Genomic DNA, 115,343 nt, shown 5'->3' with positions numbered 1-115,343 from the left:
GGCGTCGAGCGCCGCGGCGGACACCTTGGCGTCGAAGCGGGAGCCCGCGCAGTTGTCGCAACGGCCGCACGGGGCCGCCTCCTCGTCGTCCAGCTGCCGCCGCAGGAACTCCATCCGGCACGCCGTCGTCGACGCGTAGTCACGCATGGCCTGCTGCTCGGCCTCCCGCTGTCGCGCCACCCACGCGTACCGCTCGGAGTCGTAACGCCAGGGCTGTCCCGTGCCGGTCCAGCCGCCCTTCACCCGGTGCACCGCGCCGTCCACGTCGAGGACCTTCAGCATCGTCTCCAGACGGGTGCGGCGCAGCTCGACCAGCGGCTCCAGGGCCGGCAGGGACAGGGGGCGGTCGGCGTGCGCCAGCACGTCGAGCGTCCGGCGCACCTGCTCCTCGGGCGGGAAGGCGACCGAGGCGAAGTACTGCCAGATCGCCTCGTCCTCCTTGCCGGGCAGCAGCAGCACCTCCGCGTGCTCCACACCGCGGCCCGCCCGGCCCACCTGCTGGTAGTACGCGATGGGGGAGGAGGGCGAGCCGAGGTGGACGACGAACCCGAGATCCGGCTTGTCGAAGCCCATGCCGAGCGCCGAGGTCGCCACCAGCGCCTTGACCCGGTTGGCCAGCAGGTCCTCCTCGGCCTGCTGGCGGTCCGCGTTCTCCGTGCGGCCCGTGTACGAGGCCACGGTGTGGCCGCACTGGCGCAGGTACGCCGTGACCTCCTCGGCCGCCGCGACCGTCAGCGTGTAGATGATCCCCGAGCCGGGCAGCTCCCCGAGGTGGTCGGCGAGCCAGGCCAGGCGGTGGGCGGCGTCGGGCAGCCGGAGCACGCTCAGGCTCAGGCTCTCGCGGTCCAGCGGGCCGCGCAGGACGAGCGCGTCCGTGCCCGCGCCGGTACCCAGCTGTTCGGCCACGTCCGCCGTCACCCGGGCGTTGGCCGTGGCGGTGGTGGCCAGGACGGGGACGCCGGACGGCAGCTCGGCGAGCATGGTGCGCAGCCGGCGGTAGTCGGGCCGGAAGTCGTGGCCCCAGTCGGAGATGCAGTGCGCCTCGTCGACCACGAGCAGCCCGGTCGCGGCGGCGAGCCGGGGCAGGACCTGGTCGCGGAAGTCCGGGTTGTTGAGCCGTTCGGGGCTGACGAGCAGCACGTCCACCGTGCCCTCGGTCACCTCCTGCTGGATCGACTCCCACTCCTCGGTGTTGGAGGAATTGATCGTCCGTGCGCGGATGCCGGCCCGGGCCGCCGCCTCCACCTGGTTGCGCATCAGCGCGAGCAGCGGCGACACGATCACCGTCGGGCCGCTGCCCCGCTCCCGCAGCAGCGACGTCGCCACGAAGTACACCGCGGACTTGCCCCAGCCGGTGCGCTGCACGACGAGCGCCCGCCGCTTCTCCGCCACCAGCGCCTCGATCGCACGCCACTGGTCCTCCCGCAGCCGTGCGGTACCGCTGCCGTCCCCGACCAGGCGGGCGAGCACGGTGTCGGCCGCTGCGCGGAGAGTGCTGGGTCCTGCGTTGCTCGTCTGCTCCATGACTCCATGCAACAGCACGGGTCTGACAACCGGCGAACCGGCACGGACCGGCCGGCGGAAGACGGCCCGACACCTCGCGCCGCGCCCGTATACCAGCCGGACGACCTGCCGGCGAGCGCACCGCCGGGCCTGTGGACAACGACGGACCGGGCCGTCCCGCGGGTTATCCACAGGGGTCGACGGGCGGAGTCGTTCGCGGGACCGTCGTGGCCATGAACAAGCACCGCGACACCACCGGACCCACCGACGACCAGCAGCAGATCACCCTGCGCGGCCCCGCCGAACTGGCTGACGCCCTGCCGTACATGATGGGCTATCACCCGACCGACTCGATCGTGATGGTCGCGCTCCACGGTGACCGGGGCCGCTTCGGCGGCCGGGTCAGGCTCGGCATCCCCCGTTCGGTGCGGGAGTGGTCGCCCGTCGCCGAGCAGCTCGCCGAATGCCTCGTCGAAGGATGCGAGCGACGCGGCTCGCGCCCGGACGGCATCGTCGTCTTCGTGTGCCAGGACCCCGCCGAGGGGGAGACCGGCCGTCAGGTCATGGAGCGGCTGCGGCCGCTGGCCCAGCGGCTCCGCACCGCCTGCGGCACCCTCGACGTGCCGGTGTACGAAGCGCTCTGCATCTCCGACGGCCGGTTCTGGTCCTACTGCTGCCCCGACACCCGCTGCTGCCCGCCCGAGGGCAACCCCCTCGCCATGCCCGGTACGTCGGTGATGGCGGCCGCCGCGGCGTACGCCGGGATCCAGGTGCGCGGTTCGCTCCGCGAGATGGAGCGGCCGCTGAGGCCCTGGCCGCACGAGACGGCGGGGTCGGCCGGACAGGTGCGGGCGCTCGACGCCGCCAATGCCGCCCTGGTGCCCAGGATCCTGGGCCTGGAAGGGCGTGATGTGGTGTGCGCGGAGACGATCCGGAGGGCGGAGGAGCTGCTGCGGCGCCTCACGGAGAGCCCGCGGATCGCGGACCCGGTGCTGGCCGACGCCCAGGACGACGCGCTGATCGGCGACGACGAGGCGGCCGCGGTCATCCTCGGGCTCCAGGACCGGCAGACCAGGGACCGGGCGGCGGAGTGGATGGAGGGCGAGGAGGCCGCACCGGCCCTGCGGCTCTGGCGGGCGCTCGCACGCCGTTGCGTGGGAGCCTACGCCGAGCACTCGGCGGCGCCGCTGACGCTGGCGGGCTGGGTCGCCTGGTCCACCGGTGACGAGCCGGCCGCCCGCGTGGCGCTGGGGATCGCGCTGGAGGTCGATCCGGAGTACGTCTTCGCCAGGCTCCTGCACCAGGCCTGCAACGAGGGCCTCGACCCGGAGTCGCTGCGCCGCTGCCTGCGCGAGGAGCGCGACGCGCGAACCGCCGCGGAGGCACGGGCGGCATCCGGTGCGGCGGCCGGACCGGGCACGCGGACACGCACGAGGGGAGCCGGTGCACGGGTCGCCCGCACCAGGGCCGCCGGTGCGGGGGCTTCGGGCTCCTCCGCACTGCGCGCGGCGGGCCGTCGTACGAAGCGGGGGCCGGTACGGGCCCACCCCGGCGCGATGGGCGACAACCGCGGCTCGGCCTCCCGTGCGGCCGGCCCCGCCGAGGTCTCGGCCCGTGCCCGGAGCCGGGCGGCCCGCCGCGGCGGAGGGCGCGGCAGCAGGAGCGGACGGTGACAGCCGTGACCACGGCCCGGGTGGCGCCGTTGCGCAGGGTGTCGGAGTCCCCCGACCCGTGCCGTCGTATCTCCAGCGGCTGTCCGGAGCGCACAGAAGGCCCAGCACACCACCCATGGACTTCACCGTCCCGTCCCCGTCCCCGTCCTCTTCCACCGTTCCGCCGTTCCCCCAGCCGCCGGCCACCGGCAAGGCGCCGCCGGGCCCGGGTCGCGCCGCGGAACTCCCCCCGCTGCACGAGGCCCTCATCTGCGTGGCCCTGCCCTCCTTCGCCGTCTCGGCACGGCACGGCCAGCTCACCGGCCAGGGCGGCCTCGAAGGCGTCTACCACTCGGGCCGACGGGTCCTCTCCCGCTGCCACCTGCGCGTGGCCGGACGGGACCCCGTCACCGTCCAGGGGCGCCTCCTGTCCGCCGGGCGCGCCCGGTTCGTCGCGGTGGTGCGCACGGCCGCCGACCCGGGCCCCGATCCCGGCGTCGGCGTGGAAAGGGTCAGGGACGCCGACGGCACCGAACGGATCACGTTCCGCAGTTCGGTGGGCCGCCCCCTCCGGCTCCCCGTCGAGATCGCCCTCGGCACCGACCTCGCGGACCTGGGCGCCGTCGCCGCCGGCCGGCCCCGCCCCGACCTGCGCGCCACGGTCCACGACTCCGGCCTGCGCTGGTCGGCGCCCGACGGCGGACACGCCACCGTCACCGCCGACCCGCCGCCGAAGGACACCCTCGCCTCCGCCGGGCTGCTGCGGTGGGAGCTGGAGCTGCGCCCCGGCGCCCCCCGCACCATCACCCTCGACGTCCGTGTCCACCTCCCACGCGCCCCGCGGCCGGTGGGCCGGACGGGTGCCCACCACCTTCCCGCCGCCCACGCGGAAGGCGACGACCCACGTGCCGGACGGCTCCTGCGGACCGGCCTCGACGACCTGCGGGCGCTCCTGGTGCGCGACCCGGCGCACCCGGCCGACTTCCACCCGGCGGCGGGCGTTCCCTGGCGCTGCGGCCCCGCCCCCGCGGAAGCCCTGTGGGCCGCCCGTATGGCGCTCCCCCTGGGCACCCGGCTCGCCGCCTCCACGCTGCGCTCCCTGGCCCGCACCCAGATCCCCGGCGCGGGACGGATCCCCGGGCCGATGCGCGACACCGGACCGCACCTGCCGCCCAGCTGCACGGGAACGGAGGCGACCCTGGCCTTCCCCGCCGTGCTGGCCGAGGCGTGGCGCTGGGGTCTGCCGGAGCAGGACCTCGCGGAGCTGCTCCCGGCCGCCGAGCGGTGCCTGCGCTGGCTGTGGACCACCGCAGGGGAGGACGGCCTGCTGCGCGAACCGGGCCCGGCGGGCCTCCAGCGCGCCGAGACCCAGGCGCACGCGCACCGGGCCGCCCTGCTCGGCGCGGACCTCCTGGACGCCTGCGGCAGGCCCGGCGCGGACGACTGGCGCGACTGGGCGCACGCCCTCCGCCGCCGTTTCCGGGAGGACTTCTGGCTCGACGACCCCACCGGCGGCCGCCCCGCCGCAGCGCGCACCCCCGCCGGCCGGCCGCTGCCGCACCTGGGAGGCGGCGCGGCCCACCTCCTCGACACCGGCCTCCTGGGCGGCGGCAGGTTCGCCGACGGCCTGCTCGACAAGGTGCAGACCGAGCAGCTGGCCCGGCTGTTCGGCAGCCCGGCCATGGACACGGGGTGGGGGCTGCGCAGCCTCGGCGCCAAGGAGCCGGCCCACAACCCCTTCGGGCACCGCTCGGGGGCGGTGCGGGTCCACGAGACGGCCGTCGCCGTCGCCGGCCTGGCCGCCGCCGGGTACGACAAGGAGGCGACCTCCCTGCTGCGGGGCCTGCTGGACGCGGCCGAGGCGTTCGCCTACCGGCTGCCCGAGATGTACGCCGGTGACCAGCGCACCACGGACAGCGCGCCCCTCCCGCACCCGGCCGCCTGCCGCCCCGCCGCGATCGCCTCGGCCGCGGGGGTGCACGTGCTCACCGCGGCGACCGGCATCCGGCCCGACGTACCGGCCCGCACGGTCGCCCTGCACCCGATGCGGGGTGCTCCGCTGGGCGAGATCCGGCTGTCCGGGCTGTGCGTGGCGGGCGAACCGTTCGCCGTGCGGGTCAGCCGGACGGGGCTCGGCATGGTCGAGGAGGCCGCGGCCGGTCTCCAGCTGGGCGTGTGACCGGTGTACGCCGTTCGGGTGGGAGCCATCACCGTCGGAAGGGAGGCCGGGGCCCGGTGCGCGGCGGGAAGAAGTGGTGGCCGGGGACAGCGGGGGAGGTGTTTATCGTCAGGCAGACGACTATGATCGCCGCATGTCGCCCTACGACCCGTCGGCCTTCCCGCCCTTCGCCGTGACCGTCGACCTGGTGGTGCTCACGGTCCGCCGCCACGCGCTGTGCGCACTGGTCGTACGCCGTGGGGAGCAGCCGTTCCAGGGGCGCTGGGCACTGCCGGGCGGGTTCGTACGGCCCGACGAGGACCTCGGCGCCGCCGCGGCGCGCGAGCTGGTGGAGGAGACGGGTCTCTGCGCCCACGATCCGGGCAGCCCGCTCCCCGAAGCCGGCAACGGCGCCCACCTCGAACAGCTCGCCACCTACGGCGACCCCGGGCGGGATCCCCGGATGCGGGTGGTCAGCGTCGCCCACCTGGTGCTCGCGCCCGACCTGCCCGCGCCGCGAGCGGGCGGCGACGCCAACAGTGCCCGCTGGGCGCCCGTGGACGAGCTGCTGAGCAAGGAGGGCGGGTTCGGCCGCGAGGGAGAGCAGCCCGCTCCGCTCGCCTTCGACCACGCGCTGATCCTCGCCGACGGAGTGGAACGCGCCCGGTCCAAGATCGAGTATTCGTCCCTGGCCACGGCCTTCTGCCCGCCCGAGTTCACGGTCGGCGAGCTGCGCAGGGTCTACGAGGCGGTGTGGGGCGTGGCCCTGGACCCCCGCAACTTCCACCGCAAAGTGACCGGTACGCCGGGCTTCCTGGTGCCCTCCGGCGGTACGACGACCCGTCAGGGGGGCAGGCCCGCACAGCTCTTCAGGGCCGGAGGCGCGACCCTGCTCAACCCGCCGATGCTGCGCCCCGAGGTCTGACACCCCCGTCCGTCCCCCCAACCCTGCGCCAAAAGTCCGAAATGTCGCGTTATCTTGCTGCGGTACCCGCCCTGCCGCCAAGCGGTTTCCTCTACCGCGGGAGAAGCGATGCTCCAGGCAATCGGACTGACCAGCACCCCCCGCCGTGACCGTCCGCCCGCCGTGGACGACCTGACCTTCGAGGCCCGGCCGGGCAGTGTCACCGCACTGCTCGGTGACACCGGCGCGGGCAAGACGACCACCCTCCGCCTGATGCTCGAACTCGAACCGGGCCGCGGCGTCACGTACTTCCGGGGCCGCCCGCTCCACCGCATCGCCCACCCCGCCCGTGAGGTCGGGGTGCTCATCGGCGACGTACCCGGCCACCCCGCCCGGACCTGCCGCGGCCAGCTCCGCATGCTCTGCGCAGCTGCCGGCGTGCCCGCCTCGCGCGCCGACGCCATGCTCGACATCGTCGGCCTCGCCGAACTGCGCGACCAGCGGCTCGGCACCCTCTCCCTCGGCATGGAACGCCGACTGGGCCTCGCCGCGGCCCTGTTGGGCGACCCGCACACCCTCCTGCTCGACGCGCCGGCCGCCGGACTGTCGCCCCGCGAGAACGGCTGGCTGTTCGGCCTGCTGCGCGCCCACGCGGCCCACGGCGGCACCGTCCTGTACACCACCGACGACCCCAAGGAAGCCGCTCGCACGGCGGACCACGTCGTCACCATCAGCCAAGGGCGGCTGGTCGCCGACCAGGACGCGACCGCCTTCGGCCGCACCAGGCTGCGCCCGCGCGTCGCGGTCCGCACGCCCCACGCCGCCCGTCTCGCCGCACTCGTCAGCCGAGAGGCGCGCGCGGCCCAGCGTTCCGTCGAAGTGGTCACCGAGGAGGGCAACCGGCTGTGCGTCTACGGCAGCGACTGCGCCGAGATCGGTGAGACCGCCTTCCGGCACGGCGTCCTCCTCCACCAACTCGCGGACGAGGTCGGCGACACGGCCCCGCCCCCGGCTCCCGTGCCCCCGAAGGCCACCGAGCCCGCCGCCCCCGCGCCCGTACCCGCCCCTTCGGACGCGGACGCGAATGCGGCGGGACGCTCCGCACCCGTTCTCCTGTCCCGCTCCGGGGCCGAGGCTCCGCACACACCGCAGGCCCCACCCGCACCACCGCTGGCACCCAGGCCCCTGCGCAGACCCGTTCGCCCCCTGAGGTACGAGTTGTGCCGGCTGCTCGGGGTGCCCACGGCGTACCTCGTCGCCGCCGCCGTACTCGTCACGTCCACCCTTCTCGCCGCCTTCCTCGCCCGCACCGGCGGCACCCCGCTGAACGCGGCGCTCGCCGCCTGGCCCGGCTTCTCCCCGCTGCCGCCCGCCGCTTTGGGCGCCGGGCTGCTGGGCGCGCTGTCGTTCGGCGACGAGTACCGCCACCCGGTGCTCTCCACCGGCCGCGGCACCGTTCCGCGCCGCCTCGGCCTGCTCGTCGCCAAGCTCACCGTCACCGCCGTCACCGCCCTCCTGCTGGCCCTCTCGGTGGCGGTCGCCGATCTCGCCGCGCTCCGCCTGCTCTACGGCGGCGAGGCGGTGCCCGTACCGCGAAACTGGGCGGCGCTCTGCATCGGTTGGGCGGGTCTCGCGATCGGCTGCTCCTGGGCCGGCCTCCTGGCCGCCGGGGTGTTCCGGGCGACCGCCGCCGGGATCGCCGCCGTGCTCGCGGTGCCCGTGGTCGTCGCCCCGCTCGTACAAAAGGCGCTCGTGGGACCGTCTGTGCGATCGCTCGCGGGGCTTCCCGCGCGGCTGCGTGAACTCGCCTGGACACAGTGGCCGTACGAAACCGATCGCTTGCTGCTGGCCGCGGCCAGGGTCGTCGCTCAACCGGTCGGCACCGCGCTGGTGTTGTCGGTCACGGTGCTCACGTGCGCTTATCTGTTCACCGGGCTGCGCCGAAGAGCGCGCTGGTAGCCCGCTGTTGACCGGCGGCGACCGGAGCGCTCCAAACGGTCATAACTCCCTAGGAAATTGCCCGGTTCCTTCCGATAAGGCGTCAATTGGAGAGCGGGCGCCGATCACCCTTTCGTGTGCTTTTCACCAAAGACCTCAAGGGTCGTGGAAAGGGCGCCGACAAAGGATGCGTGAGTACCCTTGCGCACACCATGATGACCGCCGCCCGCCCCGTGGAGACCGGCCTCGCGGCCCCGGGCGGACTGGACCGCTACCCCTACGCGGAGGCGCCCGTCGCCGACCGCGTCGGGCCTCCCTCCTGGGACGGCGCCGACACGGAGCTGGGCCGGGTGGGTCGGCGGACGGCCGGCAGCCGCGGCCGCGGCCTGCACGGCCAACTCGTCCAGCAGCTCGGCCAGATGATCGTTTCCGGCGACCTCGGCGCCGACCGGCCGCTCGTCCCCGAGGAGATCGGTCAGCGCTTCGAGGTCTCCCGCACCGTCGTGCGCGAGTCGCTCCGCGTCCTCGAGGCCAAGGGCCTGGTCAGCGCCCGGCCGAACGTCGGCACCCGCGTCCGCCCGGTCAGCGACTGGAACCTGCTCGACCCGGACATCATCGAATGGCGTGCCTTCGGACCGCAGCGCGACGACCAGCGCCGGGAGCTCAGCGAGCTGCGCTGGACCATCGAGCCGCTGGCTGCCCGCCTCGCCGCCGGCCACGGCCGCGAGGACATCCAGCAGCGCCTCGGTGACATGGTCGAGATCATGGGCCATGCCTTCGCCCAGGGTGACGCGATCACCTTCTCGCGCGCCGACGCCGAGTTCCACAGCCTGCTGATCCAGCTCGCCGGCAACCGGATGCTCGAGCACCTCTCCGGCATCGTCTCCGCCGCCCTCCAGGTCTCCGGCTCCCCGGCGATCAGCTGCGACCGCCCCAGCGAGCCCTGCCTGGCCCACCACGCGCGCATCGTCGACGCGCTGGCCGCCGGCGACGGACCGGCCGCCGAGGCCGCCATGCGCCAGCTGCTGACGGTCCACCCCGAGGTGGAGCGGGTCGTCCCCGCCCCGCGCGAGCACTGAGCCGTCCCCCAGCGCGTTCCCCTCGCGTACACGGCGTGTGTCGCCGGGCCCCGGAACCCCGGGGGCCCGGCGCGCCCGGAACATCGGCCCCACCGGCCCCGCGCCGGCCCTCGGCCCCCGGCCCCCACCGGCCCCGGGCGGGCGACACCCGGGCGACACCCCTCCGGGCCCACCGGGCCGACACGCCACCGGCTCGACACGCCACCGCCCGACGGCCACCCGCCCGGCACACCCGCCGCCCGAGGGTCGCGCCGGCCACCGGCCGCCCCTCCGTCCGGACGCCCGCCGCATACGTAGTCCGGCCCGAATCGGGGTAGGCCCGTTCCCAGGCCCCGCCCGGGGCCGCGGGCGAGCGGTGCGAGGCCCGGAGGAGGCGGCGAGGCCCCTTCCTCACCCGGAGGACCGGGGCGAGGAACAGGAGAACCAGGGGAATCAAGGGGAATCAACGGTGAGATCGTGGGTGACCTCCCGGTCTGGGGGTATTTGGATGCATACGGGGTGTGACTCGGGCCACGCGGATTGGGCGTAACGCTCTTCGAAGCCCTGCGATGACCTAAGAGGTGACAGCCGAGGAGGGAATACAGCCGCCGTTCGTGGCGCTGTGTCGCTCCGAGGTTCAGCCCGCGTCGTCGGCACATCCCCAGCCGACGGTCGTCGGCTCCGGCCCGATCATTGGGCGGGGCCGGAAGCCGTTTCCATCGTTCCGAGAGGTTGTTCGTGTCGGCCAGCACATCCCGTACGCTCCCGCCGGAGATCGCCGAGTCCGAGTCTGTGATGGCGCTCATCGAGCGGGGAAAGGCTGATGGGCAGATCGCCGGCGATGACGTGCGTCGGGCCTTCGAGGCTGACCAGATTCCGCCAACCCAGTGGAAGAATGTTCTGCGCAGCCTCAATCAGATCCTCGAGGAAGAGGGTGTGACGCTGATGGTCAGTGCAGCGGAGTCGCCGAAGCGCACCCGCAAGAGCGTCGCAGCGAAGAGCCCGGCGAAGCGCACCGCCACCAAGACCGTCACCGCCAAGTCGGCCGTGACGAAGTCCGTCGCCGCCGCGGCTCCGGCGGCCCAGAGCGAGGACGTGCCGGCCGACGAGGCCGGTACGCCCGCCAAGAAGGCGGCCGCCAAGAAGACCGCCGCCAAGAAGACGGCGGTGAAGAAGACCGCCGCGAAGAAGACCGCCGCGAAGAAGACCACGTCCAAGAAGGACTCCGACGAGGTCGTCGAGGGCGAGGAGCTGCTCGAGGACGTCGCGCCCGGCAAGGGTGAGGACGAGGAGACCGAGGGCGAGAACAAGGGCTTCGTCCTCTCCGACGAGGACGAGGACGACGCGCCCGCGCAGCAGGTCGCCGTCGCCGGTGCCACCGCGGACCCGGTCAAGGACTACCTGAAGCAGATCGGCAAGGTCCCGCTCCTCAACGCCGAGCAGGAGGTCGAGCTCGCCAAGCGCATCGAGGCCGGTCTGTTCGCCGAGGACAAGCTGGCGAACTCCGACAAGCTGGCGCCGAAGCTCAAGCGCGAGCTCGAGATCATCGCCGAGGACGGCCGCCGCGCCAAGAACCACCTGCTGGAGGCCAACCTCCGTCTCGTGGTCTCCCTGGCCAAGCGCTACACCGGCCGCGGCATGCTCTTCCTGGACCTGATCCAGGAGGGCAACCTGGGTCTGATCCGCGCGGTCGAGAAGTTCGACTACACCAAGGGCTACAAGTTCTCCACGTACGCCACCTGGTGGATCCGTCAGGCGATCACCCGCGCCATGGCCGACCAGGCCCGCACCATCCGCATCCCGGTGCACATGGTCGAGGTCATCAACAAGCTCGCGCGCGTCCAGCGCCAGATGCTCCAGGACCTGGGCCGTGAGCCCACCCCGGAGGAGCTGGCCAAGGAGCTCGACATGACCCCCGAGAAGGTCATCGAGGTCCAGAAGTACGGCCGCGAGCCCATCTCGCTGCACACCCCGCTCGGCGAGGACGGCGACAGCGAGTTCGGTGACCTCATCGAGGACTCCGAGGCGGTCGTGCCGGCCGACGCGGTCAGCTTCACGCTCCTCCAGGAGCAGCTGCACTCGGTCCTCGACACGCTCTCCGAGCGTGAGGCCGGCGTCGTCTCCATGCGCTTCGGCCTGACCGACGGCCAGCCGAAGACGCTCGACGAGATCGGCAAGGTCTACGGCGTGACCCGTGAGCGGATCCGCCAGATCGAGTCCAAGACCATGTCCAAGCTGCGTCACCCGTCGCGTTCCCAGGTGCTGCGCGACTACCTGGACTGAGCCGGACCCGCGGCCCCGGTCGCGGCCGGTGGTTTCGTACCAGGCGGAGGGCCCGTTTCCCGAAAGGGAACCGGGCCCTCCGGCATGTCGGCGTGGTGACGCCGCGGGGGTGCGGGGCGTCGCGCACTGGTCGACTCTGGGTGAAGCTGGTTCACCGGAGAGTCAGGAGAGCGCATGCGTCGTCCCATCAGCCGGAAGCGGACCGCCGCCATGGCGGCCATCGTGGCCACGGCCTTCCTGCCGCTCAGTACGCCCGCGCCCGCCGCCGCCGACAGCGTCGTCGTCGGAGGGCAGCCGGTGCGGGCCTCCGACAGTCCGTGGGCCGTGGCCCTCTCCAGCCGTGACCGGTTCGGGGGTACGCGAGCGGGCCAGTTCTGCGGCGGCGTGGTGGTGGCGCCCACGAAGGTGGTCACCGCCGCGCACTGCCTCGGGCCGACGGTGCTCGGTACGGACGTCAAGGAGCTGAGCGACCTCAAGGTCATCGCGGGACGCACGGAGCTGCGGGAGACGGGCGGGCGCGAGATCCCGGTGTCCGCGGCGTGGATCAGCCCTCAGTACGACGCCGACACCCAGGCCGGCGACCTGGCCGTGCTCACGCTGGCGAGCGCCCTGCCGCGTTCGTACGTCATCGAGGCCGCCCGCTCCGGCGATCCGGCCTACCGGCCGGGCACGAACGCCGCGGTGTACGGCTGGGGCGACACGACGGGCGGCGGCTCGTACGCCTACGGCCTGCGCGCGGCGGACGTGCGCGTGCTGGCGGACCACGTGTGCGCGCGGGCCTACCCGGCCGGTGCGGGCGGCGGGGGGTACCTGCCCGCGACGATGCTGTGCGCGGGGGTGGCCGAGGGCGGGCGGGACGCCTGCCAGGGGGACAGCGGCGGGCCACTGGTCGCCCGGGGGCGGCTCATCGGCCTGGTGTCCTGGGGCAGCGGCTGCGGCGAACCGGGAAGCCCGGGGGTGTACACGCGCGTCTCAGCGGTGCTGCCGGCGCTCTGACGGCCCCCGCGCGCGGCTCCCGAGGCCCGCCGGCGCCCGTGGCCGGATCCTCCGGCCTCGGTGACCGCTACGGCCGGGGCGGCCCGCAGAGGGCATGAGAACGGGCGACCTCCCCCTGGTGGGGGTGGCCGCCCATCGGCCGGTCCGGGACCGGCCCCTGGCTCGTCGGGGATGCGAGTGTCAGCGGTCCTCTTCGACTGCGCTCGGAACGGTGGTGAGCCGGTCCGTCTCATCCTGTATTTCCGCGGCGATCTTCTTGAGTTCCGGCTCGAACTTGCGCCCGTGGTGGGCGCAGAAGAGCAGTTCACCACCGCTGGTCAGCACGACGCGCAGATATGCCTGGGCGCCGCAGCGGTCGCAGCGGTCGGCGGCCGTCAGCGGGCTCGCGGGGGTCAGAACAGTAGTCACGTCGCCTCTTCTCTAGCTCGACGAGCTGTCGTACCAGGGTCAACATCCAACCAGGCCGGAAACGTTCCCGCTCGTGGCTTTTCCCTGAAAGTTTTTCCAGGGTGGCTGTCTGCTGCCGGTTGGCGGCGAATGAGCCGTATTGCTGTGCTCTACGGGTTTCGCGTTGCTTGTCTCGTTCAGTCTCGTGCAGCCCTCCCGGCTGGTTGCCGGTTGTTCATGAGGACGTGCCCGGAGCCTAAATGGTTCATGCCTGGAAGGGAACGTGATGTCCACGTCACTCCTTCGAGGGATCGAACACCCTTGCGACTCTGGACTAGCATGAGTTTCCACGTGGGTGGCGTGACAACGGCTCTACCAGGCCTCTGTACCCTCTGACCGGTGACAGACGCCGGGCCCTTACCCCCACGGGCCACTATCCAAATTCAGCGAGGAGCGAACCGCGTGACCGCCGAGACGTCCGTGCCGTCCAGTGCGCTGCTGACCGCAGACCGTGACGGTTCCAACTACACCGCGCGGCACCTGCTCGTCCTTGAGGGGCTCGAGGCGGTTCGCAAGCGACCCGGAATGTACATCGGGTCCACCGACAGCCGCGGCCTGATGCACTGCCTCTGGGAGATCATCGACAACTCCGTCGACGAGGCCCTCGGAGGGTACTGCGACCACATCGAGGTCATCCTGCACGACGACGGCTCGGTGGAGGTCAGGGACAACGGCCGCGGCATCCCCGTCGACGTCGAGCCCAAGACCGGCCTCTCCGGTGTCGAGGTCGTCATGACCAAGCTGCACGCCGGCGGCAAGTTCGGCGGCGGGTCGTACGCCGCCTCCGGCGGTCTGCACGGCGTGGGCGCCTCCGTGGTGAACGCCCTGTCGGCGCGGCTCGACGTCGAGGTCGACCGCAGCAGCTCCACGCACAGCATCAGCTTCCGCCGCGGCGTCCCCGGGATCTTCACCGAGTCGGGCCCGGACGCCCCGTTCGACCCGGGCAACGGCCTGCGCAAGACCAAGCGCGTGCCGAAGACGCGCACCGGCACCCGCGTGCGGTACTGGGCGGACCGGCAGATCTTCCTCAAGGACGCCAAGCTCTCCCTGGAGAACCTGCACCAGCGCGCCCGCCAGACCGCCTTCCTGGTGCCGGGCCTCACCATCGTCGTGCGCGACGAGCGGGACCTGGAGGGGCAGGGCAAGAGCGAGGAGACGTTCCGCTTCGACGGGGGCATCAGCGAGTTCTGCGAGTACCTGGCGCAGGACAAGGCCGTCTGCGACGTGCTCCGGCTGTCCGGGCAGGGCACCTTCAAGGAGACCGTGCCCGTCCTCGACGAGCGCGGGCACATGACGCCCACCGAGGTCACCCGTGAGCTGGGCGTCGACGTCGCCCTGCGCTGGGGCACCGGGTACGACTCCTCCATCAAGTCGTTCGTGAACATCATCGCCACCCCCAAGGGCGGCACCCACGTCACCGGCTTCGAGCGGGCCGTCACCAAGACCATGAACGAGGTGCTGCGCTCCGCCAAGATGCTGCGCGTCGCCGAGGACGACATCGTCAAGGACGACGCCCTGGAGGGCCTCACCGCCGTGGTGACCGTGCGGCTCGCCGAGCCGCAGTTCGAGGGCCAGACCAAGGAGGTCCTCGGCACGTCGGCGGCGAACCGCATCGTCGCCAACGTGGTGGCCAAGGAGCTGAAGGCCTTCCTCACCTCCACCAAGCGGGACGCCAAGGCCCAGGCCCGCGCGGTGCTGGAGAAGGCCGTCGCCGCCGCCCGTACGCGGATCGCGGCCCGTCAGCACAAGGAGGCGCAGCGCCGCAAGACCGCGCTGGAGTCCTCGTCGCTGCCGGCCAAGCTCGCCGACTGCCGCAGCGACGACGTGGAGCGCAGCGAGCTGTTCATCGTCGAGGGCGACTCCGCGCTCGGCACGGCCAAGCTCGCCCGCAACAGCGAGTTCCAGGCGCTGCTGCCGATCCGGGGAAAGATCCTCAACGTCCAGAAGTCGTCCGTCTCGGACATGCTCAAGAACGCCGAGTGCGGCGCGATCATCCAGGTCATAGGAGCCGGGTCCGGCCGGACCTTCGACATCGACGCCGCGCGGTACGGCAAGATCGTCCTCCTCGTGGACGCCGATGTCGACGGCGCGCACATCCGCTGCCTGCTGCTGACGCTCTTCCAGCGCTACATGCGGCCGATGGTCGAGGCGGGCCGCGTCTTCGCCGCCGTACCGCCGCTGCACCGGATCGAGCTGATCCAGCCCAAGAAGGGCCAGGACAAGTACGTGTACACGTACTCGGACAACGAGCTGCGGCAGACGCTGCTCGAGTTCCAGCGCAAGAACATCCGGTACAAGGACTCCATCCAGCGTTACAAGGGCCTCGGAGAGATGGACGCCGACCAGCTAGCGGAGACCACGATGGACCCGAGGCACCGCACCCTGCGCCGGATCAACATCGGTGACCTCGAGGGCGCGGAGCAGGTCTTCGACCTCCTGATGGGCAACGACGTGGCCCCGCGCAAGGAGTTCATCACCAGCTCCGCCGCGACCCTCGACCGCTCCCGCATCGACGCCTGACGGCCCGGCGCGCACGTCCCGGCTCCTATACCGCCCGGAGCCGGGACATCGGCGTCAACATCACCTGATGGGGTGAAGAGCGGCGAGAGAAGAGTCCGGGATGTGCCCGGTCTGCCCATCCTTGTGCACGCGGCCGAAACGGTTCGCCGACAAGGAGAGTTGACCGGTGGAGAACAGGGAAGGGCTCGATGCCGCGGCGATGCGGATCGATGACCCGTGGTACGACGCACTAGCCTCCGGCTGGGGCGAGGTGGACGGCACCGGGGCCGAGGCGCCGCCGGTGCCCGGTCCCGGCCCCGGTCCCGACCTCGGCGGGACGCCGGACGACCGGCGCAGCGCGGCCGACATCTACCTGGAGGTGCAGCGCAGCGCCGCCTTCCAGGAGGTACGCGGGCGCTACCGCCGTTTCGTCGTACCGGCCGTCCTGGCCTTCCTCGCCTGGTACCTGGCCTACGTCGTGGCGGCGACCACGGCGCCGCAGCTGATGTCCCGCCCGGTGGCCGGCGCGGTGAACGTCGCGATGGTCGCGGGGCTCGGACAGTTCCTCACCACCTTCGTCCTGACGTGGGCGTACACCCGCCACGCCCGGCTGCACCGCGACCGTGCGGCCCTCGACCTCCGCTGGGACACGCAGGAGCTCACGCGAGGGGCGGCCGACCGTTGACCGCGGACCACCAGCTACTCGCGCTGCTGCTGTTCAGCGCCTTCATCGCGGGCACTCTGGCGATCACCACCTGGGTGAGCCGCCACCGGCGCGGTTCGGCGGAGGAGTTCTACGCCGGAGGGCGGCTGTTCTCGCCCATGGAGAACGGTTTCGCGATCGCCGGCGACTACATGTCCGCCGCGTCATTCCTCGGTATCTCCGGCCTGATCGCCCTCTTCGGCTACGACGGGATGCTCTACTCGGTCGGCTTCCTGGTCGCCTGGCTGGTCGTGCTGTTCCTGGTGGCGGAACTGGTGCGCAACTGCGGCCGGTTCACGCTCGCCGACGTGATCGCGGCACGGATGCGTGAACGCCCGGTCAGGATCGCGGCGGGAACGTCCTCGGTCACCGTGTCCGTTCTCTACCTGGTGGCACAGATGGTGGGGGCGGGCAGCCTGGTCGCGCTGCTGCTGGGCGGTACGAGCGAGGTCGCGCGCTCATGGACGGTCATCGGCGTCGGCGCGCTGATGGTGATCTACGTGTCGTTGGGAGGGATGCGGGCCACCACCTGGATCCAGATCGTCAAGGCGGTGCTCCTGATGGCCGGCGCGGTCGCGCTCACCGTGCTCGTCCTGCTGCGCTTCCACGGCGACGTCAACCAGCTGCTGACCTCCGCGGCCGAACGCAGCGGCCACGGGCGGGACTTCCTCGCGCCCGGCCTCAGGTACGGCGGCGACTGGACCGCGCGGCTGGACTTCATCAGCCTCGGCCTCGCGCTGGTCCTGGGCACCGCCGGGCTGCCGCACATCCTCTCCCGCTTCTACACCGTGCCCACCGCACGGGCCGCGCGCCGCTCGGTCGTCTGGGCCATCGGCCTCATCGGCAGCTTCTACCTCATGACGATCGTCCTGGGCTTCGGCGCGGCGGCGATCGTCGGCACCGGGGAGGTACGGGCGTCGAACGCCGCGGGGAACACGGCGGTGCCGCTGCTCGCCCTCGACCTCGGCGGCGGAGCCGGCTCGACCGGCGGCACCGTGCTGTTCGCGGTCGTCGCCGCGGTGGCCTTCGCGACGATCCTCGCCGTGGTCGCCGGAATCACCCTGGCCTCCTCGGCGTCCGTCGCCCATGACCTCTACGCCTCGCTCAGGCGACCCGGACGGAAGCGGCGCTACGGCGAAGTCGCCGTGGCGCGCGTCGCGGCCGCCGGCGTCGGGGCCGTCGCCATCGCGCTCGGGCTCCTCGCCCAGGACCTCAACGTGGCGTTCCTCGTCGGGCTGGCCTTCGCGGTGGCGGCCTCCGCGAACCTGCCCGTGCTGCTCTACTCCCTGTTCTGGCGGAACTTCACCACGCGCGGCGCGGTCTGGTCGGTGTACGGAGGCCTCGTCCCGGCCGTGCTGCTCGTGGTGCTCTCGCCGGTGGTGTCCGGGAGCCCCGGGGCGCTCTTCCCCGGCATGGACTTCCAGGTCTTCCCGCTGGAGAACCCCGGCATGGTCTCCATCCCGCTGGGCTTCCTGGCCGGCTGGCTCGGCACGGTCACCTCCCGCGAGGCCCCCGACGAGGCCAGGCACGCCGAGACGGAAGTCCGGGCGCTGACGGGCGCGGGCGCGGTGTAGCAGGGCGGCGGTACCGGACGGGCGGGGGTACGGGAGGGGCGGGGTGGACGGTCGGCCCGGGATCAGGAGGTGGTCAGGGTCAGGAGGCGGCCCAGGTGTAGCGGTGCTCGGGACGGCCGGTCTCGCCGTACTTGAGCGACAGGCGCACCCGGCCGGCCCGCTCCAGCAGCTTCAGGTACCGCTGGGCCGTCTGCCGGCTCACCCCGGCCCGTTCCGCGATCTCTTGTGCGGACAGCGGGCCGTCGGCGGCGCGCAGCACCTTGCGTACGAGGTCGGCGGTGGTGGGGGAGTGCCCCTTGGGCAGGTCCGGTGCCCCCGAACCCACCGACAGCGCGCCGAAGATGCGGTCCACCTCCGCCTGCTCGGCCTCGCCACCGCCGTCGAGCGTGCGCCGGAGCGCCGCGTAGGCCTCGAGTTTGGGGCGCAGGCCCGCGAAGTTGAACGGCTTCACCAGATACTGGAGCGCGCCGTGCCGCTGGGCCGCCTGGACGGTGGCCACGTCACGGGCCGCCGTCACCATGATCACGTCCGTCTGCCGGCCGCGACGGCGCAGCTCCCGTACGACCGCGAGGCCGTTCTCGTCGGGCAGGTAATGGTCGAGCAGGACGAGGTCGACCGGCAGTTCCTCGACGCGGGCGAGCGCCTCCGCCGCGGTGTGGGCCAGCGCGGCCACTGCGAAACCGGGCACCTTGGCGACGTACGCGGCATTGATCTCCGCGACCCGGACGTCGTCGTCCACGACGAGGACGCGGATCACGGCGCACCTCCCGGACCGGTCGGGCGCCCTTCCCCGGCGGGGTCGGCGCCCGAACCCCCGGCGTGCTCGTCCCGCGATGGCTGCCCGGGACCGGCCGGGACGGCCGCCACCTCCGTACCGTCCTCCTCGGCGGTGGCCGTGGCCGTGGCCGTGGCGGTGGCGCGGTCCGTCAGGGCCTCGGGGAGGACGACGGTGAACTCCGCCCCTCCACCCGGGGCCGGTGACACCTGGGCGCTGCCGCCCTGGCGTTCGGCGAGGCGGCGCACCATGGCCAGGCCCAGCCCCCGGCGGCCCCCGTGCGCGGGGAGGTCCTTGGTGGACCAGCCCTCCGTGAACACCAGCTCCCGCCGCTCGGGCGGAACGCCGGGCCCGCTGTCGGTGACCCGGAGCACCGCCGTCCGGCCCTCCGCCCGCAGCTCCACCTCGACGAGCGGCTCCCCGGACCCGGCCGCCGCGTCGACCGCGTTGTCCACGAGGTTGCCCACGACCGTCACCAGCTCGCGCGGCTCGACCAGCCGGTCGGGCAGGAGCGTGCCGGGCGTGAGCCGCAGCGAGACGCCCCGCTCAGCCGCCACCGTGGCCTTGCCCACCAGCAGCGCGGCCAGCAGCGGGTCGTGCACCTTCTCGGTGACCTGCTCGGCCGTCGCCCGGTGCACGCCCACCACCTCGGTGACGTACTCCACGGCCTCCTCGTGCATCTCCAGCTCCAGCAGCCCCAGCAGCGTGTGCATCCGGTTGGCGTGCTCATGGTCCTGTGCCCGGAGGGCGTCGATCAGGCCGCGCGTGGAGTCCAGCTCGCGCCCGAGCCGCTCCAGCTCCGTCCGGTCCCGGAGCGTGGCCACGGCGCCACCGTCGTCCGTCGGCATCCGGTTGGCGATCAGCACCCGGTGCCCGCGCACGGTCACCAGGTCCTCCCCGGTGACCCGCCCGGCCAGCACGTCCGTCGTACGGCCCTCTCCGAGGGCCTCGTCCAGCGGTCGGCCCGTCGCCTCCGGGCCCACGCCCAGGAGCCGCTGTGCCTCGTCGTTCACCAACCGGATCCGCCCGGCCCGGTCCAGCGCCACGACGCCCTCGCGGATGCCGTGCAGCATCGCCTCACGTTCGGCGAGCAGTGCCGAAATGTCCGAGAACGCCAGGTCGTGCGTACGCCGTTGAAGCCGCCGTGAGATCAGGTACGCGGCGAGCGCCCCGACGGCCAGGGCTCCGCCCGCGTACGCCAGCAGGCCCGGGATCGCCGCCAGCAGCCGGGCGCGGACGCTGTCGTACTCGATGCCGACGGACACCGCGCCGACGATCTCACCCGCCGCGTCGCGCAGCGGAACCTTTCCGCGCGCCGAGCGGCCGAGCGTACCGCTGTCGATCTCCATCACCTCCCTGCCCGCGAGCGCCTCGCTCGGGTCGGTGGAGACCTTCCTGCCGACCTGCGCCGGGTCGGTGTGCGACCACCGGACACCCCGCCGGTCCATGATCACCACGTACTCGGCGCCGGTGGCCGTCCGGATCCGCTCGGCCTCCGCCTGGACGGGCCCGGCGGCGTCCGGCGGCGTGCTCGTCAGCTCGGCGGCGACCTCGCCCGACGCGGTCGTCTCCGCGATCGCCAGGGCCCGCCGCATCGCCTGATCGTCGAGCTGGGCGCTCAGCGGCGCCAGGAACAGGCCGGTGGCCAGCGCCGTCACGCTCACCACAATGGTCAGCTGCATCAGCAGCACCTGCGAGAACACCCGCTGCGGCCAGCCGAACCGCAGCCGCCGTGCCACCGGTCCACGCGTCACCGGCCCGCGCGCGACCGGGGGCGCGGCGGAGACGGGCGGTGAGGCGGGCGCGGGAGTCATGCCAGGAACCGTAGACGGAGCCCCGCCCTTCGCGAAATGTCCGGGGTCACGCCCACCCGCCTATCCTGGGGGCCGCGAACCGACCGAGAAGGGTGCCCCTTGACCAGCGCACAGCAGATCCCCGTCGTCGTCCTCGCGGGCTTCCTGGGGTCGGGCAAGACGACCCTGCTGAACCATCTGCTCCGCAGCGCCAGAGGCACCCGCGTCGGCGTCATGGTCAACGACTTCGGGTCGATCGAGATCGACGCCATGACCGTCGCCGGGCAGGTCGGCTCCACGGTCTCCCTGGGCAACGGCTGCCTGTGCTGCGCCGTCGACGCGAGCGAGCTCGACACCTACCTGGAGACCCTGACCCGCCCCTCCTCCCGCCTCGACGTCATCGTCATCGAGGCGAGCGGCCTCGCCGAGCCGCAGGAACTGGTGCGGATGATCCTCGCCAGTGACAACGAGCGGGTCGTGTACGGGGGGCTCGTCGAGGTCGTCGACGCCGCCGAGTTCGACGCCACCCGCGCACGGCACCCCGAGACCGACCGGCACCTGGCCATCGCCGACCTCGTCGTCGTCAACAAGGCCGACCGGGTGGACCCGGCGGAGCTGCGCCGCGTCCACACGGCCGTCGCGGGCCTCGCCGAGCGCGCCGCCGTCGTCGACGCCGCGTACGGCAGGGTCGATCCGGAGCTGCTCTTCGACCGCGCCACGCGCCGGGACGACGAGATCGAAGGGCAGCTCTCCTTCGACGACCTGCGCGAGGACGAGCACCACGCCCACCCGCACGCGGCGTACGACACCGTCTCCTTCACCGCCGACGAGCCGATGCACCCGCGCCGACTGCTCGACTTCCTCGACTCCCGCCCCGAGGGCCTCTACCGCATCAAGGGCTTCGTCGACTTCGGCGCCCTCGACCCGGCCAACCGCTACTCCGTGCACGCAGTCGGCCGTTTCCTCCGCTTCTACCCGGACCCCTGGCCGCCCGGCGCGCAGCGCCTCACCCAGCTCGTCCTCATCGGCTCCGGCACGAACGGCGACGCCCTCCACAAGGCCCTGGACGACTGCCGCGTCACCGGCCCGGACGACACCCCGGAGGAGCACAGCATGTGGGGCGTGCTGCGTTACGTACCGGAGCCCGAGGACGGGGCCGGCGAGGACGATTCATAAGATCGTTCCCGTGAAACGAGGGATGACGCACGGGACACCGCCGACCGGGACCGGGACCGGAACAGGACGCGACCGGAGCGGGCCGTGCGCATGAGCTGGGTCCCGCCCACGCACGTCGAGCGGCAGCTCCACGAGGCGGGGCTGCGCGGGGACGTGCAGGCGCAGCTGCGGGTCCTGGCGGGCGCCGAGCTGTTCATCGGCCAAGTCCGTCACGAGGTCGACGCCGAGCCGAACACGGTCCGGTGGCGCGTGGCGGTGGACCCGGCGAACAGGGGCACGTACAGGCCCTTGTTCACCCGCGGCGTGCTGCCGCCCTGGCGCCCGGACTGGGTGTTCCACGAAGTGACGCTGGGCTGGGTGGCGGATTACCCGTGGTCCGCGCCCGGGCAGTGGCTCGCCGTCAACCCGTTCACCCCGGCCGCGCTGAACCTGCCCGCGTCGCCCCAGGACCGCGCCCTGTGGCGCACCCTGCATGCCGAGGCTGCCGCCGACGCCAAGGTGGTCGAGGCCGACCGCTGCTGTGTGCCGAGCCTGACCGCCCTGCACACCGGGCCGCTCTTCGGACCGCTCGCCTTCGGGCTCGCCTGCGGGGCGCACCTCGCGGTGTCCAACGGCGTGCCCTGGAACGAGGTCGGCACGGTCTGCGGCGACTACACCTCGGAGCGGCGCACGCTGCGCAACTTGTGGGACATCACCGACCACGACGGCTGGCAGCGGCAGACCGCGTTCCTGCTGGACTACAGCAACAGTCCGGCCGAGCCCGAGTACGCGCTGCGCGTGCGCGAACAGCTCCGCAAGAGCATCGGCGAGCTTCCGCCCGCCGACCTGTGGCGCGAGACCGCCGCCGGAGGTTTCCAGGACCGAGGAGCCTCGCCAGCGCTGGTCGCGAAGATGGAGGAGCTGGTGCGCCGCATCATGCGCTACGAGGCGCGGTTCCGGGCGGACGGGCTGCTGGCGGAGGACGGCTGGGTCACCACGGCCTCGGCGTACGACTACGGCAGGGCCGTCAACCTCGCCCGGTGGGGCCTTGCCGCCCGCTACTGCGACCCGCAGCAGGCGGAGCAGACCATCGTCCACGCGGGCGCGCTCGCCAAGGCCGCGTACTCCTCCTGGGAGGGCTTCTCGGCGGGGTACACGCTCGGGAGGGTGCTGCGCTTCGACGGCGAGGAGTATGGGCACTTCTACGTGGAAGCCCTTACCGCCCACCGGCTGCTCACCGACGACGAGGGCAGCCCCTGGCGGAACATCCCCTGGCGCTGACCGGCAGCAGGACCGGCGCGCCCGCCACTCGGCGCGCCCGCTGCTCGGCGGGCGCGCCGGACGCGATGCCCGTTACGACGCCGGGCCCGCCAGCACCGCGACCGGCTTGGGGAGCGGGGTGCCCGAGCCGTCGCGGCGCGGGTCGATCTCCGGCAGGTCCACCGGGGTGCCGTTCTTCTGGGCCGCGCGGGCCGGTGCCGCGCCCGCCCAGGCGAGGACCAGCACGTCCTCGCCCTTCAGGAACCGCTGGCAGCGCACGCCGCCGGTGGCGCGGCCCTTGCGCGGGTACTGGTCGAACGGCGTCAGCTTCGCCGACGTGGCCGCCGTCGGGTCCAGCGCCCCGGACGAACCGGCGGCCGTGAACACCACGGCGTCCTGCGCCGGGTCGACCGCGGTGAAGGAGATCACCTCGGCGCCCGCCGCCAGCTTGACGCCCGCCATACCGCCCGCGGGACGGCCCTGCGGCCGGACCTGGGAGGCCTGGAACCGCAGCAGCTGCGCGTCGGAGGTGATGAAGACCAGGTCCTCCTCGCCCGTGCGCAGCTCGGCCGCACCGACGATCCGGTCGCCCTCCTTGAGGCCGATGACCTCCAGCTCCTCCTTGTTCGCCGGATAGTCCGGCACCACGCGCTTGACCACGCCCTGGCGCGTGCCGATCGCCAGCCCCGGCGACGACTCGTCCAGGGTGGTCAGGCACATCACCGTCTCGTCCTTCTCCAGCGTCAGGAACTCCGACACCTGCGCGCCGCCCGACAGGTTCGGCGCCGACGCCGTGTCCGGCAGCTGCGGGAGGTCGATCACCGACAGCCGCAGCAGCCGCCCGGCGGACGTCACCACGCCCACCTCGCCGCGCTGCGTCGCGGGCACCGCCGAGACGATCGCGTCGTGCTTGGCGCGCCGGCCGCCGCTGTCCGGCAGCGGCTCCCCGCTCGCCGTACGGGCCAGCAGCCCCGTCGACGACAGCAGCACCCGGCAGGGGTCGTCCGCGACCTCCAGGGACGCCGCCGCGACCGGCGTGCCGGCCGACTCCAGCAGGACGGTGCGCCGGTCCGTGGCGAACTTCTTGCCGACGGCGGCCAGTTCCGACGAGACCAGCTTGCGCAGCTCCGCGTCCGACTCCAGGATCCGGGTCAGCTCCTCGATCTCGCTGTTCAGCCGGTCGCGCTCACTCTCCAGCTCGATCCGGTCGAACTTGGTCAGCCGGCGCAGCGGTGTGTCCAGGATGTACTGCGTCTGGATCTCGCTCAGCGAGAACCGCTCGATCAGCCGCTCCTTGGCCTGCGCCGAGTTGTCGCTCGACCGGATGACACGGATGACCTCGTCGATGTCGAGCAGCGCGACGAGCAGGCCCTCGACCAGGTGGAGCCGGTCGCGCTTCTTGCCGCGCCGGAACTCGCTGCGGCGCCGGACCACCTCGAAACGGTGGTCCAGGTACACCTCCAGCAGCTCCTTCAGCCCGAGCGTGAGCGGCTGGCCGTCGACCAGCGCCACGTTGTTGATGCCGAAGGACTCCTCCATGGGCGTCAGCTTGTAGAGCTGCTCCAGCACGGCCTCCGGGATGAAGCCGTTCTTGACCTCGATGACCAGGCGCAGCCCGTGCTCGCGGTCGGTCAGGTCCTTGACGTCGGCGATGCCCTGGAGCTTCTTGGACCCCACCAGGTCCTTGATCTTCGCGATCACCTTCTCCGGGCCGACCGCGAAGGGCAGTTCCGTGACGACCAGGCCCTTGCGGCGCGCCGTCACGTTCTCCACGGACACCGTCGCCCGGATCTTGAAGGAGCCGCGGCCCGACTCGTACGCGTCCTTGATGCCGGACAGGCCCACGATCCGGCCACCGGTCGGGAGGTCGGGACCCGGCACGTACCGCATCAGGGTCTCCAGGTCGGCGCCCGGGTGCCTGATGAGGTGCCGGGCGGCGGCGATGACCTCGCCCAGGTTGTGCGGGGGCATGTTGGTCGCCATGCCGACCGCGATGCCGGACGCGCCGTTCACCAGGAGGTTCGGGAAGGCGGCGGGCAGCGCCACCGGCTCCCGCTCCTGCCCGTCGTAGTTCGGGTTGAAGTCGACGGTGTCCTCGTCGATCGACTCCGTCATCAGGGACGTCGCGTCGGCCATCCGGCACTCGGTGTACCGCATGGCGGCCGGCGGGTCGTCATTGCCCAGCGAGCCGAAGTTCCCGTGCCCGTCCACCAGCGGCAGGCGCATCGAGAACGGCTGCGCCATGCGCACCAGGGCGTCGTAGATCGACGCGTCGCCGTGCGGATGGAGCTTGCCCATCACCTCACCGACGACCCGGGCGCACTTGACGAAGCCGCGCTCCGGCCGCAGACCCATCTCGTTCATCTGGTACACGATGCGGCGGTGGACCGGCTTCATGCCGTCACGGGCGTCCGGCAGGGCCCGGGAGTAGATCACCGAGTACGCGTACTCGAGGAAGGAGCCCTGCATTTCGTCGACGACGTCGATGTCGAGGATCTTCTCCTCGAAGTCGTCGGGCTGCGCGGTCTTCGTGCTGCGGCGGGCCATCGCGGCTGCGGCTCCTTCACCAACAAGGTTGATCTGACGACGCCCATTGTGGACCGTCCCACTGACAACGCCGACCGCGACCCGGAAGAGGGACGCCACGGGGATCCGGGAACTTCGCGGGGTGTCAGTCCGCTTGCATACAGTGGCAGCACTTCCACAGCGGTCCGCGGCAGGGCGCAGCAGCCGCATACAGTGGCAGGACTTCCGCAGCGGCCCGCAGCTGGACTTTTGCACATAGCGATCGAAGGGACGTACATGCCCATGGGTCACACGGCCACAGCCCAGGCCGGCTCCGGCGGCCTGACAGCGACCGAGCACCGCCTGGCCAACGGCCTGCGCGTGGTGCTCTCCGAGGACCACCTGACCCCGGTCGCCGCGGTCTGCCTCTGGTACGACGTCGGCTCCCGCCACGAGGTCAAGGGCCGCACCGGCCTCGCCCACCTCTTCGAGCACCTGATGTTCCAGGGCTCGAAGCAGGTCCAGGGCAACGGCCACTTCGAGCTGGTGCAGGGCGCCGGCGGCTCCCTCAACGGCACGACCAGCTTCGAGCGCACCAACTACTTCGAGACCATGCCCGCCCACCAGCTGGAGCTCGCGCTCTGGCTGGAGGCCGACCGGATGGGCTCGCTGCTCGCCGCGCTCGACGAAGAGTCCATGGAGAACCAGCGGGACGTCGTCAAGAACGAGCGCCGCCAGCGGTACGACAACGTGCCCTACGGCACGGCCTTCGAGAAGCTGACCGCCCTCTCCTACCCGGAGGGCCACCCCTACCACCACACCCCGATCGGCTCCATGGCCGACCTGGACGCCGCCACCCTCGAGGACGCGCGGAACTTCTTCCGCACCTACTACGCCCCGAACAACGCGGTCCTGTCGATCGTCGGGGACATCGACCCCGAGCAGACCCTGGCCTGGGTCGAGAAGTACTTCGGCTCCATCCCCTCCCACGACGGCAAGCAGCCGCCCAGGGACGGGACGCTGCCCGAGGTCATCGGCGAGCAGCTGCGCGAGGTCGTCGAGGAGGAGGTCCCGGCGCGCGCCCTGATGGCCGCCTACCGGCTCCCGCACGACGGCACGCGCGAGTGCGACGCGGCCGACATCGCCCTCACCGTCCTGGGCGGTGGCGAGTCGTCGCGGCTGCACAACCGCCTGGTGCGCCGCGACCGCACGGCCGTTGCGGCCGGTTTCGGCCTGCTGCGCCTGGCCGGCGCGCCGTCGCTCGGCTGGCTGGACGTGAAGACCTCCGGCGGTGTGGAGGTGCCGGACATCGAGGCGGCCGTCGACGAGGAGCTGGCCCGGTTCGCCGCCGAGGGCCCCACCCCCGAGGAGATGGAGCGCGCCCAGGCCCAGCTGGAGCGCGAGTGGCTGGACCGGCTCGGTACGGTCGCCGGCCGCGCGGACGAACTGTGCCGGTACGCCGTGCTGTTCGGCGACCCGCAGCTCGCCCTGACCGCCGTCCAGCGCGTCCTCGACGTCACCGCCGAGGAGGTGCAGGCGGTCGCCAAGGCCCGCCTCCGCCCCGACAACCGGGCCGTGCTGGTCTACGAACCGCTCAGCACCGACCACAGCGACCAGGCAGAAGAGGGGGCCGACCAGTGAGCGACGCCGCTGTGTCCCTGACGTCCATGGACTTCCACCCGCAGCCCACGCCGGGCACCGCCAAGCCGTGGGCCTTCCCCGCCCCCGACCGCGGCACCCTCGGCAACGGTATGACGGTGCTGCGCTGCCACCGCCCCGGCCAGCAGGTGGTGGCCGTCGAGATCTTCCTCGCCGCCCCGCTGGAGGCCGAGCCCGAGGGCCTCGACGGCGTCGCCACGATCATGGCGCGCGCCTTGTCCGAGGGCACCGACAAGCACTCCGCCGAGGAGTACGCGGCCGAGCTGGAGCGCTGCGGCGCCACCCTCGACGCGCACGCCGACCACCCCGGCGTACGGGTCTCCCTGGAGGTGCCGGTCTCCCGCCTGGGCAAGGCCCTCGGCCTGGTCGCCGAGTCGCTGCGCGCCCCCGCCTTCGCCGACAGCGAGGTCGAGCGCCTCGTCCGCAACCGGCTGGACGAGATCCCGCACGAGATCGCCAACCCGGCCCGCCGCGCCGCCATGCAGCTCTCCAAGGAGCTGTTCCCGGCCGACTCGCGCGTGTCCCGCCCCCGCCAGGGCACCGAGGAGACCGTCGCCCGGATCGACGCGGCCGCCGTACGCGCCTTCTACGAGGCGCACATCCGGCCCGCCACCGCCACCGCGGTCGTCGTCGGCGACCTCACCGGCGTGGACCTCGACGCGGTGCTCGCCGACACCCTCGGGGCCTGGACCGGCAACAGCGCCGAGCCCCGCCCCGTACCGGCCGTGACGGCCGACGACACCGGTCGCGTCGTCATCGTCGACCGCCCCGGCGCCGTACAGACGCAGCTGCTCATCGGCCGCATCGGTCCCGACCGGCACGACCGCCTGTGGCCGGCCCAGGTGCTCGGCACCTACTGCCTGGGCGGCACCCTCACGTCCCGGCTGGACCGGGTCCTGCGCGAGGAGAAGGGCTACACCTACGGCGTGCGGGCCTTCGGCCAGGTGCTGCTCTCCGGCCCCGACGGCGGGGCGGCCATGCTCGCCATCAGCGGCTCGGTCGACACGCCCAACACGGGCCCGGCGCTCGACGACCTGTGGAAGGTGTTGCGCACCCTCGCCGCCGAGGGTCTGACCGACGCCGAGCGCGAGACGGCGGTGCAGAACCTGGTGGGTGTCGCGCCGCTCAAGTACGAGACGGCCGCCTCCGTCGCGGGCACCCTCGCGGACCAGGTCGAGCAGCACCTCCCGGACGACTTCCAGGCGCAGCTGTACGCGCGGCTCGCGGAGACGGGCACCGTGGAGGCCACCGCGGCGGTCGTCAGCGCCTTCCCGGTGGACCGTCTGGTCACGGTCCTCGTCGGGGACGCGTCCGAGATCAAGGAGCCCGTCGAGGCGCTGGGCATCGGTGAAGTGACCGTCGTAGGCGGCTGATTGACGCGGCGTCTCCTGACGGCCCGTCCAGGACCCCGGCATCGCCCGATGCCGGGGTCCGCCCTGTTCCGCGGTCCGATCCGGGCCTCGCGAACGGTCCGGGCCCTGTGAACGATCCGTGGCGCCCGAACACGAGCGACGATCCGGCGCCGGGTGAGCCGCTGCCCGCCCCGGTGCCCGGTGCCCGGTGTCCTGGTCTGTGCGCCGGTGGCCGTGGCCTCCTCGCCGGCTCCTTCGCAGGTCTTTTCCGGGCCCATCCATATGTCCGCTTTGTTGCGGAGGCTAGGTGTCTGCCCTGTGGCGTGCGCTACAAAAAACCGTGTCTGTTTGGTGATTGAAAGATCGGCCGCTTAGCGTCTAGTGCGCTGTCCGACCGGAACCCGCCGCACCCGCGGCACCGGGCAGCCATCGCCGAGTCCCCGTCAGGCGCGAGCCTGGGGAGCCGGGGACCCATGAAGTCCCTGGGGTGAATCGGACGCCTTCGCACCCGTGCGGAGGGGCCCGTAGGAGACCTTCCTGCTCCGAACCCGTCAGCTAACCCGGTAGGCGAGAAGGAAGGAAAGGACCAGCCGCTTCATGGCGTTCACCCGTGCCACCGGGAAGCACCGTGCCCCGAGCCGTCTGAGCCGCAAGAGCGCACACGTCGCCGGAGTCGCGGCCCTCGCCACCACCGGCGTCATCGGAACCCTCGCTTCCCCGGCGCTCGCCGCCGCCCCGGACGCCGCTCCGGGATCGCTGGAGGACACCGGCCTCAACCAGGCGGTCATCACGGACACGCTGGCCGACCAGGTCGACGCCCAGGCCGCCGCCCAGGAGCTGGAGGCCCAGGAGGCCGCCGCCAAGGCCGCCGCCCAGGCGAAGGCCGAGGCCGACGCGAAGCGCAAGGCCGAGGCCCGGGTGAAGGCCGCCCGCGACGCCAAGGAGCGCGCCGACCGCGAGGCGGAGCGCAAGCGCCTCAACGCCTTCCAGCTGCCCGTCTCGGGCACGTACGTCAGCACCGGCTACCAGACCGGCGGCGCCATGTGGTCCTCCGGCAGCCACACCGGCATCGACTTCCACGCCGCCTCGGGCTCCCAGGTGGTCTCCGTCGGCGCGGGCACCGTCGTCGAGGCGGGCTGGGGCGGTGCGTACGGCAACAACGTCGTGATCAAGATGAACGACGGCACGTACACCCAGTACGGCCACCTGGCCTCGGTCAGCGTCTCGGTCGGCCAGAGCGTGATGCCGGGGCAGCAGATAGGCCTCTCCGGCTCGACCGGAAACTCGTCCGGCCCCCACCTCCACTTCGAGGCCCGTACCGGCGCCGACTACGGCTCGGACATCGACCCCATCTCGTACCTCCGCTCGCACGGCGTCAACGTCTGACCCACCTCTCTGCCAGCGCGGCGACGGCCCCGGTTCCTCTTCGGACCGGGGCCGTCGTCGTGCCCGGACATCCGCCAGGACGTCTGCCGGACGCCCTGGCGGGGGCTTTTCGGCCAACAGGGCCCCCGATTCCAGGTGCTCGCCGGAATCGCACCCCACGGGAATAGGGTCTTTGCCATAGAGTCACCAATAGAGTTACTCGACAGCTGCTCAACAGAGTCGTTTCGCGCGGAACAATGTGGGGGTTCTGGTATGCGCATTCCGGCGCACTCGGTGTGCACGGCGATCCGCGACGACATCGTCATCGGCGTGTTCGCGCGAGGCAGCCGCCTCACCGAGGAGCAGCTGGCCCGCCGCTACGGCGTCTCGCGCGTCCCGGTCCGCGAAGCGCTGCGCACCCTGGAGTCCGAGGGCTTCGTGACCACCCGCCGCCACGCCGGCGCGTGCGTCGCCGAGCCCACCGAGCAGGAGGCGGCCGACCTGCTGGAGATGCGGACGCTGCTGGAGCCGCTGGGTGCCGCGCGCGCGGCCCAGCGGCACACCGAGGCCCACCTGAAGGTGCTGCGGGGCCTGGTCAGGCTGGGTCAGGAGCGGGCGCGGCGCGGCCCGGGAGAGGACCTCGGGTCGCTGGGCGGCTGGTTCCACGAGACGCTCGCCCAGGCGTGCGGCAGCCCGGCGCTGTCGGCGCTGCTGACCCAGCTCCGGCACAAGATCGCCTGGATGTACGTGGCCGAGGAGCCCGCCCGGCCGGTCGAGGCGTGGGCGGAGCGCGGCGCCATCGTGGACGCCGTGGCCCGCGGCGACGCCGAACGCGCCCGCGCGCTCACCGCCCGCCACGTCGAGCGGTCCCTGTCCGCGTACCGGCTGCGCCGCACGCCGGGGAATGCGGGTGGTGGGACCGTGGTGAGGACTTCGCAACATCGCGTAAACACCGCGAGTGCCCGGAATTAACAGCGCTCCGGTAAAGGAGAGGGAGAAATTCGCACCCGATGAGCACCCAGAGCAATTCCGGGTCCGCCGAAAAGCGCCGAAAGCCCATGCCGCCCCGGACGGACGAAAGCGGAGCCGAACCGCCCGTTTCCGGGAGGACGACTCCGCTCGATGACTCCGCTTGACGACTCCGCTCGGCGCCGGAGAGGGGTCAGACGGTCTCGGGGAGCTCCTCGAGCCCCTCGGCGACCAGCTTCGCCAGACGGTCCAGGGCGGCGTCCGCGCCCTCCGCGTCCGAAGCGAGCACGATCTCCTCGCCGCCCTGCGCGCCCAGGCCCAGCACCGCGAGCATCGACGCGGCGTTGACCGGGTTGCCGTCGGCCTTGGCGATCGTCACGGGGACGCCGGAGGCCGTGGCGGCGCGGACGAAGATGGAGGCGGGGCGGGCGTGCAGGCCCTCGGCCCAGCCGACGTTGACGCGGCGCTCAGCCATGGTGTTGCCCTTCGAGTCTCGGCGGTTGTCTAGACCAGTTGTCGAATCCAGTCTCTCACGTCCCACAGGGTGCTCGAACCGGCCTTCACGGGGCCACGACCGCCGGTCGGCGCGCCTCGCCCCGCGTTGTCCCCCGCGTTGTCCACAGCACCTCCGCGACCGGCGCCCGCACCGTACGCTGGGGCCCATGCGGACCCCGTCGGATCAGCCGGAACACGTGTACCCCGATCACTGGGAGGCCGACGTCGTGCTGCGGGACGGCGGCACCGCGCGGATCAGGCCGATCACCACGGATGACGCCGAACGCCTGGTCAGCTTCTACGAGCAGGTCTCGGACGAGTCGAAGTACTACCGGTTCTTCGCACCCTACCCCCGGCTCTCCGCCAAGGACGTGCACCGCTTCACCCACCACGACTACGTGGACCGGGTCGGCCTCGCGGCCACCGTCGGCGGCGAGTTCATCGCGACCGTCCGCTACGACCGGATCAACGCCCAGGGCCTGCCCGCCACCGCCCCCGCCGACGAGGCGGAGGTCGCCTTCCTGGTGCAGGACGCCCACCAGGGGCGGGGGGTGGCCTCCGCCCTGCTCGAACACATCGCGGCGGTCGCGCGCGAGCGGGGCATCCGGCGGTTCGCCGCCGAGGTGCTCCCCGCCAACAACAAGATGATCAAGGTGTTCACGGACGCCGGCTACACCCAGAAGCGCAGCTTCGAGGACGGCGCCGTCCGCCTCCACCTCGACCTCGAACCCACCGACCGGTCCCTCGCCGTCCAGCGGGCCCGCGAACAGCGCGCCGAGGCCCGGTCCGTGCAGCGGCTCCTCGCCCCGGGCTCCGTCGCGGTCGTCGGCGCGGGCCGCATCCCCGGCGGAGTCGGCCGTACGGTCCTGCGCAACCTCCTCGAAGCCGGGTACACGGGCCGTACGTACGCCGTCAACCGCGCCCTGCCGGAGACGACGACCTCCCTGGACGGGGTGCCCGCCTTCCGCTCCGTCGCCGAGATCGGCGAGCCCGTCGACCTCGCCGTCGTCGCCGTACCGGCCGACCGGGTCCTGGAGGCCGTCGCCGACTGCGGCGAGCACGGGGTGCGGGGCCTGGTCGTCCTGACGGCCGGTTACGCCGAGCAGGGCGCCGGAGGCCGGGAGCGCCAGCGTGAACTGGTGCGCCGGGCACGCTCGTACGGCATGCGCATCATCGGCCCCAACGCGTTCGGCATCATCAACACGGCGCCCGGCGTGCGGCTCAACGCCTCCCTGGCGCCGCACCCGCCCGCACCGGGCCGGATCGGTCTGTTCACCCAGTCCGGTGCCATCGGCATCGCCCTGCTGTCCGGGCTGCACCGGCGCGGGGCGGGCCTGTCGTCGTTCATCTCCGCGGGCAACCGCGCCGACGTATCGGGCAACGACATCCTCCAGCACTGGTACGACGACCCCGAGACCGACGTCGTCCTGCTCTACCTGGAATCGATCGGCAACCCCCGCAAGTTCACCAGGCTCGCCCGGCGCACGGCGGCGGTGAAACCGGTCGTCGTCGTCAAGGGCGGCCGGCACAGCGGCAGCGCGCCCCCCGGCCACGCCGTGCCGGTCACGCGCATCCCCCACACCACCGTCTCGGCCCTGCTGCGGCAGGCGGGCGTCATCCGGGTGGACACGGTCACCGAACTGGTCGACGCGGGCCTGCTCCTCGCCGGGCAGCCGCTCCCGGCCGGCCCGCGGGTCGCGATCCTCGGCAACTCGGAGTCGCTGGGCCTGCTGACGTACGACGCCTGCCTCACCGAGGGGCTGCGGCCCCGGCGCCCGCGCGACCTGACGACGGCCGCCACGCCGCAGGACTTCCGTACCGCCCTCGCCGAAGCCCTCCGGGACGACGCGTGCGACGCGGTCGTGGTCACCGCGATCCCCTGGGTCGGCGAGAACGGGCTGACCGAGTCCGGCGACGGCGAGGTCCTGGCCGAGGCGCTCCGCGCCGCCACCGCGGAGGCACCGGCCAAGCCCGTGCTGGTCGTCCACGTGGAGATGGGCGCCCTCGCCGACGCCCTGGCGGCAGCCACCAGCACGGCCCCACCGGCTCCCGCCACCCCACCACCGACCCCCGCCGCTGCCTCCACCCCACCCGCCGCCGCCCAAGAAACCCCCGCCGCCGAACCCACCACGGCCGACCCCGCCCCGCCCACCCCGCCCCACAACCGCATCCCGGCGTACCCCGCCGCCGAGCGGGCCGTCCGGGCGCTGGCGGAGGCGGTCAGGTACGGGCAGTGGCGCCGTCAGGCCGCCGACCCCGGACGCGTCCCCGAGTACGAGGGCATCGACGAGGCGGGGGCCGCCGCACAGATCGAGCGGGCGCTCGCACCGGAGGCCGACGAGCGGGGCGTCACCCTCGGCGCCGACGCCGCCCGCGAGCTCCTCGGGCGCTACGGCATCCCCGTACGCCCCACGCTCCCCGCTCCCACCCCCGACGACGCGGTCCGCGCCGCCACCGGCCTCGGCTACCCCGTGGCGCTCAAGACCACCGCCCCGCACCTCCGCCATCGCCCCGACCTCGGCGGCGTGCGCCTCGACCTGGCCACCGAGGAGCAGCTGCGCACCGCCTACTCGGAGCTGACCGAGACCCTCGGCAAGCCCGAGGAGCTCCAGCCCGTCGTCCAGGCCATGGTCCCGCGCGGCGTCGACACCGTCGTCCGCGCCGCGATCGACCCCGCGGTGGGCGCCGTCCTGTCCTTCGGCCTCGCGGGCGCGCCCTCCGAGCTGCTGGGCGACACCGCCCACCGCCTGGTCCCGGCCACCGACCGGGACGTCGCCGAACAGATCCGCTCCCTCCGCACGGCCCCGCTGCTGTTCGGCTGGCGCGGCTCCGCACCCGTCGACACCCCCGCCCTCGAAGAGCTGCTGCTCCGGGTGTCACGGCTGGTCGACGACCACCCGGAGATCGTCGCTGTCGGGCTGGAGCCCGTGGTCGTCGCACCGCAGGGCCTCTCCGTCCTCGGCGCCACCGTCCGGCTCGCCCCGCCCCCCGCCCGCACCGACCTCGGCCCGCGCCGGCTCCCCAGCTACTGACGCCCACCGCCACGCACGCCGGGATCGCACGCCGGACGGCACGGCGCACGGGCGTCCCGCGCAGGCACCGCGCCCCCGTAGGATGGAGTCCATGGCGAAGACCGGTACGACGACCACCCAGGGGCTGCGCGCGGCGATCGAGCGCAGCGGCTACTACCCGGCCCTTGTGGCCGAGGCGGTCGAGGCCGCCGTCGGCGGGGAGCCGATCGCGTCGTACCTGGTCCACCAGGAGACCACCTTCGACGCCAACGAGGTGCGCCGGCACGTCACGGTCCTGGTCCTGACGGCCAACCGCTTCATCGTCAGTCACACCGACGAGCAGAACGCCGACACCAGCTCCCCGACGCCGTACGCGACCACTTCCACCGAGTCGGTCAAGCTCGGCCGGATCTCGTCCGTCGTCCTCAGCCGCGTCGTGGCGAACCCCGAGTCGTACACCCCCGGCACCCTGCCGCGCGAGGTCGTCCTCACCATCGGCTGGGGCGCCGTCTCCCGGCTCGACCTGGAGCCCGCCGCGTGCGGCGACCCGAACTGCGAGGCCGACCACGGCTACACCGGCAACTCCACGGCCGACGACCTGAGCCTGCGCGTCAGCGAGGCCGGTGACGGCCCCGAGACGGTGCGGCAGGCCCTCGCCTTCGCCCAGGCGCTCTCCGAAGCCACCGCGGCCACCCGCTGATGGTCCAGCCCGCACACATGGCACCCGCCTGGCCCGACGAACCCGAGCCGCTCGCCCCCGGCACCGCACCCGTGCCCGAGTACGGCTCCGGCTCCCTCGCCGACCTGCTGCCGACGCTCGCCGCCGGTCTGGACGTACCCGGGTTCGAGCACCGCATCAGCGAGCTGACGCCCGCCGACCGCAACTGCGTGTTCCTGATCGACGGCCTCGGCTGGGAGCAGATCAAGGCCCACCCCGACGAGGCCCCGTACCTCACGTCGCTCCTGGGCAGCTCCAGGGGCGGCACGGGACGACCGATCACCGCCGGGTTCCCCGCCACCACCGCGACCTCACTGGCGTCCGTCGGCACCGGACGGCCGCCGGGCGAGCACGGCATGCCCGGCTACACCGTGCGCGACCCGGCCATCGGCCGGCTGATGAACCAGCTGCGCTGGAAGCCCTGGACGCCGCCGCACGCCTGGCAGCCGTACCCGACCGTCTTCCAGCTCGCCGACGCCGTCGGCGTCCACACCGCGCAGGTCTCCTCGCCGACCTTCCGCGACACGCCCCTGACCAAGGTCGCGCTCAGCGGCGGAACGTTTCATGGGCGGCTCACCGGTGAGGAACGGATGGACCTGGCCGCCGGGGAACTCGCCGCCGGTGACCGTTCCCTCGTCTACACGTACTACAGCGAGGTCGACGGCAGCGGTCACCGCTTCGGCGTCGACTCCGACGCCTGGCGCGGCCAGTTGATGTGCGTCGACCGTCTCGTCCAGCGCCTGGCCGAGCAGCTCCCGCCCCGCACCGCGCTGTACGTCACCGCCGACCACGGGATGATCGACATCCCGTTCGACGAGCAGTCCCGCATCGACTTCGACGAGGACTGGGAGCTGAGCGCGGGAGTCGCCCTGCTCGGCGGCGAGGGCCGGGCCCGCCACGTCTACGCGGTGCCGGGCGCCGAGACCGACGTACTGACCTGCTGGCGCGAGGTGCTGGGCGAGCAGTTCTGGGTGGCGAGCCGCGACGAGGCGATCGAGGCCGGCTGGTTCGGCCCGGTGGTCGACGAGCGCGTCCACGCCAGGATCGGCGACGTCGTCGCGGCCGCCCACGACGACGTCGTCATCACGGCGTCGGTCAACGAGCCCAACGAGTCCGCGATGGTCGGCGTGCACGGCTCCATGACGCCCGTGGAGCAGCTGGTCCCGCTGCTCGAAGTCCGCTCGTAACAGCCGTTCCACGGTTCCACCGTTCCCCGTTCCCACCCTCACCCTCAGCCCCCACCTCCACCCCCGTCTCCGCGACCGGACCCGAAAGGCGTCACTTCCCCATGCCCGAGCTGGTGTTCTTCTCCGGAACGATGGACTGCGGAAAGAGCACCCTCGCTCTGCAGATCGAGCACAACCGCTCCGCGCGCGGCCTCCAGGGCATGATCTTCACCCGTGACGACCGGGCCGGCGAGGGCAAGCTGTCCTCGCGCCTGGGCCTGGTCACGGACGCGGTCGAGGCCGCCGAGGGCTTCGACTTCTACGCCTACCTCGTCGCCCACCTCTCCAAGGGCGGCCGTTGCGACTACGTGATCGCGGACGAGGCGCAGTTCCTCGCGCCCGAGCAGATCGACCAGCTCGCCCGCGTCGTCGACGACCTCGAACTCGACGTCTTCGCCTTCGGCATCACCACCGACTTCCGCTCCAAGCTCTTCCCCGGCTCCCAGCGGCTCGTCGAACTCGCCGACCGGGTCGAGGTCCTCCAGGTCGAGGCCCTGTGCTGGTGCGGCGCGCGCGCCACCCACAACGCCCGGACCGTCGGCGGCGAGATGGTCGTCGAGGGCGCCCAAGTCGTCGTGGGCGACGTCAACGCCGGTGACGAGAGCGGGGAGGTGGGGTACGAGGTGCTCTGCCGCCGTCACCACCGGCGCCGTATGACCGCCGCCTCCGCCCGCGCCGCCGCCCTGTCACCCGACGTGCTGCCGGTGCCGGCCGAATGACGCACCGGCCCGGGGGCTCGTGCGTCACGCACCCGCCGACCGTACGAGCGTGAACACCGCACCCTCCGGGTCCGCCACGGTCGCCAGCCGCCCGGCCGGGTCGTCGTACGGCTCCCGGAGCACCCGGCCGCCCAGCCCGGCCACCCGCCGCGCCGCCTCGTCGGTGTCCGCTACCTCGAACCACGTCATCCAGTGGGCACCCCGGTCGCGCGGCAGGGAGGAGCCGATGCCGTACAGCGAGGCGACCGGCCGCTCGTCGACCTTCAGCGTCACCAGGTCCTTCTCGGCCGGATCGCCGGCGTCCAGCTCGTACCCGAACACCGTCTTGTAGAACTTGCTGACCGCTTCCGTCTCCTGCGTCAGCAGCTCGTTCCAGGCGGGCGTGCCCGGCGCGCCCACCACGGCCGTGCCGAGGTGCGCGGCGGCCTGCCAGATCCCGAAGACGGCCCCCGTCGGGTCGGAGCAGATGGCCAGACGTCCCGCGTCCGCGGCACCCAGCGGCCCGACGGCGACCGTCCCCCCGCTGCACCGGATCGCCTCGGCGGTCTCGTCGGCGTCGTCCGTCGCCAGGTACGTCGTCCAGGCGATCGGCAGGTCCTGATCGGCGGGAAGCTGGCCGATACCCGCCACTTCCTTGCCGTCGAGCAGCCCGCGTAGGTACGGGCCCAGCTGTCGCGGACCCGGTTCGAAGCGCCAGCCGAACAGCGCCCCGTAGAACTCCTGCGTCGCGTCAAGGCGATGCACCATCAAGCTCACCCAGCAAGGTGTACCGGGCTTGCGCCGAGTCGCCTCGGTCATCGTCACTCTCTCCTCGGACCATCGTCGTGGCCGTGCGGGGACCGGGCGTGTGCCGTGCCGGTGCGCGCCGCCGGAAGCGGCCGCCGGCGCGCGTCACCGGTGAAGCGCCGGTGACCGGCTGGAGGCCCGGCCGTACGCCCCGTCAGATGCTCGCACCAAGGGCCGCGCGGTGCGTCCCGGCCGCGCCGTGGATTGGCGCGATCCCGCAGGAGGATGCCCGAAAAATCGGCGCCCATCCCTGCCACGGCCTCCGGTCTTCCGGCCGTGCGCCCGGCGCCGCGGCGTCTGCGCGAGGATGGACGTCATGAACCCCATCATCTCGGCACCCGAACTCGTCGACGAGCTGGCCGGCGCGCGCCCCCCGGTCCTCCTGGACGTCCGCTGGCAGCTCGGCGGCCCGCCCGGCCGGCCGTCGTACGAGGCGGGGCACATTCCGGGCGCGGTGTACGTCGACCTCGACACCGAGCTGGCGGGCCCGCCCGGCACCGGGGGCCGGCACCCGCTGCCGGACGTGGCGGAGTTCGGCGCGGTGATGCGCCGCGCGGGCGTCCGCGCCGACTCGCGGGTCGTCGCCTACGACGGCGGCCAGGGCTGGGGCGCCGCCCGCGCCTGGTGGCTGCTGCGCTGGACGGGACATCCGGACGTACGGGTCCTGGACGGTGGCCTCGCCGCCTGGCGGGGCGAGCTGTCGACCGGCACGCCGACGCCCGTGACCGGCGACTTCGCGCCCGAGCCCGGCGCGCTGCCCCTGCTGGACGCGGACGGCGCGGCGGCCCTGGCGCGGACGGGTCTGCTGCTGGACGCGCGGGCGGGGGAGCGGTACCGCGGCGAGGTGGAGCCGATCGACCCCGTGGGCGGGCACATCCCGGGCGCGGTCTCGGCCCCGACCACGGAGAACGCCGACGCCGACGGGCGCTACCTGCCGCCCGAGACGCTGGCCGCCCGCTTCAAGCACCTGGGCGCGACCGACGCCCCGGAGGTCGGCGTGTACTGCGGTTCCGGTGTCTCGGGCGCCCACGAGGTCCTGGCCCTGGAGCTCGCCGGCATCCGGGCCGCGCTGTACGCGGGCTCCTGGTCCGAGTGGTCCTCCGACCCGACCCGCCCGGTCGCCACGGGCCCGGAACGCGGCTAGGGCGTGATTCGAAAGTAGCGTCGTCCGCCCGGAGGGCGGGGCCGAACGTTCCGCCCGGGACCCGGCCGTGTCCCCGGGCGGTCGTTACTCCTGCTTCTTGCGGCGCGTGCCGAAGACGATCTCGTCCCAGCTGGGGACCGCCGCGCGGCGGCCGGGGCGGACGCCGTCCGCCTCGGCCTGACGGTCGGTCGTGCCGGTGAGGCGGTCGCGGTGACCACTCACCGCGCGGGGCATCAGGACGTCCGCGTACGCCGAGCCGGCGCCCGCGGAGGCGGCGGGGGCCGGGGGCTCCTCCGCGTCCGGTTCCAGGTCGGGCTCGGTCGCCGGCGGTTCGACGGCCGGGCGGTCGGGAACGACCAGGTCGCCCCGGAAGCTCGGCACCGCCTCCAGCAGGCTGGTCAGCGAGTCCCGCTCGGGCTCCTCCTCCGGCTCGGGGGCCGGGACCGGGGCCGGGCGCTCGATCTGCCGGTCCAGGGCACGGTCCAGCGGCCGGTCGCGCGGAAGGCGGGCGATGCGCGGGACGAAGGGGAAGCTCGGCTCCTGGACGGCCACCGCGTCGTCGGTCTCGCCGATCAGCGCGCGCGCCTCGTCGTCCACGGCCTGCACCAGCCGCCGGGGCGGGTCGTACGTCCAGCTCGCCGAGTGGACCTCACCGGCCACCCGGTAGACCAGCAGGACTTCCCAGGTGCCGTCGTCGCGGCGCCAGGAGTCCCAGACGACCGTGTCCTTGTCGGCGCCGCGCAGCAGCAGCCGCTCCTGCACCGCCTCGCCCAGCTGGGGGCCGGTGTTCTCGCCGGGACGGCGTACGGGGGTCTTCCGGGCGCGCTCCGCCATGAAGGCGCGCTCCGCGAGGACGGGGCCCTCGAAGCGGCGTACCCGTTCGACGGGGATGCCGGCGAGCTGGGCGACCTCTTCCGCGGAGGCACCAGCGCGTATACGCGCCTGGATGTCGCGGGGGCGGAGGTGGCTCTCCACCTCGATCTCGATCTGGCCGAGGCGGGCGCGGTCGTTGCGGACGGCGGCGCGCAGCCGCTCGTCGATCGGAAGCGTGTACTCCGTGCTGTCAGCAGCCTTCAGCACCAGTCGTGTGCCGTCGTTGGAGACGGCCACGACACGCAGTTCGGGCATGGGGACCTCCCGGGTGGTGCCTGCCGACGTCACCTGCGTCGCTGCTTCCGCTAGTCGAGTGTGGCCTGCCCGGGTGCAGCCTGCCACAACCTTGCCGAGTTGCCCGGCGTGTCGGGCATGGGCCCTGGAACGCCGTTATGGCACGGTTACCTATTCGCAACGCAGGGTGACCGGTGTGGTCACTCTGTGCAGCAGGCGGCCGTGTGGTGCTGCGGCGCCGCCGGAACGAGTGCCGTTTTCGGCCCCCTCCCGTTGGTCCCGGACACCCGAAAGGGATCGGGCTCCAGGGCTCGCCACAGTACTCCATTCGGGCCACCTGGGTGGACCGGCACGCCGCCGAAGTTCTCCCCGCGTACGGCAGTTGAATGCGCTGACCGCTCGTCATACGTGGCGTCCTTCACAGAATCCACAGAAATGGAACTATTCGCTTCGCCCATAAGTCTCCTCTCCTTGCATGCTGGGACAGATGGGTGAACCGATGCTAGAGGTGGACGAGAAGGTGTACACGCGGAAAACCGGGACGAAAGGGGCGCGGGAGGAAAGGGCGCGGAAGGAGAGGAAGCGACTCGACCTGAACGCCGCCCAGGTCGCCGGCAGCGCGGTGGCCGCCGTGGTGGCCGCCAAACTGGCCTCGAAAATGGGCGTGTACGGCACGGTCCTGGGCGCGGGCGTCATCAGCGTCATCGCCACGTGCGGCGGTTCGGTCCTCCAGCAGCTCCTCAGGAGCACGGGAGAGCGGGTACGCGACGTCACGACGCCGGGGACCCGGCCCAGGGCCCGCCGGGCCGCCGTACCGACCAACTCCGGCGGGGAGTTCGGCACGGCCACGACGTACGGCACCCGGGTGCGTGGCTGGAAACGTTCGGCGATCGCGGCGGCCCTGGTCTTCGGCGTGGCCATGGCGGGCATCACCGCGTACGAGCTGATGTCCGGTCAGGACCTCAGCGGCGGCAGGGGTACGACCATCAGCGGCGTCGTGCGCGGGGGTGACCCCGGCCCCCGGCAGCCCGCCACCCCGCCGCCCGGCGACCCGGACCGGGGGACGGACCAGCGACCGGGCCGGGGAACGGACCAGCGGCCGGACCAGCAGGGGACCCCGCAGGAGCAGCCGCAACCGCGCCGTTCCGAACCGTCACGGCCGGGAGACACCCCCACACCCACGCCCACGCCGAGCACCCCGGACCCCGGACAAGGGGACACCGGCGACGGCACCCCGCCGCCGGCCCCGGCGCCTTCGGAACCGGACGGCCCCGCGGCCTCCGCGCCCGCACCGCCGGCCGCCCCCGCCCCGGCCCCGTCCTCCGGCGCGGCCGACGGCCCGGCGCGGTGACCGTCAGGCGCCCAGGACCCGCCGCAGGTAGTCGTTGTCGAACACCCGGTCCGGGTCCAGCCGGTCACGCAGCGCGGTGAACTCACCGAACCGCGGATAGACCTCCGCGAAGTACCCGGCGTCCCGCGTGTGCAGCTTGCCCCAGTGCGGCCGCCCGCCGTGGGCCGTCATGATCCGCTCCGCGGCGGTGAAGTACGACCGGTAGGGAGTGCCCTTGTACATGTGCACCGCGATGTACGCCGTCTCCCTCCCCGACGCCGTCGAGAGGGTGATGTCGTCCGCGGGTGCCGTCCGGACCTCCACGGGGAAGCTGACGCGCAGGGGCGACCGGTCGACCATGGCCTTCAGTTCGCGCAGCGCGCCGACGGCGGCCTCCCGGGGGAGCGCGTACTCCATCTCCACGAACCGCACGCGGCGCGGACTGGTGAACACCTTGTAGGGGATGTCCGTGTACGTGCGCGCGGACAGGGCGCGGCTGGAGAGCTTGGCGATCGCGGGGACGGCCGCGGGCACCGCCCGGCCGACCGAGTTCACCACCTGGAAGAGCCCGTTGGAGAGCAGCTCGTCCTCGATCCAGCCGCTGACCCGCCCGGGCGGGGCGGCGGGCCCCGCGCTGCGATTGTTGCGCTTGGTGTTGCAGTTGCCGGTGTGCGGGAACCAGTAGAACTCGAAGTGCTCGTTCTCCGCGTGCAGCGCGTCGAACTCCGCGGTGACCCGGTCGAAGGTCATCGGCTCCTCGCGCGCGGCGAGCAGGAAGATCGGCTCCACGGCGAACGTGATGGCCGAGACGACCCCCAGCGCGCCCAGCCCGATCCGCGCCGCCGCGAAGACGGCGCGCTCCTCGTCGGTCCCCTTCTCCGAGCAGGTCAGGATGCGGCCGTCCGCCGTGACCAGCTCCAGCTCCCTGATCTGCGCCGCGATCGACGCCGAGTCCCGCCCCGTGCCGTGCGTGCCGGTGCTGATGGCGCCCGCCACCGTCTGCTCCATGATGTCGCCCATGTTGGTGAGCGAGAGGCCCTCCCGCGCGAGGGCCGCGTTCAGCCGCTTCAGGGAGGTGCCGGATTCCACGGTCACGGTCAGCCCGCGCCGGTCGACGCGCCGGATGCCGGTCAGCAGGTCGGGACGGATCAGTACGCCGTCGGTGGCCGCTATCGACGTGAACGAGTGCCCCGTCCCCACCGTCTTGACCCGCAGGCCCTCCTCGGCGGCGCCGCGGACCGTGTCCGCCAGCTCCCGCACCGAGGCGGGACGGGCTTCCCGTACGGGCCTGGCGGACACGTTCCCCGCCCAGTTACGCCACGTGCTGCTGCTCCGGCTGATCCGGGTCCTGCTCGCGCTGCTCACGCTGCCCCTGCCCCTCCCGCGTCGGCACCGGCCTGCGCAGCCGGCGGTACCCCAGGAACGCCACCACGGCCGCGAGCACTCCCGCGACGCCGGGCACCGCGTACCCCGCGGCCGCTCCGTGCGCGTCGACCACCCAGCCGGCGGCCGAGGAGCCGAGCGCCACGCCGACCGCGAGCCCGGTACCCGTCCAGGACATGCCCTCGGTCAGTTTGGTGCGCGGTACGTGGGCCTCGACGAGGGCCATGGTCGTCACCATCGTCGGCGCGATGGCGAGGCCCGCGACAAAGAGCGCCACGGCCAGGACAGGCAGGTTCCCGGCCAGTTGGAGGGGGATCATACTCACGGCCATCGCACACACGCCCACGACCCACCTGCGGGACGGCTCGCCCTTGAGGTGCAGCAGGCCGAAGACCGCGCCCGCCAGGCACGAGCCCAGCGCGTACACCGCCAGCACCAGGCTGGCCGCGGCCTTGTGGCCCGACTCCTCGGCGAACGCCACCGTCACCACGTCCACCGCGCCGAAGATCGTGCCGGTCGCGACGAACGCGGCCACCAGCACCTGCAGGCCGGGGGAGCGCAGCGCCGAACCACCGGTGTGCTGCTCGATCGGATGCGGCTTCGGCTCGGTGGCCCGCTGCGCCGTCAGCCACCAGACACCCGCCGCCAGGAACACGGCGGCCAGCAGCGGGCCCGCCTCCGGGAACCACACGGTCGACAGTCCGATGGAGACGATCGGGCCGAAGATGAAGCACACCTCGTCGACGATCGACTCGAACGAGTACGCGGTGTGCAGCTCACGCGGCGCGCCCCGGTAGATCGTCGCCCACCGGGCCCGGGTCATCGCGCCGATGCTGGGGACGCTGCCGGCGCACGCCGAGAACACAAACAGCGTCCACTCGGGCAGCTCCAGCTTCGCGCACACCAGCAGCCCCGCCACGGCCGCCACCGTGATCAGCGTGGCCGGGCGCAGCACCCGCCGCTGCCCGTACCGGTCGACCAGCCGCGAGACCTGCGGGCCGAGCACGGCGGCCGACACGGCGAGCGTCGCGGAGAGCGCGCCGGCCAGGCCGTAGCGCCCGGTGAGCTGGGAGATCATCGTGACGATGCCGATGCCCATCATGGCCAGCGGCATCCGGCCGATGAAGCCGGCTGCGGAGAACCCCACCGTTCCGGGGGCGGAGAAGATCGCGCGGTAGGGACTGGGCAAGGGGTACTCCGGCAGGTGAGGCACAGGGCGCGCGGCGTAGGGCGTCCGCGTGGCGTAAGGCGTATGGGCAGCCTTCACAGGTTACGTCCGAAAGGGTGACGGTGCACGGCGGTTTCCCGGCTGTCCGACCCTGGTGGCAGGATCGATCCCATGTCCGATGCCATGGCCGACCCCGTGTCCGATCAGCGCGATCCCGCCCCGTACGACGCGCTGCTGCTGCTCTCCTTCGGCGGGCCCGAGGGCCCCGACGACGTGGTCCCCTTCCTGGAGAACGTGACCCGGGGAAGGGGCATCCCCAAGGAACGCCTGAAGGAAGTGGGGCAGCACTACTTCCTCTTCGGCGGCGTCAGCCCGATCAACGACCAGAACCGCGCGCTGCTCGCCGCGCTGCGCAAGGACTTCGCGGACTCGGGCCTGGACCTGCCCGTGTACTGGGGAAACCGGAACTGGGCGCCGTACCTCACCGACACCCTGCGGGAGATGGTCACCGACGGCCGCCGCCGCATCGCCGTCCTCGCCACCAGCGCCTACGCCTCGTACTCCGGCTGCCGCCAGTACCGCGAGAACCTGGCGGACGCCCTGGCCGCGCTGGAGGCGGAGGGGCTGCCGCTGCCCCGGGTCGACAAGCTGCGGCACTACTTCAACCACGCCGGGTTCGTGCGGCCCATGGTCGACGGCGTCCTGGAGTCGCTGGCCCAGCTCGACGAGTCCGTCCGCGCGGGCGCGCACCTGGCCTTCACCACGCACTCCATCCCGACCTCCGCCGCCGACACCTCGGGCCCGGCCGGCGAGCACGGCGAGGGCGGCGCGTACGTCAGGGAGCACCTGGAGGTCGCCCGGCTGGTCGCCGACGCCGTCCGGGACGAGACGGGCGTCGAGCACCCCTGGGAGCTGGTCTACCAGTCCCGCAGCGGCGCCCCGCACATCCCGTGGCTGGAGCCCGACATCTGCGACCACCTGGAGGCCCTGCACGGCGCGGGCGCACCGGCGGTCGTCATGGTCCCGATCGGGTTCGTCTCCGACCACATGGAGGTCCTGTACGACCTGGACACGGAGGCCACCGCCAAGGCCGCCGAGCTGGGCCTGCCCGTGCGCAGGTCGGCCACCGTGGGTGACGACCCGCGCTTCGCCGCCGCCGTCCGGGACCTGGTCCTGGAGCGGGCGGCCGCCGAGCGGGGGACGGCCGTGGAGCGGTGCGCGCTGGGCGCCCTCGGCCCGTCGCACGACCTGTGCCCCATCGGCTGCTGCCCGGCCCGCGCGGAGCGCCCCGCCGCGGCCGGCGCCGACAGCCCGTACGCGTGAGGAGACGCCGTGACCGACCCGCGTGACCCGCTCCTGACCGAACTCCTGGACCTGGCCCTGGAGGCCGGGCGCCGGGCCGGCGCGCTCCTGCGGGACGGCCGCCCGGCCGACCTGGGCGTCGCGGCGACGAAGTCGAGCCCCATCGACGTCGTCACCGAGATGGACATCGCCGCCGAGAAGCTGATCACCGCCTTCCTCGCCGAGCACCGCCCCCACGACGGGCTCCTCGGCGAGGAGGGGGCCGCCACGGAGGGCACCAGCGGCGTCCGCTGGGTCGTCGACCCCCTGGACGGCACCGTGAACTACCTGTACGGCCTGCCGACCTGGGCGGTCTCCATCGCCGCCGAGCGGGGCGGCGAGACCGTGGTGGGCGTGGTCGAGGCCCCGATGCGCGGCGAGACGTTCCGCGCGGTGCTCGGCGGCGGCGCCTTCCTGAACGACCGGCCCGTCCGCTGCCGGCCCGCCCCGCCGCTGGACCAGGCCCTGGTATCCACGGGCTTCAACTACGTGGCCGCGGTCCGCGCCCACCAGGCCGACGTGGCGCAGCGCCTGATCCCCCGGCTGCGGGACATCCGGCGCGGCGGCTCCGCCGCGATCGACCTGTGCGACGTGGCCGCGGGCCGCCTCGACGGGTACTACGAGCGGGGGCTCAGCCCGTGGGACCTGGCGGCCGGCGACCTGATCGCCCGTGAAGCCGGGGCCCGCACCGGCGGACGCCCCGGTGCCCGGCCCTCCGGCGAACTGACGGTGGCGGCGTCCCCGGGCGTCTTCGCCCCGCTCCAGACGCTCCTGGAGGAGTTCGGCGCCTGGCACGACTGACCGGCCCCCGGGCACCCGAACCCGGGCACCGGAACCGGGCAGCGAAAGGCCCCGGCGTCCCGAAGGGGAAGGACGGCCGGGGCCCGCGCGCCGTTCGCCTCTCAGGCGTGCGCTCTCAGGCGGTCGCGGTGGTGACCTCGATCTCCACGCCGTGTTCCGCCGCGAGGCGGTGCAGGTCGTCGAGCTCGGCCTGCTCGACGTCGGCCAGGAAGTCGTCTCCCGTCTCGCGAGCCCTCGTGAGGTCGGTCTCCGTGGCCCTTATGCGCTGCAGCAGTCCTGCGGTGAAAGCGTCCATCGTGCGCCCCCTCGTCATGGGTCGGTGGCACGGGGGTGTGCCGAGGGTGGTGGGTCGATCACGCACTGCACCTCTGGGGCAGAGCGATTTGTGGCGCGCCACATACGGGGCGTGATCTCGGGTGTGCAGTCGTCCTCCCCAGAGGCCTCCGCACGGAAACCTCAACTCATCCGGGAATTCGGTTGATTCCCGGACCGCTCCAGGAGGGTCCGGCCTCCCGCAGGTCGCCTTACAGCCGGTTTACGCGCGTACGGGGCAGGATGGACACGCACAGTCAGTGCGGACGACCTGCCCGGAACCGGGCTCGGAGGAAGGAACAGCGCCGTGCGCGTACTCGTCGTCGAGGACGAGCAGCTGCTCGCCGATGCGGTGGCCACCGGATTGCGCCGGGAGGCCATGGCCGTCGACGTCGTGTACGACGGGGCGGCAGCCCTGGAGCGCATCGGGGTCAACGACTACGACGTGGTCGTCCTCGACCGGGACCTGCCGCTGGTCCACGGGGACGACGTCTGCCGCAAGATCGTCGACCTGGGCATGCCGACCCGCGTCCTGATGCTCACCGCCTCCGGTGACGTCAGCGACCGCGTGGAGGGCCTGGAGATCGGCGCCGACGACTACCTGCCCAAGCCCTTCGCGTTCAGCGAGCTCACCGCCCGGGTCCGGGCACTGGGCCGGCGGACGACGGTGCCGCTGCCGCCCGTCCTGGAGCGGGCCGGGATCAAGCTCGACCCGAACCGGCGCGAGGTGTTCCGGGACGGCAAGGAGATCCAGCTGGCGCCGAAGGAATTCGCGGTCCTGGAGGTCCTGATGCGCAGCGAGGGCGCGGTCGTCTCGGCCGAGCAGTTGCTGGAGAAGGCCTGGGACGAGAACACCGACCCGTTCACCAACGTCGTGCGGGTCACGGTGATGACCCTGCGGCGCAAGCTCGGCGAGCCGCCGGTGATCGTCACCGTGCCGGGCTCCGGTTACCGGATCTGACCGTGGCCACGACACCCGCGCCACCACAGGCGCCCCCGAAGCCGACCTGGGACCCCCGGGACCCCGTGCGCCCCTGGCTGCGGCCGACGATCCGCATACGGCTCACGCTGCTGTACGGCGGGATGTTCCTGATCGCCGGCATCCTGCTGCTGTCGATCATCTACCTGCTCGCCGCCCAGGCCCTGCACATCGGCAGCGAGCTCCCGTTCAAGATCGTCAATGGCCAGGTGACGAGCAACGTCTGCAACTTCCCGGACGAGGCCGGACCCGACGAGTTCAACCGGGCGATGAACTCCTGCGCCAACGAACAGCGCCAGCACGCCCTGGACGACCTGCTGCGGCGGTCGCTGTTCGCCCTGCTGGGCCTGAGCGTCATCGCCTTCGCGTTCGGTTACGCCATGGCGGGCCGCGTCCTGTCGCCGCTGGGCCGGATCACCCGTACCGCCCGCAACGTGGCGGGCACCGACCTGTCCCGCCGGATCGAGCTGGACGGCCCGGACGACGAGCTCAAGGAGCTCGCCGACACCTTCGACGACATGCTCGACCGGCTCGACCGGGCGTTCACCGCGCAGCAGCGGTTCGTCGCCAACGCCTCGCACGAGCTGCGGACGCCGCTGGCGATCAACCGCACGCTGCTGGAGGTGCACCTGTCGGACCCCGGGGCGCCCGTGGAGCTGCACCAGCTCGGCAAGACGCTGCTGGCCACCAACGAGCGCAGCGAGCAGCTCGTGGAGGGCCTGCTGCTGCTGGCCCGGAGCGACAACGAGGTCGTGGAGCGCAAGCCGGTGGACCTGGCGGAGGTCGCCTCGCGCGCCATCGACCAGACCAGGTCCGAGGCCGAGGCGAAGGGCGTGGAGATCCGTGGCGAGCGCGCCCCCGCCACCGTCCAGGGCAACGGCGTCCTGCTGGAACGTATCGCCCTGAACCTGGTGCAGAACGCCGTGCGCTACAACGTGGACGACGGGTGGGTGGAGGTCACCACCGGGACGCAGCCGGGGCAGGCGGTGCTGGTGGTGTCGAACACGGGCCCCGTGGTCCCGGCGTACGAGATCGACAACCTCTTCGAGCCCTTCCGGCGGCTGCGACAGGAGCGCACCGGCAGCGACAAGGGCGTCGGGCTGGGCCTGTCGATCGCCCGGTCGGTCGCGCGGGCTCACGGGGGCCGTATCATCGCGGAGCCCCGCGAGGGCGGCGGCCTCGTCATGCGTGTCACGCTTCCGGTGTGACACGCCGGTCGAGCCGTCCAACGTGTTCGCTTTACGCGGAATTTTCGTGACCCCATCACGGGAGGGCCGTGTGTGATCGATCACAAGGGACCCGTTCCGGCCATCTACTCTCCGTGATCAAGAATTCCCCCGGAAAACCAGGAAAAGTCCGGGTTTCCAGGGGGTCGAATGACGGGAAGTACACGGGGTGGCGCCGATGAGGCGCGGCCTCCGGACCGTGTACGGTCCCGTTCGCCATCCAAACCCGATCACTCTCGAGGGGTCCGGTTGGGTGTCGATTGAGTAACAGACCTTGATGTGAGGCAAAATCTCCGCCTCAGGTCGGGCACAAGTCCGGCCTCTCACGCGTTACGTGCGCTGGAGACACCGCAACCACCCAGAGGGGGAGAGCGACATGGCAACGGATTACGACACCCCACGCAAGACCGACGACGACGTCGACTCGGACAGCCTTGAAGAGCTGAAGGCCCGGCGCAACGACAAGTCGACCTCGACCGTCGACGTCGACGAGTTCGAGGCCGCCGAGGGGCTGGAGCTGCCCGGCGCGGACCTCTCGAACGAGGAGCTGGCCGTCCGGGTGCTGCCCAAGCAGGCGGACGAGTTCACCTGCATGAGCTGCTTCCTGGTCCACCACCGCAGCCAGCTGGCCCGCGAGAAGAACGGCCAGCCGATCTGCCGAGACTGCGACTGAGGTCCGTCGGCCGTGGCAGGCGACACCCCGTCTCGGAAGCGACGCTTCCGGCTCCGTAGGAAGCCGGAGGCGTACCAGGGCGGCACAGGTCCGGCACCAGGCGCCCAGCACGCGCCCGCCGAGCCCTCCGTCCTCCTGCCCTCCCCCGGCGCGCGTGACGACGAGCGGGGCCCCTCGGCCTCGCTCGAGGCAGCCGGAAGGGCGGGGGCGCCGGCCGACCGGACCACGACGTACGGCACGCCCGCCGCGGAACGGCGCCTCGACGCCGTCAGGCGTGGCGTACTCAAGAGCCGCGAGGGCGCCAGGGCGGGCATCGCCCACCTCGCCGACCGGCTCATCGAGAACGCGCCCCGCGTTCCCGTCCGGGACCTCGCCACCCTGCGGCGGCAGTTCCCGGGCCTGACCCCCGAACAGCTCGCGGACAAGCTCATCGCGGGCGCGGCCAACGCCACCTCCACCGTGGGCGCCGGCGTCGGCGCGGCCGCCATGCTCCCCGTACCGCCCGCGATGCCGGCCGAGATGGCCGCCGAGATCACGGGCGTGGCGGCGATCGAGCTGAAGCTCATCGCCGAGCTCCACGAGGTCTACGGACAGCGACCGCCCGGCAACCTCAAGGAGCGCGCGACGGCGTACCTGACCTCCTGGACGGAGGAGCGGGGCATCGACGTCACCAAGCCCGCCACCGTCAACGCCGCCTTCGGCGGCCGGATGAAGCGCGAACTGCGCCAGCAGATCATGAAGCGCATGATGCGCAACCTGCCGAACCTGATGCCGTTCATGGTCGGGGCCGCGGTCGGTGCCGTCATGAACCGGCGCGACACCAAGAAGCTCGCCGAGCGCATCCGCCAGGACCTCCGCAGCCGCCAGGTCCCCTGGGACGCGCTGGACCGGCTGCCGCCGCTGGAGCAGCCGGAGAACCCCAAGGAGATCGGCTTCTAGCGCCGCCCCGACCGGCTGCGCGCCCTGTGCCCGCCCCTACGCCTGCTCCCGCCCCCGGACGGCCGTCAGCGCCGCCGCCAGGGCCTTCGGGTCACGGCTGGACAGGTACAGGTAGGGCGTCGGATCGGCCGGGTCGACGACCTCGACGCGTACCGCCTCCGGGACGTAGCCGCGCAGCAGCATGAACGCGCGCGTGTCCGCCTTGTGCGTGCGCCAGGCGCGCGCCTCCTCGGCGTCCAGCACCTCGGGCTCACCGAGCGCCGACACCGGGATCCGGGCGTCGCCCGCGACCAGCGAGCCCGCCACCACCCGGATCCGGGCCGAGCCGTACGAACTCACGGCCATCGCCGCCAGCGCGCCCGCGAGGATCAGCCCGCCCAGCATGGGCAGCGTGCCCAGCGGCAGCATGATCAGAGCGCCCGACACCCCCACCAGGGCGGCCATCAGCCACCAGGAGCGGGGAGCGGTGAGTCGTTCGTCGTACTGCGGGGCCAAGGCCGTGGCCGGGGCCGGGTCGGAAGCCGCTGCGGAAGGCTGCATACACCCAAGCTTGGCACGGCGCGACCGGTGGCCCACCGCGCGGGTAAGGTCTCCCGCTGTGAGCACTGCACTGACGCCTCCCGCCGACGCCATACCGCCGGTACGGCACCCCGACGCGCCCGCCCCGGGCGAGCTCCTGGGCGCCCACTACGAGCACTGCTTCGGGTGCGGCGGCGGTCAGCCCCACGGGCTGCACCTGGCGGCACGGGCCGGTGAGGGCGTCACGGTGACCGCCGAGTTCACGGTCACGATCGACCACCAGGGCGCCCCCGGCCTGGCCCACGGCGGCGTCCTCGCCACCGCGCTCGACGAGACGCTCGGCTCGCTGAACTGGCTGCTGCGGGTCATCGCGGTGACCGGCCGGCTGGAGACCGACTACGTGCGCCCGGTGCCCGTCGGCACGGTGCTGCACCTGGAGGCCGAGATCACCGCCGTGCACGGCCGCAAGATCTACTCCAGGGCCACGGGCCGGATCGGCGGCCCCGAGGGGGCCGTGGCGGTCCGCGCCGAGGCCCTCTTCATCGAGGTGAAGGTCGACCACTTCATCGACAACGGCCGCCCGGACGAGATCCGCGCGGCGATGGCCGACCCCGACCAGGTCCGGCGCGCCCGCGCCTTCGAGGTGAACCCCTGATGCGTAACCCCGTCGACGTCCTGATCCGCCGCGTGGACCCGGAGGTGCCGATTCCGTCGTACGGGCACCCGGGCGACGCGGGCGCCGATCTCGTCACCACCGAGGCCGCCGAGCTGGCCCCCGGCGAGCGCGCGGTCCTGCCCACCGGGGTGTCCATCGCCCTGCCCGACGGGTACGCGGCCTTCGTGCACCCGCGTTCGGGGCTCGCAGCTCGTTGCGGAGTGGCCCTGGTGAATGCCCCGGGGACGGTGGATGCCGGGTACCGTGGGGAGATCAAGGTGATCGTGGTCAACCTGGACCCGCGCGAGAGCGTCCGGTTCGAACGGTTCGACCGGATCGCCCAACTGGTCGTTCAGCAGGTCGAGAAGGTCCGCTTCCACGAGGTGGCGGAGCTTCCCGGCTCGGCGCGGGCCGAGGGGGGCTTCGGGTCCACCGGCGGTCATGCCGCCACGGAGGGCTGGACGGGTGGGAATCGATACGCTTCGGTCGTATCCGACCGGGAAGGACAGTGACGTGTTCGGACGTCGCAAGAAGAGCGGAGCCGCTGCCGACGCAGCGGGCGAGGCCGAGCAGGTCGTCGACGAGGTCGGCACTGACGACGCGGCGGACAGCGAGCCGCGCCGGGTGAACCTTCCGCCGGCGCCGCGGCCCGACGGCCCCTGGGACGTCTCCGAGGCCCCCAGGCCGGAAGAGGGCCGGGTCGACCTGGGCGGCATGTTCGTGCCCGGGGTCGAGGGCATGGAACTGCGCGTGGAGGTCGCGGGCGACGCGATCGTCGCGGCGACGGTGGTGCTGCGCGACAGCGCCATCCAGCTGCAGGCGTTCGCCGCCCCGAAGAAAGAGGGCATCTGGGGCGAGGTCCGCGAGGAGATCGCCTCCGGCATCACCCAGCAGGGCGGCGTCATCGACGAGGTCGAGGGCCCGCTCGGGTGGGAGCTGCGCGCCCAGGTGCCGGTGAAGCTGCCGGACGGCACCGGTGGCGTCCAGCTGGTGCGGTTCGTCGGCGTGGACGGCCCCCGGTGGTTCCTGCGCGGGGTCATCTCCGGGCAGGGCGCGGTGCAGCCGGAGGCCGCGGGGCTGCTGGAGCAGATCTTCCGCGACACCGTCGTCGTACGCGGCGAGGGCCCGATGGCCCCGCGCGACCCGATCGTCCTGAAGCTGCCCGACGACGCGCAGATGGTGCCCGAGGGCGTCCAGCAGGAGGACCAGGAGTCCTCGCGCTTCTCGGGCGGCATGGGCCAGCTCCAGCGGGGCCCGGAGATCACCGAGGTCCGCTGAGCGCAGGACCCGACGACGGTGGGCCGCACCCGGTACGAGGGGGTGCGGCCCACCGCGCTGTCCGGGTGCGAAGGGTGCGGCCCACCGCGCCGTCCGGGTACGAAGGGTGCGGCCCACCGCACCGTCCGTGCGCGCGCCCATCAGAATCCCGTCAAGACGCCCGGGAACCGACCCCCGTGTCCGGTTTGCCGCAGCCACCGGTCGTAAGGTCTACGCACCAGCAGACGACCACACGAGCACGACAATGGGGCCATGGGACGCGGCAAGCTTCGGATCTACCTCGGTGCGGCACCGGGCGTCGGCAAGACGTACGCGATGCTCTCCGAGGCGCACCGCCGTGTCGAGCGCGGCACCGACTGCGCCATCGCCGTCGTCGAGCACCACGAGCGGCCCCGCACCGAAGTGCTGCTCCACGGCCTCGAACGAATACCGCGCCAGGAGCTTCCCCACCGCGGCACCGTCTTCGCCGAGATGGACGTGGACGCGGTGCTGGAGCGGCGGCCCGCCGTCGCGCTCGTGGACGAGCTGGCCCACACCAACGTCCCCGGCTCGCGCAACGCCAAACGCTGGCAGGACGTCGAGGAACTGCTGGCCGCCGGGATCGACGTCATCTCCACCGTCAACATCCAGCACCTGGAGTCGCTCGGCGACGTCGTCGAGTCCATAACCGGCGTACGGCAGCAGGAGACCGTCCCCGACGAGGTCGTGCGCCGCGCCGACCAGATCGAACTGGTCGACATGTCGCCCCAGGCGCTGCGCCGCCGCATGGCCCACGGCAACATCTACCAGCCCGACAAGGTCGACGCGGCCCTGTCCAACTACTTCCGCCCCGGCAACCTCACCGCCCTGCGCGAGCTCGCCCTGCTGTGGACCGCCGACCGCGTCGACGAATACCTCCAGCAGTACCGCGGCGAGCACAACATCCGCACCACCTGGCAGGCCCGCGAACGCATCGTCGTCGGACTCACCGGCGGGCCCGAGGGCCGCACCCTGATCCGCCGCGCCTCCCGGATGGCGGCCAAGGGCTCCGGCAGCGAGATCCTCGCCGTCTACATCGCCCGCAGCGACGGCCTCACATCCGCGTCCCCCAAGGAACTGGCCGTCCAGCGCACCCTCGTCGAGGACCTCGGCGGCTCCTTCCACCACGTCATAGGCGACGACGTCCCCTCCGCGCTGCTGGAGTTCGCGCGCGGGGTCAACGCCACCCAGATCGTGCTCGGCTCCAGCCGCCGCAAGGCCTGGCAGTACGTCTTCGGCCCCGGCGTCGGCGCCACCGTCGCCCGCGACTCCGGACCCGACCTCGACGTCCACATCGTCACCCACGAGGAGGTCGCCCGCGGCCGGGGCCTGCCCGTCGCCCGCGGCGCCCGCCTCGGCCGCTCCAGGATCATCTGGGGCTGGGCGACCGGCGTCGGCGGCCCCGCCCTGCTCGCCCTGGTGCTCACCCACATCGAGGCGGACCCCGGCCTCGCCAACGACATGCTGCTGTTCCTGTCGCTGACCGTGGCGTCCGCGCTGCTCGGCGGCCTGGCCCCGTCCCTCGCGTCCGCCGCCTTCGGCTCCCTGCTGCTCAACTGGTTCTTCGCCCCGCCCCTGTACCGGTTCACCATCGCCGACCCCAGGAACATCGTCGCGATCGCCGTCTTCTTCGGCGTCGCCGTCTCCGTCGCCTCCGTCGTCGACCTGGCCGCCCGGCGCACCCACCAGGCCGCCCGGCTGAGGGCCGAGTCCGAGGTGCTGTCCTTCCTGGCCGGCAGCGTGCTGCGCGGCGAGACCGCCCTCGACGCCCTGCTCGAACGCGTCCGCGAGACGTTCTCCATGGAGTCGGTGGCCCTCCTGGAGCGCGAGAACGACGTCGAACCGTGGACCCGAGCGGGCAGCGTCGGACCCAGCCCCGTCGCCCGGCCCGAGGACGCCGACGTCGACATGCCCGTCGGCGACCACATGGCGCTCGCCCTGTCCGGCCGCGTCCTGCCCGCCGAGGACCGCCGCGTGCTGGGCGCCTTCGCCGCCCAGGCCGCCGTCGTCCTGGACCGCCAGCGCCTGGTCGGCGAGGCCGAGGAGGCCCGCAAGCTCGCCGAGGGCAACAAGATCCGTACGTCGCTCCTCGCGGCCGTCAGCCACGACCTGCGCACCCCGCTCGCCGGCATCAAGGCCGCCGTGTCGTCGCTGCGGTCCGACGACGTCGAGTGGTCCGAGGAGGACCGCGCCGAGCTCCTCGAAGGCATCGAGGCGGGCGCCGACCGGCTCGACCACCTGGTCGGCAACCTCCTCGACATGTCCCGCCTACAGACCGGCACCGTGACCCCGCTGATCCGCGCCATCGACCTCGACGAGGTCGTCCCCATGGCGCTCGGCGGCGTACCGGACGGCAGCGCCGAGCTGGACATCCCCGAGAGCCTGCCCATGGTCGAGGTCGACAAGGGCCTGCTCGAACGGGCCGTCGCCAACGTCGTCGAGAACGCTGTCAAGCACAGCGCCTCGGCAGCGCCCGTCCTCGTGTCGGCCAGCGCCATGGCCGACCGCGTCGAGCTGCGGGTCGTCGACCGGGGCAGCGGGGTGCCCGACGAGGCCAAGGACCGGATCTTCGCCCCCTTCCAGCGCTACGGCGACGCCCCGCGCGGCGCCGGAGTGGGCCTCGGGCTCGCCGTCGCCCGCGGGTTCGTGGAGGCCATGGGCGGCACCATCACGGCCGAGGACACGCCCGGCGGCGGCCTGACGATGGTCCTCACCCTCCGGGCGGCCGCCACCGCGGCCGCCGCCCCACCTCACGTCCCCTCGCTGGAGAAAGCAGGCCCCTCATGACGCGGGTGCTCGTGGTCGACGACGAGCCGCAGATCGTACGCGCCCTCGTGATCAACCTGAAGGCGCGCAAGTACGAGGTCGACGCGGCGCCCGACGGCGCGACCGCGCTGGAGCTCGCCGCCGGGCGCCACCCCGACGTCGTCATCCTCGACCTGGGCCTGCCCGACATGGACGGCGTCGACGTGATCAGGGGGCTGCGCGGCTGGACCCGGGTACCGATCCTGGTGCTCTCCGCCCGCCAGACCTCCGACGAGAAGGTCGAGGCCCTGGACGCCGGCGCCGACGACTACGTCACCAAGCCGTTCGGCATGGACGAGCTGCTGGCCCGCCTGCGCGCCGCCGTGCGCCGGGCCGAACCGGTCGGCGGCGCCGACGACGGCACGGTCGTCGTCGAGACGGCGGGCTTCACGGTCGACCTCGCGGCCAAGAAGGTCCAGCGCGAGGGGCGGGACGTCCGCCTGACGCCCACCGAATGGCACCTGCTGGAGGTCCTGGTCCGCAACGGCGGCCGGCTCGTCAGCCAGAAACAGCTGCTCCAGGAGGTCTGGGGGCCGTCGTACGGCACCGAGACCAACTACCTGAGGGTCTACATGGCCCAGCTGCGCCGGAAGCTGGAGGCCGACCCCTCGCACCCCCGGCACTTCATCACCGAGCCCGGCATGGGGTACCGGTTCGAGCGCTGAGGCCCTGACAGTGGGGGCCGGTACGCTTTCTGTATGAGTGCAGCACCGCGAACCGAGAAGCAGTCCGGCCGCTTCCGCCGGATGCTCGACCGGTTGTCCAGCTCCCAGGGGGAACTCGAGTCGGAGGAGCTCCGGGAGGACACGCAGGCTTCGGGGTGCATCCGTATCTCGGACTGCGACGACCGGCAGATAGTCAAGGTGACTGGTACCTTGCGCACGGTCACCCTGCGCCCCCGGGCCGGCGTGCCGGCGCTCGAGGCGGAGCTCTTCGACGGCACGGCCCCGCTGGACGTGGTGTGGCTGGGCCGGCGCTCCATCGTGGGCATAGAGCCGGGCCGCAAGCTCATCGCCTCCGGCCGGATCTCCATGAGCCACGGCCGCAGGGTCCTCTTCAACCCCAAATACGAACTCCGACCGCTCGGACAGGAGTAGCCGGTGCCGTCATCCGACAAGCCGACCACCACCGATCAGGACGCCACCCAGGGCGGCGCGCACGATTCCAGGGCCGTGACGGAAGCGGCCCTGTTCGACGCCTTCGGCGGCGTACGCGGAATGGTGGAGACAGTCCTCCCCGGCCTGCTCTTCGTCACGATCTACACGATCAACAAGGACCTGCACCTGTCGGCCATCGCCGCGCTGGGCCTGTCCCTGCTGCTGGTCGTGGTGCGGCTGATCCGCCGCGACACCATGAAGCACGCCTTCAGCGGTGTCTTCGGCGTCGCCTTCGGCGTGGTCTTCGCGATGATGACCGGCAACGCCAAGGACTTCTACCTGCCCGGCATGCTCTACACGCTGGGGCTCGCGGTCGCCTACATCGGCACCACGCTGGCGGGCGTCCCGCTGATCGGCCTGATGCTCGGCCCGGTCTTCAAGGAGAACCTCTCCTGGCGCACCCGCAACCCCGGCCGCAAGAAGGCGTACGCCAAGGCCAGCTGGGCGTGGGGCCTGATCCTGCTCGCCAAGTGCGCCATCCTCTTCCCGCTGTACTGGTGGGCGGACACCACCCAGCTCGGCTGGGTCCTGGTCACCCTGAAGATCCCGCCGTTCCTGCTCGCGGTGTACCTGACGTGGCTGTTCCTCGCGAAGGCGCCGCCGCCGATCGACGTGTTCGCGGAGATGGAGGCGGAGGAGCGCGCCGAGAAGGAGCGCAAGGCCGCCGCGGCCACCGAACCGGCGCCCCCGGCCCAGCAGCCCCACCCCTACCGCGGCGAAGCCTGACGCGGGGGCGGTACCCGGGGCGGCCGGTACGAGCGGACGCCGCCCGGGCCCGAGCGTAGAGAGGCACCGGCCTCGCCGACCCACGCGCCCTGACGTACGACGAGGGGCTCGGGCCATGTGTGGTCCCGAGCCCCTCGTCGTACGACCGACCGGTACGACCGACCGGTACGACCGACCGGAACGACCGGTACGAGCCGGGTCAGCCGGAGGCGTCCTCGCGGCGGACCGAGAGCAGGTCCTCCAGTTGCTCCTCGCGGGCCTGGGCGGCGACGAACAGCAGCTCGTCCCCGGCCTCCAGGGTCTCCTCGGGGCTCGGCGTCAGAACGCGCGAGCCACGGATGATCGTCACCAGCGAGGTGTCCTGCGGCCAGGCCACGTCACCCACCGACGTACCCGTCACCGCCGACTCCGGCGGGAGCGTCAGCTCCACGAGGTTGGCGTCGCCGTGGCTGAAGCGCAGCAGCCGCACCAGGTCGCCGACGCTCACGGCCTCCTCCACCAGCGCCGACATCAGGCGCGGTGTGGAGACGGCGACGTCGACGCCCCACGACTCGTTGAACAGCCACTCGTTCTTCGGGTTGTTCACCCGGGCCACCACCCGGGGCACCCCGTACTCGGTCTTCGCCAGCAGCGAGACGACCAGGTTCACCTTGTCGTCGCCGGTCGCCGCGATGACGACGTTGCAGCGCTGCAGCGCGGCCTCGTCCAGCGAGGTGATCTCGCACGCGTCGGCCAGCAGCCACTCCGCCTGCGGCACCCGCTCCACGGAGATCGCGGTCGGCGCCTTGTCGATGAGCAGGACCTCGTGCCCGTTCTCCAGCAGCTCGCCCGCGATGGAACGGCCCACCGCGCCGGCGCCCGCAATAGCGACCCGCATCAGTGACCGCCCTCCTCAGGACCTTCGGCGAACGCCGCCTCGACCTTCTCGATCTCGTTCGTCCGCATCATCACGTGCACCAGGTCGCCCTCCTGCAGCACCGTCTGCGACGTCGGCAGGACCGCCTCGCCCAGCCGGGTCAGGAACGCGACGCGTACGCCCGTCTCCTCCTGGAGCCGGCTGACCTTGTGCCCGATCCAGGACGGCGACGTGTGCACCTCGGCGAGCTGGACACCACCGCTCGGGTCCCGCCACAGCGGCTCCGCGCCCGACGGCAGCAGCCGCCGCAGCATCTGGTCGGCGGTCCAGCGCACGGTGGCGACCGTGGGGATGCCCAGGCGCTGGTAGACCTCGGCGCGCCGGGGGTCGTAGATCCGGGCGGCGACGTTCTCGATGCCGAACATCTCGCGGGCGACCCGCGCCGCGATGATGTTGGAGTTGTCACCGCTGCTCACCGCGGCGAACGCCCCGGCCTCCTCGATCCCCGCCTCACGCAGGGTGTCCTGGTCGAAGCCGACCCCGGTGACGCGCCGCCCGCCGAAGCCGGAGCCCAGGCGCCGGAAAGCCGTCGGGTCCTGGTCGACGACCGCGACCGTGTGGCCCTGCTGTTCCAGGGTCTGCGCGAGTGCGGCGCCCACTCGCCCGCAGCCCATGATGACGATGTGCACGTCCGCTTACCCCGCACTCCTGGTCGCGCTGCCGACCTGCGAAAACACCCTGCTCACTCTTCTCTCTCAGCCTGCGTGCGGTGTTACCCGATGACGAGCTTATGCCGCCGTCGCGCAGTTGCCCTCATCCGCGGCGGGTGGACCCGGCCGCGGCACCTTTCGGCCACGCGTACGCGTGTACCCGTACGGACGGGCCGCATCGGATCATGCCCCGAACCCTCCGTAGGACGCGGTCGCGGCCCCACCGGTTGCCGCGGAAACCGGCTGGCGGTGGCACGTATCACAGCCTGACGCGCCGGTCGCGCGGCCCAGGCGTTAAGGGAGCGCAAGTTTCCGCGGGAAGCGGGGGTGGTGGGTGGGCGGGGCTCTTTTCCAGCGCTTACGATCCTCTGCGTGTCCAAACTGACCGACGTGCCCAAACGGATCCTGATCGGCCGGGCGCTGCGCAGCGACAGGCTGGGAGAGACCCTTCTCCCCAAACGCATCGCACTCCCCGTCTTCGCCTCCGACCCGCTTTCCTCGGTGGCGTACGCGCCGGGAGAAGTCCTGCTGGTCCTCTCCATCGCGGGTGTGTCGGCCTACCACTTCAGCCCGTGGATCGCCGTCGCCGTCGTCGTCCTGATGTTCACGGTCGTCGCCTCGTACCGGCAGAACGTCCACGCCTATCCCAGTGGCGGCGGGGACTACGAGGTGGCGAACACCAACCTCGGCCCCAAGGCCGGTCTCACCGTGGCCAGCGCGCTGCTCGTCGACTACGTACTCACCGTGGCCGTCTCCATCTCCTCCGGAGTGGAGAACCTCGGCTCGGCGATTCCGTTCGTCGTCGAACACAAAGTCCTCTGCGCCATCGCGATAATCCTTCTCCTCACCGTGATGAACCTCCGGGGAGTGAAGGAATCGGGGAAGCTCTTCGCGATTCCCACGTATGTCTTCGTCGCGGGCGTGTTCATCATGATCGCCTGGGGTGCGTACAAGGGAATCGTCCTCGACGACACCATGAAGGCCCCCACCGCCGACTTCGAGATCCGCCCCGAACACGAGGGCCTCGCCGGTTTCGCGCTCGTCTTCCTTCTTCTGCGCGCCTTCTCCTCCGGCTGCGCCGCGCTCACCGGCGTCGAGGCGATCAGCAATGGCGTCCCCGCGTTCCGCAAGCCCAAGAGCCGGAACGCCGCGACCACCCTCGCCCTCATGGGCGGCCTCGCCGTCACCATGTTCTGCGGCATCATCGGCCTGGCCATGGCCACCGACGTCAAGATGGCCGAGCAGCCGGCACACGACCTCCTCCGGGACGGCGTCCCGGTGGGCGACGGCTACGTACAGAACCCGGTGATCTCACAGGTCGCGGCCGCCGTCTTCGGCGAGCACACCTTCTTCTTCGTCCTGCTCGCCGCGGCCACCGCGCTCGTCCTCTTCCTCGCCGCGAACACCGCGTACAACGGCTTCCCGCTCCTCGGCTCGATCCTCGCCCAGGACCGCTACCTGCCGCGCCAGCTGCACACCCGCGGCGACCGGCTCGCCTTCTCCAACGGCATCGTGCTCCTCGCCGGCGCCGCGATGCTGCTGGTCTGGCTGTACGGGGCGGACTCCACCAAGCTGATCCAGCTGTACATCGTGGGCGTCTTCGTCTCCTTCACCCTCAGCCAGACCGGCATGGTGCGGCACTGGAACCGCCACCTGAGGACCGAGCGCGACCCGGCGCGCCGCCGCCGCATGATCCGCTCCCGCGCCATCAACACCTTCGGCGCCTTCTTCACCGGCCTGGTGCTGGTCGTCGTGCTCGCCACGAAGTTCACCCACGGCGCCTGGGTCGCCCTGCTCGGCATGGTCATCTTCTACGGGACGATGACCGCGATCCGTAAGCACTACGACCGGGTGGCCGAGGAGATCTCCGCCCCCGACGAGCCCAGCGACGACACCGTACGGCCGTCCCGCGTCCACTCCGTCGTGCTCGTCTCCAAACTGCACCGGCCGACGCTGCGTGCCCTCGCCTACGCCCAGCTGATGCGCTCCGACAAGCTGGAGGCGCTCAGCGTCAACGTCGACGCCGACGAGACCAAGGCGCTCCAGACCGAGTGGGAGCGGCGCGGCATCAACGTCCCGCTGAAGGTCCTCGCCTCCCCGTACCGCGAGGTCACGCGGCCGGTCATCGAGTACGTCAAGAACATCCGCCGTGAGAGCCCGCGCGACGCGGTCAGCGTGATCATCCCCGAGTACGTGGTCGGCCACTGGTACGAGCACCTGCTGCACAACCAGAGCGCCCTGCGCCTCAAGGGCCGGCTGCTGTTCACCCCGGGCGTGATGGTCACGTCGGTGCCGTACCAGCTCCAGTCCTCGGAAGCGGCCAAGAAGCGCGCGAAGAAGCGCCAGGACTGGAACGCCCCCGGCTCGGTGCGCCGCGGCCCGGCGGTGGAACGGCCCAAGGAGCCGACGAACAAGAGCTGACCCGGCAGGCACGTAGACTGGAGGGCTGCCGCCGCCTGGCAGCCCCCTCAGCCCTTGGAGTCACCCCCACATGCAGAACGCACCCGAGCCCGAGTCCACCCTCATCGGGGTCGAGTACGAGGTCGAGATCGGCCCCGTCGCGCATGGCGGCCACTGCATCGCCCGTACCGACGAGGGCCGTGTCCTGTTCGTCCGGCACGCGCTGCCCGGCGAGAAGGCCGTCGTACGCGTCACCGAGGGCGCCGAGGACTCCCGCTTCCTGCGTGCCGACGCGGTACGCGTCCTGGAGGCGTCCAAGGACCGGGTCGAGGCGCCCTGTCCGTACGCCGGTCCCGGCAAGTGCGGCGGCTGCGACTGGCAGCACGCCAAGCCCGGCGCGCAGCGCCGCCTGAAGGGCGAGGTCGTCGCCGAGCAGCTGAAGCGGCTCGCCGGCCTCACGCCCGAGGAGGCCGGCTGGGACGGCACGGTCATGCCGGCCGAGGGTGACAAGGTCCCGGCGGGCGAGGTGCCGGCGTGGCGCACGCGGGTGCAGTACGCGGTGGACGCCTCCGGCCGCGCGGGGCTGCGCAAGCACCGTTCGCACGAGGTCCAGCCGATCGACCGCTGCCTGATCGCGGCGGAGGGCGTGAGCGAGCTGGGCATCGAGCGGCGCTCGTGGGAGGGCATGGCGTCGGTCGACGCGATCGCCGCCACCGGCTCGCAGGACCGCCAGGTCGTCCTCACCCCGCGCCCCGGCGCCCGCCTCCCGATCGTCGAACTCGACAAGCCGGTGTCGGTGCTGCGGGTCGCCGAGGACGGGGGAGTGCACCGCGTGCACGGCCGCCCCTTCGTGCGCGAGCGCGCCGACGACCGCACGTACCGCGTCGGCAACGGCGGCTTCTGGCAGGTCCACCCGAAGGCGGCCGACACCCTGGTCCGCGCGGTGATGCAGGGCTTGCTGCCCCGCAAGGGCGACACGGCCCTGGACCTCTACTGCGGCGCCGGCCTCTTCGCGGGCGCCCTCGCCGACCGGGTGGGCGACAAGGGCGCGGTGCTCGGCATCGAGTCGGGCAAGCGGGCGGTCGAGGACGCCCGCCACAACCTCCAGCACTTCGACCGCGTCCGCATCGAGCAGGGCAAGGTCGAGCAGGCCCTGCCCCGCACGGGCATCACCGACGTGGACCTCATCGTCCTCGACCCGCCCCGCGCGGGCGCCGGCAAGCAGACCGTCCGCCACCTCGCCGCGCTCAGCGCCCGCCGCATCGCCTACGTCGCCTGCGACCCGGCCGCGCTGGCCCGGGACGTCGCCTACTTCGCGGAGGCGGGCTACCGCGTGCGCACGCTGCGGGCGTTCGACCTGTTCCCGATGACGCACCACGTGGAGTGTGTCGCCATCCTTGAACCGGCCGCGAAGGGCTCCTGACCTGCGGTTTTGTGCGTGCGCATTATGTGCGTTGTGGGCGTTACGGGCGATATCTTGACGCTGAAATGACGCTCGTGACGCTCATTTGACGCTCGTTCTGATGGGGTGTCACCTAGCTGATCGTGCAGGTAATGCCGGGTGGAAGGCGTGCTCCCGAGGGCTGGCTTTGCGGGAACTTGAAGAAATCTCGGCCGGCTCCGGCGCCGCTGATTGCGGCGGCAGGCGCGCTGTCGCCGTACTTTGGTGGGCCGGACGTCTGACGCAGCAGGTGCTCAGTAGGTGGGGCCGTAGGGGCTCCAGTGCCCGAGGAATGGTCTGAGGTCGTCGGCTCGCGGTTCGGGGACGTCGGGCAACCGGGGCGGTGTGCTCAGCGGGTCGAGGCGCTCGATGGTGGCCGTTGCCCAGCTGATCCATGCTTCGGCGTCGGTTCTCGCCTGCCCCGGCGGCATGGCCTCGGCTCGCGTGCGTACGGCGCTCACGTACTCGGTCAGTCGGGTGGTGCGGCGCCATGTCTCTTCCTGCGCTTCGAAGTGTCTGACGCGGTACGCCTCGGCGTACTGGATGCGGGCTTCTTCCATGGCGGCTTCCCAGCGGATGCGTTTCTGGCGTGCCGCTTCGATCTCGTCCTGGCGCCTGCGTTCAGTGGCCTCGCCGCGGAGCGTGACCTCTTGGGCGATCTCGGCGAGCTGCTCCTCGAGGGAGCGGCCGGGGGTGTCGGCCCACTCGCTCGCCCGGTGCGGCTGGCCGCCGCTGAGGACGAAGCGGAGGCGTTCGGACGGGGTGTAGTCGAAGCGGGGAATCCTGATCCAGGAGTTGTTCTTGGCCTCGGCGAGTTCCTTCTCAGTGGCGACGTGCTCGGTCCGGTCCTGTTCCTGGAGGACAAGGAACCCCACGGTCTGCCCCTGCGCGGTGATGGTGAAGTGGGGAGATGCCCTGCGGCGGCGATGAGACGGGGGAGCGAAGCCGGTCTGTCCCGCCGAACTGGAATGTCCTGCGGCCTCGGCAGCGATGATCAGCGCCTGGACGAGCCGGAGGGCACGTCCTTGGACGGGCTTCGTGAGGCCCAGCGGCTGGGTTTGGCTCTGCATGGCCCGGACCACGGTGTGCGGCCGCGTGAGCCGCGCTGGCACAGGGACGGGTTCGAGGACGGCGAGGCGCCAGGCGGGGGTGTCGACGAGCTTGATCTCGTACCCGCCATCGCACCAGCCCCCGTACAGCTCCTTCGTCTCCGGGACCCTTCCGGACCTGCGTGCCGCGGCGACGCGGGACGGCCACTTCTCCAAGTCCGGACCGCTGCCGCTCTTGACGATCCTGCCGCCGGCCTCCGCGAGCTCTTGCAGCAGCTGCTCCGCGAACGTCACGCGAGGCTGTGAAGGAGGACTCGGCTTCCGCCCGGCGGCCGGAGCCTCCTGCGCTCGGGTGTGCGGCGGCTGCGGAGCGGCGGCCTGGGCCTTCCGCGGGCGTGACCCGCGGGGAGGGTAAGTACCGTGCGCTAGGTAGTGCTGGCCGGCGCTCGTCAGGGCGACGCTCCACCGCCCGCCCTTCCGGGAGACCGTGACCAGGCCCCGGTTCTGCAGTGCCTGACACGTGGTCTTGTAGGAGCTGCCCTCCCAGACGCCAGCAGGGCACCCGGCCCCCACCCATTGCAGCACTGAGAGTTGTCGCTCATTGACCTGCCGCTCCAAATGATCCACCTGCGACTCGAGGAAAACGTATGACGGACGAATTCAGCTCTGACAGTCAATGTTTGGTGCCTGTGACAGATGCGCCCGCAGGGGCATGTGGCGCCTTGTTCTTCCTGCGTCAGCACCCTCCTGGGCAAGTTGCTGGTTTCCAGGATGCACCCGGATATGGGTAGCCAGCCGCTCAGGAACCCCTCATAGCTAGGAGGGCATCACCCTCCGGAGTGTGGTGCGTGCCTGCATCAGTGGGGTGCTGTTCCAGCCTGTCAGCACGGAAATGCCGTGACCGCGGCACCAGGTGGGCACCAGTTATATCAACACTGAGACCAAGTGGTTGAGCGCTGCCGGCGCTGAGGCGACGTAGCTCGTCGACGAGCTACGTCGCCCGCGAGATCCAGGTCGCCGCCGATGCGGTGAGAGTGCTCCGACACACATCACCTGCCACCTCCAGCAGTCTTGGTCCCACCTCCGTGCATCGTCACCCGGGGGCGGCACCGGATGCGCAAGGCACCGCTGGTGAATGCGGGGTCGGTGGCCTTGCTCGACCACACGTAAGCCTCGCCAGGTTGGAGCTGAGCCATCTGCTCTGAGCGCAGCCCAGCGAAGGCAGTGTTGGCCTTCTGGAGGTGCTTCAGCCAGGCAGGCGAGGTGAATTTGTGAAGAATGACATGGTCGGAGAGTTCGATCAGGGAGATCGGCACGGAAGGAGGATCCTGGCTGGCGACCAGGATGCTCATTCCCTTGTGCCGCATCTCGCGGACCGTCTCGACTAGACCGGCGACGAGGTCGGGGCTGTCGATGTATTTGTGGGCCTCGTCGAATACGACCAACTTGTTGAAGTGCTCCTCTTCATCTTGGGCCTCGGCGAAGAGTTGCATGAGGACGACGAAGAGGCCGAGGGCCTCGTCCTTCTCGATGTACTCGTCGCGAAGGTCCACGATGATCAGGCGGCCTGGGCGAATCAGCTTGGTGAGGTGGGCGCTGTCGTCGATGTAATCCTCGGCGAGGTTCAGTCGCTCCTGGGCAAGCTGCTTGACGTGGTCCGGCATACCGGAGTTGGCAACTCCTTGCCGAATAACGTCGAGACTCAGGTTGTTGCGGTTCGCCCGCATGATGCGGGTGAGCTGCCGGATGTACGTCGACTGGTTACCGACCGCTCCCATGAGGAAGCGCCAGTGGGATACCTGGAGCTCGCTAGAGGAGAAGGCCAGTGGCTGAACCTCGATACCAGGGAACTCCTGCCGCCGGTCGGCCACTTGATCGGCGGGGGCGAGCAGCAGGACGTCCGTCAGGGCCTGGGGTTCGGCCCCGTAGCGCTCCTTGAGCACATCGAGCTGTGCGCTGTCGTCGTTTGGCCGAGCCATGGAGGTGAATTCGGGGGCGTAATCCATGGTCCGGCTGTAATGGAACACCACGGTCGCCAGGGGGTGGGGGAGCGCATTGATAGGCGGGGTGGGCAATGTGGCCATCTCGATGATGCTGCCCAGGGTGTAGCTCTTGCCGCCTCCCTGCACGCCGAAGAGGCTGATGGTGTGGGTCTCATAAAGGTCGACAGCGACTTTCCGGCCAGTCACTTCGCCGAGCACGCCGTGCTGCGAGGACGGACGAGTGACACCGAGGAAGATTTCGGGGAGTGCTTCTTGCAAAGTTTTGGCCGGAGTAACGGGGGTGGGCTGGGCGTCGATGGTCGGAGCATTGTGGAAGCCGCGCTGGTCAAGGACGGCGTCCAGGGGGGCCTGGTCACGGAGGGCGGGTAGGGGAGCAGCTGCTTCGATACCAGGTGTGGACTCTTCCGAATCCGGGTTGCTGGCGTGCCCCCGCGGTTCAGCGGAGGTGGGTGCGGAAGCACCATCTGCCTTGGGTGCCGCGCCAACCTCGTCGGCGACGGGCACTGCGTCCCCTTCGCTTGCCGGGCCATCCTCCGACTCCGGAACGCTTGCCGTGTCGGGTGCCTTGAATTCCGCGTCAGGGAGGCGCGGAACCGACAGCTGCAGCAGCGCCAATGTGGGAGCGGTGGCCTCACTGTCCGCCTCCGGAGCGTCCCCGTTCGGCTCCTCGACCAGCGCGTCCGCAGGGACATCCGGCCGCACGGTGGGAATCGCGTTGATCAGTTCCGTGATCAGGTCGTTGCCGATCCGGTGGTACCCCACCCCGTCCTCGTGTTCGCGATCGGTGCCGCTTCGTGCGAGATCGAAGATCAGCCCGCTGCGGGTGAACTCGAGGTGATAGCCGTCATCGAGGCTGTCGAGGAGGGAGTGTGCCGCAGCCCGGGGCATGTGGCCCACGGTGCCGTGGCGTACTGCCCGCTCCAGATAGAAGCGGAGCATGGAGCCTAGGGCGAGGTTCTTGACCGGGCGGTCAACCCGGTCTGGAGTAGAGCGAGCCGGGTCGAAGGATTCGGAGAGGATGGTCTCGCTCTGTCGTAGTTGCTGGGCGACCTTCGTCTTCAGGCGCTGGTAGGCGCCAATGTCGTCGAGCGCCGTATAGCACTTGACCTCGACGAGTCGGCAGGTGATCGTCCGCCGTTGTGCATCGAGGTGGAACAGGGCGAGGTCGCTGCGCTGGAAGGAGAGGGATTCGCCAAGTTCGCGGGACTGGCGGCGGGCTTCGGTGTACAGCTCAGGATGGGCGTCGAGCGGGACGACGACCTGGTTGTGGAGCGCGCCCTGGTAGTCCAGGTAGAGGCGTGCCAGGGAGAGGCCGAGGACCTCGGTGCGCTGGTTAGAGGCGGTTGAGGCCAGTTTGAAGGCGAGGTTTCCGGAGAGCAGCCGTAGTTGCTCGAAGAAGCTATTGAGATGCCGCTGCTCTACGTCGATGCCGTGCTGTTCGGCGGTGGGGCCGAGAAGGTTGCGGAGTTCGTCGACCGAGTTCGAACTGACCATGATCTGGTGACCGAGGCTGCTGTCGAGCGGCGGTGCATAGTCGATGACGTATTCAGGCCGGTCGTGTCGGCCGGCATGATCGAAGTACTCCAGACCGAGGGTGCGGTCGATGGTCACGACCCAGTCGCCGATCCTGTGGGCTTGGTAAAGGAGGGCTCGGTCTTCGTTGTCGAGGGAGAGAACGGTGCAGGGCACGTTGCGCGGTGCCTGCCCTGCGGTGGCGACGTTGGCGGCGGCGCCGGCGAGCAGGCCGGGCAGGCGGCTGAGCAGGGTGGCGAGGTCCTCGGCGTCCTGCGTTGGCAGAGCGGTCCCGTGACGTGGCATAGTCCGCCAGACGATCTGCTGGTCGGTGTCCTCGTAGGTGGCGGACGTCGCCTGGACGAGTCCGTGGACCGGAGCGTGCGCGATGTCGTGACGCCCGACGGAACTGTGCTGTTCGCCGCCGAAGGCGTCGATGAGGACGGTCAGATGGGCGTCGAACTCGCCGGACAGTTCGCTGAACTCCTTAACGGAGCGCACGGAGTAGACGAGTTTCGCGTTCCGGGTGCCGCCCGTCGTGTGCAGGAAGGCCTCCGCTTCGGCAGAGGAGATCTGGGTCTGGGCGCTGAGCAGCTCGCCCAGGGCGGCCGCGGTCTCCGGGGCTTCCGGGTCGGTGACGCACAGCCGGATGTCGTACGTGAGATCGCGGGTGGTGGGACGTCGCTGGAGTTCGAGAAGTGCGTCGGCGACGATCTCGGCTCGGCCGGCATTGACGACGTTCATGACGAGGGTGCGGACGTACGGGTGGAGGCGGATGTACCGTTCCATGCGGTCGGCCAGTGCCGTCCCAGACAGCGCACCGGCTCCGCTGGCGACGCGGGAAGCTGCGGTCGGCAGGTGTAGTGCGGCGGCGAGCTGGCCCAGCAGGCCTCGGGGGTCGGCGGTCTCACTGGGGAGGTAGGTCCCCCAATACGGGGTGAGGTTGTCCACAGCGGCCATGAGGCGTCCGTCCTGGCGGGGGACGGCGAAGGGGAACCCCAGCGGCGAAAGCGCCTCGAGCAGGGAGTCGCGTGCGGCGATAACGTGCCGCTTGTCCGAGCCGTCGAGCCGCTCGCTCCACTCCAGGCCCATGGCTGACCAGCTGGCCAGCCAGAGCGCGCGCAGCGGGTGGGTGGGGGAGACGAGCAGGACGGTGTCGCGACGGCCGAGACCGTCGGTGAGTGTGGCGGCCACGCAGTCGATCTGCTGGATCCGGGCCAGCGCCACGAGCGCGGCCCCCCGCGCATCGTCGCCGGGCCGCTCTGTTTGAAGCGACTGGGCTTCCACCAGTTCGGCGTACGCCTCGGCGTAGCTCACGAGTTCATCGCGTACGCGCTCGAAGTCGACAGCCTCGCTGACCAGGAGTTCGGCCTGCCCCTCCGCGTCGTCACGCCGACCGCTCACGGTGGCGAAGTAGGCGCTGCGAGCGAGGAGGAAGGCGTCGTACGTCTCGGCCGCACGTCCGCTGAGCGCCTCAGCCAGGTCGCCGTCGTCGCTTCCGGACATCTCGGTCGTGCCGTTGGGGCGGAGTATGAGGCGGCGCAGCGAAGTGTCCTCGGGGCGCGCGAGCAGATCCTGCTGGACCTGTACGAGCAGTGGGGAGAGCCGGATCTCAGCGCTTCCCGCTGGGCGGATTCTGGCGTTCAGGGCACGCTGCGGGCTGCGAGGTGACGACGGCTTCCACCTGATGTCGGTCAGCGTGACACGGGACGGGTCTTCCCCGCCGACGAGAGCGTCGAATTGCAGGGACCGGAGTGCCTGCGCGACTCCATCGTAGCGGCCGGCGCTGCGCTCGGGTGGCTCCTCGGTCTCGGCGTCGGGGATGACGTAGAAGCGCTCGCTCTCACCACCGGGCAAGCCATGGGCGCCGGGGGCGACGTCGAGCGGGTCGCCCGAGCCGTCAAGCGGGGTGACGCGGATGTAGTGCCACCCCTCCTCCCAGTCGATCTTGTTCAGTTTGCGCAGTGGTGCCTTGTACTCGGGCTTGGCCCGCGTTCCCCTTGCGACGTGGGCAATCCGCCCGATCGGGCCGCCACCCTCCGAGACGATTTCCACTCGAAAGCGTTCGAGCCCGTCCACCTTGAGTGGCGAGGGCTGGACCGTGAAACGGGCCGTCAGCTCGCGAACGCCCTTCTCGCCGGCGAGGAGGTACGGCTGGCCCACCATTGCCTGGAGCGCCGGATAGGTGCGCTGTTCCTCGACGTTGTCGCCAGCGGCAGGCAGGTCGAGCTCGCGGACGTCGACGGAAACGGTGGCCCGTCGCCGCTCGTCGATGCGCCAGTTCCCGAAGGAGAGCCCCCAGTTCTCCCGGTCAACGACGATGCGGCGCGTCCAAGCCACCGGGTCCTCAAGGCCGCAACGGGTGGCGAACCCGGCGAGCTTGATGGCGAAGTCCGCGTCGTTAAGACCGAGATCGAGAACCCGCTGGCGTTCCGAGCGATTCGACGAGGTCAGCTTGTCGACCAGCCCCCGGTTACGCTCCGCCCGGTCCTTGACCAGAGTGGGGTCGGCGTAGAGCTCGAAGTCGGGGATGAGTCCGAAGTGGTAGACCGCTGCGCCGGCGACCTGCTCACGGAAGCCGTTGATCTGTAGCGTCAGCAGGTAGGTCGCGATCGCACGATCGCTCAGCCGGCGGTCGGTGTTGCGGCGGAGAGCGGCGAGCAGCTCGTCTACTCCCAGACGCAGGCGGTTCGGTACCTGCTGCAGTAGGTGGTCGGCAAGCTGGCCGTATGCGTCGCCGAGCGGAACTTCCTCGAAGGTCGCGATACCGAAGGAGTCCTCGGCACTTACCCGGGTGCCTGGCGGAACGAAGACGAGGAGCGGCCCGGGCAGCACGCCTTCGCCTTCGGTGCGGTTACGGAGCTCGACCAGTTTGGTGCTGGTGACGGCCACATCGTGGAACGGGCGGTCAGGGTTCAGGTCCTCCGCGGTTCCGAGGAGGCATACGGTGGCAGCCGGACCGAGCGCCCCGCGCAGTCGGCGCACCAAAGGCGCCGCAAGATGGGCCTCGACCTCGGTGACGCGCATGCAGTGGCCGGCGCTTCGCTCCCCCACCAGTGTGGCGAGCCGCGGCACGAGGACGCCTTCCAGAGCGTCGCGGAGGTCCTTGGCCGTGATCTCCGTCAGTCCGGTGGCGCTCATCAGGCCCCTGCTCCCGTCGTTGCTTCGGTCCCGATGGTGTACCGGGGGGTGATGGTCTGCGTCAGATAGGCATCGGACATGTCCTGGTAGTAGCCGATCTCACGGAGCCGGTCCAAGAACGCCTTCGCGTTCGAGCGCAGCGCCGCCTGGTCGTCCAGGTGCGCGCCGAAGAAGCCATCGGTGTCCGGCAGCTGGTCGATATAGAGCCCGTACCGGTCGCGCAACAGGCCAAGGAACTCGTCCACTCGCATCGGCGCGGTCCTGAGGTTCCCCGTCTCGTCGTCGCCCTCCCGGAGCAGCGACACCTGGAGGAGCACTTCGAGGAGGCGGGCGTCGAGAACGAACCGGCGCGCAGTTCCGCTGCCGCCGGAGCGTCCGCTGCGGGGCTGCGCGAGCAAAGCGCCGGGCCGGTGCTTGAGGAGCATCGAATCGAGGCAGTCGATGAAGTAGCTGCGGTAGTAGCGCCCTCGGTAGTGCATCAGCATCTCGATGTACTCGTCGAACGGGGAGAGCTCGAGCTGGGTTATCTTCTTCAGCTCGGCGGGCAGATCCTCCTCCTCGTCCCGTACGCGGTTGACCCGCTGTAGGAAGAAGGCATCGCGGTCCTTGGCGTACGACTTGCCGAGCCGTTGCAAGGATTCTTCCGGGGTGAAGTAGTTCCGGCCGGCCGGATAGCTGAGCTTGGTGGTCTTGAGCGCCAGGTGCTCGGAGAACTCGTCGAGCTTCTTCACCTGGTAGGTGGCCTGGATAAAGCGCGAGATCTGCCGGTACCAGATTTCCGCGCTGTGCTCTGCGAGCGCTGCGGCCGGGGTGCCGGGAACCCCTTGGACATCGAGGAAGAGCCGAACCCGGTACGGGCAGCGGTCCGCGGTCTCTTCGCCCTGGTGTCCTGCGCGGCAGGCGGCGGATCCCGCGCCGGCCTCGACCACCGTCGGCAGCAGCTTCAACATTCGCAGGTGGTACAGGGACAGGTGGAAGGCGAAGAGGATCTTCAGGTAGTCCACGAGGACGGTGCGGGGCATGTGGCCCTGGTGGTACAGCAGCCGCATGACGTCCTGGCACAGCTGCTGTGCCGGTTCGGCGCACAGCGGAGGATAGGGCTTGCGTGGCTTGCTGGTGTCGGGGCGGTCCTGCATCTGCTTGCCGGCTTGCTGGACGAGGTGCAGCAGCGCCTGTGTCTCCACGTCGGTGCCCGGGCCTGGAGTGATCTCGCCGGTGGAACGGTCCACGTCTGAGAAGAAGAACTCACGGAGCCCCTTCAGCGCCCCCTCGTTCTCCGCGAGCATCTCGTACAGCTGCTCGTCGGCTCCGTACGGGCGGGACTTGCGGCTGTTGCGGAAGCGGTAGGTGAAGCCGTGCAGCGGCCGTGGGCTGGCCACGGCCTCGGTCGCCTTTCCTCGGTTCACCAGGTCCAGGAGGTGGGTGGACGTCCAGCGCGTGGTGGTCTCCCGGTCAAAACTTTCGAAGACCTCTGGGTGCTCCAGGAACAGCTTGACGAACACGTTCACGTCGAGAGTGTTCGCCCGGCTGATCTTGCTGGGCATTCCGCCGTGCCACAGGCGGGCCAGCAGCGCGGTGAGGACGCGGTCCATGTCCAGCGCCTTATAGTCGATCCGGCTGATGCCCGGGTGATGGAACGTGCCCAGGGATGCGGTCAGCGCCATGTCGTCTCCTCCACCCCTGCGGCGCGCGGACTGGCCACGTCACCGTGGACGGCCGATGCCGTCAGCTCTTCCATGTGCAATACGGAGTCCTTGGTGCGGTGGATCCGCCGTAGGTCATGGCCGTGCGTGGTGAGAATGACTTCCTGGTACGGGACGGCCGCGAGCCGGTTCTTGAAGACGGCGAGAGCGAGCTGCTGCCCCTGCAGATCGGCGACAGAGGGCCGGTAACCGCGTTCGAAGCGCCGCAGTAGCTCGAACAGGTCGAGTCTGATGTCCAGTTCGGCCGTGCCGCCCTGGTTGCTGGCCGGATCCTGGTAGCTGAGACGCAGCGAGGTGCGTCCGGACTCGATGTACGGGGAGGCTGGTGCGGCTCCGGGCTCCAGGCGGAAGCCCTCGGCAGGGAACCGGCGAAAGCTGCGGATGGTGCCGCCGGGTACGTCCCGAACTTTCAGCGCGAGGGCGTCCCCGATGCGTTCCGGGGCGACGAGCCCTTCACCACGGTTAAGCGCCCGCAGGATGGCGTCCCGTTCCTCTGTGCCCGCGTCCGTGGCGTGGGACAGCAGCTCCATGAACTGCAGCACCGAGGGATAGGGGAGCATTCGCTCGGCCCGCTCCTCGTCGTGGAGCTCGAAATAGAGCAGCCGGCGGACCGTGTCCACGTACCGGCGGTGGGCGGCGGCCTGATAAGCGCGTTCGTTGGCCGATCGGCCCAGCAGCGCGAACTCCTGGCGGAGCAGGACGCGGTCGCGGTCTCCACGCCCGTCAACGGTGACCAACGCCCGGTCCTCAAGGAGCCCGACGTAATCGAGCCGTCGGTCCAGCTGCGGCAGGGGCACTGCGGCCACGTCGGCCTCGCGCAGCAGAGAGAGCAACCGATCCCGTTCCCGTGGCGATCCGTCGGGGGTAGGCGGGGATCCGAGATGGGCGGAGAAGTAGAAGCTGTCCAGGACCTGCTGGGTCTCTCCGGCCGCGTACAGCTGGTGGATCTCGGCGCAGTCGCGGCCAGAGGTGAGGGTGTATGCAAGGGCGGAGCGCAGGTCGCGCAGGGTGATGTGGAGCTTCCCGCGCAGCTGGGTCAGCTCGTAGACGCGCCGTAGGCGCCGCTTGGCTTGGGGGCCGGCGGCGGGATGCTGGAAGGTCTGGGCGTTATGCCGGGCATAGCAGACGGCGGCGATGTCGCAGCTCTCGCAGTCCTCCCAGAAGCGGTCGTTCGTCATGCGGTCGAGCATCCGCTCCAGGAGCGACTCCCCGTCCTGGGGCTCCCCGTCAGCATCGAGTGGACGAGCAGTGACATCACGCGCGTTGAGGTTGACGATGGCGACCGACTGCCCGATGGCTTTTCCTGCGAGACCGAGGTTCGTCAGCTTGGCCAGGTGCGGGAAGCGACTGTGGTGGTGGCTGAGGAAGTCGATTAGCCGTCCCTCGTTGATGGCGATCAGCCGGGTCTCGCCCTGGACCTGCCAGGACGACTCGTCGGTTCCGGCGAACGGCGCGAAGAACTCTTCCAGGACGTCGTCGCCGCTGGTCTCGCCCTCGTCCTGGCTCCCGTCGTGATTGGTACGGAAGCGGTGCCCGGCCAGCGTGAAATCGGTGCCGTTGGGGCGAGCAGACTCGAACTCGGCTCCCAGGTCACGGGCGTGCCTCTCGAAGCTCTCCAGGAAGGCGGTCTTGCCGTCGCCCGCATTGCCAGTAACCACGACCAGCGCGTGCCGTCCCTCACGAAGGGCGGGGACGAGTTCTCGGTCCAGCGCTGTCTCGACGTACACGGACATGGTGTGCGGGTCGAGGCCACGGGTGCCCCGGTTACTGCGCCGACTCTGGCTGTAGAGCGTCTGGAGGTGCGCGGCGAACGAGTTGCTGTTCGGCTCGGGCGGGCCGCCCTGGACGTCACCTCCTGCGGCCGGCGGCTCGGGTCGCTGCTGACCGAGCGTCGGTTGCGGTGCCGGCGCGGGGGCGACGCGCACGGACTCCAACGTCTCCAGCGCGTTGAGGAGTTCCTCAGCGGTGTTGAACCGCTCACCTCGATAGGGAGAGATCGCGCGCAGCAGGATTTCGGCGAAACCGGGCGACAGGTCACCGAACCCGCTGAACTCGGTGCGCGGGTCCAGAGGACGTACGCCCGGTGACGGCTGACCGACGCCCTCCCAGGGGTACTGCCCGCCGGTCAGCGCCTCGTACAGGGTGACGCCGAGACCGAACAGGTCACGGTCGGTGTACCCCGGGCCGTCGGCGGGGACCTGGTCCAGGTCGGGCGGGGTGTATCGCGGGCTGGTGTAGGTGTGCCCTTCGGAAGAGTCCGCAGTCTTCGCGATCCCGAAATCGATCAGCTTGACGCCGTCATCGGTCCACAGCAGATTGCTCGGCTTGATGTCGCAGTGCCACACCCCTCGTTCATGGATGTGACGCAACCCGCGGGCCGTGTCGATCGCGAGCCGCAGGACGTCTGCCGCGCCCATCCGCCCGCCCCGGATTACCTCGGCGACGTCCTTGCCATCAACGAACTCGAAGACCAGGTACGGATATTCGTCCGGCGGCATGAGCCGGTCTGCGTCGACCATCGCCACCACATTGGGGTGCCGCGCATCCTGCAGTCGCTGCAGCACGTCTGCCTCGCGGCGCAGCCGCTCCAGGACGGAGTCCCGGTCCCGCAGGACCAGCTTCACTGCCCGGTCGACACTTCTTATCGTGTCGTACACCCGGTAGGCCACACCGAACGAACCCGGACGGCCGAGCCGGTTGCGCACCAGGTACTTCGTGCCGAGCTGGAAATCGGCCGGAAGCTCGCGATAGAACTCCGGGCCTCGCGGAATATCCGATGTCTGTTGCGCAGTGGCAGCGGCCGGAGCCCCAGGGCTGGAGGACGCGCCGATGCGTTTGGCCGGTGCGTTCCGCGCGCCCATGACGAGGTCGAGTCGCCGCAGTGCCTCGACGGCTGTGGGCCGGTCCGCCGGATCCGTCGCGCACAGCTTCTGCAGCCAGTGGGCCAGTTCCACGCGTACCTGAGCTGCTTCGAGCGCGCTGGCCGGCAGCCGTCCGGCAGCGCCAGCCTGCTCGGTAGCAGACGAGAAGGGCAGCTCGCCGGTGAGGAGCTGGTAGCCGATGACGCCGACGGCGTAGATGTCGGCTGCCATGCCCATCGTGGATGGGTCGGTGTGGCACTCGGGCGCCAGATACGCGCGGTCGGCGATCTGGTGAGCTTCCAGGCCTACGGTGTGAGCGCGCCGCTGCGCAGTCTTCGCGTACTCGAAGCCGGTGAGCATCGCCCGGCCGTCTTGGGTGATCAGGACCGTTGACGGGTTCAGCTCGCGGTGCGCGATGTGCCGGTGGTGCGTGTGCGCGAGACCCATCAGGATGTGCCGGATCGTGCGCAACTTTGCGTCGGCAGTCAACGGGTCGGCAGCTCCGGTCAGATGTAGCGCCAGCGCGTGTCCTGGCACGTCGTCGTAGACAGTGACGAAGACGCCCTCGTCGTCATCGGGGAAGAAGTCCCGGACCCCGACGATGTTCGGGTGTGAGGGCAGCTTGCCGAGCGCCTCGTATGCGATGCCGATCCGCTTCTGCTGCAGCAGCCGCTCGGCCTCGGGAGCGTATGGGTCGGCCTTTCGGACCGACAGTCGGACCGTGCCAGAGCCCTGCGGAGCGATGGCGTTCTTGGCACGGTACTCGCGGTGGATGCCGTCGCCGCTCTCCTCGGGCGCAGTCTCTCCGAGCCGCTCGATCACCTCCCAGCTGCCGAACTGCAGCGGACCGGACGGCGGACGGGACGCCCCCTGGACCGTACGCACGATCAACTCGTGGTGGGCGGAGATGTTCGTGTCGAATCGGTTGGTGGCGATGGGGACACGGCTCGCGTCCGCGAGCTGTCCGATCAGGTCTGGCAGCTTGACGGTGTCGCGAGCGTCCAGCTGGCGGGGGGTCCGGTCGACGAGCAGGGCGTCGGGAAAAGGCAGCACCACGAGCGCGTCTGTGTAGAGCCGGGACAGTGGCCGGTGGGCCGTCTCCAGGATCGTCTTCAGCTGCTTGGCGTGATTGCGCAGCTTCGGTAGCGGGGAGCGGAACGGTGCCCGCCGGGACGGATGCCACTTCCGGCCGTCGACCTCGATACGGCCCCGAGTGCCCTTGACGTCGATGACGTATACGGCGTGCCCGGTGACCACGACGAGGTCGACCTCGAACAGCTCGTTCCGGTGGTGCGGAATCTCGACGGAGTGCAGGACCGTCCAGTCGTCGGGGGCATGATCACGCAGGTGCGCGATCACCCTCCGCTCGGCATCGTTGACGGCCTCCCCAACTGCAACGATCCTGGCACCCATCAGCCGGCGGCCTCCTCGATGGCGGTGGTGAGCAGCGCGAGGGCCTTGTCTTCGAGGACGTCGGCGCGGTCGCGGTTTTGGTAGGCGTTGCGGACGATTCCTTCAATTCGCTCACGGTCGTCGGGAGAAGAAATGGGAATCGGCATCTCAGTGACGAGTTCACTGTGGATGCTCTGCTGTCCTCCCCCCGTCAACATGCTCCGAATCAACCTCATTGCCACGGTCGACCGGAAAAAGCTCAAGAGGTATGCGCCCGATACGTCGCCAGTTCCCGAGGTGACGCGCAAGAAGTCCTGGCTGTACGCATGGTGCAGCCATCGCCCGGTCACCAAAGTGGCTTTTCCGAAGAGTCCACTTTCGCTAGGCATGCCGTGTCCCCCGATCATGACCGTCTCGTCGGGGACAAAGGCGCCTGCCGGTGTGTGCTTAAGGCTGATCACTCGGCCATCTTCTGGGCGAATCCACCAGCCTTGCCGCTGTCCGACCAGGAGTCGCCCGCCGTGATCGAGGTCACTGTCTACGCGCTTGAAGATTGGGCCGTATCGCAATTGACCGGCGGAGCAGATATCTCCGAGTGATCGGTGTGGAACAGAAGCCAACTTGGCCTTCAAGCGTTGAGCCCTTTCCCCGTAATTCATTGCTCGCAGCGACAAGGGGGAAAGATGGTTGACTTCGAATCCTAGATCTCGGTCTTCCTGGTGCCATTGATATTCATCGAGTTCTGGCAATCCCGCACTCTTGAAGAAATCTTGCGAGGCGCTGACCAAATCCGCCTGAAAACTGGCACGCAGCCGTGCGCACTCCTCCACCAGGTCATGGATCTGATCCTCGATCTTCGCCTCGAACCGCGGCACCGGGATCCCCGCGATGTGGTGCGGCTCGATGTGCTTCACCGCTGACCCATACACCGACCCGCGTACGAGCGACTCGCCGAATCGACTGAGGAGGAAGGCGTACAGGTAGCCAGGCTTGATCCTCTCTGAATCGGGCTCGACCTTGAGTGTGTCCTGCGACGACCAGCAGTCACCCATGTTGGGCCGGACGTATGCTCTCCGGCCGGCATTAAAACCAGAGCACGAAATGAGGGTCATGCCAGGCTTGAGTCGGAGGTACGACAAGGTTGCAGACTCGGCATCCGACTTCCGCAGGCGGGGCAGCCCGGTGAGATCGGCCGCCATCATGTCCTTCGTGCCCAGGAACGGCACGCTGTGCTCAGGGTCCGTGAGATAGACCCGACGGAACATGGGCCCGTTGAAGATCCCCCCGTTGTGCCCACGTGTCAGGCTCGCCAGCGGCTCCGTCTTCGGCAACTGCTCCAACAGCTTCTTCGTGTTCAACGAGCCCGACACGTAGGGCGAGGCATCCAGCCTCAGCCCCTGCTCCGCGAGCCAGTTGGACATCACCGGGTTGGAGAGGCTCGTGATCTTCACGCGCCCGCCCCCGCGGCCTTGCGCACGTCCACACCCGGCACCGGGTGCTTTGCCCGAAACTCCCAGTACTTCTCCGCGATCACTGGCAGGTCGTTGTCGATGACCGGCTTGCTGCGTTTCAGTGGCCGGGTCACTTCCTTGCCCCGGATCCGGAGCCGTTCCATCACGACCTCCGTTTCCACGATGATGTCCCCGTTGGGCTCACGCTTGTACAGCTCGTTGCCCCGTCGATCGAAGCCGACCTTCTCAGCGACCGCCATGAAGACGGGGTACGGCTTCTCCGTCCCCATCCAGTAGTTGCGCACCTCCTGTTCGGTCTTCCGCTTCAGGAAGAGGAGCGTGGTGAGGATGTTGACATTGGCGTCGACGACGAACGTCTCCACCGGCAGCTCGACGCTCGCGAGCACCCAGCAGTGCTCCAGGATGTACCGACGGATTGCCTCGTCGGTCGGCCCCGGGTTCGACAGGATGCCGTTGGGCAGGACGATGCCGATCCGGCCCCCGGGCTTGACCCATTCGATGGCCCGCTGGATGAAGAGTTGCTCCGGCGCCATGCTCGTCGGCGTGCTGGTACTGCTCGCTTCGACCTCACCGGTTTCCTTGTTCCGTCCCCACGACTTGGCGATGCCGTCACGGAACGAACCGAGGACCGACTCGTCGCTGACTGGGATGTCCGCACCGAACGGTGGATTGGTCAGCAGCACGTCGACGGTCTCGCCGAGTGGGATCACCTTCTTCGCGGGCTCCACGCCCGCCAGGTGTCCGCGTGGGAAGGCGAGGGAGTCCATGTGGAAGACATTGCCTGTTGTCTGCGCCAGCGTCATGATCGCCATGGTCGTCGCGCGCACCAGGAACGGGTCGAAGTCGGCACCAACCAAGTACTTCTCGGCGTACGCCTTGAGTCGGTCGCCGTAGCGCTCGCGCTCCTCGTCCGTGTCGGGGAAGCCGAAGGTGCCGGCTTCCTTCTTCCAACTGTCGCGCAGGTGCTTGAGCGTCGCCTGGAGGAAACCGCCAGTGCCACAGGTCGGGTCGAGGACGGTCTCGTCCTCCTGAGGATCAAGGATTTCCACCATCAGGTTGACCGCGCCGCGAGGGGTGAAGTACTGGCCCCGATCGCCACGCAGATTGGTGCCGACGAGCTCCTGGTACGCGATGCCCTTGGCGTCGACGTCGGTGCCGGTCAGGTCGTACGGCGCGAGCTCACTGACGATGAAGGCGAGCGCCCGGTCGGACAGAGTGATCTCGTCGCTGGGCTTGAAGACGCCCTTGTACTCGGTCTTGACGTCTTCGAAGAGCTCCTTGACGCGGGTGCTGATGGCGGCCCGCCCGTCCTTGTCGAACATCTCCTTCAGGCCGGTCCGGAACCGGCCTCGCCCGGTGCCGCGGCTGACCCGCTCGTCGTACATCTTGGAGAACAGCAGGTAGAGGAACTGCCAGAAGGCGGCGTCCTTCGGCATGCCCTCGTTGCCGTGGATGTAGTTGTGGCAGCGCCGGAAGGCGATCTTGAGCATTTCCGGGTCGGCCTGGCGCAGCCGCTGGTGCGAGGCGACGGTCCGGCTGCCGATGGTGCCATCGGCGACTTCCCAGTCGCTGCGGTCCTCGAAGGTCACGCCGAAGTCGCCGACCACCTTCTTGAGGAAGAAGAAGTCGACGCCGTCCGTCCACATCCCGTCCACGCACTTGGGCCGGTCCTCGTTACCCATCAGCTCCTGGAGCTCGGCGAGGTCTTTCTCCGCCTGCTCCGGCTCCCGGATCTTGACGACGTTCTTTCCGCGCTTGGGTTCCGGCTTGCAGACGACGACCCGGCGCAGGTTCGCCGTGGTGTGCGGCTTCTCGGATTCGAAGATCGCGATGTCGGCCTTCTTGGACCGCTTCCGCGGCGCACCCTCTTCGCTCACCGTGACGGAGAAGTCACGCGCCATGTCGTGCGGGTCGATGCCGTGCTCGTGGACGAGCGCCCGCGCGATGCGCTGCCGGACCTTCTCCTTCGGCGTCTCCTTGATCGCCTTACCAGTGATGTAGTCGACGATCTGGCCCTCTTCCAGAGCCGTGACCTGGGGCTGGGTTTCGTCCGCCGCAGGCTCCGCACCGTCCTCGGGCTGCTGCGGGATGTCCAGGTCCAAGGTCAGTTCCTCCATCAGCGTGCTGCTCTTCTTCCTCGTGCTCAGTGGTGCGGGCGGCGTCTCTGTCAGGCAGGTCCGCGCGTGCGCGATCGCAACCGCCACCTGCGATCCTACGGCCGCCGGAGCACCCTCGACGGCGGTTCCCGTCAGGTGATGCGGCCGTGTACCGAGGGCGCTGCGCGAGCGTATAGCGGGGCACTGACAATTCCGGGGGTGCGCCGTGCGGCACCGGCGCGCCCACCTCCACCTCACGGCCCGAGGGTCAGTCCCCTGCCGGCTCGTCCTCTACGTTCAGCCCTTGCTCCAGCCGCGCAGCCAGCGCCAGGTCGTCCAGGGACCCCTCACCCGGAACGAACCAGCGGAGGGTGCCCTGTACGGACGACGTCACTCCGGACGCCTGCTGACGCATCTCCTTCGCAAGGCCACTGGGTGAGTACCACTCGCCGTCTGCGTGCCACTGCAGCGGGTAGCGGCCGTTGTCGTTGCTCCAGGACGCCAGCGACCGCTTAGCGTCCGCGGCCAGCCATTCCGCCATGTCGCGGCGCTCGGGCTTGCTATAGGGCCGGAACTCCAGCACAGCGCCCTCCGTGATGCGCTTGTTCGTGATCAGCGTCGTGACCGCGTTCACCTGCCGTCCGCGCGTCTCGACTTCTGTGACCTGGTAGTCGTCGCCCAGGGGCGGCGCGTCCTTGCCGGAGTCCAGACCTCGCAGCGCGGCGCGGACGACGCGCTCGATCCGTTCCGTGTTCCGCACCGCGGCGATGATGTGGCTGGACTTCCCGTACTCCTGGTCGATGGCGGAGAGTGACCAGGCGAGGGCGTCCCGTACCAGCTCGGGGACCTTCTTCAGTTCGTTCGGCCAGTAGAAGTCGGGGTCCTCAATGGACCGGGTGTTCAGGCTGCGGTAGACGATGTGGGTGACCAGCAGGTCGCCGTGGAACGCCGCGGCGTCCGCCCGCCACAGGAGTCCGTCGCGAAGCTCTTTGAGCCGGGCTCGCACCGCACGGAGGAGCTGGACCGAGCGCCAGACCCGGTAGGCGTTGGGTGACGAGCCGAAGATCTCCTTATAGGTGTCGTCCTCCCAGAGGCCGGCGAGATTCTGGTCACGTTTCGCCGCCGCCGCGAGCTCGGCGTTCGGGCTCGTGGCAGCCAGGGCTTCGGCCGCCTCCATCATTGAGCAGCCGTGATCGGGCTCTGGCAACGCCTCCCCCCGCTTGATCACGTAGCTGAGATGCAGCATGAGGGCGAAATCATCCCGGAGCTGGACCTGGGCCTGATCAAGCGACTTGAAGTCGCGCTCCTCGATCGGGTTCTGCGTGTTCGTGGTCGTGGTGACCTGGTCACCGAAGCCCGGCGGGCAGTCCTCCAGCGAGATCAGCCGGACCATGACCCTGCCGAACTGGGCGGAATCGGGGTTCGCGGTATACGCCCGGTGGATGGCGCTCACCGTCTGTGCGCCGTTGACCACGCTGACCCCGGTGAGCTGGAAGTCGCCGACCTTTCCCGGGACCGACTTGCCGATAGGCCTGATCGTTTCGCAGAGCATGGTGATGCCGTTGCTGAAGTACCAGAAGTGCTCCGGCTGCTCCAGCAAGGTGTTCCTGATCTTGATGTTGACATCGGTCAGGTCGAGGTTGTCGCGGATGTTGCGGGCGAAGAGGCCACGCCGGTGCTCGCTGTAGAGGTCTGCCAGATCTGGTGCGGTCATGGTCCCGTACAAGGCCTTGTACGGGGTCGACTCCTGGATGAAGCCGTCCAGGCGGACCTTGGTGTCGATCTTCGGAGCGGCTGCGTCGCCGAGGATGGCCCGGTGGAAGTCACGTAGGTCGAGAACCTTATAATCGACCATTTCCTCGACCTGGTTGAACTCCGCGCACTTCTCCTCGATGAGATCGCGGATGCCAGGGTCGAGCGGTGCGGTCCGAAGAAGGGCGAGGACGAGAGTGATCTTTGGGGTGCCGGACTCGTAGGCTCGCTCGATGTCGGGGACGAACAGTTGGAAGCGGCTGTTGAACTTCGAGTACTGGCGGTCGAGCATCATGCTCAGTCCCCGGAACATTCGGTCGACTTCGCTCTCGCCGAAGGCGCCCTTGCCCTGCTCGTGCCACTTGGCCTGCACCAGGCAGATCCTCGGCTGAGGCGACCTCACCTCCACGGCGATGGAGTCAAGACCGCGGTCGTCCTCGCCGTCGAAGACGCTGAGCGCCGCGACGCGGTCGGGACATGGGTGCTCGATCTGCACGGCGAGGGCTGCGAGCCCTCGGCTGAGGAAAGCCTCTCGCTGCTTTGGTTCCTGAGCCCGGGCCTTGTCTGTCATGTCGATGAGGCCGGTGAACCGCTCCTCGATCGCCTTGCGGACGTACCCCACGTGCAGCCTGCTCATACCCACCCCTGTCGATGCGTCAGATCGTGAACACCCTATCCGGGGGATCGCTTGATGCTGATGACAAGTCGCCTGTGAGTGCAGTGGCTTGGAGGCTTCGCTTCGTAATCATGATGGTGGGCTAGGGCGGCCCGGTGGGCCTGCAGTGGGAGGAGCACGTCATGAGCGAGCTGGTCAACCAGATCACGGCACTTGAACGGAAGGTCCGGGAGTCGGACGAGGCACGTCAGGTGGCCGACCGTCTCTGGGACGCTACGGAGGACGTACTCGACGAGCTCCGCTCGCTGGAGTCGTCGTTCTACACCTTCAGCTCCGACATCGACGGATTCATCGGTGACAACGACTACCCGGCGGTTGAACGTGCTGCGTACGAGATCCAGGGCTCTGTTGCTGCCCAGCGCCTCCTTCCGCTTGTCCGCCGTGCCATGCTGCTTCTGGCGGTCCGTGAGGGTTCCTCGCTTCCGGCCCTCGGCGTAATGGAATCCGCCCCAGAGGTTGCACCCGTCGATGCGGCTCATCCGTCGCTCACTTGGGAAGAGCTGATGCAGGATTCGGAGCGGGATCTGGCATCCAGTGAAGAGTCGCTGCGCAAGATCTGGTGCGACGAAGGTGACGAGGCCGAACTCGACGAGCACCTGCACGATGCGAGGTTCGAAGCAATCCGCGACCGGGCGACCCGCGCAGGCCGACAGGTGATCGCGCTCTGTGACTACATTGCCGAGGAACTGGTTCCAGAACTCGTACGCTGCACGGAACAACTCCTCATCGAGGACGCACTTCGCGCTGTCGCGGTCATCGACATCGCGGGCGACGAAGCGCCCAAGGCCTACAAGGTCTACGAGGCGGCGCTCTCCGAACAGTACGAGCAGAGCCCAGGCTCACTGGGAGCGATGGGCGAGCACCTCATGCAGTTCGAGTCGTGGATGCGCTCTCAGTTGTAGGTCACCGTGGAAGGGCCGGTGACTCCAACGGCCGCGACGATCAAATGGGGTGGTCGATGGTGAGCGCGGTGATGTCCTCAATGCCCGTAGGTCAGGATCGCGACGCGGCCCGGCTGTGCGAGCGTGATGGCGCAGGAAGTGGCGTCGATGGCGCAACTTGGGCCGTGCAGCTCGGCTGCACGCCGCTATGCGGCAGCGGACTGGGTGACGGGCTCGACATGCAGCCGGGGCAGTACCCATTCCAAGGCGGCGCCAACCATCCTGAGGTCGTCACCTCGACGAGTGCCGTGGCGTACGTAATCAGTGGAAGGTCGGCGTCGCGGGCATCGTTGAGCCACTCGTGGACCTCGCATTCGCGCTGTGCGGCCTGGTTCAGGCCCTCGCTGTCCAGCGTGGACGCCAGCGCTTGAGCGTTCGCCCCAGCCCTGGAGGAGGTGCCCTCGGTGAGCCTGGCCCGCTTTGCGGTCCTGGGTTGCGGGTCGGCGGAGCTCTGGGTCTTGTCGAAGTCAGCGATCAACTCGTCCAAGTTGTCGCGCTCGCTCTGCCGTCACGTGGTCTTCTCGAGGTATGTGGACATACCCTGCTTGCCGACTGCTCGCGGACCGCTTGGAGGGTGCCGGCCGTCAGGGGCTCCGTGTGATGGCCGGGGAGTGCGTCAAGAGATCGCACGTAGTGCCCATAGTGCCCGCAACGCACATTGATTTAGAGCCCGAATTGCGTCACGTAGGCCGCTGACCTGCTATTTTCGTTGACATGCTTTCCATTGACGTGTTCCCGATGACGCACCATGTGGAGTGCGTGGCGATCCTGGAGCCCGCTACAAAGGGGCTCTGACCTGTGGCTTTCTCGGGTCCTTCAGGTATGGCCGGTGCGCTCGACCTGTTTTCCGAGGTGCATGACGTGGAGCAGGCCGGGTGCCGGACGTACGCTCGTGACCTGCGGCTTCGGTCGATGTCGGGGTAGGTGGGCGCGTGGTGCTCCCGGTCTTCGCATGTCCGCGCCAGGCAGTTCTGACGCTCATGCGACGCTCGCTCTGATGGCGCGTCAGGTTGCGGATGAGGAGTGGTCTGTGCTGCTCGTGAGTCGAGTGGACCGGTGACCGGACTAGGGTCGGCCATGCAGCCAGCACCGACCGCCTCCAGGCCCTGTATGAACTGGCTCTGCGCACCGGGCTCCGCAAGGGCGAACTCTCGCCCTACGTTGGGAAGACCTCGATCTCAACGCCGGTACGGCCAGCATCCACCGCTCCCTCCAGCGCACCCGAACCGGCGGCCTCACCACCTTGCACACCGAGACCCGTGCCTCCGAACGCCGCATCGCCCTCCCGACCGAATGCGTCCATTCCCTCAAGGTTCACCAGGAATGCCAGCAGGAAGAACGCCAGGACGCCGGAATCAACTGGACGGACAGCGGGCTGGTCTTCCCCACCGAGACTGGCGCCCTCGACCCCACCAGTCTCACCCGCCGCTTCGGCCGGCTCCTCAGCCGGGCAGGGCTCCGTCGCATCCGCTTTCACGATCTCCGGCACTCGACTACGCCCTGTTCCTGGAAAAGGGCGTCGACCTCGTCGTGATCAAGGACCACCTCGGCCACGCACGCATCGGCGTCACCGCCAGCGTCTACGCCCACGTACGACTCCGACTCCAACGTGAAGCTATAGACACCCCGGCAACGCCCTCGGCCGGACCGACGACGACTACGAGGACCCACCCGCCCCAGCCGTCGTCCGATGACGTTGCCGTCAGCGTTGCCGTCAAGAACCGCAGAAGCCTCGCCAGGAACACCTGGCGAGGCTTCTCGCTTTTCTCCTGATTTTTCAGCTTCAGTCGGACTCTCGCCAGCGCGTTACAGCACGCTGGCACAGCGCGAACGCGAAGGACCCGAAATCATCCCCGAGCCTCTCCATGCTCTCGCGGTCCACAACTCCGGGGTTCCAAACGAGGACGGGATACTCGTCTTCCTGATTCGCTTGTGAGGAATCGAGGACGACCAGTCCACCCATTCCGTCAAACATCGCAACAATCAGATCGGGTGGCATTCCGTACTGGCTGCGAGCATCCAGGGTTTCCGTTACGGAACCCAATAGTTTCTGCCCCATGGCGGGCGTCTGGTATACGCCAAGAAATTCTTCACCGGCGATATCCCAGGTTCCGAACTCTTCGACCAGGCGGCGGTACGAGGGGGGGAAAGTCACACCCAGATCACTCTCGGCGGTGGCCATCGTCCCTGCGTTACAGCCATCGGCGTGGTTCGCGATGTCATCATTCCCGCGAACCAGCTCGATCAGTCGCTCACTCGCCTCGACAGCGTTCATCATCCACCAAATCCTGCCGCTCGGTCCTTCCAGTACTGGGATTTCCAGGCGTTGAAGGCATCTCGATCGATTCCGCTGGGGATCTTGGTGCCCGCCTTCCAGTGCAGCTGATTGTAGTTCCCGAAGTGCATCGAGTGTGTCACCTCAGCAATCGGCCCGTCCTGTGTCTGGAGCATGTGATGGAGGTTCATCGGCTTGCCGTCCGGGCCCATCGGGGCGAGGCCCTGCTTCATTCTCTTGAGATTGCTTCGACCGTACTTGTCCGCAGGTGAAATAAAGCTCGGATTCACCATATCGTCCCGCTGATAAATGCGCTGGCCGTTGTAGTCGGTCCGCGACCAGAACTGGCAGTTGGAATTGTGAACCAGAATCGGCGTCTCGCCCGCCAGCACATAGTACGTGTGCAGGTCGTCGATCGTGAGGTTGTACGTCGCGGCACGCTTGGTGAAGGGGCGGTTTGCCTGCACGGTGACGGTGGCGCCGGTGTCCGTGAGGAGGGTCATGCCGGCGGTGAGGTGTTGGGCCTCGATCCAGCGTCGTTCGGATGGGGACCAGAAGGGGTGCTCGTATGTTGCGGTGAGCTTCTCAGTGCCCGTGGCGGTCTGGAGCGTGAGTGTATTGAAGCGCTTGTCGTCGTCAGTGACGATCAGTTGCGTGACTTTGCGCGCTTCCGTTTCACCCGTCAGGGGGTTGGTGGCGAGGACGGAGTCCCCGATCTGAATATCCTCAATGTCCTTCGTGCTGCCGTCGGCCAGCAGGACGTCGGTTCCAGCCAGGAAGCACCGGGTGCATGGATTGCCCTTGATGGCCTTGGCGTACCGGGCGCCTGCCATTAGCGGGGTTCTGCCATCCCAGCCGAGAAGCTCACCCCTTTCGTGCATTGGGGCGTGGTATGCCTGCAGGTATGACCAGCAACGCTCGTCTCCATAGACGCTCTGGCAGGCAGAAAGTGCAGCGCTCAGTTGCGCCATCTCACGTTGCTGCGCATCCCGGTAGTCGAGAGTTTTGAGTTTGTACTCGTAGCGGTCAATGTAGGAGGCACGCAGTTTCGGGTTCTTGTCTGCGAACGTCCATGCATCGCCGTCCGAGTCCGTGAATGCGGAGTCAGCCTTGCTCATCCCACCCTTGTTGCGGTTGTCGTGTGACTTTCCACTGTTCTGATTCGGCTGCTTTTCCTTGGCCATGATCGCCGCGGCCTCGGACTTGCACGGGTAGGTGCACGAACTCGTACCGCCGCCGTGGTCCGGCATCAGGCCCGTCGGGTCTGAGTAGGTGACCGGGTTGTTGTTGGCGTAGGTGTAACCATGCAGTTGCTGCGAGTCGGCCAGGTCCATGATCGGGTCGACGCTGATGAAGCGGCCGATCGTGGGGTCGTACTCGCGGGCTCCGATGTGGGTGAGGCTGGTGTCGGCGTCGTTGGTGCCGCCGACGAAACCCTTCTTGCCGGTCCAGCTTGTGGGCTGGGTGCCGCGGGGGGCGCCGAAGATGGTGGTCTTGCGGCGGGTTACAGCCTGGCTTGCGTCGTTGGTGACCTGGGTGGTGCTGGTGTTCTGGTGGTCAGTGAGGATGTAGGTGAGTTTGTTGTTGGTACGCATGGCGACGGTCTTGCCGCCGGCGCTGTAATAGCGGGTGCCGGTCACCAAGCCGACTTTGTCCATTTCCAGCTCGTTGCCGTTGGGCAGGTAGAGCGTGGTGGTGCCGGTGGCATCGCGGCCGATGAGGCGCTGGCCGTCCGTGTCGTACAGGTACGTGGACGTCTTGGTCCCGTCGGTGACCTTGGCGAGATGACCTTCGTCGTCCCAGGCCATGGTCTGGTTGAGAGGGGCCCCGGGGTGGGTGGACTTGCGGGTCTCGGTGTTGCCGCTCGCGTCGTAGGTGTAGGTCGACGTATGAGGGGTCGTCCCCGCCTGCGTCACGGAAGGAAGCCGGTGCTTGCCGGCGGCCGGGACGGCATACGTGCGGACGGTGTCGGCGGTGGGGCCGCTTGCGGTCTTGTGCTGAGTTTCGGTCTTGCGGTTGCCGACGGCGTCGTAGGTGTAGCTGGTCCAATAGGCGTCGGGTCCTCCCACCACAGTGGCGGAGGGGGTGCCGGCGCACTGTTCCCCGGTGTTGGTCCACGCCTCGGTGATACGGCGCAGGGCGTCCGTGGCGAAGCACTGGGTGTCGGTGGTGCGGGTGGCGTCCTGGTCGTAGGCGGTCGCTATCGACGTGATGTTGCCGACCGGGTCATGGGTGTACCGCGTGTCCTCGATGCGCTGGGGCGCGACCTCACGATCCGCGTAGGAGCGGGTCAGCGCGCCGGTGTGGTCGTCGTACTCGCTGGTGGTCCACAGATGGCGGCCGAACTCGCCGTACTCCAGGCGCTGCGGACGACCGTAGTGGTCATACTTGGCGTCTGAGATGAGCGGGTCGCTGTTGGCGTAGGCGGATGCCAGCAGACCACCGGTGTTGTAGTTCGTCACTACGGACTCCGCCGGAAGACCACCGGTTTCCGGGTGCTCTGTTTCCTCGGGCTGCCCAGTGTTGTCGTTGTAGAAGTTGAACCACTCGTAGGTACCCGCCAGTTGTCCCTCGACAGCCGGGATGGTCACCTTGGTGCCGAGAGGCTGATACAGGTCGTTGTACTCGGTCACCTCGCTGACGTAGGCGTTCCCGGCGCTGTAGCGCGTGGCGGCGGTGGGTTGGCCCTTGGCGAGGGTGTCATAGGTCCAGGACGCGAGTGTGGTGGCGCCCTTCTTCAGCGCGGTACGGCGGCCGAGGTCGTCGTAGTCGGTGTGCAGGGTGATAAGACGGGCGTCCTTGACGTCCGTGACACGGTCGCCCTTGTCGTACACAGTGGTCGTGGCGCCCTTGTCGGGGTCGCTGACACTGGTCTGGCGGCCTCGGGTGTCGTAGCCGTAGGTCCACTTCGCACCGGAGGCGTCGGTGACCTGTTCGAGCCGACCGTGCTTGTTGTATCCGTAGGTGGTCGACTGCGACGCCGAGCGGTCGGCGTTCGTGTACTGCTTCAGTTCGACGGTCCTGCCGAGTGCGTCCACGACGGTCGTGGTGACGGTCCCGCCCTTGGGCGGGACGACCGTGGTGGCGTCACCGGTGTAACCGGTCGTGGTGCGCTTGGTCTCGTCACCGAACCGCTTGGCGATGACGGCGGTCGGGCGACCTGAACCGTCGAAGACGGTCTCGGTGGAGGACGGGTACTGCGTCTCCTGACCCGTCACGAGGACGGGCTCGGCGGCTCCCGTCGTGAAGTAGGTGCCGGATGAGAGCCATGCTTCGCCGCGGGTGTTGTAGAACGACTCTGTGATCAGGCGGCCCGCGCGATCAGGGGACGTCTCCTGGGTCTGACGAGCGCGCAGCAGCCCGTCGAAGAAGGCGTAACTCGTCTGGTACTGGCTGTTGTGATCGAGCGTTTTGCTCGTGACGACGACTGGTCCGTCATTGCGTATGAAGTAGTCGAAGACGTGGTTCGGAGCGTTGGGGTACGTGGCCTGAGGCCGGGTCGGGATCCACACCTTGCTGACGCGACCGAGGGCGTCATACGCGGTCGAGGTCACCTTGCCATTGGGGTCGGTGACCTTGGTGGGCTGCCCGCGGAAGGGGTCCAGCGCTGTGGTGACCTTATGGCCCAACGGGTTGGTCACCACGGTCGCGGTCGGTACTTCGCCGGTCGTCGGTGTGTAGGTGGTGGTCGTCGTTTTGCCGTAGGCGTCGGTGGTGGCCAGCGCCCGACCGTACTGGTCGAAGCAGAGCTGGTCGCCGGCAGTTCCACAGGTGGTGGGAGTGGACGTGGTGACGTCGTATCCGCTGCCAGCGCCGTTGATCCGGTCGGTCTTGGTCACCAGACCCTTGGTCGGTGCGGCCCCGAAGACGCCGCCGTCGTAGTAGTTGCGAACGTCGTCGATGACATCCGCCGGTCGGCTCACCGCGGTGCCACAGGGCGCAGCCACGGTGTCAGTACGGGAGACCGCGTTGAGGATCGGGCTGGTGGAGCTGCGGGCGTAGCTGGTGGTGATGCACTGCTCGTCGCCGGTCTTGGCGGTGTCACCGAGATCCGACTGGGTGGCGACCATGCCGTAGGCGTCGAAGGTGCGGGTGGTCTTGGTGGTGCGCGTGCCGCCGGTGACAGCGGTGCGGGCTTCTTCCGCTTCCGTGCCCGTCTGGTAGGCCTCGAGAGCGGGCAGGCCGGCTGCGGTGCGGGACCTGGTGGCGGTGACGGCGGAACGCCAGGGAGTGTATGAGGTGGCGGAGAGCAGCGCTCCGCCATTGCCGTTGTAGGTGGCCTTCTCTCTGACCATGCCGGCGAACTGCTCGCGGTCCGTGACCGAAACCCCGGCCGAGTCCTTCACCGCGACGCCGTCCATGCCGCGGAAGTACCGGGTCTCGGTCAGCGTCTTGCTGTCCAGTCCCGCGCCCTTGCGCGTCTGGACAAGGTGGTAGCCCCGTCCCACGGAGTAGGTTCGGTCATCAGTCTTCGTGAACTCGTCGGTGCTTTTGGCCCACTCGGCGCCGCCTGCGTACGTGTACTCGGTGACGACGTCCGGGGATTCGACGAGGTTGTCGCCTTCGGTGACGCGCTGAACGGCGTAGGAGTTGAACCAGTCCTGTTTGGCCGTCTCGCCTTCGTAGGCCCATTTGACGGGGTAGCAGCGGGTCGTGTTGGTCGCGTCGGCCGGTGGCAGCGCTGCGGCCGTGCAGTCCGGGGCGTAGTAGTCGACGCCGATGGTGCCACCCGACTCGGTGGTGATCTGAGCCATGCGCAAGCGGATGAACGGGGCGAGACCGTCACCGAGCTTGTCCACGCGGTTCGGTTTCTGTACGCCGGTGAAGGTGACGGCAGGCAGCGCGGCGGTGCCCCCTGCCTTGCCGGTACGCGTGATCGACTCCAGCCACATGGGGGTGGAGATGCCGTCACCGGAGGGCGGAAAGTTCTGCTTCAAGGTCCAGGAATCGACGTCCTTGTATGCACCGCCGGTGAGTACCTGGGTGGTGAGAGAGGTGAGTCGCTTCCGGGACCAGAAGCTGGGCGAGTACTTGTCCTTGCACTCTGTCGCCCCGTCCTTGCAGAAAAGGTCGAAGGGGACGTCGGGCCAGTTCTTGGCGTTGGTCTCGTCGAATGTGCCGCAGGAGGTCAGGCAGCGCTCGCTGACGCCGAAGAGGACCTTGCCCATGGGCTTGCCGGTGTACACGGAGTCGGACCGCAGCCCGTAATCGATGTGGTCGAGCCAGCCGCCGCGGGTGTAAGGGGTGACGGTGGCCTTGCCGGTGGTCTCGGAGACGTTCCGACCGTAGTTGTTGGCTTCGGTCTTCCAGTAGTAGGCCATCGCATTGCCGCGCGGGTCGACCACGTAGTCGAGCTGCCACCGCCAGGCTTGCTGACACCAGGCCGCGGCGAAGGAGGCGTTGTAGCACGGTTCGCCGGACTTGTTGCCGAAGACGGGTGCCGTCCAAGTGGAGTTGGACACCGGGTCGTCGGCTGCGGTGCCGTTGTCGCGCCAACCTGGCAGCTTGTTCAGACCGAAGTAGTACTGGGTGCCGTCGGACGTGGTGACCTTCCAGTGCTCACCGACACCATCGACGCCGGCCGTCCCCTTGTCAGGGTTTGACGCGCCGGTCAGCTTCTCGACCTTCTCACCCGAGTCCGAAGCCGGGTGCCAGCCCTTGACACTGTCGTATACGAGCTCGGTGCTCTTGCCGCCGAGTGACAGCGTGGCGTTGTCGTTGTACCAGCACAGGTCACCAACCCTGGTGGTGTTGGTGCTGCCCACCTTGTCGTCGTTGCACGCCTTGTAGCGGCGTTCGATGTAGCCGGGCTGCCATCCCCAGCCGTCACCGATCCAGTCCGCCTGATTGTTGGTGACCGCCGTCCGACCGTCGATGGCCTGTGAGCTGTAGTTCAGCGATATGGAGGGCTGGAGACCGCCGGGGACGGCGGGAACGCCCACCGGATACGACCAGTTGAACCCGCCCGTGGCGTCATCGGCGGTCCACGAGCCCGAGCCCGTAAGGGATGTCGCCTTGTAGTCACCGGTGGGACCCGACGCTTCCGCCGTCGCCGCCAGGACCGTCGTCCCCGATCCCGCAGAAGCGGCTCTTGCGCCCGAAGCAGCGGTGCCAGGAAGCGGCGCGGTCGCATACAGCGTGCTGGACTTCGTGTCGTTCTTCGTCGGCAACGGCTTGCCCGCACGGCATGCGGGCTTGTCCGGAGTGGTCAGCGCGCAGGCTGGAAGCTGGACCAGGCGCAGGCGGGCTGCCCAGTCACCACCGTAAGCGCCCTTGAAGGAGGCGTAGTCGACACGGACGTCGACCTTGCTCGCGGTGGCGGTGGCGGTGGCGTCCGCGGGGGCGAGCGACAACACCAGACCTTCCACGCCGACCTTGCGCGCTGCGGCCTGGGAGGCGACGGTGACCTTCACCTTGCCGACGGCTTGAGCGCCGATGCGAGCCTTGGACTGAGCAGCGCCAAGGAAGACAGGCAGGCCGCCAGCCCGTCGAGGAGTGCGCCCTGCCCCGGTGACCGACTGCAGGAGAACCGTCTCCGAGCCGGCGGTCGGCCAGACGACCTTGGGCGAGGCCCACTTGGAGGCCTTTGTGCCTCTCGCCTTGGTGCCCCCGACGGACACCTTCGTGACCGGCACCGTGGGCGGCTGTCTCAGCTGTGGAAGGTCCGGACCCTTCCCGGCTGCTGCGACAGCCGCTGTTGCCTGCGCAGGTAGCAAGCTCGCTATGACGGCGGCCGCGAGGACCCCAACCCACTTACGCGCGCCGAAACGGCTCACGCCCCACCCCTTATGAAACTGAAACAAAAATTGGAACGACCATAACAGCACATCGGCTATCTGGACATGAGTGCCGTGGCCAATGAGTGGGGAACAGGCCGTTTCCCAGCAATGTCTGATTCTGGCAGCATCTACCCTTGTGGTGGCTTGGTGAAGTGTCGAACTGTGGCTTCAGTCCAGGGTGGTGAGGCGACGCTTGGTCTCATCTGCGCTGTCCGGCTTTACCAGATGTACACAGGTTCATCACGAGTGGTGTACTCCTCTGGATCGCCCGTCGCGGATGTATTGCAAGGTGTGTGGATATAGTTCGGCGCGCAATCCGGACACATCGAATAGGGGGAGAACTGCGTGTCCATACGTAGCAAGGGAGGGAGCTTCCGGAGGCGGCAGGCCGGACTGCTGGCGTTCGCGCTGGCGGGTGGGCTGCTCGCTCCGGGAGTGACGTCCGAAGCGGCCTACGCCAGTTCGTCGGATCACACGCTGGCGCAGACGGCCGACGATCCGGTGGCCGCTGGCTCGCTCAGCGAGGAGGACAAGGCGCTGCAGGACGCTGCAGCCTCTGGGAAACCCGTGGAGTTGGTGTCCGCGCGGACGGAGGCAAGTGACACCTGGGCACAACCAGATGGTTCTTTCTCGGTCAAGCGTCATGGGACAGCGGTACGCGTCTGGCGCCAAGGTGCCTGGGTTCCCTCGGATCCAGCGCTCGTCTTCGCGGCTGATGGTTCCGTCGTGCCCAGAGCGTCCTCGGTCTCGGTGCGGTTCTCCGGTGGCGGCAGCGGGCCCCTGCTGACCGGAGCCAAGGACGGACGCTCCCTGTCACTAGCCTGGCCCAAGCCGCTGCCCAAGCCGACACTGAACGGCAACGTGGCCACGTACCCAGAGGTGCTGGCCGGGGTCGACCTGCAACTGAAGGCGGAGACCGAGGGCTTCTCTCAACTACTGGTCGTCAAGACCGCCGACGCCGCTAAGAACCCCGAACTGGCCAAACTCCAGTTCGCGATGAACACCGTCGGCCTGACGGTCACCAAGGACGCGGACACGGGTGCCCTCGAGGCACAGGATCCGGCCGGGCAGACGGTGTTCACGAGCCCCACCCCTTTGATGTGGGACTCCAGCCGGCCGACGAGCCCTACGATGCGAACCTTGGCCGCCGAGGCGCCGGCGGATGCCTTCGAGCCCGGCGCAGGCGCCGAAGAAGCGCAGATGGGAACCACCGTCACGGGTGACTCGCTGACCATCACGCCGGACCAGGAGTTGCTGACCGGTGCCGGGACCACCTACCCCGTCTACATCGACCCGAGCTGGGCCTGGGGTGAGTGGCAGCACTGGGCCCGTGTCTACAAGGCGTACCCCAACACGTCCTTCTACGACGTCAAGGAAGTCGTACGCGTCGGATACGAAGCCGAGACCGGCGGCAGCGACCGCGTTTCCCGCTCGTTCTTCCAACTCGACACCAGCGACGTAGCAGGGGCCCAGATCAAGGAAGCCACCTTCCGGATCCGCAACACCTGGTCCTGGTCGTGCCAGCCACGCCCCATCGAGCTGTACGAAACCGGTGACATCTCCCGCAAGACGACCTGGCGGAACCAACCGGCCAAGATCGGCGGCGACAACGTCAAGCCACTTGCGACCGTGAATGACGCCAAGGGCTGGAGCAAGGACTGCGCCGCGGGCAACCTCGAGTTCAATGCCACTCCCGTCGTACGCAAGGCGGCCGCCAACAAGGACGCTGGTGTCACCCTCGGCCTCTATGCGGCCAACGAAGAGGACACCTTCGGCTGGAAGAAGTTCGACCCGAAGACCGCCACACTCGAAATCAAGTACAACCACCCGCCCAAGACGCCGACCGGTCTGGGCACTAACCCTCGTACCAGTTGCACCGCCGGGGGAACCATCGGCAACAGCGCGGTGAGTCTGTACGCGAAGACCGACGACCCGGACGGTGGCAACCTCACAGCACAGTTCCAGCTGTTCAGGACGGGCTCATCGACCCCGACAGTCCCCGTTGTCGACACCAGCCTGCCTGCACTGAAGGGGCGCGTCACCACCCTAGTCCTGCCCGCGGAGAAGACCCCTTCCGGCGACTACACGTGGAAGGTGCGCGCAAAGGACCCTGACGGTGCGCTGTCCGCGTGGAGCACGACGTGCAAGTTCAGCCTCGACCGCACTCGTCCCAGTCAACCGCCGCTCATCACATCCGAGGGCGGCAAGTTCCCCAACGGGGAGGACGGCTGGCCGGCGCAGACCGGTCCGGCACGAAGCGCGGGCAAGTTCCTCTTCGCCAACAACGGAGTCAAGGACGTCGTCGCCTACTACTGGTGGACCGACACGAACCCCGAAGTGCGGATGACCCCCGCAGGCGTCGCCTCCGCTCTTGTCACACCTCCCTCATACGGTCCGCACCTGGTGCACGCGTACAGCGTTGACAAGGCCGGCAACCGGTCCGACCAAGCCACCTACCTGTATTACGCCAATCGGGCCGAGGCACGGGACAAGCCGGGTGACCTCACCGGTGACGGGTTCCTGGACATCTGGAGCACCGACATCAACGGGACTCTCCTCACCTACGTGGGCCAGGGGAACCGGGACTTCTCCTCCGCGACCAACGCGGGCGCGAGCTTCCCCGACCAGCAGGTCACATACAGCGGTGACTGGCACCAGGATGGCCGTAACGACCTCATAGCCCTCGAGTACAGCGAGAACAGTCTCAAGAAGGAGCTCGTTGTCTACAGCAACAACGGTGAAGGTAGCATCAACCCGGAGAGCAGACTGCCGCTGAAGGTCAGCTGCCCGGTGCCCACGTCGTCCACCCGCTGCAAGGCAACCGAAACCTGGAACGGGGACGACCACTGGCACAACGCCGAGCAGATCACGACAGGCGGTGACATCAATAGCGACGGCATGGCTGATCTCCTGGTCAAGCAAGGTAGGCACCTGTGGGCCTACTACGGCAGCCGTGGCGCCAGACTCGACGTGACACGCCCGCACGCCATCCTCGTCGGCGCAACCGACTGGGACCGGTTCACGGTCATCGTGGCGGGCGACCTCAACGGAGACAGACTTCCCGACCTCCTGCTTCGCGAGGACGCCTCCGGAGACCTCTACCGCTCCTACGGCAAACCCGACGTCGACGGCACCCTGAACCTCGCCACCTGGGGCACACCGGCCAACCGCGTCAAACTCACGAGTAGCACACACCCCAAGAGCCTCTACCCGACCCTCGGCGTGACCGGAGACCTCGACGGCGACGGTAATGGTGACGGGGTTTTGGACGGCGACGGCATCCCCGACCTGTGGGGGCGCAAGTCCAACAACACCCTCGTGGGCTGGCCAGGGCGTAAAACCGGAAGCGACTACAGCGGCATCGGAGCCTACTTCACCATCGACGGTCCCACAGGCGGTGAGCACATCGCAGCGGGCACGGAGCTCAAGTCAGGCCAGTCAGTGGTCGGCAAGAAGGTCACGCTCACTATGCGCGGTTATGTGAACGACGCAAATCCGGGGGGCGACCTGGTAGTCACCTCTAATGCGGCTCCGTCTCAAGTCCTGTGGTCCACGGACACTCGAGGCCACAAGGGTGCCACCGCGCGAGTGGAGGCGAACGGGAACCTGGCCGTCTACAGTAGTGATGGCAGCACCAAGCTATGGACTGCCGACGTGACCAATGCGGGCGCGGGCTACGCCGTTCTGCAGGACCGCGGAAACTTGGTTTCCTACAACGCCAAGGGGCAAACGCTCTGGAGTAATGGCGCCGGTCCCCGCCACGACTACAATGGCGACGCGCGCAGCGACATCGGTCTGTGGTACGACTTCGATGCGGGGACGGATGCCACGTATACGCTGATGGCCAAATCGGATGGCACCTTCGATCTGCCGATGAAGTCATATGCAGCCGCAGCGGGTGCCTGGGAAGCCAAATACATGAAGTTCGTCACCGGAGACTTCAACGGCGACGGACGTGGCGACATGGCAGCCCTTCAGCCGTCCAGCGACACCAGCCTAAAATTGTGGACGTCGCTCGGTAGGGTGGATGGAGGCTTCGCCGCTCCCTTCGCTTCCTGGAGCGTGCCGCCTGGCGTCATGCACGGCAGCTACATGACACCGCAAGCCGGCGATTTCAATGGGGACGGACGTGATGACATTGCCGTCTGGTACGCCTACCCTGACGGAACCAGCAAGCTGATCACTTACACGGCCGACATCAAGGGCGGATTCAACAAACCCTTCGAATCCTGGACCGCACCTGAGGGAACCTGGCTCAGGGACCGCTGCAAATTCGTCACCGGCGACTTCAACGGAGACGGGCGCGACGACCTCGGCATCTTCTATGGACAAGGTGACGACACCGTCCGCAACCACACCTTCCTCGCCACGGCGGCGGGAGGATTCGCCAAGCCCACCTCATGGTGGTACAGCAGTCACCTGGACTGGGATCTCGTCATCCCCAACGCCGGCGACTTCAACCGTGACGGCCGCGACGACGCCATCCTCTGGGACGACAGAGCTACCACCAGTGACAACGTGTCGACGATCATTGCCGAGTCCCATGAAGACAACAAGTTCGACTCCGCCTACGTTTCGCTGATCGCTGACCCCAGCTGGCAAGTAAACAAGAGTCAGATGGTGATCGGCGACTACAACAGCGACGGGTACGACGACATCGGAACCATGTACCACCAGCCGGATGGTGCCGTGAAGATGTGGACATGGACCGCGAAACCGGACGGAAAGTTCAACGGCGCAAAGCCGAGTGCCTGGATCTACACATCGGACCAGTGGAAATACGAATGGACTCGATTCTTCAAGCCGTACAACTAGCGTGCTGTAGCTCGAGCTTTGCGTAAGTGTGATCACGTCGCCCTGTCCGCAGCCTCGTCGCTGGACAGGGCGACGTTGCGTACCCCGTAGGGTCGGGATGGCCCATACTCAACCCTCTCGCCATGACCATCGGGCCCGGGCGTACCCTGCTCCCCGACCCTGTCAGGTCTGGCAGGGCTGGGGAGGGGAGCCTCATGGGTGAGATGCGCAATCTGGGGTGTGCGCTCGCGGCTTGTGTCGCCGCAGCGGTGGGGATCGGGGTGTACGGCCCGTGGTGGAAGGACGAGCCGAAGCCGCTCATGGGGGAACTGCCCGAACGGCTGGATACGCAGACGATGGCCGTCGTCGTCGGTGACCCGTCCGCGCGCACGACGGTCACCGTGTTCGAAGATCCCCGCTGTGTCATGACGCGGGAGTTCGAGACCTCGGGCAGTGGTGCTCATCTGGTGGAGCTCGCCCGGCAACGCAAGATCAGCGTCGAGTACCGATTCGCGACCTTCATCGACGGCAAGCAGGGCGGTTCGGGATCCAAGAGGGCGGTGGCCGCACTGGGAGCGGCGCTGGACGCGGGGAAGTTCACCGAACTCCACGGACTGCTGTACACCAACCAGCCGTCGACGGAGGCCGTCGACGGGTTCACCGACGACAAGCTGCTGAGCATCGCGAGCAAGATCCCCGGGCTACGCGGCACCACCTTCGACCAGGCCGTCAGGAAGGCGGGCGACAACGACTTCGTCACCGAGGCGGACGAGGCTCACGCCAGGGCGGGATCGCCCGCCACTCCCACCATTCTGGTGAACGGTCAACCGCTCCCCGTCGCCATGGCCGATGCCATCTACGACAAGGACGACTTCGCCGGCATCATGCGCAGCTACGTGGGCTGAGCCGCTGCGGTTGCCGGGTGAGGAGCTGCTGACGCTCGTTGGACGCTCCTCGCCCGCAATCGCACGCCACCCCTTGAGGGAGAGGTCCTCTGACCTGCACGTTTTGCCATTCCGGCTTGCCCTAACATCGTTCCGATGACGCATCATGTGGAGTGCGTGGCGATTCTGGAGCCGGTGAAGTAGGGCCGCGGCCCGACCGCGCCATAAGCTGCTGCGGAGCGGCACGTCACGGGCGGCTGTGCCATCGCACTGGGCCAGTTGTTGGACTGCTGGTCCACGAGCGCGGCCTGCGCCCCACGAGCGGCGGAACCCTCAGGCCTGTCCCCCAGGCCCGTGCACGTGGGTGCGGGCAAGGCCCAGGTGGAGGTGGCGCGAGCGCCTGGAACCCGAGGTCGTCCTCTGAGGAGCACCAGACCTCAGGCCGCGCGCGCCTCACGCCGGTAGCCGCCCGGGGCCTGCCCGTACTCGCGCTTGAAGGCCTTGGCGAAGGCGTACTCGGAGCCGTAACCGGTGCGCGCGGCGACCGTGGACAGCGGGGCTTCGGACTCTCGAAGGAGCCGCGCGGCGGTCGTCATGCGCCAGCGGGTCACGTACGCCATGGGCGGCTCGCCGACCAGGTCGTTGAACCGGCGGGCGAAAGCCGCACGGGAGAGGCCCGCGTGGGCGGCCAGCGACTCCACGGTCCACGGGGCGTCCGGCTTCGCGTGGATCGCCGCCAGGACCGGCGCGACCCCCGTGTCACCGAGCGCGGCCGCCCAGCCATGGGTCTGCGCGGTCCGACCCTGCTCCAGCCAGGCGCGCAGGATGTACAGGAGCAGCGAGTCGATCAACGCGGGCACGATGCCGGCCGAGCCCGGCCGCGGCTGCTCCAGCTCCGCGCGCAACAACCGGATCGCGGAGGCGAGATCGGGGTGCCGGACGGGGTTCGCGGGCAGATGGATGATCTCCGGCAGCTGCCGTACGAGGGGGTGCGGACGGGCCTGGTCGAGGTGGTAGTTCCCGCACAGCAGGTCGGTGCGGGCCCCGTCGCCGCCGACGGTGACCGTGCCGAGCGGGGAGCCCGGACTGAACTGGGACTCCCGCTCGACCTCCGCCGGCGTGGCGGGATGGTCGGCCAGGATGTGACCGCGCCCGTCCCGCAGGAAGACCACGTCGCCCGGTCCCAGCGGGAGGGACGGCTGCGGCGCCGCGTCCTCCAGCGGGACGAGCCAGCACGTACCCGACAGCACCACGTGAAAGCCCGCCCCGGCCACGGGGGGCAGCCTCAGCCCGAAGGGCACACGCCCGGTGGTCCGCACGGAGACGGGTCGGCCGGTACGCATCGAGGCCAGCACCTCGGTGAGGATGTCCAACTCCGCCCCTCTCCGCGGATCTTCCGGTCTTCCTCCGCACTCTAACCCGCCCTGCTCAGGCCACGGTCAGGACGACCTTGCCGCGGGTGCGGCCCGAACCGACCAGTTCGTGGGCCTTCGCCGCCTGTTCGAGCGGGAGCGTCGCGGAGACGTGCGGGCGGATGCGGCCCGCGTCGATCAGGGCCGCGATCGCCTCCAGGGAGGCGTAGTCCGGTTCGACCGAGATCCCGGCGAAGTGGCGGCCCTCGTCCTCGATGCGGGCGGCGAGCTCGGTGTTCCAGTGCTCCATGATGCTGACCAGCGTGCCGCCGGGCCGCAGGACGCTCAGCGCACGCTCGCCCTCGGAGCTGGAGTCGAAGACGACGTCGACGTCCTTGACCGCTTCGGTGTAGTCGGTGGTGCGGTAATCGATGATCTCGTCGGCCCCGAGCTCGCGGACGAAGTCGTGGTTGGCGGCGCTCGCCAGGGCTATGACGCGGGCGCCGCGCGCCTTGGCGATCTGCACCGCGAAGTGGCCGACGCCACCGGCCGCCCGGTGGATCAACACCCGCTGATCCGCGGCGACGTGGGCGGCGTCGACCAGGCCCTGCCAGGCGGTGAGGGCGGCGAGCGGCACGGCGGCGGCCTGCACGTGGTCGAGCGTCGCGGGCTTGCGGGCCACCTGGCGCGAGGGCACGGCCACGTAGTCGGCGTAACCGGTGGCGGCTCGCGGGAAGAACGGCATGCCGAAGACCTCGTCGCCGACCTTGAAGCGAGCACCCGGTCCGGCTTCCTCGACGACACCGGAGATGTCCCAGCCCACACCGAACGGCGGCTCGCCGAGCAGCGGGTAGGCGCCGGAACGCACCGCCACGTCGACCGGGTTGACGCCGCTCGCGTGCACGCGGACGAGGACCTCGCCGCCGAGCGGGGCGGGCTTGTCGGTCTCGGTGAGCTCCAGGACCTCGGGGCCGCCGAAGGACTTCTGGATGACAGCACGCATGGTGAACTCCCTTTCACAATCGTGGAATCGGGGCGAGCGCCCCTCGACTGCCTCCACATTAGGAAGATCGAACGAGCCGCTGAATATCCTCCAGTCTTGGAAAGATGTCCGAGCGTCCAAGCATCCGAGCATCCAAGCGCCCGAGGGGGAGGAGGCGGTCGTCCGTGGCCCCGGTGACGCCGGGTCCGCCTGCGCAGGCCGCTCGGCTGCTCGCAGCGCTCGCTGGGCGCAGCGGGTGTCCGCTCACCGCCGAGACCGCCCTTCCGGCGCGCTTCGCCGCTTCCCGCCCGGGGCGTCAACACCCACACGGCAGTCGACGGCGTGCATTGTCACCGCAGGGGCCTGGGTGAAGCGGTACCCGAGCCGGCCCACGATGGTGCGACCGGTCGACCACTCCGGCAGAGACGCAGACGCAGAAGCCGCGACCGGCGATGGTGTGACCCGCACCCTGGCCACCACGCGACGGTCGCCGCTGGCCACAGCCGCGGCTGCGGTTGGTCGGTGACGACGACAGGACGGGTACGGCGGTAGGCGCCTGGTCGGTCCGCTCGGGGCGATGACGGTGGTTGCTGCTCGAACACGGTGCGGGTGCCAGGTGCGATCCTGCGTGCATGAAGCATCTCGGAGACGCGTACCTGCGCACCTGGACCCTCCGCCTCATGGCCCTCCTCGCAGCCGACATCCAGGATCAGCTCGCCTGGCCGGGCGGGCGTGAGCTGAAGACCAAGGACGTCGTCGAAGAGGTGGAGCTCCTCTGCCGCGTCTCCGAAGAACTCGCGGAGCGCAGCGCATTCGACTCGAAGGCCCTGCGCCCTCTTCGGGTCATCGGCCGTCGCCTCGGAGAGATCGATGGCACCTGCCGCGCCGGCCTCTGGACCAACGCCCTGGCCACAGATCCGGCATGGGACGACATCCGCCGTCTCGCACGCCATGTCCTCCTCACGACTCTGGGCGACTGGCGTCAACCGCTGCCACGCCCCGCGGCCCGCCCCCGGGCGACCACTGAGCCCGTACAGGCGCCTCTCACCACGCCTCCACCTGAAGGGGCGACAGGAAAGTAGTAGGCAGTAGGCTGGAGTCTTACGGTACCTGGCTTGGATCATTAGGGAAGCACGTGAGAAGACGAGCCGGCCTGACCGTCGATAAGATCACGCAGGCCGCTGCCGCCCTGGCCGACGAGGTCGGAATCCAGGCGGTCACCCTCTCGGCGCTGGCCCGTGACTTCGGGGTCAAGGACGCCAGTCTGTACGCGCACGTCAAGAACCTCCAGGACGTACGGACCCGGGTGGCGCTGCTCGCCGCCGAGGAGATGAGCGACGAACTGGCCGCCGCCATCGCCGGCCGGTCCGCGAAGGGTGCCCTCCTGGCTTTCGCCGACGCCTACCGTGCGTACGCTCTGCGCTGTCCCGGACGGTACGCGGCCACGCAGATGAGGCTGGACCTCGACCAGATCGCCGACGCCAAGGGGTTCGTCCGCAACATCGAGCTGACGTACGCGGTGCTGCGGGCGTACGAGCTCGAGGAGCCTGACCTGACCGATGCGGTCCGGTTCATGCGGAGCACGTTCCACGGCTTCATCACCATTGAGGCGACCGGCGGGTTCGGGCACCCCAGGGGTCTGGACGAATCCTGGCGCAGGGTGGTCGAGTCGGTTCACACCGCGCTTGGGCAATGGCCGCGGGGTACTGACTGACACCGTGACGGTGCCAGAGCCCGCGGCGGGATCGACGACCCGTACGCGACGCGGCGCCAGAGGCGCCAGATGCGTCAGGAGCGTCAGAGAAGCGTGTTGAGGAAGCCGGCGAGCTTGGTCCGCAGGCGCTCGACCTTCTCGTCCACCGTCAGCGACTCCTTCATGCGGCCCCCGGGCTGGGCCCGCTTCTTGCCCCGGACGTAGAGGGAGCAGGCGAGGTCGCTGCATACGTACTCGCCCACCGTGTCGTCGCCGTCGCCGCTCTGGCGTGCGCGGCGCGCGGTCATCAGCGTCACCCCGCTCGCCGGGTGCGTCGTCAGGCAGATCGAGCACATCGACTGGTGCCGCAGGCTGCCCCGCTGGGACGGCAGACGGAAGGCGAGGCCCACGAGGCGGCCCTCGTGCTCGGCCACGAGGTAGCTGCGCTGCGGAGCGGCCGGGTCGCGCCAGCCGAGGAAGTCGAGGTCCTCCCACGGCAGTTCGGGGAGACCCCGCGGCGTCGTGAGGCGGGAGGCCTCGCCCTTGCTGCAGTTGACGAACGAGGCGCGGATTTCCGGGTCGGTCAGTTCCTTCATGATCCTGACCGTAACAACATCTATGTACAGTAGGCAATTGCCAAGGGGTCCTAGGTAGAGTTCCGTGCTCCATCCCCTTCATCGTGCGTAGAGAGGCGAAAGCCATGTCCGAGGAGACCAGCACCACGAGCGTCGAGGAGGGGGTACCGGCCGAGCCGCCCGAACAGTCGGAGCGGCTGCCGCAGGCAGGGGGCTCGCCACAGTCGGAGCGCTCGCCCGTCGTCGTGGCACTCGTCCTGGCCCTGGGTGCGTTCGTCGCCCTCCTCGACACCACGATCGTCGGCGTCGCCATGCACTCGTTCACCGAGTACTTCGGCGTCGGCCTCGCGGACGCCCAGTGGGCCTCCACCGCGTACCTCCTCGCGATGTCGTCGGTGATCCCGGCGACCGGGTGGGCGGCGCAGCGCTTCGGCGCGGCCCACACCTGGATCGCGTCGCTCTCCGTCTTCCTGATCGGTTCGCTGCTGTGCGGCACCGCCTGGTCGATGGGTAGCCTGATCGCGTTCCGGGTCGTGCAGGGCTTCGGCGCCAGCATGCTCTTCCCGCTGATGCGGATCATCGTCGTCGAGGTCGCGGGCCGGGCCCAGATGGGCCGCATGATGACGATGATGGCCGTGCCGCTGCTGGTCGCGCCGGTGCTCGGTCCCGTGCTCGGCGGCACGCTCATCCAGGAGCTCTCCTGGCGGTGGGCGTTCTTCCTCAACGTACCGATCATCCTCGCGGTCGTCGTGCTGTCCGCGCGCAACCTGCCCAACTCCAAGGGCGAGGCGCCCGGTCGCCTTGACGTCGCCGGACTGCTCACCATGGGCGGCGGCCTCGTCGCCCTCATCCTCGGCTTCAGCAATCTCGCCAAGGGCACCGCGGCGACGAGCCCGCAGGTCTTCCTGCCGGCCGCGATCGGCCTGGCCCTCCTGGCCGCGCACGGGATCCGGGCCGCCCGCTCGCGCACCCCCGGCGTGGTGGACTTCTCGCTCTTCCGCGACCGGGCGTTCACCGCGTCCACGTCCATCACGCTGCTGAACAACTTCGGCCTCTACGGCGTCGTCGTCCTCGTCCCGCTGTTCTTCCAGCAGGCGGGCGGCAAGGGCCCGTTGGGCGCGGGAGCCATCATGGTGGCGCAGGGCATCGGCACGGCGGTCGCCGTGCTGCTCGTCGGCCGGGTCATCGACACCAAGAGCAACCCCCGCCTGCTCGTGCTCGGCGGACTCCTGCTCGTGGCCGCGGGCCTCACCACCTTCGCCGTGGCCGACACGGGCGAGGTGACCGTCCTGCTGCTCGTCGCTCTGTTCGCGCAGGGCATCGGCCTCGCCCTGGCGTCGTCGCCGATCATGGTGACGCTCTACCACTCGCTGCCGGCCACCAGCGTGCCCGCGGCGACGACCGCGAACGCCGTGTCCCAGCAGCTCGGCGGCGCCGTCGGCACCGCCACCGTCGCGCTGCTCCTGCAGCACTACGTCTACGTGGCCGGTGGCGCCTCGGCCGACTTCAGCGCCGTGTTCTGGTGGGCCCTGCTCTTCGTGGGCCTCACCGCAGTCCCCGCGCTGTTCCTCCCCCCGGGCGCGCCGAAGCAGGCGTGAACCGGCCGTACCTGCGCGGCGTCCGAGGCGGTCCCGCGCTGAACGGGGACTCGCGGCCCGGGGCCGGAGGAGGAGGGCCGTGTCGAGGCCGGCCGAAGACTTCACGCAGGGCACTGGTCTTCCCTGGCCGCTTGGCATCTGCATGAAGTGGGGCGAGTGACCACGCGGGTCTGGGTGGCGGGCACGGACCCGGTCCGCCGCCTCCACCGTCGCGGCTCCGGCCGATGGAGGTACCAGCTGAAGGAAGTACCCGCTGAAGGAAGGACCCATGGACGCGGTCCGTCACGCCCTGCGATCCGAGGGCCATGACAGGACGGCATGGCCTCACCCTGCTCCCGTCCCTGTCGCGTAAGGCAGGGCCGGGGAGGGTCCTATGGGTGAGATGCGCAATCTGGCTGTGCCGTCGTGGCTTGTGTCACCGCGGGCGTGGGGATCGGGGTGTACGGCCTGTGGTGGAAGGACGAGCCGAAACCGCTGGTAGGGCAACTGCCGGAACGATTGGCGACGCAGACGATGGCCGTTGTCGTCGGCGATCCCTCAGCCCGCACGACTGTCACCGTGAAAGCGGCTCCTGACGGTGGCGGAGTGCCTCGCCACGGCCGGGGCCGACGACTGACAACCGTCCGCAGGAGGAGCCGTTTCCCGGATCCAGAGCCACAGAGGGGGGCGGTGTGCCCGTGCCGGTCGGCGTGGTCGTAGCGTCGTGCCATGACCTCTGTCGACGCCACGACGTACCGGTACCGCACCGCCCTTCCCGAGGACCGTGAGGTCATCGAGGCGCTGGACGGCTCGTTCACCACCCGCACCGTCTTCCGGGTGACCGCCGACGACAACGGGTTCGCACTGCGGGAGGTGCCGGTGGACCCGCCCCTGACCAAGGTGTTCCCCGAGCACGAGTCGGGCGGCGACGACGAGGGCGACCCGGAATCCCGCACGTTCGTCGCCCTCGGGCCCGCCGGCGGGCCGGTCGCCGGTTTCGTGACCGTGTCGTACGCCGACTGGAACCGCCGGCTGACCGTCGAGGACATCGAGGTGGCCCCGGAGCACCGGGGGCGCGGGGTGGGGCGGGGGCTGATGGCGCTGGCGGTGGAGTTCGGCCGTGAGCGGGGCGCCGGACACATCTGGCTGGAGGTCACCAACATCAACGCGCCCGCGATCCACGCGTACCGCCGCATGGGCTTCACCCTCTGCGGGCTGGACACCACCCTCTACGACGGCACGCCCTCGGAGGGCGAAACCGCGCTCTACATGAGCATGCCCTGCCCCTGAGCCGAACCCCCCACCATGCCCCCTCAGCCCTCCACCGCGCCGGATCCGCCGCCCGACCGCACAGCCGCCCGCGACCGCTTCGGCATCAGCGCGTGCAGCGCCCACTCCAGGGGTCCTCGCCTCAGGGGCGTCGTGCGGAAGACGAACGCCCAGACGGCGCACGCCACCAGGGACACCCCGCAGAAGGCGCCGAGCGCGGGCCAGCCGTGGTGGGGGTGGAGTTCGGCGCGGGCGACGACGTGGACCGCGTACACCGACAGGCCCATCGTGCCGACGACGGCCAGCGGGCGCAGCAGCGTCTTCAGCTTCCCGCGGCACACCGCGACGGTCAGGCCGAGCAGCAGCAGGCTCGCGCCGATGTTGGCGACCGTCTCGAACGGGGTCTGGCTGTACGGCCCGTCGACCAGCAGCCAGGCCCGTGACGTGCTGGGGATCGCGCCCGCCTGCCGGCCCAGGACGGCCTGGACCGGGTCGGGGGTGTTCAGCGCGTACGCGTGGCTCCGCCCGATCGCCCGCAGCAGCGCCTCGCGTCCGCCGCCCGGCCCCAGCGCCAGCGCGGACAGACCGTGCCCGGCGAGCGTGACGAGCGCGCCCCACCCGAGGAGGCGGCGCGCGGTGCCGGGCCGGCGCAGGTCGGCCAGGCGTCCCAGGGCCATGCCGACGACCACGTACGGGAAGTATGTCAGCCAGGGGTACGCGCCGGACAGCAGCAGCGTGTCGAGCGCGTCGGTGAACCCGGACCAGCTGGTGACCGCCTCGAAGCCGGGGTAGCGCCCGCGGCCGACGACGCGGTAGCCGAAGTACGGGCCCAGGACGTACGACAGGACTGGACCGGCGACCACCGAGACCGCCGCGACCGCGGTCAGGGCCCGGGTGCCCAGCCGGGCGAGCGGTTCGGCGGCCAGGAAGTACAGTGCGAAGAACGTGAGGATCACGGCGATCCCCGACCGCAGTTCCGTCAGCGCCAGTCCCAGCCCCGCCAGCACCGCGCACTTGACGAGCGTCCCGCGCCACGCGCCGGCGGGCTGCGGCCGGGGCCGGGTGCCGCCCCGGGAGAGCGTCAGGGACAGGCCCGCGATCAGGGTGAAGATGGCGGGGGCCCGCCCGTCGAACGCGACCAGCAGGTGGCCCGCGCCCTCCGGCTTGGCGGGCGGACCGATGTGGGCCGCGAACATGGCGAACACGGCGATGGCCCGGGCCACGTCGACACTGATCAGCCGTTCCCCGGCGCGCCGGCCCGGCCCGGCGGCGTCCTCCCGCCCCACCGTGCCCGACGCGTCCGCCGGATCCCCCGTCCCCGCCGGATCCCCCGTCCCCGTCGTACCCGCCGTCCCCGTCGTACCCGCCGTGGATATGTGCGTCACCGTGCTGTCCCGCCCCCGCGCTCTTCCTCGGTCCCCTTGTCCCGTTGTCGGTTCATTTGTATATGCCTGGGCGGGGAACGCACTCACCGGGGTGCGCGAGGACGTCAGTCCGTCGAGCCCTCCAGCCCGTGCCCCAGCCCCGGCGTGAGCGGCAGCTCCACCAGGCCCGTTCCCGGAGTCCCGGCGAACGGCGCCGGGGCCAGCGGCTCGTCCTCGACCAGCAGCGGGCCCACCAGGTCCGGCGGGACCGTGGCGTGGGGCAGGGCGGCCGACAGGTGCGCGGCGGCGAGCGTCGCCACCCCCAGCTCCGGCATCGTGCCGACCTTCACCGCGAGTCCCGCCGTCTCGGCCAGCGCCGCGATCTGCCGCGCCCGGTACAGCCCGCCCACCTTCAGGATCTTGATGTTCAGTACGTCGGCGGCGCCCCGGCGCACCACCTCCAGCGCGTCGTGCGCCGACTGCACCGACTCGTCCGCCATGACCCGCACCCCGCCCCGTGCCCGCAGGGCGGCGAGCCCCTCCAGGTCCCAGCGCGGCAACGGCTGCTCCACCAGGTCCAGTCCGGCGTCCGCGAGCCGGGCCACGGTCCGGGCCGCCTCGCCCGGCGCGTACCCCTCGTTGGCGTCCAGCGACAGCTCCACCGACTCGGGCACCGCCTTGCGCACGGTCGTCACCAGTTCCACGTCGAGCGCCGGGTCGTCGCCGCCCTTCAGCTTGACGTGCCGGAAGCCCGCCGCCGCGTACCGTGCCGCCTCCTCGGCCATCTCGTCGAGCGTGCCGAGCCCCACCACCCATGTCGTCGGTACCGTCCCGGCCACCTGCCCACCGCCCAGCAGCAGGTGGGCCGGCCATCCGGCGGCGCGCCCCGCCAGGTCGTGCAACGCCAGGTCGAGCGCCGCCTTGGCCAGGTGCTGGCCGCGGATGGCGGCGTCCATCGCGGCGTGGGCGCCCGCCAGGTCGCGCGGGTCGCGGCCGACGAGAGCGGGGGCGACGTGCTCGGTCACCGCCGCGCACAGCCCCGCGAGGGTCTCGCCGGTGTACGCGGTCATCGGCGAGGCCTCGCCGAAGCCCGAGGCTCCGTCGGTCGTCCGCACCTCCACGACGAGACTGACCAGGTCGGGGCTGGTGCCGCTGCTGATGACGAACGGCCGGCGGTAGCGGGCACGGACGACCCGGGTGTGGAACGAGGCGATTTTCACGGATGAGCTCCTAGGTTTCGGCCCGGGCCGCAATCCGCGGAACCGGTCAGAGAAGAACCCGGTAGACGATCGGGGGACGGCCGGTCTGCCCCTCCTGACGGCTGCCGGTCGGTACGGCGACGCCCGCCCGCTCCAGGCGCTTGAGGATGCGGCGGGCCGTGCGCTGCTGCACGGACAGGTGCTCGGCGACATGGTGGGCGGTGACGCCCGCGTCCCCGTCCTTCGCGGCCAGCTCCCGCAGCCGGTCCAGGGTCTGCGGGTGCAGGCCGACCCGGCGGGCCAGCAGCGCGGGGCTCTCGGGGAACACCGCGGACTCGGCCTCGGGGCCGCCCGCCCCGGCGGATCCGGCGCCGATCACGATGTCGACGTCGTCCACCATGGACACCACCGCGGCCGCCGGGCCCGCCGCCCGCGCCCGGTTGACGGCCCGTCGGGCCAGCGCCTCCGCCTCCGCCGCCGTACGCCCGAGGCCGAAGCCCACGTGCGCCGTGCCGTGCCGCGCCGCGAGGCCGTCGAGGAACGGGATGCGGGTGAACTGCTCCGTCGCCGTCTGGAGCACCCCGCGCGTGGTCACCACCAGCCGGCGCCCGTCGGGCAGCTCGGCCAGGCTGCCGCCGAGCACGCGTATGTCCTCCGGCAGCCGGTCGTCCCCCGCCGCGCCCGGCAGGTCGACGATGCCCAGCACCACCTGGGCGTCACCGCTGTGCCGCCCCGCCGTGTCGAGGACCAGCGCCTGGAGCGTCGCCAGTATCGAGTGCCGCGACGGGGCGAGCCGCACCGCGTGCGTGTGCTGCTCCAGCACGTGGAACGCCGAGCCCAGACAGGTGATCGCCACCCTGGTCTTCCTCGTGTCGCGCGCGTCCAGGTGGAAGTCGACGACGTCCTCGGAGGTCAGCCCCGGCCGGTACGGCAGCACCCGCACCCGGTCCGTGGGCAGCTTGGCCTCCGCCATCGTCTCCAGCACCTCCTCGCGGCGCAGCGTGTCGATCGACACCCGCGACACGTCGTGCCCCAGCCGCAGCAGTTCGACCAGCGCCCGCAGCAGCGTCGCCCCGTTGTACGGCACGTACATCGCCGGCCGGTCCAGCACGCCCGCGCCGTCGGCCAGCGCGTACGGCACGACGCCGGTGAACAGCAGCGCGTCCGCCCGCGACCGCGCGTCCCTCACCACGGCGACCGTCTCGGCCTCGTGACGGTACGGCAGTGGAAGCAGCCGGGCGGATCCGGCCCGGTCGCCGACGGCGACCACCTTCTGGACGAGGTCCTCGGGACCTATCACGCCGACCGTGAGCGGCATGGTCGGTCTCCGTTCTGCCGGGTGGAGCGATGGGACGTGCGGTGGGAGGCGTGCTCGGGACTGCGGTGGGACGCGTGCTCGGAACTGCGGTGGGACGCGTGCTCGGATCTGCGTTGTGAGGTGTGGTGCGAGGTGCTTCGGGGGTGCGTGGGAGGTGCTGTGGGACTTGCTCGGTGACGCCTGATTGACGGCCGTCGACGGGGGTTCTACTTTCGGCCCAGGCCATAATCGCGTGCTGCCGAGAGGATAATCCCCCGATGCCGCAACGGGAAATGCCGCTGCCCACAGTTCTGGATCCCCGGGGAAGGACGTTCGGCGAGGAGGAACGCGCGGCGGTGCTCCGGGTCCTCGACTCGGGCGTCCTGTGCGGGGCCTTCGGCCGGGAGACCCGGGCGCTGGAGGGCGAGATGGCCCGGCTGTACGGGCGCTCCGAAGCCGTCTCCTGCAGCTCGGGAACCGCCGCGCTGCACCTCGCCGTCGCCGCCGCCGGAGTCGGCCCCGGCGACGAGGTCGTCACCACCCCCATCTCCGACTTCGGCACGGTCGCCCCGGTCGTCGCGCAGGGCGGGCGGGTCGTGTTCGCCGACGTCCGCGAGGAGGACGGGAACCTCGACCCCGACGCCGTCGAGGCGGCCGTCAACCCCCGTACCAAGGCCGTCATCGCCGTTCACCTGTTCGGCGGTGCCGCCGACACGGCCCGGCTGAGGGACATCTGCGACCGGCACGGGCTGCTGCTCATCGAGGACTGCGCCCAGGCCTGGCTCGGTGAGGACGGCGACGGCCGGCTGCTCGGCACCACCGGTGACATCGCCTGTTTCAGCCTCCAGCAGTACAAGCACATCACCGCCGGCGACGGCGGTCTCGCCATCACCGACGACCCCGCGCTCGCCACCCGTATGAAGCTGTTCATGGACAAGGGCTGGGACCGGACGGAGGGCCGCATCCACCGCACCATGGGCCTGAACTACCGCATGACGGAGCTGGTCGCGGCGGTCGCCCGCGCCCAGCTGACGCGCGTCGCCGACGTCGTCGCCCGCCGCCGCGCGAGCGCCCGGCGCCTCGCCGAGGCCGTCGCCGGACTGCCCGGGGTGACGATGCCCGAGCGGCGCACCGGGCACGCCTGGTGGGTCGTCCCGCTGCTCGTCGACGACAACGCCCGCTGGGCCAAGGCGCTGGGGGACCTGGGCGTGCCCGCCCTGCCCGGCTATCTGGAGCGCCCGCTGTACGCCAATCCGGCACTGTCCGGGTACCCGCCGGGCCTGTGTCCTCGCGCCGAGCGGCTCATCGACCGTACGTTGCTGGTTCTGCCGTGGAACGAGGCCTACAGCGAGGACGACGTGGACCGGATCGCGCAGGCGCTGGGGAAGGTCGCCACCTCATGAGCGAGTCGACACGACCGGCGAACGGCTCGGCACAGCGACCGACGAGCGGCTCGACGCAACAACCGGTGAGCGGCTCGGCACAACAACCGACAGGCGGCCCGACGAGCGAGTCGGCGCAACGCACGTACGAGTGGCTCCGGCCCAGCCCCGAGGAGCACATCGGCTGGGACGTCGACGTCCTCTACGGACCGTGGCCGCGCCACCCCCACGACACCGGCCTCGACGAGGTCCGCGCCCATCTGCGCCGGTCGCCCGTCGCGAACGCGCTCGCCCTGTCGACGCGCGGCCCGCTCTTCGACGACGAGGCGGGCAACGCCGAGACGATCCGCGACCTCGACGACTGCCCCGAGCTGCTGCCCGTCGGCACCGTCGACGTACGTGACGCCCTGACCGCCGAGGACCGTCTCGACGAACTGGCCGCCGCCGGGGTCCGCTTCCTGCGGCTGTTCACCCTCGAACAGGCGGCGGAGCCGGGCTTCCCCGGTTACCGGCGCGTGGTGAAGCTGGCGATCGACCGCGGCATGGTGCTGCTCCACGACGGCGACCCGCGCCGCTTCGGGCCGCCGCTCACCGACCGCGGCGCCGACGTGGTCTTCCTCGACCTGCACGCCTACCTGCTGGCCGACTTCCTGCTGATGGCCCGGGACGAGCCCGGTTTCAGGGCCACCACCCGCATGCTGTCCGGCCCCGACTCCATCGAGCGTGCCGTCGACGCCGTCGGCCCGCGTCACCTCGTCTTCGGCTCCCGCACCCCGTTCATGGACATCTCGCCGCAGACGATGAAGCTGCGGTACGCCGACATCTCGCCCGACGACCGTGCCGCCATCGCCACCAAGAACGTCGAGGAGCTGCTCGCCTGATGCCGATCATCGATGTGCACGCCCACGTGGGCCGCTGGCAGTTCCACCTGACGGCCGGCGACGCGGACACCAACATCGCCCAGATGGACCGCTACGGCATCGACCTGCAGATCGTGTCGGCGTCCGAGGCCGTGGTGTACGACGCGCTCGCCGGCAACGCCGCCCTGCGCGAGACCCTGGAGAGCCGGCCCCGGCTGTACGGGTACGCCGTCGTCAACCCCAACCGCGTCGACGAGAGCGCCGCCGACCTCCGCCGCTGCCTGGACACCGGCCGGTTCGTCGGCGCCAAGATCCACACGCACTACCCGGGCCGGATGCCCGGCTGCCGCGAGATGGCCGAGGCCTTCGACGTGGTCGCCGAGGCCGGCGTACCGCTCCTGCTGCACACCTGGGGGCGGGAGGTCACCCTCCTCCCCGAACTGGTGGAGGCCCGGCCCGGACTGCGCGTGATCATGGGTCACGCGGGCGGCGACGCCTGGCGGGAGGCCGCCCACGCCGCGGCCGCCTGCGACCGCCTCTACCTGGAGCACTGCCGTACGGCCACGGACGCGGGCCGTGTCGCGTACGCCCGCGAGGCCGGGGTCCCCGTCGAGCGGATCCTGTTCGGCACCGACGCGACACTGATCGACCCCTGCGTGTCCCTGGGGGTGATCCGGGACGCGCGGTTCACGGAGGACGAGCTGGAGCGAGTGCTGTGGCGCAACGCGGCGGAGCTGTTCGGCCTGAAGGTCGGCACGGCACTGCCACCGGTCGTGTGAGGCGATCCGAACCACCGGACAGGACCACCGGAACAGGAGAGGGACGCATGGAACGCAGGCGACTGCTCAACGCCGGAGCCGGGTTCACCCTGGCGGCAGCGGCGGGAGCGACCATCACCCCCAGCGCGGCGCACGCCGCCACGACACCCCTCGCCGGACCCGCTCCGGCGGACACCGGGAGCACGGCGGCCGGCAGCGGCTGCTCCGGCACCCCGGTCTCCACGTACGGCGTCGCGTCCCTGACGGCGGCGATCGTCGGCACCACCGTGCTGGGCGACCACGCCTACGTCGTCGCCCGCGGGCAGAACCCCACCCTCGTCGGCGAGATCGACCTGACCACCAGAAGACTCAAGAGAACCTTCCGGCTCGACCGGGGCGACGGCGGCTGGGCGGCCACCGTCTCCGGCGGCCAGGTCTACATCGGCACGTACCCCTTCCCCGACGTCCACCGCATCGACCCCGCCACCGGCACCGTCACCCGCATCGGCACCATCGGCCCCGCCGGCGGCTTCGTGTGGTGCCTCACCACCGCCCCGGACGGCACGGTGTACGCGGGCACCAGCCCGCGCGGCGAGGTGTGGGAGTACAAGCCGCAGACCGGCACGCTGCGCAACCTCGGCGCCGCCATGGCGGGCGAGCAGTACGTCCGCGCCATCGCCGCCGACGACAGGTACGTCTACGCCGGCACCCTGCCGCGCGGCTTCATCGTCGCGTACGACCGCGTCACCGGCGTCAAACGGAGCATCACGCCCGAGCCGTACGGCGGCGCGTCCGCGCTCCTCGCCCACGGCGGCCGGGTCCTCGGCTCCTTCGGCAAGTCCGTCGTCGACCTCGCCCCCGACGGCAGCGACGCCCGGGTGATCCCCATCCCGGCGCCCGAACGCATCGGCGACGCCATGACGGTGACCGCGGACGGCACCCTCTACTGCGTCGGCCGCCCGACCGGCACCGTCTACCGGCGCGACGGCGACACGCTCGTCGCGGTCACCGCCCCGGCCACCGGAGACGAGCACCGCGCCCTCGTCCCCCTCCCCGGCGGCCGGATGCTCGGCGCCGTCGGCAGCGGCCGGCTGTGGTGGCTCGACCTCGCCACCAAGAAGTCCGAGGTCGTCGAGCTGATCGACGTCGGCCTGTCCGGCCCCGATCCCGTCCAGTCCATCGCGTACGAACCCGGCGGCACGGTCCACGTCGGCGGGCACTACTCCCTGACGACCCACCGTCCCGCGCACGGCACCTCGAAACGCATCAGGATCCCCGGCGAACCCAAGACGCTCCGGGTGGTCGGCGGCAAGGTGTACGCGGCGATGTACCCGAGCACCGAGTTCCTGGAGATCGACCCCGGCCGCGGCAAGGTCCGCTCCATGGGCTTCATCGACAACGACCAGCAGCGCCCCACCGACATGGCGTACGTCCCCGAGCAGGACCTGCTGCTGGTGGCCAGCGCGCCGCCGGCCGGCGGCCTCAAGGGCGCCCTCACCCTGGTGGAGCGCTCGCGCGGCAGGCTCACCGTCCACAAGGACGTCATCACCGACCAGAGCGTGATGGCCGTCGCCCTGGACGACCGGATCGGCCACCGCACCGCCTACCTCGCCGGGGACACCTGGGGCGGCGGCAGCGTCACCCCGACCCGGCCCAGCGCCACGGTCGTCGCCTATGACGTGCGCAGCCGCAAGGTGCTGTGGGAGGTCACCCCGGTCGAGGGCAACGCCAGCCTCCAGCACATCGAGGTCCACCGGGGCATCCTCTACGGCGTCTACAAGCGGCAGTCGGGCAACTGGTTCGCGATGGACATCGAGTCCCGGACCGTCCTGCGGACCGGCAAGCTCCCCAGCTACGGCGAGATCAGCGTCCACTTCGGCCAGGTGTACGCCTCCGTCTTCGGCGGCTCCGTCTACCGGCTCGGCCCGCTCGACACCGGCGACACCGAGGCCGACCTCGTCCTCGGCGGCCTGGGCGACGGCTGGTACAACCCGCCGCAACTGGCCTGGGAGCGGGCCACCTGGCACGCCTGGGGCGTGTCCACCCGCGCCCTCGCCCGGCTGCGGCTCAACCCGCTGTGCCCCTACGGCACCCCGCCGCAGATCAGCGCCCAGTACGAGGCGATCCTCAAGGGCCGGCTCGCCAACTGACCTTCCGTCAGGCCAGGGCCGGGGCGTCGTCCCCGTCCCGGTGGACGCCCGGCTCCCGGGCGTCCACCACCCCGGTGCCGGCCGCCCGGGCGTCCTCCTCGGCGAGCGCCTCCAGACAGGCGACGACGGCCCGCCGCTCCGCAGCGGGCAGATCCGGGCCGTACGGGTCGTGCGCGGCCTGCTCCGGGATCAGGCCCTCCCACACCGCCGCCCACAGCATCCGCTGCACATAGCCCTCGATGGGCGCGAGGAACGTGGCCTCCGCGAACCGGTCCAGCCGCGCCGACGCCCGTACGAACCGCCCGTGCTCGCCCGCCCGCCAGCTGTCGAGCACCGCGAGCGTCAACGGCACCCGGGCCGCCGCGATCCCCACCAGCGCCGTGTCCGCGCCCCACATCAGCGACGGCCCGAACATCCGGTCCTCGCCCGTGATGACCAGGCGGCCGCTCCCGCCCGCCGCCCGGACGGCGTCCTGACAGGCCATCGCCCGGTCCAGCGTGGCCAGCTTGACGCCCACCGCCGACGGGAGCGCCAGCAGCCGCTCCACCAGCCGCGGCGGGTACGGATAGCCGCCCGCCTCCCCGTGCAGGAAGAACCCCACCACCGGCAGCCCGCTCACCGCCGCCACCCGCTCGTGCAGCTCCACCGCCGCGTCGTCGTCCCCGTCCAGCTGGGCCAGCGGGTACACCATCACCGCGTCCGCGCCGCCCTCCGCTGCGGCCACCGCCATCGCGACCGTCGCGTCCACCGCACCGGCCAGGTCCACCACCCCGGCCCCGCGCGGCACACCGACCCCCGCCACCACCGGCCGCCCGACGGTCTCCCGCCACACCGCCAGGACCCGGCGCCGGTCCTCCTCCGACAGGTACAGCCCCCGGCCCGTGTGGGCCCACACCGCCACCCCGCCGATCGGCTCGGCCGCGATCCGCTCGGCGTACCCGCGCAGCGCGGCGGTGTCCACGACCCCGGCGGCGTCCATGGGGGTCGCCACCGCCGGCAGGACGGTCCCCCGGAGCCGCCGTACGAGGTCCTCGGTGGCCGTCATGGGCACGCTCCCGTCTGTCACGGCGTCATGTCGCGGTGT

General features: G+C 70.4%; 78 protein-coding genes, 1 pseudogene and 1 riboswitch (1 of these 80 running past the window's edge). Of the genes and pseudogenes, 49 read left to right on the top strand and 30 right to left on the bottom strand.

From position 1 onward, the window contains the following. A protein-coding gene (locus tag EIZ62_RS07395; protein ID WP_156691918.1) for a RecQ family ATP-dependent DNA helicase crosses the window boundary here: on the bottom strand, window positions 1-1,524 show its 5' portion. Its footprint begins 657 nt before the window's first position; 1,524 of the gene's 2,181 nt are visible here — the first part of the coding sequence; its start codon is at window positions 1,522-1,524; its stop codon lies off the left edge, out of view. 212 nt (window positions 1,525-1,736) lie between these two features. Here EIZ62_RS07395 and EIZ62_RS07390 point away from each other — a divergent pair, with 212 nt between their 5' ends. The 7 genes from EIZ62_RS07390 (at window position 1,737) to EIZ62_RS07360 (ending at window position 12,492) form a co-directional block, all read left to right on the top strand. Beyond that, window positions 1,737-3,176, top strand: a complete 1,440-nt coding sequence (locus EIZ62_RS07390; protein ID WP_156691917.1) for a DUF4192 domain-containing protein — start codon at window positions 1,737-1,739, stop codon at window positions 3,174-3,176. A 115-nt stretch (window positions 3,177-3,291) separates the two neighbouring features. After that, window positions 3,292-5,334, top strand: a complete 2,043-nt coding sequence (locus tag EIZ62_RS07385) for a glycogen debranching N-terminal domain-containing protein (RefSeq protein ID WP_156691916.1) — start codon at window positions 3,292-3,294, stop codon at window positions 5,332-5,334. A gap of 133 nt (window positions 5,335-5,467) precedes the next feature. After that, window positions 5,468-6,238, top strand: a complete 771-nt coding sequence (locus EIZ62_RS07380; RefSeq protein WP_156691915.1) for an NUDIX hydrolase — start codon at window positions 5,468-5,470, stop codon at window positions 6,236-6,238. Between the two features lie 108 nt (window positions 6,239-6,346). Beyond that, on the top strand, window positions 6,347-8,176 hold the full coding sequence (locus EIZ62_RS07375) for an ABC transporter ATP-binding protein (RefSeq protein ID WP_156691914.1): 1,830 nt from the start codon (window positions 6,347-6,349) through the stop codon (window positions 8,174-8,176). Between the two features lie 170 nt (window positions 8,177-8,346). Then, a complete protein-coding gene (locus EIZ62_RS07370) occupies window positions 8,347-9,234 on the top strand; it encodes a FadR/GntR family transcriptional regulator (protein WP_156691913.1) in 888 nt (295 codons plus the stop codon). 717 nt (window positions 9,235-9,951) lie between these two features. Continuing rightward, window positions 9,952-11,496, top strand: coding sequence for an RNA polymerase sigma factor (locus tag EIZ62_RS07365; RefSeq protein ID WP_156691912.1), 1,545 nt, complete (start codon window positions 9,952-9,954; stop codon window positions 11,494-11,496). Between the two features lie 174 nt (window positions 11,497-11,670). Next, a complete protein-coding gene (locus tag EIZ62_RS07360) occupies window positions 11,671-12,492 on the top strand; it encodes a S1 family peptidase (RefSeq protein ID WP_156691911.1) in 822 nt (273 codons plus the stop codon). 180 nt (window positions 12,493-12,672) lie between these two features. Here the strand turns inward: EIZ62_RS07360 and EIZ62_RS07355 are convergent, their stop codons facing one another. Continuing rightward, window positions 12,673-12,900, bottom strand: coding sequence for a DUF7455 domain-containing protein (locus EIZ62_RS07355; protein ID WP_156691910.1), 228 nt, complete (start codon window positions 12,898-12,900; stop codon window positions 12,673-12,675). Between the two features lie 441 nt (window positions 12,901-13,341). On the opposite strand from EIZ62_RS07355, the gene EIZ62_RS07350 reads away from it, so the two are divergent. The 3 genes from EIZ62_RS07350 to EIZ62_RS07340 all read left to right on the top strand — a co-directional run bounded on the left by EIZ62_RS07350 (window position 13,342) and on the right by EIZ62_RS07340 (window position 17,715). Beyond that, window positions 13,342-15,459: a DNA gyrase/topoisomerase IV subunit B gene (locus EIZ62_RS07350; protein ID WP_156691909.1), complete on the top strand. Its 2,118-nt coding sequence runs from the start codon at window positions 13,342-13,344 to the stop codon at window positions 15,457-15,459. A 199-nt stretch (window positions 15,460-15,658) separates the two neighbouring features. Then, window positions 15,659-16,123 carry a DUF485 domain-containing protein gene (locus EIZ62_RS07345; RefSeq protein WP_156696263.1) on the top strand — a complete coding sequence of 155 codons (465 nt, stop codon included), beginning with the start codon at window positions 15,659-15,661 and terminating at the stop codon, window positions 16,121-16,123. After that, the gene (locus tag EIZ62_RS07340) at window positions 16,120-17,715 is read left to right on the top strand and encodes a solute symporter family protein (protein WP_156691908.1); all 1,596 of its coding nucleotides are present in this window, start codon (window positions 16,120-16,122) and stop codon (window positions 17,713-17,715) included. Before EIZ62_RS07345 ends, EIZ62_RS07340 begins: the two co-directional genes overlap by 4 nt. A gap of 79 nt (window positions 17,716-17,794) precedes the next feature. Here EIZ62_RS07340 and EIZ62_RS07335 read toward each other — a convergent pair whose 3' ends face one another. Then, window positions 17,795-18,472, bottom strand: coding sequence for a DUF7342 family protein (locus tag EIZ62_RS07335; RefSeq protein WP_156691907.1), 678 nt, complete (start codon window positions 18,470-18,472; stop codon window positions 17,795-17,797). Continuing rightward, window positions 18,469-20,304 carry a sensor histidine kinase gene (locus tag EIZ62_RS07330; RefSeq protein WP_156691906.1) on the bottom strand — a complete coding sequence of 612 codons (1,836 nt, stop codon included), beginning with the start codon at window positions 20,302-20,304 and terminating at the stop codon, window positions 18,469-18,471. The genes EIZ62_RS07335 and EIZ62_RS07330 overlap by 4 nt, the downstream gene beginning before the upstream one ends. 99 nt (window positions 20,305-20,403) lie before the next feature. Here EIZ62_RS07330 and EIZ62_RS07325 point away from each other — a divergent pair, with 99 nt between their 5' ends. Together EIZ62_RS07325 and EIZ62_RS07320 are read left to right on the top strand one after the other, a co-directional pair. Continuing rightward, window positions 20,404-21,459, top strand: coding sequence for a CobW family GTP-binding protein (locus tag EIZ62_RS07325; protein WP_244375536.1), 1,056 nt, complete (start codon window positions 20,404-20,406; stop codon window positions 21,457-21,459). A gap of 90 nt (window positions 21,460-21,549) precedes the next feature. Beyond that, the gene (locus EIZ62_RS07320; RefSeq protein ID WP_156691904.1) at window positions 21,550-22,719 is read left to right on the top strand and encodes a DUF1266 domain-containing protein; all 1,170 of its coding nucleotides are present in this window, start codon (window positions 21,550-21,552) and stop codon (window positions 22,717-22,719) included. Between the two features lie 72 nt (window positions 22,720-22,791). Here EIZ62_RS07320 and EIZ62_RS07315 read toward each other — a convergent pair whose 3' ends face one another. Continuing rightward, window positions 22,792-25,245, bottom strand: a complete 2,454-nt coding sequence (locus tag EIZ62_RS07315) for a DNA gyrase/topoisomerase IV subunit A (protein WP_156691903.1) — start codon at window positions 25,243-25,245, stop codon at window positions 22,792-22,794. Between the two features lie 255 nt (window positions 25,246-25,500). On the opposite strand from EIZ62_RS07315, the gene EIZ62_RS07310 reads away from it, so the two are divergent. The 4 genes from EIZ62_RS07310 (at window position 25,501) to EIZ62_RS07295 (ending at window position 30,551) form a co-directional block, all read left to right on the top strand. Then, window positions 25,501-26,844, top strand: coding sequence for a M16 family metallopeptidase (locus EIZ62_RS07310; protein WP_156691902.1), 1,344 nt, complete (start codon window positions 25,501-25,503; stop codon window positions 26,842-26,844). Then, a complete protein-coding gene (locus EIZ62_RS07305) occupies window positions 26,841-28,235 on the top strand; it encodes a M16 family metallopeptidase (protein WP_156691901.1) in 1,395 nt (464 codons plus the stop codon). The genes EIZ62_RS07310 and EIZ62_RS07305 overlap by 4 nt, the downstream gene beginning before the upstream one ends. Window positions 28,236-28,634: 399 nt before the next feature. After that, window positions 28,635-28,798, top strand: a riboswitch (cyclic di-AMP (ydaO/yuaA leader). 13 nt (window positions 28,799-28,811) lie between these two features. Beyond that, on the top strand, window positions 28,812-29,600 hold the full coding sequence (locus tag EIZ62_RS07300; RefSeq protein ID WP_156691900.1) for a M23 family metallopeptidase: 789 nt from the start codon (window positions 28,812-28,814) through the stop codon (window positions 29,598-29,600). Between the two features lie 252 nt (window positions 29,601-29,852). Then, window positions 29,853-30,551 carry a GntR family transcriptional regulator gene (locus EIZ62_RS07295; RefSeq protein WP_156691899.1) on the top strand — a complete coding sequence of 233 codons (699 nt, stop codon included), beginning with the start codon at window positions 29,853-29,855 and terminating at the stop codon, window positions 30,549-30,551. A 190-nt stretch (window positions 30,552-30,741) separates the two neighbouring features. On the opposite strand, the gene EIZ62_RS07290 is transcribed toward EIZ62_RS07295, so the two are convergent. Beyond that, entirely contained in the window at window positions 30,742-31,023 is a 282-nt protein-coding gene (locus EIZ62_RS07290; protein ID WP_003981826.1) for an HPr family phosphocarrier protein, read from the bottom strand. A gap of 187 nt (window positions 31,024-31,210) precedes the next feature. Between EIZ62_RS07290 and EIZ62_RS07285 the strand changes: the two genes are divergently transcribed. The 4 genes from EIZ62_RS07285 to EIZ62_RS07270 all read left to right on the top strand — a co-directional run bounded on the left by EIZ62_RS07285 (window position 31,211) and on the right by EIZ62_RS07270 (window position 36,717). Then, entirely contained in the window at window positions 31,211-34,075 is a 2,865-nt protein-coding gene (locus tag EIZ62_RS07285; protein WP_156691898.1) for a bifunctional acetate--CoA ligase family protein/GNAT family N-acetyltransferase, read from the top strand. A gap of 91 nt (window positions 34,076-34,166) precedes the next feature. After that, window positions 34,167-34,754 (top strand): DUF5998 family protein, encoded by a 588-nt coding sequence (locus EIZ62_RS07280; protein ID WP_156691897.1) that lies wholly within the window; start codon window positions 34,167-34,169, stop codon window positions 34,752-34,754. Beyond that, complete coding sequence (locus EIZ62_RS07275) at window positions 34,754-35,959, top strand: alkaline phosphatase family protein (RefSeq protein ID WP_425281800.1); 1,206 nt, start codon at window positions 34,754-34,756, stop codon at window positions 35,957-35,959. Before EIZ62_RS07280 ends, EIZ62_RS07275 begins: the two co-directional genes overlap by 1 nt. Before the next feature lie 101 nt (window positions 35,960-36,060). Continuing rightward, on the top strand, window positions 36,061-36,717 hold the full coding sequence (locus tag EIZ62_RS07270; RefSeq protein ID WP_156691895.1) for a thymidine kinase: 657 nt from the start codon (window positions 36,061-36,063) through the stop codon (window positions 36,715-36,717). 24 nt (window positions 36,718-36,741) lie between these two features. Here EIZ62_RS07270 and EIZ62_RS07265 read toward each other — a convergent pair whose 3' ends face one another. Further along, a complete protein-coding gene (locus EIZ62_RS07265) occupies window positions 36,742-37,515 on the bottom strand; it encodes a VOC family protein (protein WP_156691894.1) in 774 nt (257 codons plus the stop codon). A 304-nt stretch (window positions 37,516-37,819) separates the two neighbouring features. On the opposite strand from EIZ62_RS07265, the gene EIZ62_RS07260 reads away from it, so the two are divergent. Beyond that, the gene (locus EIZ62_RS07260) at window positions 37,820-38,647 is read left to right on the top strand and encodes a sulfurtransferase (RefSeq protein ID WP_156691893.1); all 828 of its coding nucleotides are present in this window, start codon (window positions 37,820-37,822) and stop codon (window positions 38,645-38,647) included. Between the two features lie 84 nt (window positions 38,648-38,731). Here the strand turns inward: EIZ62_RS07260 and sepH are convergent, their stop codons facing one another. Beyond that, window positions 38,732-39,775, bottom strand: a complete 1,044-nt coding sequence (gene sepH, locus EIZ62_RS07255; protein ID WP_156691892.1) for a septation protein SepH — start codon at window positions 39,773-39,775, stop codon at window positions 38,732-38,734. Window positions 39,776-40,241: 466 nt separating this feature from the next. Here sepH and EIZ62_RS07250 point away from each other — a divergent pair, with 466 nt between their 5' ends. Next, window positions 40,242-41,105: a hypothetical protein gene (locus EIZ62_RS07250; RefSeq protein WP_244375534.1), complete on the top strand. Its 864-nt coding sequence runs from the start codon at window positions 40,242-40,244 to the stop codon at window positions 41,103-41,105. Window positions 41,106-41,108: 3 nt separating this feature from the next. Here the strand turns inward: EIZ62_RS07250 and EIZ62_RS07245 are convergent, their stop codons facing one another. Together EIZ62_RS07245 and EIZ62_RS07240 are read right to left on the bottom strand one after the other, a co-directional pair. Beyond that, window positions 41,109-42,449 (bottom strand): D-arabinono-1,4-lactone oxidase, encoded by a 1,341-nt coding sequence (locus tag EIZ62_RS07245; protein ID WP_156691891.1) that lies wholly within the window; start codon window positions 42,447-42,449, stop codon window positions 41,109-41,111. Then, the gene (locus tag EIZ62_RS07240; protein ID WP_156691890.1) at window positions 42,397-43,656 is read right to left on the bottom strand and encodes an MFS transporter; all 1,260 of its coding nucleotides are present in this window, start codon (window positions 43,654-43,656) and stop codon (window positions 42,397-42,399) included. The genes EIZ62_RS07245 and EIZ62_RS07240 overlap by 53 nt, the downstream gene beginning before the upstream one ends. Before the next feature lie 174 nt (window positions 43,657-43,830). Between EIZ62_RS07240 and EIZ62_RS07235 the strand changes: the two genes are divergently transcribed. Next, window positions 43,831-44,958 (top strand): ferrochelatase, encoded by a 1,128-nt coding sequence (locus EIZ62_RS07235; protein WP_156696261.1) that lies wholly within the window; start codon window positions 43,831-43,833, stop codon window positions 44,956-44,958. A 9-nt stretch (window positions 44,959-44,967) separates the two neighbouring features. Continuing rightward, window positions 44,968-45,777: an inositol monophosphatase family protein gene (locus EIZ62_RS07230; RefSeq protein WP_156691889.1), complete on the top strand. Its 810-nt coding sequence runs from the start codon at window positions 44,968-44,970 to the stop codon at window positions 45,775-45,777. A 115-nt stretch (window positions 45,778-45,892) separates the two neighbouring features. On the opposite strand, the gene EIZ62_RS07225 is transcribed toward EIZ62_RS07230, so the two are convergent. Further along, window positions 45,893-46,072, bottom strand: coding sequence for a hypothetical protein (locus EIZ62_RS07225; RefSeq protein ID WP_156691888.1), 180 nt, complete (start codon window positions 46,070-46,072; stop codon window positions 45,893-45,895). A 324-nt stretch (window positions 46,073-46,396) separates the two neighbouring features. Here EIZ62_RS07225 and EIZ62_RS07220 point away from each other — a divergent pair, with 324 nt between their 5' ends. The 4 genes from EIZ62_RS07220 to EIZ62_RS07205 all read left to right on the top strand — a co-directional run bounded on the left by EIZ62_RS07220 (window position 46,397) and on the right by EIZ62_RS07205 (window position 49,906). Next, complete coding sequence (locus tag EIZ62_RS07220) at window positions 46,397-47,050, top strand: response regulator transcription factor (RefSeq protein ID WP_073755389.1); 654 nt, start codon at window positions 46,397-46,399, stop codon at window positions 47,048-47,050. Window positions 47,051-47,052: 2 nt separating this feature from the next. Further along, window positions 47,053-48,276 (top strand): sensor histidine kinase, encoded by a 1,224-nt coding sequence (locus tag EIZ62_RS07215; protein ID WP_156691887.1) that lies wholly within the window; start codon window positions 47,053-47,055, stop codon window positions 48,274-48,276. Between the two features lie 394 nt (window positions 48,277-48,670). Continuing rightward, entirely contained in the window at window positions 48,671-48,967 is a 297-nt protein-coding gene (locus EIZ62_RS07210) for a DUF4193 domain-containing protein (protein ID WP_003955561.1), read from the top strand. A gap of 12 nt (window positions 48,968-48,979) precedes the next feature. Then, entirely contained in the window at window positions 48,980-49,906 is a 927-nt protein-coding gene (locus EIZ62_RS07205; RefSeq protein ID WP_156691886.1) for a hypothetical protein, read from the top strand. Between the two features lie 36 nt (window positions 49,907-49,942). Here EIZ62_RS07205 and EIZ62_RS07200 read toward each other — a convergent pair whose 3' ends face one another. Then, window positions 49,943-50,446 carry a DUF3093 domain-containing protein gene (locus tag EIZ62_RS07200; protein ID WP_156691885.1) on the bottom strand — a complete coding sequence of 168 codons (504 nt, stop codon included), beginning with the start codon at window positions 50,444-50,446 and terminating at the stop codon, window positions 49,943-49,945. Between the two features lie 58 nt (window positions 50,447-50,504). On the opposite strand from EIZ62_RS07200, the gene EIZ62_RS07195 reads away from it, so the two are divergent. The 7 genes from EIZ62_RS07195 to EIZ62_RS07165 all read left to right on the top strand — a co-directional run bounded on the left by EIZ62_RS07195 (window position 50,505) and on the right by EIZ62_RS07165 (window position 57,064). After that, a complete protein-coding gene (locus EIZ62_RS07195) occupies window positions 50,505-51,080 on the top strand; it encodes a PaaI family thioesterase (protein WP_156691884.1) in 576 nt (191 codons plus the stop codon). Further along, window positions 51,080-51,592, top strand: coding sequence for a dUTP diphosphatase (gene dut / locus EIZ62_RS07190; protein ID WP_156691883.1), 513 nt, complete (start codon window positions 51,080-51,082; stop codon window positions 51,590-51,592). Before EIZ62_RS07195 ends, dut begins: the two co-directional genes overlap by 1 nt. A 1-nt stretch (window position 51,593) precedes the next feature. Further along, window positions 51,594-52,358 carry a DUF3710 domain-containing protein gene (locus EIZ62_RS07185; RefSeq protein ID WP_156691882.1) on the top strand — a complete coding sequence of 255 codons (765 nt, stop codon included), beginning with the start codon at window positions 51,594-51,596 and terminating at the stop codon, window positions 52,356-52,358. Window positions 52,359-52,610: 252 nt separating this feature from the next. Continuing rightward, window positions 52,611-55,163 (top strand): sensor histidine kinase, encoded by a 2,553-nt coding sequence (locus EIZ62_RS07180; protein ID WP_156691881.1) that lies wholly within the window; start codon window positions 52,611-52,613, stop codon window positions 55,161-55,163. Next, on the top strand, window positions 55,160-55,846 hold the full coding sequence (locus EIZ62_RS07175; protein WP_156691880.1) for a response regulator: 687 nt from the start codon (window positions 55,160-55,162) through the stop codon (window positions 55,844-55,846). The genes EIZ62_RS07180 and EIZ62_RS07175 overlap by 4 nt, the downstream gene beginning before the upstream one ends. Window positions 55,847-55,879: 33 nt before the next feature. Continuing rightward, window positions 55,880-56,278 (top strand): OB-fold nucleic acid binding domain-containing protein, encoded by a 399-nt coding sequence (locus tag EIZ62_RS07170; RefSeq protein ID WP_156691879.1) that lies wholly within the window; start codon window positions 55,880-55,882, stop codon window positions 56,276-56,278. A gap of 3 nt (window positions 56,279-56,281) precedes the next feature. Further along, entirely contained in the window at window positions 56,282-57,064 is a 783-nt protein-coding gene (locus EIZ62_RS07165; protein ID WP_156691878.1) for a DUF3159 domain-containing protein, read from the top strand. A 199-nt stretch (window positions 57,065-57,263) separates the two neighbouring features. Here the strand turns inward: EIZ62_RS07165 and EIZ62_RS07160 are convergent, their stop codons facing one another. Both EIZ62_RS07160 and EIZ62_RS07155 read right to left on the bottom strand, forming a co-directional pair. Further along, the gene (locus tag EIZ62_RS07160; protein ID WP_156691877.1) at window positions 57,264-57,941 is read right to left on the bottom strand and encodes a potassium channel family protein; all 678 of its coding nucleotides are present in this window, start codon (window positions 57,939-57,941) and stop codon (window positions 57,264-57,266) included. Next, window positions 57,941-58,609 carry a potassium channel family protein gene (locus tag EIZ62_RS07155; RefSeq protein ID WP_156691876.1) on the bottom strand — a complete coding sequence of 223 codons (669 nt, stop codon included), beginning with the start codon at window positions 58,607-58,609 and terminating at the stop codon, window positions 57,941-57,943. Before EIZ62_RS07155 ends, EIZ62_RS07160 begins: the two co-directional genes overlap by 1 nt. A 393-nt stretch (window positions 58,610-59,002) precedes the next feature. Here EIZ62_RS07155 and EIZ62_RS07150 point away from each other — a divergent pair, with 393 nt between their 5' ends. Further along, window positions 59,003-61,051 carry an APC family permease gene (locus EIZ62_RS07150; protein ID WP_156691875.1) on the top strand — a complete coding sequence of 683 codons (2,049 nt, stop codon included), beginning with the start codon at window positions 59,003-59,005 and terminating at the stop codon, window positions 61,049-61,051. A gap of 70 nt (window positions 61,052-61,121) precedes the next feature. Then, window positions 61,122-62,453 carry a class I SAM-dependent RNA methyltransferase gene (locus EIZ62_RS07145; RefSeq protein ID WP_156691874.1) on the top strand — a complete coding sequence of 444 codons (1,332 nt, stop codon included), beginning with the start codon at window positions 61,122-61,124 and terminating at the stop codon, window positions 62,451-62,453. Window positions 62,454-62,725: 272 nt separating this feature from the next. On the opposite strand, the gene EIZ62_RS32360 is transcribed toward EIZ62_RS07145, so the two are convergent. The 7 genes from EIZ62_RS32360 to EIZ62_RS07110 all read right to left on the bottom strand — a co-directional run bounded on the left by EIZ62_RS32360 (window position 62,726) and on the right by EIZ62_RS07110 (window position 82,089). Then, window positions 62,726-63,814 carry a hypothetical protein gene (locus tag EIZ62_RS32360; RefSeq protein ID WP_244375531.1) on the bottom strand — a complete coding sequence of 363 codons (1,089 nt, stop codon included), beginning with the start codon at window positions 63,812-63,814 and terminating at the stop codon, window positions 62,726-62,728. A 755-nt stretch (window positions 63,815-64,569) separates the two neighbouring features. Next, window positions 64,570-70,176 (bottom strand): methylation-associated defense system ATP-binding protein MAD8, encoded by a 5,607-nt coding sequence (mads8, locus tag EIZ62_RS32355; RefSeq protein ID WP_156691873.1) that lies wholly within the window; start codon window positions 70,174-70,176, stop codon window positions 64,570-64,572. Further along, on the bottom strand, window positions 70,176-71,840 hold the full coding sequence (gene mads7 / locus EIZ62_RS07130; RefSeq protein ID WP_156691872.1) for a methylation-associated defense system protein MAD7: 1,665 nt from the start codon (window positions 71,838-71,840) through the stop codon (window positions 70,176-70,178). The genes mads8 and mads7 overlap by 1 nt, the downstream gene beginning before the upstream one ends. After that, window positions 71,831-76,153 carry a methylation-associated defense system protein kinase MAD6 gene (gene mads6 / locus EIZ62_RS07125; RefSeq protein ID WP_156691871.1) on the bottom strand — a complete coding sequence of 1,441 codons (4,323 nt, stop codon included), beginning with the start codon at window positions 76,151-76,153 and terminating at the stop codon, window positions 71,831-71,833. The genes mads7 and mads6 overlap by 10 nt, the downstream gene beginning before the upstream one ends. Further along, window positions 76,153-77,583, bottom strand: a complete 1,431-nt coding sequence (gene mads5, locus EIZ62_RS07120; RefSeq protein ID WP_156691870.1) for a methylation-associated defense system restriction endonuclease subunit S MAD5 — start codon at window positions 77,581-77,583, stop codon at window positions 76,153-76,155. The genes mads6 and mads5 overlap by 1 nt, the downstream gene beginning before the upstream one ends. Continuing rightward, window positions 77,580-79,808: a methylation-associated defense system DNA methyltransferase MAD2 gene (mads2, locus tag EIZ62_RS07115; RefSeq protein WP_244375529.1), complete on the bottom strand. Its 2,229-nt coding sequence runs from the start codon at window positions 79,806-79,808 to the stop codon at window positions 77,580-77,582. The genes mads5 and mads2 overlap by 4 nt, the downstream gene beginning before the upstream one ends. A gap of 160 nt (window positions 79,809-79,968) precedes the next feature. Beyond that, a complete protein-coding gene (locus EIZ62_RS07110; RefSeq protein WP_244375527.1) occupies window positions 79,969-82,089 on the bottom strand; it encodes an AIPR family protein in 2,121 nt (706 codons plus the stop codon). Between the two features lie 161 nt (window positions 82,090-82,250). Between EIZ62_RS07110 and EIZ62_RS07105 the strand changes: the two genes are divergently transcribed. Together EIZ62_RS07105 and EIZ62_RS07100 are read left to right on the top strand one after the other, a co-directional pair. Continuing rightward, complete coding sequence (locus EIZ62_RS07105) at window positions 82,251-83,030, top strand: hypothetical protein (protein ID WP_156691869.1); 780 nt, start codon at window positions 82,251-82,253, stop codon at window positions 83,028-83,030. A 1,118-nt stretch (window positions 83,031-84,148) separates the two neighbouring features. Further along, a pseudogene (locus EIZ62_RS07100) lies at window positions 84,149-84,763 on the top strand (site-specific integrase); the annotation flags it as partial. Window positions 84,764-84,852: 89 nt separating this feature from the next. On the opposite strand, the gene EIZ62_RS07095 reads toward EIZ62_RS07100, so the two are convergent. Beyond that, window positions 84,853-85,347, bottom strand: a complete 495-nt coding sequence (locus EIZ62_RS07095) for an SMI1/KNR4 family protein (RefSeq protein ID WP_156691868.1) — start codon at window positions 85,345-85,347, stop codon at window positions 84,853-84,855. Beyond that, window positions 85,344-91,979, bottom strand: coding sequence for an HNH/ENDO VII family nuclease (locus tag EIZ62_RS07090; RefSeq protein ID WP_244375525.1), 6,636 nt, complete (start codon window positions 91,977-91,979; stop codon window positions 85,344-85,346). Before EIZ62_RS07090 ends, EIZ62_RS07095 begins: the two co-directional genes overlap by 4 nt. Before the next feature lie 489 nt (window positions 91,980-92,468). On the opposite strand from EIZ62_RS07090, the gene EIZ62_RS07085 reads away from it, so the two are divergent. Both EIZ62_RS07085 and EIZ62_RS07080 read left to right on the top strand, forming a co-directional pair. Beyond that, window positions 92,469-96,938 (top strand): FG-GAP-like repeat-containing protein, encoded by a 4,470-nt coding sequence (locus tag EIZ62_RS07085; protein ID WP_156691866.1) that lies wholly within the window; start codon window positions 92,469-92,471, stop codon window positions 96,936-96,938. Window positions 96,939-97,132: 194 nt separating this feature from the next. Beyond that, a complete protein-coding gene (locus EIZ62_RS07080) occupies window positions 97,133-97,822 on the top strand; it encodes a DsbA family protein (RefSeq protein ID WP_167536351.1) in 690 nt (229 codons plus the stop codon). Between the two features lie 416 nt (window positions 97,823-98,238). Here EIZ62_RS07080 and EIZ62_RS07075 read toward each other — a convergent pair whose 3' ends face one another. Next, window positions 98,239-99,174 carry an AraC family transcriptional regulator gene (locus tag EIZ62_RS07075; RefSeq protein WP_156691864.1) on the bottom strand — a complete coding sequence of 312 codons (936 nt, stop codon included), beginning with the start codon at window positions 99,172-99,174 and terminating at the stop codon, window positions 98,239-98,241. Between the two features lie 55 nt (window positions 99,175-99,229). Then, window positions 99,230-100,156, bottom strand: coding sequence for an NADP-dependent oxidoreductase (locus EIZ62_RS07070; RefSeq protein WP_156691863.1), 927 nt, complete (start codon window positions 100,154-100,156; stop codon window positions 99,230-99,232). A 611-nt stretch (window positions 100,157-100,767) separates the two neighbouring features. Between EIZ62_RS07070 and EIZ62_RS07065 the strand changes: the two genes are divergently transcribed. After that, on the top strand, window positions 100,768-101,217 hold the full coding sequence (locus tag EIZ62_RS07065) for a hypothetical protein (protein ID WP_156691862.1): 450 nt from the start codon (window positions 100,768-100,770) through the stop codon (window positions 101,215-101,217). 53 nt (window positions 101,218-101,270) lie between these two features. Next, a complete protein-coding gene (locus EIZ62_RS07060) occupies window positions 101,271-101,849 on the top strand; it encodes a TetR/AcrR family transcriptional regulator (RefSeq protein ID WP_244375523.1) in 579 nt (192 codons plus the stop codon). A gap of 83 nt (window positions 101,850-101,932) precedes the next feature. Here the strand turns inward: EIZ62_RS07060 and EIZ62_RS07055 are convergent, their stop codons facing one another. Next, on the bottom strand, window positions 101,933-102,424 hold the full coding sequence (locus tag EIZ62_RS07055; protein ID WP_156691861.1) for an FBP domain-containing protein: 492 nt from the start codon (window positions 102,422-102,424) through the stop codon (window positions 101,933-101,935). Between the two features lie 104 nt (window positions 102,425-102,528). Between EIZ62_RS07055 and EIZ62_RS07050 the strand changes: the two genes are divergently transcribed. Further along, a complete protein-coding gene (locus tag EIZ62_RS07050) occupies window positions 102,529-104,001 on the top strand; it encodes a DHA2 family efflux MFS transporter permease subunit (protein WP_156691860.1) in 1,473 nt (490 codons plus the stop codon). A gap of 708 nt (window positions 104,002-104,709) precedes the next feature. Then, the gene (locus EIZ62_RS07045; protein ID WP_156691859.1) at window positions 104,710-105,270 is read left to right on the top strand and encodes a GNAT family N-acetyltransferase; all 561 of its coding nucleotides are present in this window, start codon (window positions 104,710-104,712) and stop codon (window positions 105,268-105,270) included. A gap of 23 nt (window positions 105,271-105,293) precedes the next feature. On the opposite strand, the gene EIZ62_RS07040 is transcribed toward EIZ62_RS07045, so the two are convergent. The 3 genes from EIZ62_RS07040 to EIZ62_RS07030 form a co-directional block, all read right to left on the bottom strand. Further along, complete coding sequence (locus tag EIZ62_RS07040) at window positions 105,294-106,634, bottom strand: heparan-alpha-glucosaminide N-acetyltransferase domain-containing protein (protein ID WP_156691858.1); 1,341 nt, start codon at window positions 106,632-106,634, stop codon at window positions 105,294-105,296. A gap of 104 nt (window positions 106,635-106,738) precedes the next feature. Further along, a complete protein-coding gene (locus EIZ62_RS07035) occupies window positions 106,739-107,833 on the bottom strand; it encodes a mandelate racemase/muconate lactonizing enzyme family protein (protein ID WP_156691857.1) in 1,095 nt (364 codons plus the stop codon). A 46-nt stretch (window positions 107,834-107,879) separates the two neighbouring features. After that, window positions 107,880-109,130: a response regulator gene (locus tag EIZ62_RS07030; protein ID WP_156691856.1), complete on the bottom strand. Its 1,251-nt coding sequence runs from the start codon at window positions 109,128-109,130 to the stop codon at window positions 107,880-107,882. Window positions 109,131-109,387: 257 nt separating this feature from the next. Between EIZ62_RS07030 and EIZ62_RS07025 the strand changes: the two genes are divergently transcribed. Genes EIZ62_RS07025 through EIZ62_RS07010 form a run of 4 tightly spaced genes read left to right on the top strand, consistent with a single transcriptional unit; the run spans window position 109,388 to window position 114,259 of the window. Beyond that, window positions 109,388-110,512, top strand: coding sequence for a DegT/DnrJ/EryC1/StrS family aminotransferase (locus tag EIZ62_RS07025; RefSeq protein WP_244375521.1), 1,125 nt, complete (start codon window positions 109,388-109,390; stop codon window positions 110,510-110,512). After that, on the top strand, window positions 110,509-111,372 hold the full coding sequence (locus EIZ62_RS07020; protein ID WP_244375519.1) for a hypothetical protein: 864 nt from the start codon (window positions 110,509-110,511) through the stop codon (window positions 111,370-111,372). The genes EIZ62_RS07025 and EIZ62_RS07020 overlap by 4 nt, the downstream gene beginning before the upstream one ends. Beyond that, a complete protein-coding gene (locus tag EIZ62_RS07015; protein ID WP_156691855.1) occupies window positions 111,372-112,130 on the top strand; it encodes an amidohydrolase family protein in 759 nt (252 codons plus the stop codon). The genes EIZ62_RS07020 and EIZ62_RS07015 overlap by 1 nt, the downstream gene beginning before the upstream one ends. Window positions 112,131-112,177: 47 nt before the next feature. Then, a complete protein-coding gene (locus tag EIZ62_RS07010; RefSeq protein ID WP_244375517.1) occupies window positions 112,178-114,259 on the top strand; it encodes a PQQ-binding-like beta-propeller repeat protein in 2,082 nt (693 codons plus the stop codon). Between the two features lie 7 nt (window positions 114,260-114,266). On the opposite strand, the gene EIZ62_RS07005 is transcribed toward EIZ62_RS07010, so the two are convergent. After that, window positions 114,267-115,304 (bottom strand): dihydrodipicolinate synthase family protein, encoded by a 1,038-nt coding sequence (locus EIZ62_RS07005; protein WP_156691854.1) that lies wholly within the window; start codon window positions 115,302-115,304, stop codon window positions 114,267-114,269. Window positions 115,305-115,343: the final 39 nt, after the last annotated feature.

The organism is Streptomyces ficellus, from assembly GCF_009739905.1.
GTDB lineage: Bacteria > Actinomycetota > Actinomycetes > Streptomycetales > Streptomycetaceae > Streptomyces > Streptomyces ficellus_A.
This window is presented reverse-complemented; position numbering and strand designations above follow the sequence as displayed.

Excerpts from the sequence above, each read along its gene's own strand:
- EIZ62_RS07025 (WP_244375521.1), top strand. The coding sequence starts at position 109,388 with ATGCCGCAACGGGAAATGCCGCTGCCCACAGTTCTGGATCCCCGGGGA.
- EIZ62_RS07270 (WP_156691895.1), top strand. The coding sequence starts at position 36,061 with ATGCCCGAGCTGGTGTTCTTCTCCGGAACGATGGACTGCGGAAAGAGC.
- dut (WP_156691883.1), top strand. The coding sequence starts at position 51,080 with ATGCGTAACCCCGTCGACGTCCTGATCCGCCGCGTGGACCCGGAGGTG.
- EIZ62_RS07105 (WP_156691869.1), top strand. The coding sequence starts at position 82,251 with ATGAGCGAGCTGGTCAACCAGATCACGGCACTTGAACGGAAGGTCCGG.
- EIZ62_RS07310 (WP_156691902.1), top strand. The coding sequence starts at position 25,501 with ATGCCCATGGGTCACACGGCCACAGCCCAGGCCGGCTCCGGCGGCCTG.
- mads7 (WP_156691872.1), bottom strand. The coding sequence starts at position 71,840 with ATGGCGCTGACCGCATCCCTGGGCACGTTCCATCACCCGGGCATCAGC.
- EIZ62_RS07385 (WP_156691916.1), top strand. The coding sequence starts at position 3,292 with ATGGACTTCACCGTCCCGTCCCCGTCCCCGTCCTCTTCCACCGTTCCG.
- EIZ62_RS07300 (WP_156691900.1), top strand. The coding sequence starts at position 28,812 with ATGGCGTTCACCCGTGCCACCGGGAAGCACCGTGCCCCGAGCCGTCTG.
- EIZ62_RS07065 (WP_156691862.1), top strand. The coding sequence starts at position 100,768 with ATGAAGCATCTCGGAGACGCGTACCTGCGCACCTGGACCCTCCGCCTC.
- EIZ62_RS07280 (WP_156691897.1), top strand. The coding sequence starts at position 34,167 with ATGGCGAAGACCGGTACGACGACCACCCAGGGGCTGCGCGCGGCGATC.
- EIZ62_RS07200 (WP_156691885.1), bottom strand. The coding sequence starts at position 50,446 with ATGCAGCCTTCCGCAGCGGCTTCCGACCCGGCCCCGGCCACGGCCTTG.
- EIZ62_RS07030 (WP_156691856.1), bottom strand. The coding sequence starts at position 109,130 with ATGCCGCTCACGGTCGGCGTGATAGGTCCCGAGGACCTCGTCCAGAAG.
- EIZ62_RS07250 (WP_244375534.1), top strand. The coding sequence starts at position 40,242 with ATGGGTGAACCGATGCTAGAGGTGGACGAGAAGGTGTACACGCGGAAA.
- EIZ62_RS07320 (WP_156691904.1), top strand. The coding sequence starts at position 21,550 with ATGAGCTGGGTCCCGCCCACGCACGTCGAGCGGCAGCTCCACGAGGCG.
- EIZ62_RS07170 (WP_156691879.1), top strand. The coding sequence starts at position 55,880 with ATGAGTGCAGCACCGCGAACCGAGAAGCAGTCCGGCCGCTTCCGCCGG.
- EIZ62_RS07290 (WP_003981826.1), bottom strand. The coding sequence starts at position 31,023 with ATGGCTGAGCGCCGCGTCAACGTCGGCTGGGCCGAGGGCCTGCACGCC.
- mads6 (WP_156691871.1), bottom strand. The coding sequence starts at position 76,153 with ATGGGTGCCAGGATCGTTGCAGTTGGGGAGGCCGTCAACGATGCCGAG.
- EIZ62_RS07015 (WP_156691855.1), top strand. The coding sequence starts at position 111,372 with ATGCCGATCATCGATGTGCACGCCCACGTGGGCCGCTGGCAGTTCCAC.
- EIZ62_RS07045 (WP_156691859.1), top strand. The coding sequence starts at position 104,710 with ATGACCTCTGTCGACGCCACGACGTACCGGTACCGCACCGCCCTTCCC.
- EIZ62_RS07055 (WP_156691861.1), bottom strand. The coding sequence starts at position 102,424 with ATGAAGGAACTGACCGACCCGGAAATCCGCGCCTCGTTCGTCAACTGC.
- EIZ62_RS07295 (WP_156691899.1), top strand. The coding sequence starts at position 29,853 with ATGCGCATTCCGGCGCACTCGGTGTGCACGGCGATCCGCGACGACATC.
- EIZ62_RS07275 (WP_425281800.1), top strand. The coding sequence starts at position 34,754 with ATGGTCCAGCCCGCACACATGGCACCCGCCTGGCCCGACGAACCCGAG.
- EIZ62_RS07050 (WP_156691860.1), top strand. The coding sequence starts at position 102,529 with ATGTCCGAGGAGACCAGCACCACGAGCGTCGAGGAGGGGGTACCGGCC.
- EIZ62_RS07180 (WP_156691881.1), top strand. The coding sequence starts at position 52,611 with ATGGGACGCGGCAAGCTTCGGATCTACCTCGGTGCGGCACCGGGCGTC.
- EIZ62_RS07095 (WP_156691868.1), bottom strand. The coding sequence starts at position 85,347 with ATGATGAACGCTGTCGAGGCGAGTGAGCGACTGATCGAGCTGGTTCGC.
- EIZ62_RS07390 (WP_156691917.1), top strand. The coding sequence starts at position 1,737 with ATGAACAAGCACCGCGACACCACCGGACCCACCGACGACCAGCAGCAG.
- EIZ62_RS07360 (WP_156691911.1), top strand. The coding sequence starts at position 11,671 with ATGCGTCGTCCCATCAGCCGGAAGCGGACCGCCGCCATGGCGGCCATC.
- EIZ62_RS07285 (WP_156691898.1), top strand. The coding sequence starts at position 31,211 with ATGCGGACCCCGTCGGATCAGCCGGAACACGTGTACCCCGATCACTGG.
- EIZ62_RS07005 (WP_156691854.1), bottom strand. The coding sequence starts at position 115,304 with ATGACGGCCACCGAGGACCTCGTACGGCGGCTCCGGGGGACCGTCCTG.
- EIZ62_RS07265 (WP_156691894.1), bottom strand. The coding sequence starts at position 37,515 with ATGACCGAGGCGACTCGGCGCAAGCCCGGTACACCTTGCTGGGTGAGC.
- EIZ62_RS07010 (WP_244375517.1), top strand. The coding sequence starts at position 112,178 with ATGGAACGCAGGCGACTGCTCAACGCCGGAGCCGGGTTCACCCTGGCG.
- EIZ62_RS07070 (WP_156691863.1), bottom strand. The coding sequence starts at position 100,156 with ATGCGTGCTGTCATCCAGAAGTCCTTCGGCGGCCCCGAGGTCCTGGAG.
- EIZ62_RS07110 (WP_244375527.1), bottom strand. The coding sequence starts at position 82,089 with ATGAGCAGGCTGCACGTGGGGTACGTCCGCAAGGCGATCGAGGAGCGG.
- EIZ62_RS07175 (WP_156691880.1), top strand. The coding sequence starts at position 55,160 with ATGACGCGGGTGCTCGTGGTCGACGACGAGCCGCAGATCGTACGCGCC.
- EIZ62_RS07330 (WP_156691906.1), bottom strand. The coding sequence starts at position 20,304 with ATGACTCCCGCGCCCGCCTCACCGCCCGTCTCCGCCGCGCCCCCGGTC.
- sepH (WP_156691892.1), bottom strand. The coding sequence starts at position 39,775 with ATGCCCGAACTGCGTGTCGTGGCCGTCTCCAACGACGGCACACGACTG.
- EIZ62_RS07160 (WP_156691877.1), bottom strand. The coding sequence starts at position 57,941 with ATGCGGGTCGCTATTGCGGGCGCCGGCGCGGTGGGCCGTTCCATCGCG.
- EIZ62_RS07145 (WP_156691874.1), top strand. The coding sequence starts at position 61,122 with ATGCAGAACGCACCCGAGCCCGAGTCCACCCTCATCGGGGTCGAGTAC.
- EIZ62_RS07315 (WP_156691903.1), bottom strand. The coding sequence starts at position 25,245 with ATGGCCCGCCGCAGCACGAAGACCGCGCAGCCCGACGACTTCGAGGAG.
- EIZ62_RS07225 (WP_156691888.1), bottom strand. The coding sequence starts at position 46,072 with ATGGACGCTTTCACCGCAGGACTGCTGCAGCGCATAAGGGCCACGGAG.
- EIZ62_RS07345 (WP_156696263.1), top strand. The coding sequence starts at position 15,659 with ATGCGGATCGATGACCCGTGGTACGACGCACTAGCCTCCGGCTGGGGC.
- EIZ62_RS07375 (WP_156691914.1), top strand. The coding sequence starts at position 6,347 with ATGCTCCAGGCAATCGGACTGACCAGCACCCCCCGCCGTGACCGTCCG.
- EIZ62_RS07380 (WP_156691915.1), top strand. The coding sequence starts at position 5,468 with ATGTCGCCCTACGACCCGTCGGCCTTCCCGCCCTTCGCCGTGACCGTC.
- EIZ62_RS07260 (WP_156691893.1), top strand. The coding sequence starts at position 37,820 with ATGAACCCCATCATCTCGGCACCCGAACTCGTCGACGAGCTGGCCGGC.
- EIZ62_RS07020 (WP_244375519.1), top strand. The coding sequence starts at position 110,509 with ATGAGCGAGTCGACACGACCGGCGAACGGCTCGGCACAGCGACCGACG.
- EIZ62_RS07210 (WP_003955561.1), top strand. The coding sequence starts at position 48,671 with ATGGCAACGGATTACGACACCCCACGCAAGACCGACGACGACGTCGAC.
- mads8 (WP_156691873.1), bottom strand. The coding sequence starts at position 70,176 with ATGAGCGCCACCGGACTGACGGAGATCACGGCCAAGGACCTCCGCGAC.
- EIZ62_RS07080 (WP_167536351.1), top strand. The coding sequence starts at position 97,133 with ATGGGTGAGATGCGCAATCTGGGGTGTGCGCTCGCGGCTTGTGTCGCC.